This is a genomic window from Burkholderia sp. CCA53, assembly GCF_001685525.1.
Classification (GTDB): domain Bacteria; phylum Pseudomonadota; class Gammaproteobacteria; order Burkholderiales; family Burkholderiaceae; genus Burkholderia; species Burkholderia multivorans.
On sequence record NZ_BDDJ01000001.1, the window covers coordinates 906,381 to 1,021,176 of the forward strand.

General features: G+C 68.0%; 98 protein-coding genes, 1 other RNA gene and 1 pseudogene (1 of these 100 running past the window's edge). 48 read left to right on the top strand and 52 right to left on the bottom strand.

Annotated features, from left to right (window positions below; genetic code table 11):
- Positions 1-141 precede the first annotated feature (141 nt).
- The 3 genes from dnaK to grpE form a co-directional block, all read right to left on the bottom strand.
- Positions 142-2,088: a molecular chaperone DnaK gene (gene dnaK / locus BCR55_RS04235; RefSeq protein ID WP_006401601.1), complete on the bottom strand. Its 1,947-nt coding sequence runs from the start codon at positions 2,086-2,088 to the stop codon at positions 142-144.
- Positions 2,089-2,235: 147 nt separating this feature from the next.
- Complete coding sequence (locus BCR55_RS04240; protein ID WP_006417104.1) at positions 2,236-2,655, bottom strand: thioredoxin family protein; 420 nt, start codon at positions 2,653-2,655, stop codon at positions 2,236-2,238.
- Between the two features lie 10 nt (positions 2,656-2,665).
- Positions 2,666-3,211, bottom strand: coding sequence for a nucleotide exchange factor GrpE (gene grpE / locus BCR55_RS04245; RefSeq protein ID WP_006401604.1), 546 nt, complete (start codon positions 3,209-3,211; stop codon positions 2,666-2,668).
- A gap of 351 nt (positions 3,212-3,562) precedes the next feature.
- Between grpE and BCR55_RS32965 the strand changes: the two genes are divergently transcribed.
- Entirely contained in the window at positions 3,563-3,724 is a 162-nt protein-coding gene (locus tag BCR55_RS32965) for a hypothetical protein (RefSeq protein WP_006401606.1), read from the top strand.
- Here the strand turns inward: BCR55_RS32965 and BCR55_RS04250 are convergent.
- From BCR55_RS04250 to hrcA, 3 genes are all read right to left on the bottom strand, one after another.
- Complete coding sequence (locus BCR55_RS04250) at positions 3,696-4,103, bottom strand: RNA-binding S4 domain-containing protein (RefSeq protein WP_006401607.1); 408 nt, start codon at positions 4,101-4,103, stop codon at positions 3,696-3,698. The two genes, BCR55_RS32965 and BCR55_RS04250, sit on opposite strands and share 29 nt — an antisense overlap.
- Positions 4,100-5,167, bottom strand: a complete 1,068-nt coding sequence (gene hemH, locus BCR55_RS04255; protein ID WP_006401608.1) for a ferrochelatase — start codon at positions 5,165-5,167, stop codon at positions 4,100-4,102. Before hemH ends, BCR55_RS04250 begins: the two co-directional genes overlap by 4 nt.
- A gap of 231 nt (positions 5,168-5,398) precedes the next feature.
- The gene (gene hrcA, locus BCR55_RS04260) at positions 5,399-6,421 is read right to left on the bottom strand and encodes a heat-inducible transcriptional repressor HrcA (protein ID WP_006416966.1); all 1,023 of its coding nucleotides are present in this window, start codon (positions 6,419-6,421) and stop codon (positions 5,399-5,401) included.
- Positions 6,422-6,551: 130 nt separating this feature from the next.
- Here hrcA and BCR55_RS04265 point away from each other — a divergent pair, with 130 nt between their 5' ends.
- Entirely contained in the window at positions 6,552-7,454 is a 903-nt protein-coding gene (locus BCR55_RS04265) for an NAD kinase (RefSeq protein ID WP_006409161.1), read from the top strand.
- A 19-nt stretch (positions 7,455-7,473) separates the two neighbouring features.
- Complete coding sequence (recN, locus tag BCR55_RS04270) at positions 7,474-9,123, top strand: DNA repair protein RecN (protein ID WP_012214079.1); 1,650 nt, start codon at positions 7,474-7,476, stop codon at positions 9,121-9,123.
- A gap of 129 nt (positions 9,124-9,252) precedes the next feature.
- Here the strand turns inward: recN and glnE are convergent, their stop codons facing one another.
- Positions 9,253-12,057 (bottom strand): bifunctional [glutamate--ammonia ligase]-adenylyl-L-tyrosine phosphorylase/[glutamate--ammonia-ligase] adenylyltransferase, encoded by a 2,805-nt coding sequence (glnE, locus tag BCR55_RS04275; protein ID WP_035945975.1) that lies wholly within the window; start codon positions 12,055-12,057, stop codon positions 9,253-9,255.
- Positions 12,058-12,282: 225 nt separating this feature from the next.
- On the opposite strand from glnE, the gene BCR55_RS04280 reads away from it, so the two are divergent.
- From BCR55_RS04280 to BCR55_RS04305, 6 genes are all read left to right on the top strand, one after another.
- A complete protein-coding gene (locus BCR55_RS04280; protein WP_065494228.1) occupies positions 12,283-16,482 on the top strand; it encodes a YhdP family protein in 4,200 nt (1,399 codons plus the stop codon).
- Positions 16,483-16,533: 51 nt separating this feature from the next.
- Positions 16,534-17,361, top strand: a complete 828-nt coding sequence (locus tag BCR55_RS04285) for a carbon-nitrogen hydrolase family protein (protein ID WP_065494229.1) — start codon at positions 16,534-16,536, stop codon at positions 17,359-17,361.
- Positions 17,362-17,446: 85 nt separating this feature from the next.
- Positions 17,447-18,913 (top strand): metalloprotease TldD, encoded by a 1,467-nt coding sequence (gene tldD, locus BCR55_RS04290; RefSeq protein ID WP_006408370.1) that lies wholly within the window; start codon positions 17,447-17,449, stop codon positions 18,911-18,913.
- A gap of 395 nt (positions 18,914-19,308) precedes the next feature.
- Positions 19,309-20,382, top strand: a complete 1,074-nt coding sequence (gene aroG, locus BCR55_RS04295; RefSeq protein ID WP_006401618.1) for a 3-deoxy-7-phosphoheptulonate synthase AroG — start codon at positions 19,309-19,311, stop codon at positions 20,380-20,382.
- Positions 20,383-20,497: 115 nt separating this feature from the next.
- On the top strand, positions 20,498-20,767 hold the full coding sequence (locus BCR55_RS04300; protein WP_065494230.1) for a type II toxin-antitoxin system Phd/YefM family antitoxin: 270 nt from the start codon (positions 20,498-20,500) through the stop codon (positions 20,765-20,767).
- Positions 20,764-21,153, top strand: a complete 390-nt coding sequence (locus BCR55_RS04305) for a type II toxin-antitoxin system VapC family toxin (protein ID WP_065494231.1) — start codon at positions 20,764-20,766, stop codon at positions 21,151-21,153. Before BCR55_RS04300 ends, BCR55_RS04305 begins: the two co-directional genes overlap by 4 nt.
- 78 nt (positions 21,154-21,231) lie before the next feature.
- Here the strand turns inward: BCR55_RS04305 and hmpA are convergent, their stop codons facing one another.
- Together hmpA and BCR55_RS04315 are read right to left on the bottom strand one after the other, a co-directional pair.
- On the bottom strand, positions 21,232-22,440 hold the full coding sequence (gene hmpA, locus BCR55_RS04310; RefSeq protein ID WP_065494232.1) for an NO-inducible flavohemoprotein: 1,209 nt from the start codon (positions 22,438-22,440) through the stop codon (positions 21,232-21,234).
- Between the two features lie 95 nt (positions 22,441-22,535).
- Positions 22,536-23,087, bottom strand: coding sequence for a cob(I)yrinic acid a,c-diamide adenosyltransferase (locus tag BCR55_RS04315; protein WP_006401622.1), 552 nt, complete (start codon positions 23,085-23,087; stop codon positions 22,536-22,538).
- 253 nt (positions 23,088-23,340) lie between these two features.
- Between BCR55_RS04315 and BCR55_RS04320 the strand changes: the two genes are divergently transcribed.
- From BCR55_RS04320 to proC, 6 genes are all read left to right on the top strand, one after another.
- A complete protein-coding gene (locus BCR55_RS04320; protein WP_035489591.1) occupies positions 23,341-24,750 on the top strand; it encodes an FAD-binding oxidoreductase in 1,410 nt (469 codons plus the stop codon).
- Positions 24,751-24,933: 183 nt separating this feature from the next.
- Positions 24,934-26,427 (top strand): FAD-linked oxidase C-terminal domain-containing protein, encoded by a 1,494-nt coding sequence (locus BCR55_RS04325; RefSeq protein WP_006408365.1) that lies wholly within the window; start codon positions 24,934-24,936, stop codon positions 26,425-26,427.
- A 253-nt stretch (positions 26,428-26,680) separates the two neighbouring features.
- Positions 26,681-27,769, top strand: coding sequence for a glycolate oxidase subunit GlcE (glcE, locus tag BCR55_RS04330; protein WP_006408364.1), 1,089 nt, complete (start codon positions 26,681-26,683; stop codon positions 27,767-27,769).
- A gap of 7 nt (positions 27,770-27,776) precedes the next feature.
- On the top strand, positions 27,777-29,003 hold the full coding sequence (glcF, locus tag BCR55_RS04335) for a glycolate oxidase subunit GlcF (protein WP_006408363.1): 1,227 nt from the start codon (positions 27,777-27,779) through the stop codon (positions 29,001-29,003).
- A 182-nt stretch (positions 29,004-29,185) separates the two neighbouring features.
- Positions 29,186-29,884: a YggS family pyridoxal phosphate-dependent enzyme gene (locus BCR55_RS04340; RefSeq protein ID WP_065494233.1), complete on the top strand. Its 699-nt coding sequence runs from the start codon at positions 29,186-29,188 to the stop codon at positions 29,882-29,884.
- 43 nt (positions 29,885-29,927) lie between these two features.
- Positions 29,928-30,740, top strand: coding sequence for a pyrroline-5-carboxylate reductase (gene proC / locus BCR55_RS04345; protein ID WP_006411011.1), 813 nt, complete (start codon positions 29,928-29,930; stop codon positions 30,738-30,740).
- Positions 30,741-30,893: 153 nt separating this feature from the next.
- On the opposite strand, the gene ubiA is transcribed toward proC, so the two are convergent.
- The 6 genes from ubiA to recG all read right to left on the bottom strand — a co-directional run bounded on the left by ubiA (position 30,894) and on the right by recG (position 39,191).
- Positions 30,894-31,757, bottom strand: a complete 864-nt coding sequence (ubiA, locus tag BCR55_RS04350; RefSeq protein WP_035489595.1) for a 4-hydroxybenzoate octaprenyltransferase — start codon at positions 31,755-31,757, stop codon at positions 30,894-30,896.
- 289 nt (positions 31,758-32,046) lie between these two features.
- The gene (locus BCR55_RS04355; protein WP_035489597.1) at positions 32,047-32,541 is read right to left on the bottom strand and encodes a Dps family protein; all 495 of its coding nucleotides are present in this window, start codon (positions 32,539-32,541) and stop codon (positions 32,047-32,049) included.
- A gap of 121 nt (positions 32,542-32,662) precedes the next feature.
- Positions 32,663-32,824, bottom strand: a complete 162-nt coding sequence (locus BCR55_RS32970; RefSeq protein WP_175403811.1) for a hypothetical protein — start codon at positions 32,822-32,824, stop codon at positions 32,663-32,665.
- Positions 32,825-32,941: 117 nt separating this feature from the next.
- Positions 32,942-35,128, bottom strand: coding sequence for a catalase/peroxidase HPI (katG, locus tag BCR55_RS04360; RefSeq protein ID WP_006409655.1), 2,187 nt, complete (start codon positions 35,126-35,128; stop codon positions 32,942-32,944).
- Positions 35,129-35,730: 602 nt separating this feature from the next.
- On the bottom strand, positions 35,731-36,690 hold the full coding sequence (locus BCR55_RS04365) for a LysR substrate-binding domain-containing protein (RefSeq protein WP_006401641.1): 960 nt from the start codon (positions 36,688-36,690) through the stop codon (positions 35,731-35,733).
- Between the two features lie 125 nt (positions 36,691-36,815).
- Entirely contained in the window at positions 36,816-39,191 is a 2,376-nt protein-coding gene (recG, locus tag BCR55_RS04370; RefSeq protein ID WP_065494234.1) for an ATP-dependent DNA helicase RecG, read from the bottom strand.
- A 167-nt stretch (positions 39,192-39,358) separates the two neighbouring features.
- Here recG and queA point away from each other — a divergent pair, with 167 nt between their 5' ends.
- The 5 genes from queA (at position 39,359) to secF (ending at position 45,461) form a co-directional block, all read left to right on the top strand.
- Positions 39,359-40,426 (top strand): tRNA preQ1(34) S-adenosylmethionine ribosyltransferase-isomerase QueA, encoded by a 1,068-nt coding sequence (gene queA / locus BCR55_RS04375; protein ID WP_065494235.1) that lies wholly within the window; start codon positions 39,359-39,361, stop codon positions 40,424-40,426.
- Between the two features lie 181 nt (positions 40,427-40,607).
- Entirely contained in the window at positions 40,608-41,807 is a 1,200-nt protein-coding gene (tgt, locus tag BCR55_RS04380; RefSeq protein ID WP_006408350.1) for a tRNA guanosine(34) transglycosylase Tgt, read from the top strand.
- A 234-nt stretch (positions 41,808-42,041) separates the two neighbouring features.
- Positions 42,042-42,365: a preprotein translocase subunit YajC gene (yajC, locus tag BCR55_RS04385; protein ID WP_006401647.1), complete on the top strand. Its 324-nt coding sequence runs from the start codon at positions 42,042-42,044 to the stop codon at positions 42,363-42,365.
- Between the two features lie 105 nt (positions 42,366-42,470).
- On the top strand, positions 42,471-44,492 hold the full coding sequence (gene secD / locus BCR55_RS04390; RefSeq protein WP_006408348.1) for a protein translocase subunit SecD: 2,022 nt from the start codon (positions 42,471-42,473) through the stop codon (positions 44,490-44,492).
- 18 nt (positions 44,493-44,510) lie between these two features.
- A complete protein-coding gene (gene secF, locus BCR55_RS04395) occupies positions 44,511-45,461 on the top strand; it encodes a protein translocase subunit SecF (RefSeq protein WP_006401649.1) in 951 nt (316 codons plus the stop codon).
- A gap of 224 nt (positions 45,462-45,685) precedes the next feature.
- On the opposite strand, the gene BCR55_RS04400 is transcribed toward secF, so the two are convergent.
- From BCR55_RS04400 to BCR55_RS04415, 4 genes are all read right to left on the bottom strand, one after another.
- Entirely contained in the window at positions 45,686-46,963 is a 1,278-nt protein-coding gene (locus BCR55_RS04400) for an MFS transporter (protein WP_006410366.1), read from the bottom strand.
- Between the two features lie 178 nt (positions 46,964-47,141).
- On the bottom strand, positions 47,142-47,723 hold the full coding sequence (locus tag BCR55_RS04405) for a YceI family protein (protein WP_006408344.1): 582 nt from the start codon (positions 47,721-47,723) through the stop codon (positions 47,142-47,144).
- A gap of 64 nt (positions 47,724-47,787) precedes the next feature.
- A complete protein-coding gene (locus tag BCR55_RS04410; RefSeq protein WP_006410365.1) occupies positions 47,788-48,348 on the bottom strand; it encodes a YceI family protein in 561 nt (186 codons plus the stop codon).
- 8 nt (positions 48,349-48,356) lie between these two features.
- On the bottom strand, positions 48,357-48,917 hold the full coding sequence (locus BCR55_RS04415; RefSeq protein ID WP_065494236.1) for a cytochrome b: 561 nt from the start codon (positions 48,915-48,917) through the stop codon (positions 48,357-48,359).
- A gap of 256 nt (positions 48,918-49,173) precedes the next feature.
- Here BCR55_RS04415 and BCR55_RS04420 point away from each other — a divergent pair, with 256 nt between their 5' ends.
- From BCR55_RS04420 to BCR55_RS04455, 8 genes are all read left to right on the top strand, one after another.
- Positions 49,174-49,839, top strand: coding sequence for a paraquat-inducible protein A (locus BCR55_RS04420; protein ID WP_006408341.1), 666 nt, complete (start codon positions 49,174-49,176; stop codon positions 49,837-49,839).
- A complete protein-coding gene (locus BCR55_RS04425; RefSeq protein WP_065494237.1) occupies positions 49,836-50,465 on the top strand; it encodes a paraquat-inducible protein A in 630 nt (209 codons plus the stop codon). Before BCR55_RS04420 ends, BCR55_RS04425 begins: the two co-directional genes overlap by 4 nt.
- Complete coding sequence (locus BCR55_RS04430; RefSeq protein WP_065494238.1) at positions 50,458-52,077, top strand: intermembrane transport protein PqiB; 1,620 nt, start codon at positions 50,458-50,460, stop codon at positions 52,075-52,077. Before BCR55_RS04425 ends, BCR55_RS04430 begins: the two co-directional genes overlap by 8 nt.
- Positions 52,074-52,805 carry a membrane integrity-associated transporter subunit PqiC gene (locus tag BCR55_RS04435; protein ID WP_006401658.1) on the top strand — a complete coding sequence of 244 codons (732 nt, stop codon included), beginning with the start codon at positions 52,074-52,076 and terminating at the stop codon, positions 52,803-52,805. Before BCR55_RS04430 ends, BCR55_RS04435 begins: the two co-directional genes overlap by 4 nt.
- A 339-nt stretch (positions 52,806-53,144) precedes the next feature.
- Positions 53,145-55,277: a site-specific recombinase gene (locus BCR55_RS04440; protein WP_065494239.1), complete on the top strand. Its 2,133-nt coding sequence runs from the start codon at positions 53,145-53,147 to the stop codon at positions 55,275-55,277.
- A 115-nt stretch (positions 55,278-55,392) separates the two neighbouring features.
- On the top strand, positions 55,393-56,691 hold the full coding sequence (locus tag BCR55_RS04445; RefSeq protein ID WP_006408313.1) for a class I SAM-dependent RNA methyltransferase: 1,299 nt from the start codon (positions 55,393-55,395) through the stop codon (positions 56,689-56,691).
- Positions 56,692-56,951: 260 nt separating this feature from the next.
- Positions 56,952-57,386 carry a VOC family protein gene (locus BCR55_RS04450; RefSeq protein WP_006408314.1) on the top strand — a complete coding sequence of 145 codons (435 nt, stop codon included), beginning with the start codon at positions 56,952-56,954 and terminating at the stop codon, positions 57,384-57,386.
- Positions 57,387-57,465: 79 nt separating this feature from the next.
- Positions 57,466-58,152 (top strand): YafY family protein, encoded by a 687-nt coding sequence (locus tag BCR55_RS04455; protein WP_006401662.1) that lies wholly within the window; start codon positions 57,466-57,468, stop codon positions 58,150-58,152.
- A 65-nt stretch (positions 58,153-58,217) separates the two neighbouring features.
- Here BCR55_RS04455 and BCR55_RS33340 read toward each other — a convergent pair.
- The 4 genes and pseudogenes from BCR55_RS33340 to BCR55_RS04470 all read right to left on the bottom strand — a co-directional run.
- A pseudogene (locus BCR55_RS33340) lies at positions 58,218-58,404 on the bottom strand (carbon-nitrogen hydrolase family protein); the annotation flags it as partial.
- Between the two features lie 164 nt (positions 58,405-58,568).
- Entirely contained in the window at positions 58,569-60,023 is a 1,455-nt protein-coding gene (locus tag BCR55_RS04460) for an NAD(P)(+) transhydrogenase (Re/Si-specific) subunit beta (protein ID WP_006401665.1), read from the bottom strand.
- Positions 60,020-60,346, bottom strand: coding sequence for an NAD(P) transhydrogenase subunit alpha (locus BCR55_RS04465; RefSeq protein ID WP_006401666.1), 327 nt, complete (start codon positions 60,344-60,346; stop codon positions 60,020-60,022). Before BCR55_RS04465 ends, BCR55_RS04460 begins: the two co-directional genes overlap by 4 nt.
- Before the next feature lie 11 nt (positions 60,347-60,357).
- The gene (locus BCR55_RS04470; protein ID WP_065494240.1) at positions 60,358-61,497 is read right to left on the bottom strand and encodes a Re/Si-specific NAD(P)(+) transhydrogenase subunit alpha; all 1,140 of its coding nucleotides are present in this window, start codon (positions 61,495-61,497) and stop codon (positions 60,358-60,360) included.
- 278 nt (positions 61,498-61,775) lie between these two features.
- On the opposite strand from BCR55_RS04470, the gene BCR55_RS04475 reads away from it, so the two are divergent.
- From BCR55_RS04475 to BCR55_RS04485, 3 genes are all read left to right on the top strand, one after another.
- A complete protein-coding gene (locus BCR55_RS04475) occupies positions 61,776-62,285 on the top strand; it encodes an NUDIX hydrolase (RefSeq protein WP_065494241.1) in 510 nt (169 codons plus the stop codon).
- On the top strand, positions 62,282-63,427 hold the full coding sequence (mnmA, locus tag BCR55_RS04480; protein ID WP_065494242.1) for a tRNA 2-thiouridine(34) synthase MnmA: 1,146 nt from the start codon (positions 62,282-62,284) through the stop codon (positions 63,425-63,427). Before BCR55_RS04475 ends, mnmA begins: the two co-directional genes overlap by 4 nt.
- Before the next feature lie 115 nt (positions 63,428-63,542).
- A complete protein-coding gene (locus tag BCR55_RS04485; protein ID WP_065494243.1) occupies positions 63,543-65,162 on the top strand; it encodes an FMN-binding glutamate synthase family protein in 1,620 nt (539 codons plus the stop codon).
- A gap of 98 nt (positions 65,163-65,260) precedes the next feature.
- On the opposite strand, the gene BCR55_RS04490 is transcribed toward BCR55_RS04485, so the two are convergent.
- Positions 65,261-65,872, bottom strand: a complete 612-nt coding sequence (locus BCR55_RS04490) for a glutathione S-transferase family protein (protein ID WP_006401671.1) — start codon at positions 65,870-65,872, stop codon at positions 65,261-65,263.
- 185 nt (positions 65,873-66,057) lie between these two features.
- On the opposite strand from BCR55_RS04490, the gene BCR55_RS04495 reads away from it, so the two are divergent.
- The 9 genes from BCR55_RS04495 (at position 66,058) to BCR55_RS04535 (ending at position 75,420) form a co-directional block, all read left to right on the top strand.
- The gene (locus BCR55_RS04495) at positions 66,058-67,443 is read left to right on the top strand and encodes an aminopeptidase P N-terminal domain-containing protein (RefSeq protein WP_035948223.1); all 1,386 of its coding nucleotides are present in this window, start codon (positions 66,058-66,060) and stop codon (positions 67,441-67,443) included.
- Positions 67,444-67,488: 45 nt separating this feature from the next.
- A complete protein-coding gene (locus BCR55_RS04500; RefSeq protein WP_065494244.1) occupies positions 67,489-68,676 on the top strand; it encodes a UbiH/UbiF/VisC/COQ6 family ubiquinone biosynthesis hydroxylase in 1,188 nt (395 codons plus the stop codon).
- Positions 68,677-68,823: 147 nt separating this feature from the next.
- Entirely contained in the window at positions 68,824-69,888 is a 1,065-nt protein-coding gene (dusB, locus tag BCR55_RS04505; protein WP_006401674.1) for a tRNA dihydrouridine synthase DusB, read from the top strand.
- The gene (locus BCR55_RS04510) at positions 69,885-70,118 is read left to right on the top strand and encodes a Fis family transcriptional regulator (RefSeq protein ID WP_006401675.1); all 234 of its coding nucleotides are present in this window, start codon (positions 69,885-69,887) and stop codon (positions 70,116-70,118) included. Before dusB ends, BCR55_RS04510 begins: the two co-directional genes overlap by 4 nt.
- 44 nt (positions 70,119-70,162) lie before the next feature.
- Positions 70,163-71,728: a bifunctional phosphoribosylaminoimidazolecarboxamide formyltransferase/IMP cyclohydrolase gene (gene purH / locus BCR55_RS04515; RefSeq protein ID WP_065494245.1), complete on the top strand. Its 1,566-nt coding sequence runs from the start codon at positions 70,163-70,165 to the stop codon at positions 71,726-71,728.
- Positions 71,729-71,945: 217 nt separating this feature from the next.
- Positions 71,946-72,488 (top strand): crossover junction endodeoxyribonuclease RuvC, encoded by a 543-nt coding sequence (ruvC, locus tag BCR55_RS04520; protein WP_006408324.1) that lies wholly within the window; start codon positions 71,946-71,948, stop codon positions 72,486-72,488.
- A gap of 198 nt (positions 72,489-72,686) precedes the next feature.
- Positions 72,687-73,268, top strand: coding sequence for a Holliday junction branch migration protein RuvA (gene ruvA / locus BCR55_RS04525; RefSeq protein WP_006401679.1), 582 nt, complete (start codon positions 72,687-72,689; stop codon positions 73,266-73,268).
- 96 nt (positions 73,269-73,364) lie between these two features.
- A complete protein-coding gene (gene ruvB / locus BCR55_RS04530; RefSeq protein ID WP_006401680.1) occupies positions 73,365-74,432 on the top strand; it encodes a Holliday junction branch migration DNA helicase RuvB in 1,068 nt (355 codons plus the stop codon).
- Positions 74,433-74,457: 25 nt separating this feature from the next.
- A complete protein-coding gene (locus BCR55_RS04535) occupies positions 74,458-75,420 on the top strand; it encodes an oxygenase MpaB family protein (protein WP_065494246.1) in 963 nt (320 codons plus the stop codon).
- 299 nt (positions 75,421-75,719) lie between these two features.
- Here BCR55_RS04535 and BCR55_RS04540 read toward each other — a convergent pair whose 3' ends face one another.
- From BCR55_RS04540 to tyrS, 3 genes are read right to left on the bottom strand one after another with little or no spacing between them, the layout of a single operon-like run.
- A complete protein-coding gene (locus BCR55_RS04540) occupies positions 75,720-76,382 on the bottom strand; it encodes a histidine phosphatase family protein (RefSeq protein ID WP_065494247.1) in 663 nt (220 codons plus the stop codon).
- A gap of 23 nt (positions 76,383-76,405) precedes the next feature.
- Positions 76,406-76,864: a D-aminoacyl-tRNA deacylase gene (dtd, locus tag BCR55_RS04545; RefSeq protein ID WP_006401684.1), complete on the bottom strand. Its 459-nt coding sequence runs from the start codon at positions 76,862-76,864 to the stop codon at positions 76,406-76,408.
- Positions 76,861-78,102: a tyrosine--tRNA ligase gene (tyrS, locus tag BCR55_RS04550; RefSeq protein ID WP_065494248.1), complete on the bottom strand. Its 1,242-nt coding sequence runs from the start codon at positions 78,100-78,102 to the stop codon at positions 76,861-76,863. The genes dtd and tyrS overlap by 4 nt, the downstream gene beginning before the upstream one ends.
- Positions 78,103-78,244: 142 nt before the next feature.
- Here tyrS and BCR55_RS04555 point away from each other — a divergent pair, with 142 nt between their 5' ends.
- Positions 78,245-79,399 (top strand): anhydro-N-acetylmuramic acid kinase, encoded by a 1,155-nt coding sequence (locus BCR55_RS04555; RefSeq protein ID WP_172820295.1) that lies wholly within the window; start codon positions 78,245-78,247, stop codon positions 79,397-79,399.
- A 91-nt stretch (positions 79,400-79,490) separates the two neighbouring features.
- On the opposite strand, the gene erpA is transcribed toward BCR55_RS04555, so the two are convergent.
- The 4 genes from erpA to rplM are packed head-to-tail and all read right to left on the bottom strand — an operon-like array spanning position 79,491 to position 80,913.
- Positions 79,491-79,862 carry an iron-sulfur cluster insertion protein ErpA gene (gene erpA / locus BCR55_RS04560; protein WP_006401687.1) on the bottom strand — a complete coding sequence of 124 codons (372 nt, stop codon included), beginning with the start codon at positions 79,860-79,862 and terminating at the stop codon, positions 79,491-79,493.
- Between the two features lie 41 nt (positions 79,863-79,903).
- Positions 79,904-80,071, bottom strand: coding sequence for a hypothetical protein (locus BCR55_RS32980; RefSeq protein ID WP_006408330.1), 168 nt, complete (start codon positions 80,069-80,071; stop codon positions 79,904-79,906).
- A 9-nt stretch (positions 80,072-80,080) separates the two neighbouring features.
- On the bottom strand, positions 80,081-80,473 hold the full coding sequence (rpsI, locus tag BCR55_RS04565) for a 30S ribosomal protein S9 (protein WP_006401689.1): 393 nt from the start codon (positions 80,471-80,473) through the stop codon (positions 80,081-80,083).
- 11 nt (positions 80,474-80,484) lie between these two features.
- Positions 80,485-80,913, bottom strand: coding sequence for a 50S ribosomal protein L13 (gene rplM / locus BCR55_RS04570; protein WP_004522094.1), 429 nt, complete (start codon positions 80,911-80,913; stop codon positions 80,485-80,487).
- A 313-nt stretch (positions 80,914-81,226) separates the two neighbouring features.
- Between rplM and BCR55_RS04575 the strand changes: the two genes are divergently transcribed.
- Together BCR55_RS04575 and BCR55_RS04580 are read left to right on the top strand one after the other, a co-directional pair.
- Complete coding sequence (locus BCR55_RS04575; RefSeq protein ID WP_006408331.1) at positions 81,227-81,532, top strand: DUF1090 family protein; 306 nt, start codon at positions 81,227-81,229, stop codon at positions 81,530-81,532.
- Positions 81,533-81,951: 419 nt separating this feature from the next.
- Positions 81,952-82,416, top strand: a complete 465-nt coding sequence (locus BCR55_RS04580) for an OsmC family protein (protein ID WP_080512232.1) — start codon at positions 81,952-81,954, stop codon at positions 82,414-82,416.
- 64 nt (positions 82,417-82,480) lie between these two features.
- Here BCR55_RS04580 and rnpB read toward each other — a convergent pair.
- The 3 genes from rnpB to pyrC form a co-directional block, all read right to left on the bottom strand.
- An RNA gene (gene rnpB / locus BCR55_RS04585) (RNase P RNA component class A) lies at positions 82,481-82,892 on the bottom strand.
- Positions 82,893-82,904: 12 nt separating this feature from the next.
- Positions 82,905-83,783 carry a DUF3025 domain-containing protein gene (locus BCR55_RS04590; RefSeq protein WP_053297634.1) on the bottom strand — a complete coding sequence of 293 codons (879 nt, stop codon included), beginning with the start codon at positions 83,781-83,783 and terminating at the stop codon, positions 82,905-82,907.
- The gene (gene pyrC, locus BCR55_RS04595) at positions 83,780-84,844 is read right to left on the bottom strand and encodes a dihydroorotase (protein WP_006401694.1); all 1,065 of its coding nucleotides are present in this window, start codon (positions 84,842-84,844) and stop codon (positions 83,780-83,782) included. The genes BCR55_RS04590 and pyrC overlap by 4 nt, the downstream gene beginning before the upstream one ends.
- Before the next feature lie 204 nt (positions 84,845-85,048).
- Between pyrC and BCR55_RS04600 the strand changes: the two genes are divergently transcribed.
- Positions 85,049-85,963, top strand: a complete 915-nt coding sequence (locus BCR55_RS04600; RefSeq protein ID WP_012467478.1) for a class II glutamine amidotransferase — start codon at positions 85,049-85,051, stop codon at positions 85,961-85,963.
- A gap of 567 nt (positions 85,964-86,530) precedes the next feature.
- Positions 86,531-91,777: an autotransporter outer membrane beta-barrel domain-containing protein gene (locus BCR55_RS04605; protein WP_065494250.1), complete on the top strand. Its 5,247-nt coding sequence runs from the start codon at positions 86,531-86,533 to the stop codon at positions 91,775-91,777.
- A 79-nt stretch (positions 91,778-91,856) separates the two neighbouring features.
- Here the strand turns inward: BCR55_RS04605 and BCR55_RS04610 are convergent, their stop codons facing one another.
- The 6 genes from BCR55_RS04610 to BCR55_RS04635 all read right to left on the bottom strand — a co-directional run bounded on the left by BCR55_RS04610 (position 91,857) and on the right by BCR55_RS04635 (position 97,783).
- Positions 91,857-92,582 (bottom strand): amino acid ABC transporter ATP-binding protein, encoded by a 726-nt coding sequence (locus BCR55_RS04610; protein ID WP_006401697.1) that lies wholly within the window; start codon positions 92,580-92,582, stop codon positions 91,857-91,859.
- Positions 92,579-93,256, bottom strand: a complete 678-nt coding sequence (gene gltK / locus BCR55_RS04615) for a glutamate/aspartate ABC transporter permease GltK (protein WP_006401698.1) — start codon at positions 93,254-93,256, stop codon at positions 92,579-92,581. The genes BCR55_RS04610 and gltK overlap by 4 nt, the downstream gene beginning before the upstream one ends.
- Positions 93,256-93,996, bottom strand: coding sequence for an amino acid ABC transporter permease (locus BCR55_RS04620; protein WP_006401699.1), 741 nt, complete (start codon positions 93,994-93,996; stop codon positions 93,256-93,258). Before BCR55_RS04620 ends, gltK begins: the two co-directional genes overlap by 1 nt.
- Before the next feature lie 161 nt (positions 93,997-94,157).
- Complete coding sequence (locus tag BCR55_RS04625) at positions 94,158-95,051, bottom strand: glutamate/aspartate ABC transporter substrate-binding protein (protein WP_006408338.1); 894 nt, start codon at positions 95,049-95,051, stop codon at positions 94,158-94,160.
- A gap of 242 nt (positions 95,052-95,293) precedes the next feature.
- Positions 95,294-96,580, bottom strand: coding sequence for a Glu/Leu/Phe/Val dehydrogenase (locus BCR55_RS04630; RefSeq protein ID WP_006400326.1), 1,287 nt, complete (start codon positions 96,578-96,580; stop codon positions 95,294-95,296).
- Positions 96,581-96,829: 249 nt separating this feature from the next.
- Positions 96,830-97,783: a LysR substrate-binding domain-containing protein gene (locus tag BCR55_RS04635; RefSeq protein WP_006407556.1), complete on the bottom strand. Its 954-nt coding sequence runs from the start codon at positions 97,781-97,783 to the stop codon at positions 96,830-96,832.
- A gap of 161 nt (positions 97,784-97,944) precedes the next feature.
- Between BCR55_RS04635 and purB the strand changes: the two genes are divergently transcribed.
- The gene (gene purB, locus BCR55_RS04640) at positions 97,945-99,333 is read left to right on the top strand and encodes an adenylosuccinate lyase (protein ID WP_006407558.1); all 1,389 of its coding nucleotides are present in this window, start codon (positions 97,945-97,947) and stop codon (positions 99,331-99,333) included.
- A gap of 128 nt (positions 99,334-99,461) precedes the next feature.
- On the opposite strand, the gene BCR55_RS04645 is transcribed toward purB, so the two are convergent.
- Entirely contained in the window at positions 99,462-100,880 is a 1,419-nt protein-coding gene (locus BCR55_RS04645) for an FAD-binding oxidoreductase (RefSeq protein WP_065494251.1), read from the bottom strand.
- Positions 100,881-101,157: 277 nt separating this feature from the next.
- On the opposite strand from BCR55_RS04645, the gene BCR55_RS04650 reads away from it, so the two are divergent.
- Positions 101,158-101,829, top strand: coding sequence for a TetR/AcrR family transcriptional regulator (locus BCR55_RS04650; protein ID WP_006407563.1), 672 nt, complete (start codon positions 101,158-101,160; stop codon positions 101,827-101,829).
- Positions 101,830-102,035: 206 nt separating this feature from the next.
- On the opposite strand, the gene BCR55_RS04655 is transcribed toward BCR55_RS04650, so the two are convergent.
- The 4 genes from BCR55_RS04655 to edd form a co-directional block, all read right to left on the bottom strand.
- Positions 102,036-102,539 (bottom strand): gluconokinase, encoded by a 504-nt coding sequence (locus BCR55_RS04655; protein ID WP_006400333.1) that lies wholly within the window; start codon positions 102,537-102,539, stop codon positions 102,036-102,038.
- A gap of 13 nt (positions 102,540-102,552) precedes the next feature.
- The gene (locus tag BCR55_RS04660) at positions 102,553-103,914 is read right to left on the bottom strand and encodes a GntP family permease (protein ID WP_006400334.1); all 1,362 of its coding nucleotides are present in this window, start codon (positions 103,912-103,914) and stop codon (positions 102,553-102,555) included.
- A gap of 221 nt (positions 103,915-104,135) precedes the next feature.
- Positions 104,136-104,762 carry a bifunctional 4-hydroxy-2-oxoglutarate aldolase/2-dehydro-3-deoxy-phosphogluconate aldolase gene (gene eda, locus BCR55_RS04665; RefSeq protein ID WP_006400336.1) on the bottom strand — a complete coding sequence of 209 codons (627 nt, stop codon included), beginning with the start codon at positions 104,760-104,762 and terminating at the stop codon, positions 104,136-104,138.
- 25 nt (positions 104,763-104,787) lie between these two features.
- Positions 104,788-106,644, bottom strand: a complete 1,857-nt coding sequence (edd, locus tag BCR55_RS04670; RefSeq protein WP_006407565.1) for a phosphogluconate dehydratase — start codon at positions 106,642-106,644, stop codon at positions 104,788-104,790.
- Between the two features lie 291 nt (positions 106,645-106,935).
- On the opposite strand from edd, the gene BCR55_RS04675 reads away from it, so the two are divergent.
- The gene (locus BCR55_RS04675) at positions 106,936-107,784 is read left to right on the top strand and encodes a MurR/RpiR family transcriptional regulator (RefSeq protein WP_006407566.1); all 849 of its coding nucleotides are present in this window, start codon (positions 106,936-106,938) and stop codon (positions 107,782-107,784) included.
- Between the two features lie 81 nt (positions 107,785-107,865).
- Here BCR55_RS04675 and BCR55_RS04680 read toward each other — a convergent pair whose 3' ends face one another.
- The 7 genes from BCR55_RS04680 to BCR55_RS04710 form a co-directional block, all read right to left on the bottom strand.
- Positions 107,866-108,288, bottom strand: coding sequence for a CopD family protein (locus BCR55_RS04680; protein WP_006400340.1), 423 nt, complete (start codon positions 108,286-108,288; stop codon positions 107,866-107,868).
- Positions 108,289-108,309: 21 nt separating this feature from the next.
- A complete protein-coding gene (locus tag BCR55_RS04685; RefSeq protein WP_006407567.1) occupies positions 108,310-109,581 on the bottom strand; it encodes a glutamate-5-semialdehyde dehydrogenase in 1,272 nt (423 codons plus the stop codon).
- Positions 109,582-109,729: 148 nt separating this feature from the next.
- The gene (holA, locus tag BCR55_RS04690) at positions 109,730-110,824 is read right to left on the bottom strand and encodes a DNA polymerase III subunit delta (RefSeq protein WP_006407568.1); all 1,095 of its coding nucleotides are present in this window, start codon (positions 110,822-110,824) and stop codon (positions 109,730-109,732) included.
- Between the two features lie 18 nt (positions 110,825-110,842).
- Entirely contained in the window at positions 110,843-111,394 is a 552-nt protein-coding gene (gene lptE / locus BCR55_RS04695) for an LPS assembly lipoprotein LptE (protein WP_006400343.1), read from the bottom strand.
- A gap of 38 nt (positions 111,395-111,432) precedes the next feature.
- Complete coding sequence (gene leuS / locus BCR55_RS04700) at positions 111,433-114,027, bottom strand: leucine--tRNA ligase (RefSeq protein WP_053297641.1); 2,595 nt, start codon at positions 114,025-114,027, stop codon at positions 111,433-111,435.
- 273 nt (positions 114,028-114,300) lie between these two features.
- The gene (locus tag BCR55_RS04705; RefSeq protein WP_006407570.1) at positions 114,301-114,762 is read right to left on the bottom strand and encodes a biopolymer transporter ExbD; all 462 of its coding nucleotides are present in this window, start codon (positions 114,760-114,762) and stop codon (positions 114,301-114,303) included.
- Between the two features lie 24 nt (positions 114,763-114,786).
- Positions 114,787-114,796, bottom strand: the end of a protein-coding gene (locus BCR55_RS04710) for a MotA/TolQ/ExbB proton channel family protein (RefSeq protein WP_006407571.1). The gene runs 659 nt beyond the window's last position; the window shows 10 of its 669 coding nt (coding positions 660-669); the start codon falls outside the window, past its right edge; the stop codon is at positions 114,787-114,789.

Here is a 114,796-nt window from a genome sequence, read left to right on the forward strand (position 1 = left end):
GGCCGCGAAGCCCGCCAGGCGTGGAGTCGATCCGGCCATCCGCCACGCAACGCGCAGCGGCAGGAAGGAAAGACAGACGGCTTGTCGGCCGCGCCGCGCGCGGATCGCGCGCGCGGCGTACGGTGCCGTTGCAACCCGGCCTCAGTCCTTCTTCACTTCCTTGAACTCGGCGTCGACGACGTCGTCCGCAGCCTGTTGCGCGCCGCCCTGCGCCGCGCCCTCCGCTGCACCGGCCGCGCCGGCCGCACCCGCCTGGGCCTGCATGTCGGCGTACATCTTCTCGCCGAGCTTCTGCGATGCCTTGCCAAGCTCCTCGACCTTCGCGTCGATCGCGGCCTTGTCGGCCGACGTGTCCTTCAGCACGTCCTCGAGCGACTTCAGCGCCGCCTCGATCTTCTCCTTCTCGCCGGCGTCCAGCTTGTCGCCGTACTCGGAGAGCGCCTTCTTCGTGCTGTGGACGAGCGCGTCGCCCTGGTTGCGCGAATCGGCCAGCTCACGCAGCTTGTGATCTTCCGCCGCGTTCGCTTCCGCGTCCTTGATCATCTGATCGATTTCCGCCTCGGACAGACCCGAGTTGGCCTTGATCGTGATCTTGTTTTCCTTGCCGGTCGCCTTGTCCTTCGCGCCGACGTGCAGGATGCCGTTCGCGTCGATGTCGAAGGTCACTTCGATCTGCGGCACGCCGCGCGGTGCGGGCGGGATGCCTTCGAGGTTGAACTCGCCGAGCAGCTTGTTGCCGGCCGCCATTTCGCGTTCGCCCTGATACACCTTGATCGTCACGGCCGACTGGTTGTCGTCCGCCGTCGAATACACCTGCGAGTGCTTCGTCGGGATCGTCGTGTTCTTGCTGATCATCTTCGTCATCACGCCGCCGAGCGTTTCGATGCCGAGCGACAGCGGGGTCACGTCGAGCAGCAGCACGTCCTTGCGGTCGCCGGACAGCACCTGGCCCTGGATCGCCGCGCCGACGGCGACGGCTTCGTCCGGGTTCACGTCACGGCGCGGTTCCTTGCCGAAGAATTCCTTCACCTTCTCCTGCACCTTCGGCATGCGCGTCTGCCCGCCGACGAGGATCACGTCGTCGATGTCCGACACCTTGACGCCGGCGTCCTTGATCGCGATGCGGCACGGTTCGATCGTGCGCTCGACCAGATCCTCGACCAGCGCTTCGAGCTTCGCGCGCGTGATCTTGAGGTTCAGGTGCTTCGGACCCGATGCGTCGGCCGTGATGTACGGCAGGTTGATTTCGGTCTGCTGGCTCGACGACAGCTCGATCTTCGCCTTTTCGGCCGCTTCCTTCAGGCGCTGCAGCGCGAGCACGTCCTTCGACAGGTCGACGCCCTGCTCCTTCTTGAACTCGCCGATGATGTAATCGATGATGCGCTGGTCGAAGTCCTCGCCGCCGAGGAACGTGTCGCCGTTGGTCGACAGCACTTCGAACTGCTTCTCGCCGTCGACGTCCGCGATCTCGATGATCGACACGTCGAAGGTACCGCCGCCGAGGTCATACACGGCGATCTTGCGGTCGCCCTTCTCGGCCTTGTCGAGTCCGAACGCGAGCGCGGCCGCGGTCGGCTCGTTGATGATCCGCTTGACTTCGAGGCCCGCGATGCGGCCGGCGTCCTTGGTGGCCTGACGCTGGCTGTCGTTGAAGTACGCCGGCACCGTGATCACGGCTTCCGTGACCGGCTCGCCGAGGTAGTCTTCGGCCGTCTTCTTCATCTTGCGCAGCACTTCGGCCGACACCTGCGGCGGCGCGAGCTTCTGCCCGTGCGCCTCGACCCATGCGTCGCCGTTGTCGGCCTTGATGATCGAGTACGGCATCAGGCCGATGTCCTTCTGCACTTCCTTCTCTTCGAAGCGGCGGCCGATCAGGCGCTTCACCGCGAACAGCGTGTTCTTCGGGTTCGTCACGGACTGACGCTTGGCCGGCGCACCGACGAGCACTTCGTTGTCGTCCATGTACGCGATGATCGACGGCGTGGTGCGCGCACCTTCAGAGTTCTCGATGACCTTGACCTGGTTGCCTTCCATCACCGCGACGCACGAGTTCGTGGTGCCGAGGTCAATACCGATGATCTTTCCCATTTTTTCCTAATCTCCAGAAATGCTTGTTTGCTGCGCGAAACCGGCCGTTTTGGGCCGGTTTCGCGCGCCGAATTCAACTCTGTTCCCGAAATGCGTCCGGCGGATCCGTTTTCAAGACCTGACGACCGATGCGGATATTAAATTTTTTCAATCGCCGCGCGAAGCAGGATCGTCCTCCGCGGGCGCCGACGCGGCGATCTTCGCGCGCGCGGCGGCGACCGCCGCCTGGAACTGCGCGAGCCCGTGCCAGCCGGTCGCGCGGCCCAGCCGCTTGCCGCGATGGAAGAAGAACCAGGTCGGCACGCCGTGCAACCCGAAGCGGCGCCCCAGCTCGCGATGTTCGTACACGTTGCAGTGGAACCACTTCAGGCCCAGCGCGCGGATCGCGTCGGGCTGCGCGAGCATCGCCTTCTTCGCGATCTCGCAGTTGAAGCAGTCGACGCCCCAGAAGAACACGACCGCGAGCGCGTCGCCGGCGCCGGCGATGCCGGCGTCGAACGTGTCGGCGGACAGCGGCTGCATGCCGAACGCGTCGAACGCGGCCGGATCGACGCCGGCGGGTAGCATGGCGACGTCCTTACTTCGGCTGCGCGACCGTCACGAGCGCCGGACGCAGCACGCGGTCGGCGATCGTGTAGCCCTTTTGCAGCACCGTGACGACGGTGTTCGGCTCCTGATCGGCCGGCACCATCGAGATCGCCTGATGGCGGTGCGGATCGAACTTCTCGCCGACCGGATTGATCGCGACGACGCGGCCCTTCTCGAGCGCGCTCGTCAGCTGGCGCAGCGTGAGCTCGACGCCTTCGCGCACCTTGGCGATGTCGCCCGACGTGTCGCCGACGGCGGCTTCGAGGCTGTCGAGCACCGGCAGCAGGTGCTCGGCGAAGCTTTCGATCGCGAATTTATGGGCCTTCGCGACGTCTTCCTGCGCGCGACGGCGAACGTTCTCGGTCTCGGCCTTCGCCCGCAGGTAGCTTTCCTGCAGCTCGGCGACCTTGGCTTGAGCCTCGGCGAGCGCCGCGTCGGCTGCTTCCGCGGCGGGAGCCGCGTCTTGTGCCGCCTGCGTCTCGCTGCCGTTTTCTTCGGCCGATTGGGATGCCGGGTTCTCTTGCGTGTTTTCCATGTCGCTGAAAGTCGATTAGAGGTTGAAGCCAAATCGGCAACCGCCGGCCGTATGACCGAAGGTGCCGCACATTGCTGGTGCAGATAAGGGCAAAAACCGCGGTTTCAAGAGGGAGATTCGCCGGAATTCGCGCGTGCGGCGAAACAACGAAGCGGTTTGCCCCGCATTGCGCGCATCGGCCGCCGAATCGCGCGAAACGGCCGGTAACAACGCTTACCGGGGAAGTACTAGCCCGGCACTGTGCGCTGCACTACACTCGTTTCAGGCGTCGGGAAAAGCGCGTTTACCCTAGCTCCCGCCGCCCGATCTCCGCCTGGCGCCATTTTCACCCGTCTTTTCGAGGGGAGTACCGTGAAACTGACCTTTGCGATATCGGTGGTCGCGCTGGTACTCATCGCCGGCACCACCACCATCTGTCTGTCGGGCGCCGTGACCGACCGCACGACCGAATACGGCAGCGTACGCGCGACGTTCGATCAGCTGTTCAGCGTCCACCGGACAGTTTGTCGATGATACGGCGGTCGCGCTTCGTCGGCCGGCCATGCAGCGCGGCCGCCGGCTCGCGATACGTACGCCGCCGCTCCAGTTCGGCGAGCCGCTCGGCGCGCCCTGCTTCCGTTTCCGCATAGAGCGTCTGCGCGACGCTGGCCGGCCCGCGCACGTCGCAGACGCCCAGCACGGCAATGTGCCAGACGATGCCATCGATCGCAATCTCGACCTCGTCGCCGACACGCACTTCCTTCGCCGGCTTGACGGCCGCGCCGCCGATCTTCACGCGCCCCTTGTCGACCGCATCGCTCGCGAGCGAACGCGTCTTGAAGAACCGCGCGGCCCACAGCCATTTGTCGATGCGCAGCTTCGCGCCGGGCTCCGTCGAAATCCTGTAGTTCATCCGTTCACCGTTTCGGGTTGGGCGGTCCGCACGGGCCAGCCCTGCAGATTCTCCGCGACGATCTCGCCGAGCGCGCCGATCCACGCCGGCGCGCCGTTCAGGCACGGAATCCGGTGGAACGACTGGCCGCCGCCCGCGATGAACTCGTCGCGCACTTCCATGCCGATCTCCTCGATCGTCTCGAGGCAGTCGGCCGTGAAGCCCGGACAAAACACGTCGGCGCGCCGCACGCCGGCCTCGCCGAGCTCGCGCAGCGTCGGCGCCGTGTACGGCTGCAGCCATTCGGCCTTGCCGAAGCGCGACTGGAACGTCACGCGGCATTCGATCGTCGAGAGCCCGAGCGCAGCCATCAGCAGCGCGCCCGTCTGCTGGCACTGGTCGTGATACGGATCGCCGAGATCGAGCGTGCGCTTCGGCACGCCGTGAAAGCTCAGCACGAGCTTGTCGCCGGCCGCGAAATCGGGCCGGCCGTGCTGCGCCCAGTAGTGGCGCACCTGCTCGGCGAGCGCGTGGATGTAGGCCGGGTGGTCGGCATAGTGGCGCACCGTGCGCACTTCCGGCTGGTTGCGCATGCGCGCGAGCGCCGCGAAGGCGGCGTCGAACGCGGTGGCCGTCGTCGATGCCGAATACTGCGGATACATCGGCATCAGCAGCACGCGCTCGACGCCTGCGCGCTTGAACTGCGCGAGCGCCTGTGCGATGCCGGGGCTGCCGTAGCGCATCGCGTAGTCGACCAGCACGTGATAGTCGTTCGACGCGAGCAGGTGCCGCACGCCCTCGGTCTGACGCTCGGTGTACACGCGCAGCGGCGAGCCCTCGGGCATCCACACCGCCGCGTACTTCTTCGCGGATGCCCGGCCGCGCAGCGGCAGGATCAGCGTGCGCAGCAGCACCTGCCAGACGGGCTGAGGGATTTCGACGACACGCGGATCGGACAGGAATTCGGCGAGGTAGCGCCGCACCGCACGCGGCGTCGGCGCGTCGGGCGTGCCGAGATTGATCAGCAGCACGCCGACGCGGTGGGCAGCCGCGACGCTCGAAGGCGGCTCAAGGTCGAAACGCATGGGCAAGAACGTGCTCGAGGCACGAAACCGGATGGCTTTTAATTATAGCGGGGTGCGGATGTCGGGCCTCGGAGGTCGGGCCGCGCGGTCGAACCGCGGGAGACCGGCCCGGCGCGCAGATCAGCCGGGGCGCAGGCCGGCCGCGACGATCGATCCGCCGCCCACTAGCCGTCCGGCCGACTGGCGGCGCGGCGCCCGCGCGCCGATGATGGCGGAACGCGCTCGCGCCGGCTATTGCTGGCTCAGCGTCAGCGACAGCAGGCGCGCGGTGATGTCGACGATCGGGATCACGCGGTTGTACGCCATCCGCGTCGGCCCGATCACGCCGAGCGTGCCGACGATCTTGCCGTTCACCTCGTAAGGCGCGGTGACGACGCTCATCTCCTCGATCGGCACGAGCGTCGATTCGCCGCCGATGAAGATCTGCACGCCCTGGGCGTGGCTCGACACGTCGAGCAGTTGCAGGAGGCCCGTCTTTTGGTCGAATACGTCGAACAGCTTGCGCAGCCGCGCCATGTCGGACGACAGGTCCGCCACCTCGAGCAGGTTGCGCTCGCCGGAAATCAGCACCGTGTCCTCGGTGTCGGGCACCTCGGTGCTCGCCGTCACGGCCGCGTGCATCAGCGCGGTCATGTCGCCGCGCAGCTGGTCGATTTCGTCGCGCAGGCGCCGGCGCACCTCGTCGAACGACAGGCCCGCGAAATGCGCGTTGATGTAGTTCGACGCTTCGGTCAGCTGCGACGGCGAATAGTCGCGCGGCGTCGCCAGCATGCGGTTCTGCACGTCGCCTTCCGGCGTCACGATGATCAGCAGGATGCGCTTTTCCGACAGCCGCATGAACTCGATCTGCTTGAACACGTGGCTGCGGCGCGGCGTCAGCACGACGCCGGCGAACTGCGACAGGTTCGACAGCACGCTGGCCGCGGCGGCGACCACCTTCTGCTGCGGCTCGCCGGCCTGCAGCGTGCTCTGCACCTGCCGCGCGACAGCCGCGGCGTCGATCGGCGTTTCGACGGTCAGCATCGTGTCGACGAACAGCCGGTAGCCGCGCGGCGTCGGCACGCGGCCGGCCGACGTGTGCGGGCTCGACACGAGGCCGAGCTCCTCCAGATCGGACATCACGTTGCGGATCGTCGCGGGGCTCAGCTCGAGCCCCGAGTACCGGGACAACGTGCGCGATCCGACCGGCTGACCGTCGGCGATATACCGTTCGATCAGGGTTTTCAGGAGGGTTCGTGCGCGAGGATCTAGCATGGTGGAAAATTTTAGCGCAACCGCGCGAGCGCGGCGAGTGGCCGCAAGCGCTGTTGCGCGGCGGCGTCCGATCCGGCCCCGCGGCGGCACGACGGTTCTTTTCGGCATCGAGCTATGGTGTAATGCCGGCATGAAAACCGGTAATCTGTTCAACACCGTCGCGCTCGTCGGCCGCAGCAACACGCCGGGCATCGCCGAGCCGCTCGCCACGCTCGCCGCCTGCATCGCGAAGCGCGGGTTCGAGGTCGTGTTCGAAGGCGACACCGCGCGCGAGATCGGCATCTCGGGCTATCCGGCGCTGACGCCGGCCGAGATCGGCGCGCGCGCCGACGTCGCGGTCGTGCTCGGCGGCGACGGCACGATGCTCGGCATCGGCCGGCAGCTCGCGCCGTACCGGACGCCGCTGATCGGCATCAACCACGGCCGGCTCGGCTTCATCACCGACATCGCCGCGGCCGACATGCAGGCGCTCGTCCCCGTGATGCTGTCGGGCAAGTTCGAGCGCGAGGAGCGCTCGCTGCTCGAGGCGCGAATCGTCCGCGACGGCGAACCGATCTACCACGCGCTCGCATTCAACGACGTCGTCGTGAACCGCAGCGGCTTCTCCGGGATGGTCGAGCTGCGCGCGTCGGTCGACGGCCGGTACATGTACAACCAGCGCTCCGACGGCCTGATCGTCGCGACGCCGACCGGCTCGACCGCATACGCGCTGTCGTCGGCGGGCCCGATCCTCCATCCGCAGCTGCAAGGCATCGTGCTCGTGCCGATCGCGCCGCACGCGCTGTCGAACCGGCCGATCGTGCTGCCGGACGATTCGAAGATCGCGATCCAGATCGTCGGCGGGCGCGACGTCAACGTGAACTTCGACATGCAGTCGTTCACCGCGCTCGAACTGAACGATACGATCGAGGTGCGCCGCTCGAAGCACACGGTGCCGTTCCTGCATCCGATCGGCTACAGCTACTACGCAACGCTGCGCAAGAAGCTGCACTGGAACGAGCACGCCTCGAACGAAGACGACAAGGCGTCCTGACGCGCCGCCGCCCGACACCATGCTCCGCCACCTCTCGATACGCGACTTCGTCATCGTCGCCGCGCTCGATCTCGAATTCGACGCCGGCTTTACCGTCTTTTCCGGCGAAACCGGCGCCGGAAAATCGATCCTGATCGACGCGCTCGCGCTCGCGCTCGGCGAGCGCGCCGACGCGAGCGTCGTGCGCACCGGCTGCAGCCGTGCCGACATCACCGCCGAATTCACGCCGCACGACCGTGTCGCGCGCTGGCTCGACGAACACGCTTTCGACGCCGAAGACACCGTGATGCTGCGCCGCGTGATCGACGCGAACGGCCGCTCGCGCGCATTCATCAACGGCACCAGCGCGACGCTCGCACAACTGCGCGAACTCGGCGAGATGCTCGTCGACATTCACGGCCAGCACGCGCACCAGTTGCTGATGCGTCCCGACGCGCAGCGCGAGTTGTTCGACACGCACGCGGGGCTCGTCGCCGAGGCCGCGAACGTCGCGCGCGCGTGGCGCGTCTGGCGCGATGCGACGCAGGCGATCGACGCGGCGAAGGCGCACGAACGCGAGCTGCAACTGGAACGCGAAAAGCTCGCATGGCAGCTCGCGGAGCTCGACAAGCTCGCGCCGCAGCCGGGCGAATGGGAAGAAGTGAGCGCCGAGCACAAGCGCCTGTCGCATTCGGCGAATCTGATCGAGGGCGTGCGTGGCGCGCTCGATGCGCTGTCCGAATCGGACGACGCGATGCTCACGCAGCTCGGCGCGATCGTGTCGAAGCTGCGCAGCCTCGCCGATTACGACGCCGCGCTCGGCGACGCGCTCGCGTCGCTCGAGCCGGCCGAAATCCAGCTGCAGGAAGCGGTCTATTCGCTGTCGCACTACGCGCAGCGTCTGGATCTCGATCCCGACCGCCTCGCGCAGGTCGAAATGCGCCTCGACGCGCTGCATTCCACCGCCCGCAAGTTCCGGCTGCCGCCCGACACGCTGCACGAGGAACACGCGGCGCGCCGCGCGCAGCTTGCCGCGCTCGACGCGGCGGCCGATCTCGGCGCGCTCGAAGCCGCGCAGGCGAAGGCATGGGACGCGTATCTGGCCGACGCGAAGCGCCTGTCGAAGGCGCGCGCGCAGGCCGCGAAGGCGCTCGGCACCGCGGTGACGGCCGGCATGCAGGAACTGTCGATGGCAGGCGGCAGCTTCGAAGTCGCGCTCGTGCCGCTGGCGGACGGCGGCCCGCACGGGCTCGAGCAGATCGAATTCCGCGTCGCCGGCCACGCCGGCGTGCCGCTGCGCCCGCTCGCGAAAGTCGCGTCGGGCGGCGAACTCGCGCGGATCAGCCTCGCGCTCGCGGTGATCGCGAGCGCCGCGAGCCCGACGCCGACGCTGATCTTCGACGAGGTCGATACGGGTATCGGCGGCGGCGTGGCCGAAGTCGTCGGCCGGCTGCTGCATCAGCTCGGGCGTGACCGGCAGGTGCTGTGCGTGACGCACCTGCCGCAGGTCGCGGCGCGCGGCGACCACCATTTCCAGGTCGCGAAAGGCAGCGACGAGCACGGCGGCACCGTGTCGACCGTCGTCGCGCTCGACAAGGCGAGCCGGATCGAGGAAGTCGCGCGGATGCTCGGCGGGCTCGAGATCACCGCGACGACACGCAAGCACGCGAAGGAAATGCTCGCGGCCTGACGCTGCGGCGCGGCAAGCACGCCGGCGCCGCAGCGCCGTGGCGGCGGGCGGACCGCACGTGCGCCCGCCTGCTCCGCCGACGCGTTTACTTATATAGAAGCGCCGCCCGCCCGCGCACGCCGCCGCCCATCAAACGCCCGTTTCAAGCGCACCGAACACGCGCGTCCACAGCGCGATCACGGCCGCGCGCTCGTCGGCGACGAGCGCCGGCTCGACGCGCGCCTTCTCCATCCCGTCGAGCCGCAGCTTGTGCTGCAGCTTCCGGTACGTGCGGTACGCCGCGCCGACGCGCTCGGCCTCGTCCTCGCCCATCAGCCCGAAGCGCGCGACTTCGCGCAGCAACGCGATATTGCCCGTGTTGCGGATCAGTTCCGGGTCGCTCGACGCGTGCAGCAGCACCCAGTACTGGACGATGAACTCGATGTCGACCATGCCGCCGCGGTCGTGCTTCAGATCGAACAGCTCGGTCTGGTTCGGGTGCCCGGCGAGCACCTTGGCGCGCATGTCGACGATTTCCTTCGCGAGGACGTCCGCGTCGCGCGGCGTCGTCAGCACCTGCCGGCGGATCGCCTCGAACGCCGCGCCGATCTCCGCGTCGCCCGCGCTGTAGCGCGCCCGCGTCAGCGCCTGGTGCTCCCAGACCCACGCGGTGTTCGCCGCATCGCCTTCGCGCAGCTGATAGCGGCGGAACGCGTCGAGGTCCGTCACGAGCAGCCCGGCCTCGCCGTTCGGCCGCAGCCGCAGGTCGATGTCGAACAGCGCGCCGGCGCCGGTGGCCGTCGTCAGCCAGGTGATGAGGCGCCGCGTGAACGTGGTGTACACGTCGGCCGAGCGATCGTCCGGATCGTCGTACAGGAAGATCAGGTCGAGATCGGATGCGTAGCCGAGCTCCTTGCCGCCGAGCTTGCCGTACGCGATCACCGCGAATTTCGGCACGTCGCGGTGACGCTTCGCGAGCTGCGACCAGACGACTTCGATCGTGACGTCGAGCACCGCGTCGGCGAGCTCCGACAGCCGGTCGCTGACGTGCTCGACCGACAGCTGCCCGGCCAGGTCGATCAGCAGGATCCGGAATACCTCCGCGTGCTGCGCATGCCGCAGCAGGTCCATCTGCTGTTCGGGACCGTCGGCGGCGGCCAGGCGCGCGCGCAGTGCGTCCTTGAACGCCGGCCAGTCGAACGGGCTCGCAATCGCTTCGTCGTCGAGCAATTCGTCGAGCAGCTGCGGGTGGCGGATCAGATAGCCGCCGCCCCAGCGCGTCGCGCCGAGCACCGACAGCACGCGGTCGAGCGCGGCCGGATATTCGGTCAGCAGCGCCAGGTAGACGCCGCGCCGGCTGACCGTCTCGAGCAGGTCGAACAGGCGCACGATCGTGTCGTCGCGGCGCGCGGCGTCGATTTTCGGTGCCGCCTCCAGCGCGCGCTGCGCGACGCTGTCGAAGCGCTGACGGCTTTTTTCCGGCAGGCCCGTATAGCGCGACGACTGCCATACCGCGCGCAGCCGCGCGAGCATCGCAGCCGGATCGGCGAAGCCGAGGCCCTCGAGGCGCGCCGTCAGCGCGTCGTCCTCGCCGTCGTCGGCGAGTGCGCCGCTCCAGATCCAGGTGGCCGCCGTGTCGTCGCCGGCACTGCACGGGCCGCCGCCCACCTTGTCCGCGAAGATCTGGTCGAACTGCGCCTCGACAAACGTGCGATGCGCGTCGAGCGCCGTCATCAGCGCCGCGTAGTCGGCAAAGCCGAGCGAGGCGGCGAGCGCCGCGCGCTCGTCGGGTTCGACCGGCATCGCGTGCGTCTGCGCGTCGTTGCGGTACTGCAGCCGGTGCTCGAGCGTGCGCAGGAAGTTGTACGCGTCAGTCAGGCGCGCACGCACGTCGTCGGCGATCAAGCCGCGCGCCTGCGCGTGCGCGAGCACCGCGAGCGTGGGCCGCACGCGGAACCCCGCATCCTGGCCGCCGCGGATCAGCTGGAACACCTGCGCGCTGAACTCGATCTCGCGGATGCCGCCGCGGCCGAGCTTGATGTCGTCGGCCTTGTCGGGCCGCATCGACGCGCGGCGCGCGGCTTCGTGGCGAATCTGCTGATGCAGCGAACGGATCGCGCCGATCACGCCGAAGTCGAGATAGCGCCGGTACACGAACGGCTTCACGATCGACTCGAGCTGCGACGCGAGCCGCCGCGCCGCGTCGCTGTCGCCTTCCGACACGAGCCGCCCCTTGATCCAGGCGTAGCGCTCCCACTCGCGCCCCTGCACGTAGAAATACTCTTCGAGCATCCCGAGGCTGCATACGAGCGGCCCGGAATCGCCGTTCGGGCGCAGCCGCATGTCGACGCGAAACACGTAGCCGTCGGCCGTGACTTCCGACAGCACGCCGATCAGGCGCCGGCCGAGCCGCGTGAAATATTCCTGCGTGGACAGCGGCGCGCGCGTGCCGCCGGCCGTCTCGCCGTCGTCCTCGTAGACGAAGATCAGGTCGATGTCGGACGACACGTTCAGTTCGCGGCCGCCGAGCTTGCCCATCCCGACGACGCCGAGCACCACGCGCTGGCCGTCGGCGCCGCGCGGCTCGCCGTACAGCGCCTCGAATTCGGCCGACAGCAGCGCGAGCGAGCGCTGCACGGCGAGCTCGGCCAGATCGGTCATCGCGCCCGTCACCTCGGCGACGCTCGCGAGCCCGCGCAGGTCGCGCTCGGCCACCGCGCCGAACACCTCGGTGCGCAATTGCCGCAGCGCGCGCTTCAGCTGTTCGTCGGTCGGCACGGCCGCGCCGGCCGGCGGCACGCCGAGCAGCGCGGTGAGCCGTTCGTCCTGCTGCGCGCGCGTAAGCGGCGCGTCGGCCCAGCGGGCGATCTGCTCGACGAGCGCCGGACGCGCGGCGGCCGCGCGCGCGAGGTAACGGGAATAGGACGTGCTGATCAGGGCGGAAGCGTCGGTCATCGAGAAGCAGGCCTTGCGGTCGGGCCGGCCGGCACGCGCGTGCATTCGATGCGCGCTGCCGGCCGGCCCCAATGGACAAGGCGCGGCATCGCGGACGCGCCGCGCCCGTGCGACGCCGCGCGCCGGGAGGCCCGCGCCGCGCCGCCTGGCGGCCGCCGGCACGAACCCGTGTGATACATTTCAACGTCAGTCTGCAAAACTACCATATCGCCGCCCGTCCGCCGCATGTCCGACCGTCAGGAATCCGCCGCAGCAGCGCCCGAAGCGGCCACTCCGAAGCACGATCATCCGGTGCTGCGTCGCGTGTTCAAGGTGACGCTGGCGGTCGCGATCGGCACGTACTTCGTCGCGTGCGGCACGTTCCTCGGGCTGCGCTACGTGCTGCTGCCGCGCATCGACGAATTCCGCCCGCGCATCGAGCGCGCGGTGTCCGACAAGCTCCACGCACAACTGTCGATCGGCAAGCTGTCGCCGCACTGGTCCGGCATGCAGCCGGGCGTCGAAGTCACCCGTCTGACGATCCGCGGCCGCGACGGTCAGGTCGCGCTGTCGGTACCGCACGCGACGGCTGCGCTGTCGTGGATGTCGCTGCTGCGGCTGTCGCCCGCGCTGTCGAGCCTGATCGTCGATGAGCCGGACCTCGTCGTCGCGCGCGCGGCGGACGGCTCGCTGAGCATCGCGGGCGTCGGCGTCGCGTCCGCGCACGGCGGCAACGACACGTTCGGCACCTGGCTGCTGAAGCAGGAAGCGATCGTGCTGCGCGGCGGCACGCTGCGCTGGCGCGACGCGCAGCACGACGCGCCGGAACTCGCGCTGTCCGGCATCCGGCTCGCGGTGCTCAACGACGGCCGCCTGCACAAGGCCGCGCTGCAGGCGCCCGCGAACGGCACGCTGCTGCTCGGCCCGCTCGATTTCCGCGCGCGCTTCACGCACAAGGCGCTCGCGCCGATCGGCAAGCCCTCGAACTGGACGGGCAACGCCTATCTGTCGACGGGCCCCGTCGATCTGCAGACGCTCGCGCGCTATGTCGACATGCCGCTCACGATCCATGCCGGCCGGATCGACAACGCGATCTGGGCGACCTTCAGCAACGGCCGGCTGCGCTCGGCAGGCGGCGACCTGCAGGGCGCCGACGTCGCGCTGCGCGTGCGGCCGACGCAGCCGCGCCTCGACGTGCCGACGGTCGGCTTCCGCTGGGATCTCGCGCTCGATCCGGGCCGCGACTACACGCTGCATCTGACGCACTTCAACGCGGAACTGGGCCAGCCGCCGCTGCCCGACGGCACGCCGCTCGCGCGTTCGCTCGCGCTGTCGACGCTGAAGGCGCGCTATCGCGTGCCGACGGCCGATCAGGGCCAGCTGCTCAGCGTCGTCGGCGATCGCGTCGATCTCGGCATCCTCAGCGAATTCATCCGCGGGCTGCCGCTGCCCGCGCGGCTGCGCAACGAGCTCGTCAAGATCGACCCGCGCGGGATGATGTCGAACTATCACATCGAAGTCGAACGTGCGAAGCCCGCGCGCGCCGACCTCGCCGACGAGGAGCGCCGCATGGGCGCCGCGCCGATCGTGCGCTACCGGTTCCTCGGCGATCTGCAGGGCATCAGCTTCGCGGCGCAGGAGCCGCCGCCGGGGCTGTCGGCGCGCGGCCATCCGCGCGCCGGCCTGCCGGGCGTCGAGAACCTGTGGGGCCGCGTCGACGCGAGCGAGACGGGCGGCACCGCCGAGTTCGACACGGTCGACGCGGCCGTCACGGTGCCCGGCGAGTTCGACGAGCCGCGGCTCACGTTCGACAAGCTGCGCGGCCGCGCGAACTGGACCATCACGCCGGCGCCCGGCGAAAAGCACGCGCGCGTCGACGTGAATGTGCCCGATCTGTTCGTCGCGAACCCCGACGCCGAGATCGCGGTGTCAGGCACCTACACGAATCCGGGGCACGGCCGCGGCTCGCTCGACCTGCGCGCCGATTTCGCGCGCGCGTCGGTCGCCCGGATTCCGCGCTATCTGCCGACGGGGATGTCCGATCACCTGCGTGCCTATCTCGGCCACGCGCTGCAGGACGGCCGCGTGAGGAAGGGCGCGTCGATCGTCGCGCGCGGCCCGCTCGACAAGTTTCCGTTTCAGCATGAGCCGACAGCCGGCGTGTTCCGGATCGTCGCGCCGTTTACGGGCGGCCGCTTCGAGCCGACGCCGTACCCGCCGCGCACGCTCGCGAACGGCACGCCGAGCGTGTGGCCCGCGCTCGACGGCATCGACGGCGTGTTCGAGCTCGCGCAGAACAAGCTGCGCTTCGACATCGACCGCGCGCATTACAAGCGTGTCGCGGTGACGAAGGTCGCCGGCCGCATCGACGATCTCGGCCACCCGAGCGACTCGCCGCTCGTCATCGAAGGCCACGCGCAAGGACCGCTCGCCGACCTGATCGATTACGCGGACAACAGCTCGCTGGGCGCGATGAGCGATCGCGTCGGCGCGCGCATCGACGCGCAGGGGCCGGCGTCGCTCGCGCTGAAGCTCACGATTCCGCAGCACGTCGCGCATCCGCATACGCGGATCGAAGGCGCGCTCGCGTTCGGCGGCAACACGCTGTCGGCGGACGGCGTGCCGCCGCTGTCCGCGCTGCGCGGGCAGGTGCGCTTCACCGAAACCGGCGCGTCGCTGCATGCACTGTCGGGCCGCTTCCTCGGCGGCCCGGTGCGCGCGAACGGCCGCTTCCAGTCGCACGGGCCGTACGCCGTCGACGTCGACGGCAAGCTCGCGCTCGACGCCGCGCGCGGGCTGAATCTGCGCGGCGCCGCGGCGGCGCTGCTCGAACACGTGAGCGGCGACGCGCCGTACCGGATCGCGGTGCGCGGCGCACCGGGGCGCCTACCGGACATCGCCGCGCAATCGGACCTGACCGGCGTCGCGCTGAACTTCCCCGCGCCGTTCGCGAAGCCGGCCGGCACGACGATGCCGTTCCGTTTCACGCTACAGCCGGCGCCGCAGACCGACGGCACGCGCCTCGAGCACGCGGACCTGACGCTCGGCCCCGTGTCGGCGACCTATCTGCTCGATGCGACGCGCGGCGCGCCGCTGCGTGCCGTGCGCGGCGCGATGGGCATCCACCGCATGCCCGACATGCCGCAGGAAGGCGTCAGCGCGGCGGTCGACGTCGACGCCTTCGACGCGGACGCCTGGATCGCGCTGGCGCGTACCCTGCGCGCCGAGACGCCGCGCGCGACGCAGCCGCCGGCGGCGTCGCGCGTCGATGTCGCGAGCTTCGCGCCGAAGCGCTTTGCGCTCCACTTCGGCACGCTGACGCTGCTCAAGCGCAACTGGGAAAACGTGATCGTCGGCGCGTCGCACGTCGACGATCTGTGGCAGGCCAACATCGCGTCGAACCAGGTGTCGGGCTACCTGTCGTGGGCGCCGGGCGGCGGCCACAACGGCGCGGGTGTGCTCAACGCACGGCTCGCGAAGCTCGTGATTCCCGACAGCGCGCAGCACGATCTCGTCGGCCGCGCGATGAACCTGCCGACGCCGACCGATCGGCCGATGCCGTCGGTCGACGTGATCGTCGACCAGGTCGTCGCGCGCAACCACGACATCGGCCGCCTAGTCGTCAACGCACGCAACGTCGACGAGAACGGCGCGCCGGTCTGGCAGCTCGACCGCCTCACGCTGACGAACCCGGACGCGAAACTGAGCGCGACGGGCAACTGGCGCACGTCGCGGCGCGCGCTCGCGCGCGGCGTCGACGAAAGCGAGGCGCCGCGGCGGTCGGTGTTCGACTTCCGGCTCGACGTCGACGATGCGGGCGCGCTGCTCGATCGCGTCGGCCTGCCGCGTACGCTCGCGAAGGGCCAGGGTTCGGTGACCGGCAAGGTCGGCTGGCGCGGCGGCCCGACCGCGGTCGACCTGCCGTCGCTGAACGGCCAGATCGCGCTCGACCTCGAGCACGGGCAAATCCTGAAGGTCGATCCGGGCGCCGCGAAGCTGCTCGGCGTGCTGAGCCTGCAGAGCCTCGCGCGCTTCCTGACGCTGAATTTCCGCGACGTGATCGGCAAGGGACTGCCGTTCGACAAGATCACCGGCACCGCCCGCGTTTCGAACGGCATCGCGCGCACCGACGATTTCGCGATGACGACCGCACCGGCGAACGTGACGGTGCGCGGCGCCGTCGATCTCGGCACCGAGACGCAGGATCTCCATGCGCACGTCGCGCCGAAGGTCGGCGCGGGTGCGGCCGCGATCGCGGCGGCGGTGATCAATCCGCTGCTCGGCGTCGGCGTGCTGGCCGCCGACTTCGCGCTGTCGCAGACGCTGCAGCACGCGTTCGCGCTCGACTACGCGATCACCGGATCGTGGGCGCATCCGCACATCGAGCGGGTGCGGGGCGATCAGGGTAAGATGAATCGCGATGCGGCCGAGGCGCGCGGCCACTGAGCCGCCTTCGCCGCCGGGCCGCACCCCATTTATGACGCCACCGATTTCGCGATGACCGATTCCGCCCCTTCCGCCGCGCCGTTCCGTGTTGCCGCCTTGCAGATGGTCAGCACGCCCGACGTCGGACGCAATCTCGCCGAAGCGCGCCGCCTGATCGCGGAAGCCGCCGACGAAGGCGCGCAGCTCGTGCTGCTGCCCGAGTATTTCTGCTTCATGGGTCAGCGCGACACCGACAAGCTGGCGCTCGCCGAGCCGTACGGCGACGGCCCGATCCAGCAGTTCCTCGCCGATGCCGCGCGCCGCCACCGCGTATGGGTCATCGGCGGCACGCTGCCGCTGAAGGCGTCGGAACCGCAGCGCGTGCTGAACACGACGCTCGTGTTCGATCCGTCGGGCAACGAGGCGGCGCGCTACGACAAGATCCATCTGTTCAACTTCGAGAAAGGCGACGAGTCGTTCGACGAGGCGCGCACGATTCGCCCGGGCGAGACGGTCGTCACGTTCGACGCGCCGTTCGGCCGGGTCGGGCTGTCGGTCTGTTACGATCTGCGCTTTCCGGAGCTGTATCGCAGGATGGGCGATTGCGCGCTGATCGTCGTGCCGTCGGCGTTTACGTATACGACGGGCCGCGCGCACTGGGAGACGCTGCTGCGCGCACGGGCGGTCGAGAATCAGTGCTACGTGCTCGCGGCCGCACAGGGCGGCAAGCACGAGAACGGCCGGCGCACCTGGGGCCACAGCATGCTGATCGACCCGTGGGGCGAGATCGTCGCGGTGCGCGACGAAGGCGCGAGCGTCGTAAGCGGCACGCTCGAGCCGCAGCGCATCGCCGACGTGCGCCAGAGCCTGCCCGCGTGGCGGCACCGCGTACTGACCTGAGCGGCCGGCCCGCTTGAAACGCCGCGCGGCCCACCCATCTGCGCGATACGCATCCGACAACTTTTTGAGAGCACCCGATACCCGCATGAACATCATCGAACCCGGCATCCGCAACCTGGCGCTGGCGAAGGACATCCTGCTGACGCCGTACGGCCTCGACGAGAGCCTGCTCACGCGCACGATCGCGGACATCTTCACGCACCGCGTCGACTACGCGGATCTGTACTTCCAGGCAACGCGCAGCGAGGCGTGGAGCCTCGAGGAAGGCATCGTGAAGTCGGGCAGCTTCAGCATCGACCAGGGCGTCGGCGTGCGCGCGGTGGCGGGCGACCGCACCGCATTCGCGTATTCGGACGACCTGTCGCCGGAAGCGATCGCGCAGGCCGCCGCGGCGACGAAGGCGATCGCGGCCGCGGGCGGCGGCCGCCAGAAGGTGAAGGCGGCGACGTCGTTGAAAGGCATCTCGGGCCGCGACCTCTATCTGCCGTCCGATCCGCTCGCGTCGCTCGACGCGACGGCCAAGGTGAAGCTGCTCGAACGCGTCGAGCAGATGGCGCGCAGCCGCGACCCGCGCATCACGCAGGTCATGGCGGGCCTCGCCGGCGAATACGACGTCGTGCTCGTCGCGCGCAGCGACGGCGCACTGGCGGCCGACATCCGCCCGCTCGTGCGCGTCTCGGTCACGGTCATCGCCGAGCAGAACGGTCGCCGCGAAATCGGCACCGGCGGCGGCGGCGGCCGCTTCGACTACGGCTACTTCACCGACGACGTGCTGTCGCGCTACGTCGACGACGCGGTGCATGCCGCGCTCGTGAACCTCGACGCGCGCCCCGCGCCGGCCGGCGCGATGACGGTCGTGCTCGGGCCGGGCTGGCCCGGCGTGCTGCTGCACGAGGCGATCGGCCACGGTCTCGAGGGCGACTTCAACCGCAAGGGTTCGTCCGCGTTCGCGGGCCGCATCGGCGAGCAGGTCGCCGCGAAGGGCGTGACGGTCGTCGACGACGGCACGCTGCCGAACCGTCGCGGCTCGCTCAATATCGACGACGAAGGCAACCCCACGCAGTGCACGACGCTGATCGAGGACGGGATCCTGAAGGGCTACATCCAGGACACGCTGAACGCGCGCCTGATGAAGATGCCGGTCACGGGCAACGCGCGCCGCGAATCGTATGCGGCCCTGCCGATGCCGCGCATGACGAATACCTACATGCTCAACGGCGACAAGGATCCGCAGGAAATCATCGCGTCGGTGAAGAACGGCCTCTACGCCGTCAACTTCGGCGGCGGCCAGGTCGACATCACGAACGGCAAGTTCGTGTTCTCGGCGTCCGAGGCGTACATGATCGAGAACGGCAAGATCACGTATCCGGTCAAGGGCGCGACGCTGATCGGCAGCGGCCCCGAATCGCTGAAGTACGTGAGCATGATCGGCAACGACATGTCGCTCGACACGGGCGTCGGCGTATGCGGCAAGGAAGGCCAGAGCGTGCCGGTCGGCGTCGGCCAGCCGACCCTGCGCATCGACAAGATGACGGTCGGCGGTACGGCATAACCGCATCGCCGCGCAGACAATCCGCGAATTTTTGACCGAACGCGCGGATTGTCCGCATTTTTGACGCACCCCGGTTGCCAGCGGCACGGCGACCGGGTATAAATTCCGAATCGACTTTTTCGACGAACCGAATCTCCGTCATGTCCGCCAAGTTTTACTTTTACTTTTTTTGGTATCTCAGACCGCTGGCGGATCGAGAGGGTTGATGGCGCGCAAAGCGCAACCGAAATTCCCGAAAAAACCGCCGGCGAACCCGGCGGTTTTTTTTCGCCCTTCGCCAGCCGTCGTCGCGACGGCCGCCCTGCAGCCCGAACGACACACCGCACCACCCGAATCGACGAATCTGCCGCACGCACACTGACCGAACGGCGCCCCCAAAAGCTAGGAGAAACAGCATGCCCCCGCACAATACCGACGACGTCCGCATCCGCGAACTCAAGGAACTGACGCCGCCCGCTCACCTGATCCGCGAGTTCGCCTGCTCCGAAGCGGCGTCCGAGCTGATCTACAACGCGCGGCAGGCAATGCACCGGATCCTGCACGGCATGGACGACCGTCTGATCGTCGTGATCGGGCCGTGCTCGATCCACGACACGAAGGCGGCGCTCGAATACGCGGGCCGGCTCGTGAAGGAACGCGAGCGCTTCAAGGGCGAACTCGAAATCGTGATGCGCGTGTACTTCGAGAAGCCGCGCACGACGGTCGGCTGGAAGGGGCTGATCAACGACCCGCATCTCGACAACAGCTTCAAGATCAACGAAGGGCTGCGCACCGCGCGCGAACTGCTGCTGCAGATCAACGAGATGGGGCTGCCGGCCGGCACCGAATACCTCGACATGATCAGCCCGCAGTACATTGCCGACCTGATCTCGTGGGGCGCGATCGGCGCGCGCACGACCGAGTCGCAAGTGCACCGCGAGCTGGCGTCGGGGCTGTCGTGCCCGGTCGGCTTCAAGAACGGCACGGACGGCAACGTGAAGATCGCAGTCGATGCGATCAAGGCCGCATCGCAGCCGCACCACTTCCTGTCGGTGACGAAGGGCGGCCACTCGGCGATCGTGTCGACGGCCGGCAACGAGGACTGCCACGTGATCCTGCGCGGCGGCAAGGCGCCGAACTACGACGCGGACAGCGTGAACGCCGCGTGCGCGGACATCGGCAAGGCCGGCCTCGCCGCGCGCCTGATGATCGACGCGAGCCACGCCAATAGCTCGAAAAAGCACGAGAACCAGATTCCGGTATGCGCGGACATCGGCCGCCAGGTCGCGGCCGGCGACTCGCGCATCGTCGGCGTGATGATCGAGTCGCACCTCGTCGAAGGCCGTCAGGATCTGAAGGAAGGCTGCGAACTGACGTACGGCCAGAGCATCACCGACGCCTGCATCAACTGGGAAGACAGCGTGAAGGTGCTCGAAGGGCTGGCGGAATCGGTGAAGGCGCGCCGCGTCGCGAGCGGCAGCGGAAACTGACGGGGCGGCAAGCAGCGCGTTCGTCCCGTGGCGCCTCGGCCATGCGGCCAGCGCGCGGTGATCGCCTCGCTCTGCTAGACTAGCTAACATTCTCTAGCTAACCGAGGAGGCGACCATGTCGACGGTTAACATGCACGATGCCAAGTCGCGGCTCTCCAGCCTCGTCGAAGCGCTGGAATCCGGGCGCGAAACCGAGGTCGTGATCGCCCGGAATGGTCATCCAGTGGCCCGGATCGTTCCTTATGCTGCGCCGAAGCGGATCGGCGCAGCTCGTCAGCTGCTTGCCGGGCTGAACATCCCGACAACCGTCGAGGCATTCAATGCCGCCGACGAATCGATCGCCGCGGAATTCGAGGCCAGCTCGGAACAAAGGCTTGCGCCATGAAGCTGCTGCTCGATACGCACATCGCGCTATGGGCGGCGGAGGGCGCGCCTCAACTGTCGACAACAGCGGCCGCGTTAATCGAGCATCCCGAGAACACGCTGTACGTCAGTGCCGCATCCATCTGGGAAATCGCGATCAAATACCGCAAAGGCAATCTGCCGGTCCATCCGCGCGATGCCCGTTCGGCGTTCCGGCTTGCTGGCTTTGCGGAGCTGCCTATCAGCAGCGATCACGTCGAAGGCGTTGCCGCGCTGCCCGATTTTCCGGATCACGCCGATCCGTTCGACCGCGTGATGGTTGCGCAGGCGCTACATGAAGGTATGCCGCTCGTCAGCGCAGATCCCAAGCTGTGGCGCTATCACGCCACGCTCGTGCTGCGCGCCTGACGTCCTCCATGCACCAAAACCAGAGCCCGGCATACGCCGGGCTTTTTCATGAGCAGCCGCGAGTGCCTGCGTGACGCGTTACTCGAGCGCCCCCGAACCGAAAATCTCCGTATTCACGCGCTCCGGCGCGACGCCCAGCGCGACCAGCGCATCGCGCTGCGCCTTCATGAACGCGATCGGGCCGCAGATGTAGTAGTCGGCGTCCGGCACCAGCGCGTACTGCTTCACGCGCTCGGGCGTCAGACGCCCTTCGAGGTCGTGATCGATGCCGACGCGGTCGTTCGGTCCGACCCGCTCGTACAGCACCGTACGCTTCACGTTCGCGTGCTGGCGCACCGTGTCGTTCAGCCAGTCGCGGAACGCGTGCACCGCGCCCGACCGGCATGCGTGGACGAACCGCACGTCGCGCCGACTGCCTTCGGCGACGAGCGTCGACAGCATCGACATCATCGGCGTGATGCCGACGCCGCCCGAGATCAGCACGACAGGCGTATCGGCGTCGCGCCTCAGCGAGAAATCACCCATCGGCGCCGTCACCTCGACGATCGAACCCGCTTCGACGCCGTCGTGCATCAGCGTCGACACCTTGCCGGCCGGAATCGCCTCGGCGTTGCCCGACTCGCGCTTCACCGAGATGCGCAGCCACTTGCCGTTCGGCGCGTCGGACAGGCTGTACTGGCGCGGCTGATCGACACCGAGATCACCGACGAAGCGCTTCACCGTCACGTACTGGCCCGGCTCGAACGACGGCGCCGCGCCGCCGTCCGCCGGCACCAGGTAGAACGACGTGATCTCGTCGCTTTCGCGCACCTTGCGCTCGACGCGGAACGGCCGGAACCCGCTCCAGGCGGCACCCGCGTACAGGTCGGCCTCCGCGCCGATCAGGATTTGCGCGAGCTGGCCGTAGGCGACGCGCCACGCTTCGACCGTAGCCGCGTCGACCGCGTCGCCGAGCACCTCGACGATCGACGCGAGCAAGTTCTCGCCGACGATCGGATAGTGCTCGGGACGAATGTTCAGGCTCGCGTGCTTGTGCGAAATCCGCGACACCGCACCGCCGAGCGCGCCCAGATTGTCGATGTTCGCCGCATACGCATAGACGGCCTTCGCGAGCGTCTCGGGCTGCGTGCCCGTCTTCTGATGCGTCTGGTTGAACAGGTTCTTCAACTCCGGATGGCGCGCGAACATGCGCTGGTAGAAGTGCTTCGTAATCGTCGCGCCGTGTTCGGCGAGGACGGGAGCGGTCGCCTTCACGCGTGCCATCTGATCGGCGGTGATCTGGGTCATGTTCGTTCTCCGTTAAACATGCTGATACGATACCTCTTTAAAATCGCAGGCCGGACGGACAAATTGTCGCAGTGCGGAAAAAGGCGCCGGCTGCGTTACCGGACGCGGCCGCGCTCCCACAGCACGTCCGCGCCGCCGGCTGCGCGGTTCAGCACACGCGCGAGCACGAACAGCAGATCCGACAGCCGGTTCACGTAGCGCCGCGGCGCGTCGTTGAGTGCGTCGTGCCGGCCGAGCGCGACGATCGAGCGCTCGGCGCGGCGGCACACGGTCCGGCACACGTGCGCGAGCGATGCCGCGCGCGAGCCGGCCGGCAGGATGAATTCCTTCAGCGGCGGTAGCGTCGCGTTGTAGTCGGCGAGCCAGCGGTCCAGCCGCGCGAGATGCGTGTCGTCGATCACCGTATGGCCCGGGATGCAGAGCTCGCCGCCGAGATCGAACAGATCGTGCTGAATCGTCACGAGCGCCGTGCGCACGTCGTCGGGCAGCGTTTCGGCGAGCAGCACGCCGAGATTCGAATTCAGTTCGTCGACGTCGCCGATCGCGGCGATCCGCGCATCGTCCTTGCCGACGCGCCGGCCGTCGCCGAGGCCGGTGGTGCCGTCGTCGCCGGTGCGCGTGGCGATCTTGCTCAAGCGGTTGCCCATGCGAATGTCCTCTCCGGTGCGCGGCCGCGATGCGGCCCGGTTGCGTTGGAACGCGATTATCGCAGCCCGCGGCGACGGCCGCAGCAGGCGTTCCAGCGTAGAATGGGCCGAAACCGCGTCGAAGCGGGACCCGTTTTTCGGACGGTCGGCCGCCGCGAACCCGGTCGGCGCGACATGCGCCCGGCATCGTCCGCCGGCCACCGCGCACGATGCCGGCACGCGCCCGTGCGCTGCCCCGACAAAGGAGACATTCGTGAATCACCCCGCCCCGCCGGCGGCCACGCGCCGCCCCCTGCCCCCCGCCATGCTCGATGCGCTGCGCGCCAGGTTCGGCGAGCGCGTCTCGGTCGCCGATGCCGTGCGCGCACACCACGGCCGCGACGAATCGCCGTTCGATCCGCAGCTGCCCGACGCGGTCGTGTTCGCGCACAGCGTCGACGACGTCCGCGAAGTCGTGTCGCAGTGCGCGCTCTACGGCGTCCCGCTGATTCCGTACGGCGCCGGCTCGTCGCTCGAAGGTCATCTGCTCGCGGTGCGCGGCGGCGTGTCGCTCGATCTGTCCGAGATGAACCGCGTGCTGTCGATCAACGCGGAAGACCTGACCGTCACGGTCGAGCCCGGCATTACGCGCAAGGCGCTGAACGAGGCGCTGCGCGACACGGGGCTGTTTTTCCCGATCGATCCGGGCGCCGACGCGAGCATCGGCGGGATGACCGCGACACGCGCGTCCGGCACGAATGCCGTGCGCTACGGCACGATGCGCGAGAACGTGCTCGGCCTCACCGCGGTGCTCGCCGACGGCCGCGTCGTGAAGACCGGCTCGCGCGCGCGCAAGTCGTCGGCCGGCTACGATCTGACGCGCCTGTTCGTCGGCTCCGAGGGGACGCTCGGCGTGATCACCGAAATCACGCTGCGGCTGCATCCGCTGCCGGAAGCCGTATCGGCCGCGATCTGCACGTTCCCGACAATGGGCGACGCCGTGCGCACCGTGATCGAGACGATTCAGATCGGCGTGCCGATCGCGCGCGTCGAATTCGTCGACGCGCTTGCCGTGCGTTCGATCAACCGCCATTCGAACCTGACGCTCGCCGAAGCGCCGACGCTGTTCTTCGAATTCCACGGCACGGAAGCCGGCGTGAAGGAACAGGCCGAGCTCGTGCAGGCGCTCGCGGGCCAGAACAACGGCCAGGGTTTCGAATGGGCGACGCGGCCCGAAGACCGCAGCCGGCTCTGGTCCGCACGCCATAACGCGTATTTCGCGATGCTGCAGCTGAAGCCCGGCTGCCGCGCGGTGACGACCGACGTATGCGTGCCGATCTCGCAACTCGCCGCCTGCGTCGAGGAAACCGAGGCCGATCTGCGCGCGTCGTCGCTGCCGTGCCCGATCGTCGGTCACGTCGGCGACGGCAATTTCCACGTCGCGATCCTGATCGATCCCGACAAGCCCGAAGAAATCGACGAGGCCGAACGCATCAACGACCGGATCGTCGAGCGTGCGCTGCGGCTCGGCGGCACGTGTACGGGCGAGCACGGCGTCGGGCTGCACAAGATGCGCTTCCTGCCGAAGGAGCATGGCGACAACGCGATCGACACGATGCGCGCGATCAAGCTCGCGCTCGATCCGCGCAACCTGATGAACCCCGGCAAGATCTTCGCGTGCTGATGCGGCGGCGAAGCGGCGGCCGCAGCCGCGCTTTGCCTGGGACGGGAGCAAGCGCTGAAGCGCTAATTCCCGTCGCGCTTTGCCTGAGGCTGGAGCAAGCGCCAAAGCGCTCACTCCAGCCGCGCTTTGCCTGGGACGGGAGTAAGCGCTAAAGCGCTAACTCCCGTCGCAAAAGGAGACCCGATGAACGCCCCTGTCGAACTGTCCGCCCAGATGCGCGCGCAGCGCCAGCGCGAAGTCGTCCAGGCGCTGATGGCCGTGCTGCCGACGCACTGCCTGCTGTATCGCGACGAAGACACCGCACCGTACGAATGCGACGGCCTGTCGGCATACCGCCGCCTGCCGCTCGCAGTCGCACTGCCCGAAACCGAATCGCAAGTGCAGCGCATCGTGCAGATCTGCCGCCGCATGGACGTGCCGATCGTGCCGCGCGGTGCCGGCACGAGCCTGTCCGGCGGCGCGCTGCCGATCTCGCTCGGCGTCGTGCTGTCGCTCGCGCGCTTCACACGCATCGTCGAAGTCGATCCGTATGCGCGCACCGCCACCGTCCAGCCCGGCGTGCGCAATCTCGCGATCTCCGAAGCCGCCGCACCGTACGGGCTGTACTACGCGCCCGATCCGTCGTCGCAGATCGCCTGCACGATCGGCGGCAACGTCGCGGAAAATTCGGGCGGCGTCCATTGCCTCAAGTACGGACTCACCGTGCACAACGTGATGCGCGTGCGCGCGGTGACGATCGACGGCGAAATCGTCGAATTCGGCTCGCTCGCGCTCGACATGCCGGGCCTCGACCTGCTCGCCGTGATGATCGGCAGCGAAGGGATGTTCGCGATCGTCACCGAAGTGACGGTGAAGCTGATCCCGAAACCGCAGGCGGCGCAGCTCGTGATGGCGAGCTTCGACGACGTCGTCAAGGGCGGCGAGGCGGTCGCCGCGATCATCGCGTCCGGCATCATCCCGGCCGGCCTCGAGATGATGGACAAGCCGGCGACGCAGGCCGTCGAGGCGTTCACGCACGCCGGCTACGACCTCGACGCGAAAGCGATCCTGCTATGCGAATCGGACGGCACGCCGGAAGAAGTCGCCGAGGAAATCGTGCGGATGACGGCCGTGCTGCGCGAGCACGGCGCGACGCGCATCCAGGTCTCGCGCAACGAAAGCGAGCGGCTGCGCTTCTGGTCGGGCCGCAAGAACGCGTTTCCGGCCGCCGGACGCATCTCGCCCGACTATTACTGCATGGACGGCACCGTGCCGCGCCGCGCGATCGGCCCGCTGCTCGCGCGCATCGAACAGCTCGAAACGCGCTACGGCTTGCGCTGCATCAACGTGTTCCATGCCGGCGACGGGAACATGCATCCGCTGATTCTGTACAACGCGAACAATCCGGACGAACTCCATCGCGCCGAGCAGTTCGGCGCGGAAATCCTCGAATGCTGCGTCGAATTCGGCGGCAGCGTGACCGGCGAGCACGGCGTCGGCATCGAGAAACTGAACTCGATGTGCGTCCAGTTCTCGCCGCAGGAGCGCGACGCGTTCTTCGCGGTCAAGCGTGCGTTCGATCCGCCGGAACTGCTCAATCCCGACAAGGGCATTCCGACACGCGCACGCTGCGCCGAATACGGACGCCAGCACGTGCGCGGCGGGCTGCTGCCGCACCCCGAACTGCCGCGCTTCTAGGCGCGCGCATGCCGGCCGCCGCCCGGCCGGCTTCAGGAAGCGCCCGGCGCGGCCGCGCGGTATGGCGCGGCGCAGGCTCGCGCGCGCCGCCTGCGCGTACCGGGCGGCGGGCCCGCCGCCCGGTACGCGCTGTAGCGCCCCCCTTTCCTCGATGTCGCGGGTGTCGCCGACGCATCCTAGGGATAGTCGCGATGTGGATTCGCGCCACCCCGGTACAATCGATCGGACAACAAGACGAGGCAGCCACGAAAACATGGAAGAGGACGACATCGTCGCCGAATGGGCCGAACGCGTCCGCTCGGCCAGCGCCGACGGCCGCCCGCTGCGGATTCGCGGCGGCGGCACGAAGGACTGGTACGGGCAGACGCTCGAAGGAGAAATACTGGACACGCGCGCGCTGCACGGCGTCGTGTCGTACGACCCGGCCGAACTCGTCGTCACGGTGCGCGCGGGCACGCCGCTCGCGCAGCTCGAAAGCGTCGTCGCGGAGTGCGGCCAGATGCTGCCGTTCGAGCCGCCGCACTTCGGACGCGCGGCCACCGTCGGCGGCTGCATCGCGGCCGGCCTCGCAGGCCCGCGCCGTGCGACCTGCGGCGCGCCGCGCGACTTCGTGCTCGGCGTCACGCTGATGAACGGCCGCGGCGAAACGCTGCGCTTCGGCGGGCAGGTCGTGAAGAACGTCGCCGGCTACGACGTCTCGCGGCTGATGGCCGGCTCGCTCGGCACGCTCGGGCTGATGCTCGAGCTCTCGATCAAGGTGCTGCCGGTGCCGGTCGCCGAAGTCACGCTGAAGTTCGAGATGACGGCGACCGATGCCGTGCGCAAGCTCAACGAATGGGGTGGCCATCCGCTGCCGGTCAGCGGCAGCGCGTGGCGCAACGGCACGCTCGTGCTGCGCCTGTCCGGCGCCGAGGCCGCCGTCAAATCGGCAAAGACGCAGCTCGGCGGCGAAGTCGTCGACGCGGTCGAGGCCGAGCGATTCTGGGCCGGCCTGCGCGAGCACACCGATCCGTTCTTCAACGGGATCCCGCCCGACTATGCGCTGTGGCGGCTCTCGCTGCCGTCGATCACCGAACCGATGCACCTGCCCGGCACACAGCTGATGGAATGGGGCGGCGCGCAGCGCTGGTGGATTACCGACGCCGACGCGCAGACGGTCCGCATGAGCGCGAAGCAGGCCGGCGGCCACGCGACGCTGTTCCGCGCGGGCGACGCCTACGATCGCAGCGCCGGCGTGTTCACGCCGCTCGCCGCGCCGCTGCTGAAAATCCACCGCGGGCTGAAGGCGGCGTTCGATCCCGCGCGCATCTTCAACCGCGGCCGGCTGTATCCCGATCTCTGAGCTGCCGATGCAAACGAACCTCGCCGACTTCATCCGCGACACGCCCGACGGCAACGAGGCCGACGCGATCCTGCGCAAGTGCGTGCACTGCGGGTTCTGCACCGCGACGTGCCCGACCTATCAGTTGCTCGGCGACGAACTCGACGGCCCGCGCGGACGCATTTACCTGATCAAGCAGATGGTCGAAGGCGCGAAAGTCACGCGCAGCACGCAGCAGCATCTCGATCGCTGCCTCACGTGCCGCAGCTGCGAGACGACGTGCCCGTCGGGCGTCCAGTACGGCCGGCTCGTCGAGATCGGCCGCAAGCACGTCGAGGCGCAGGTGCAGCGCCCGCTGTCGCAGCGGCTCGTGCGCCGCCTGCTGGCGAGCCTCGTGCCGAACGCGACGCTGTTCTCGCCCGTGATGCGGCTCGGCCAGCAGGTGCGGCCGCTGCTGCCGAAGCGGCTGCGCGACAAGGTACCGCCGCGCACGCGGCTGCTCGAATGGCCGCAGCGCACGCATCCGCGCAAGATGCTGATGCTCGGCGGCTGCGTGCAGCCGTCGATGCTGCCGAACATCAACATCGCGACCGCGCGCGTGCTGGACGCGCTCGGCGTCGAGACGATCGTCGCGCCCGACGCAGGCTGCTGCGGCGCGATCCGGCTGCATCTGAACTATCACGACGAAGCGCTCGACGACGCGCGCCGCAACATCGACGCATGGTGGCCGTACGTCGAACAAGGCGTCGAAGCGATCGTGATGAACGCGTCGGGCTGCGGCGCGACCGTGCTCGAATATGCACACCTGCTGCGCGACGATCCGGCCTATGCGGAAAAGGCGCGGCGCATCGTCGCGCTGACGCGCGACATCTCGGACGTACTGCTCGCGTTCGAGGCCGAACTCGCGACGCTCGGCCGCCGCCGTGCGATCCATACGGTCGCGTACCATCCTCCGTGCACGCTGCAGCACGGGCAGCAGTCGCGCGGCAAGGTCGAACGGCTGCTCGAAACGCTCGGCATCGACGTGCGGCTGCCGGCCGACAGCCACCTCTGCTGCGGCTCGGCCGGCACCTATTCGCTGACGCAGCCGTCGCTGTCGTACCGGTTGCGCAAGCAGAAGCTGCTGAAGCTGCAGGCGCTCGAACCGCAGATGATCGTGTCCGGCAACGTCGGCTGCATCGCGCACCTGCAAAGCGGCACGCAGATCCCGGTCGCGCACTGGATCCAGCTCGTCGAGCACCTCATCTACGGTTAATGTCGGCGCTCGCCGCTCGCCGCTCGCCGCTCGCGGTGCGCCATGATCGCTGCGTGAAGGGCATGCATGCACGCGAGCGCGTCGCGGCGGCGCGCACGGCGTCCGTATAATGTGCGGATCGTTGCGCCGCCTGCGGCGCATCCGCTCCGTGCCCGTTTTCTCGCGCCGTATCCGTGCCCGTCATGTCCGATCTCGCCGTTCGTCTCGAATCCGTTCATCGCCGCATCGCCGACGCCGCGCGTGCCGCCGGCCGCGATCCGGCCTCCGTGTCGCTGCTCGCCGTATCGAAGACCTTTCCCGCCGACGCGGTGCGGGCCGCGCACGCGGCCGGCCAGCGCGCATTCGGCGAAAACTACGTGCAGGAGTCGATCGACAAGATCGACGCGCTCGCCGATTTGCGCGCGTCGCTCGAATGGCATTTCATCGGGCCGCTGCAATCGAACAAGACGCGCGCGGTTGCCGAGCGCTACGACTGGGTACATTCGATCGACCGGCTGAAGATCGCGCAGCGGCTCGCCGAGCAGCGCCCCGCGCACCTGCCGCCGCTGAACGTGTGCGTGCAGGTGAACATCAGCGGCGAGGCGTCGAAGAGCGGCGTCGCGCCGGCCGAGGTCGCCGAGGTCGCACGCGCGGTGGCCGCGCTGCCGTCGCTGCGGCTGCGCGGGCTGATGGCGATCCCGGAACCGGCAGCCGACCTCGACGCGCAGCGCGTGCCGCATCGCGCACTGCGCACGCTGTTCGACGCGCTGCGTGCCGACGGCCTGCCGCTCGACACGCTGTCGATCGGCATGTCCGCCGATCTCGAGGCGGCCGTACTCGAAGGCGCGACGATCGTGCGCGTCGGCACCGCGATCTTCGGCGCGCGCGACTATTCGCGCTGAACGCCGCGCCCTATCCCTTCACTCACTCGCTCAATCCGACATCATGAAAATCGCATTCATCGGCGGCGGCAACATGGCCGCGGCCCTGATCGGCGGCCTCATCAAGCGCGGCGTCGCCGCGGACGGCCTGTACGCGATCGACGTCAACGAAGACGTCCGCGCGCGCGCCGCGCAGCAGTTCGGGATCCGCACCGGCGCCGCGATCGACGCGGCAATCGGCGACTACGACGCGATCGTGCTCGCGGTCAAGCCGCAGGTGCTGAAGGACGTCGCGCAGGCGCTCGCGCCGCATCTGCGCGCGCAGCTCGTGATCAGCATCGCGGCCGGCATCCGTGGCGCGGATCTGTCTCGCTGGCTCGGCGGCTACGCGCGCGTCGTGCGCACGATGCCGAACACGCCCGCGCTCGTCGGCATGGGCGTGACGGGCCTCGCCGCACTGCCGGGCGTCGATGCGGCCGGCCGCGAACTGGCTTCGAACGTGCTCGGCGCGGTCGGCGAGATCGTCTGGTTCGACGACGAATCGCGGCTCGACGCCGTCACGGCGATCTCGGGCAGCGGGCCCGCATACGTGTTCTATTTCATCGAAGCGCTGCAGGAAGCGGCGCGCCGCCTCGGGATGAACGACGAACAGGGCCGCGCGCTCGCGGTCGCGACGTTTACGGGCGCCGCGCAGCTCGCCGCGCAATCGGGCGAGCCGGCTGGCGTGCTGCGCGAGCGCGTGACGTCGAAGGGCGGCACGACGGCCGCCGCGCTCGCGTCGTTCGACGCGCAAGGTGTGAAGGAAGCGATCGTGCGCGGCGTGCTCGCGGCCGACGCACGCGCGAAGGAAATGGGCGACGAACTCGGCCGCGCCTGAGCGGCTCGACGCTTCGTCCTGCACGAGGATGGACTTGCGCAGCAGACCGCGCACGCCATCATCCGGTAGCAGCAACAAAAAAGCGGCCTCGGCCGCTTTTTCTTTTTCTGCTTCAGCACGCCGCGCGCGGCACGAAGCCGCGCGGGCCGCCGTTCAGCTCGCCGCCATCAGGTAATGCGCGGCAATGCCGGCGAACAGCACGCCGCCGAGCCAGTTGTTGTGGCGGAATGCCGCGAAGCACGGCATCCGTTCGCGGCCCTTGATCAGCGTGTAGTGATACACCGCGCAGCCGGCGGCGGCGGCCCAGCCCACCCAGTACGCCGCACCGAAGCCGAGCGTGATGCCGATCCACACGTAGATTCCGAGCGTGACCGCATAGCACGCCATGACGGCCGCGACGTCGAAACGGCCGAACGTCAGCGCCGACGTGCGAATGCCGATCTTGATGTCGTCGTCGCGGTCGACCATCGCGTATTCGGTGTCGTACGCGACCGACCAGAACACGTTGGCGATCAGCATCACCCACGCGAGCGGCGGCACCGTGTTCTGCACGGCCGCGAACGCCATCGGAATTCCGAAGCCGAACGCGATCCCGAGATACGCCTGCGGAATCGCGAAGAAGCGCTTCATGAACGGATAGGTACCCGCGACGAACAGCGCGACGACCGACAGCTCTTTCGTCAGCGTATTGAGCGGCAGGATCAGCAGGAACGCCACGAACGACAGGCCGACGGCAATCGCGACGGCCTCCCACGCGCGGATCTTGCCCGACGTCAGCGGCCGGTCGGCCGTGCGCTTCACGTGCCGGTCGAAATCGCGGTCCGCGTAGTCGTTCATCGCGCAGCCGGCCGAGCGCATCAGCAGCGTGCCGAGCGCGAAGATCACGATCAGCGGCCAGCGCGGATGGCCGTCCGACGCGATCCATAGCGCGTTCAAGGTCGGCCACAGCAGCAGCAGGCTGCCGATCGGCTTGTCCATCCGGACAAGGCGCAGGTACAGGGGAAAGCGGGCAAGCATGGCGAAGCACCGGAAAGACGATCCCGGCATTTTAGAGCCCAACGGCCGTTTGCGTCATGGGTGCGGCCGGCGCGAGGCCCGGCCGAGGGGAATGGATCGGTGTGAAGAAATCGGCGGATCGCCGACCAAGATCGAAGGCGGCCGGCACGATCCGGGAACCATCGGTGCCGCGCGAGTCGCCGTGCGAACCGTCCGGCGGCAGCGCCGCCGCCTACCTTGCGGCCCTGCCGCATGCCGCAACGACATGCCGCGCGCCGCGGCCGGGCGCGCGCCCCGCCGCGCAACGTCCTTACGCGAGCAGCGACCGCAGCATCCACGCGGTCTTTTCATGCGTCTGCAAGCGCTGCGTGAGCAGATCGGCAGTCGGCTCGTCGCTCGCCGCGTCGGCCGCCGGGAAAATCTCGCGCGCGGTGCGCACGACAGCCTCGTGCCCTTCGACGAGCTGGCGGATCATGTCTTCGGCGGCCGGCACGCCCTCGGCTTCCGGCACCGACGACAGTCGCGCGAAATCGCCGAACGTGCCCGGCGCGACGACGCCGAGCGTGCGAATGCGTTCCGCGATCGAATCGACCGCGAGCCACAGTTCGTTGTACTGCTCCTCGAACATCAGATGCAGCGTGTTGAACATCGGGCCCGTCACGTTCCAGTGGAAATTGTGCGTCTTCAGATACAGCGAAAACGTATCGGCCAGCAAGCGCGACAGGCCGTCGGCGATCTTCCTGCGATCCTTGTCGCTGATGCCGATGTTGATTTGCGTTGCATTTGCATTGCCTTTCTTTGCCATCGTCGGACTCCTCATTTCGACATGTTGAACCGATGAAAATGCGTCGAGCCATTCGCATGTCGCGTGCACGCGGCATGCGCTCGCGGCCTGCCAGTTTAGCGTGACGCGCGCCAATGCGCGCTTACGCGCCGGCCACGTGAGCGATCGCGCCGAGCGCGTGCGCGATCAGCACGGCCGCGCCGCTGCCGGCGATCGCCGCGCCGACGAGGCGCCGCGCGGCGGCTGGCGCACGCAGTGCGGGCGCGGCAAACGCCGCGTGCATGTCGAGCGTGCGTTGCGTCATGATGGTCCCTCCTTCAACGAAACGGCGACGCCGCGCCGGGCTGCCGCTCATCGGCCGCCCGGCGCTCGCCGCCCTGTTGCAAGACTTCGCTGCCGCATCGCTGCCGGCAGCGGGCTGTTAGACGAGATCGAAGCGGTCGAGGTTCATCACCTTGTTCCATGCCGCGACGAAGTCGTGTACGAACTTCTGCTGAGCATCCGCACTGCCGTACACCTCGGCAAGCGCGCGAAGCTGCGAATGCGAACCGAACACGAGGTCGACGCGCGTGCCCGTCCACTTCAGCTCGCCCGTCGCACGATCGCGGCCTTCGAACACGTCGTTGTCGGCCGATGCGGGCTTCCACTCGGTACGCATGTCGAGCAGGTTCACGAAGAAGTCGTTCGTCAGCGTGCCCGGACGCTCGGTGAAGACCCCGTGCTTCGGATCGCCGACATTCGTGCCGAGCACCCGCATCCCGCCGACGAGCACCGTCATCTCCGGCGCGGTCAGCGTCAGCAGTTGCGCCTTGTCGACCAGCAGCGCCTCGGCCGGCGTCTTGAACTTGCGCTTCAGATAGTTGCGGAAGCCGTCGGCGACAGGCTCGAGCACGGCCATCGCGTGGACGTCGGTCTGCTCCTGCGACGCATCCGTACGGCCCGGCGCGAACGGCACCGTCACCGTGACGCCCGCGCTCTTCGCGGCCTGCTCGACGCCGGCCGCACCGGCCAGCACGATCAGATCCGCGAGCGATACCTTCTTGCCGCCCGTTTGCGCATCGTTGAACGCCTTGCGCACGCCTTCGAGCGTCTCGAGCACGGCCGCGAGTTCGGCCGGGCGGTTCACTTCCCAGTCCTTCTGCGGCGCGAGACGGATGCGCGCGCCGTTTGCGCCGCCGCGCTTGTCCGAGCCGCGGAACGTCGACGCCGACGCCCATGCGGTCGATACGAGCTGCGACACCGACAGCCCCGACGCAAGCACCTTCGCCTTCAGCGCCGCGATGTCGGCTTCGTCGATCAGCGGATGGTCGACGGCCGGCACCGGGTCTTGCCACAGCAGCTCCTCGGCCGGCACGTCCGGGCCGAGATAGCGCGAACGCGGACCCATGTCGCGGTGCGTGAGCTTGAACCATGCGCGCGCAAACGCGTCGGCGAACTGGTCCGGATGCTCGTAGAAGCGGCGCGAGATCTTCTCGTACTCGGGATCGAAGCGCAGCGCGAGGTCGGTCGTCAGCATCGTCGGACGGTGCTTCTTCGCCGGATCGAACGCATCGGGGATCACCGCCTCCGCATCCTTCGCGACCCACTGATGCGCGCCGGCCGGGCTCTTCGTCAACTCCCACTCGTAGCTGAACAGGTGCTTGAAGAAATCGTTGCTCCACTTCGTCGGCGTCGATGTCCACGTGACTTCGAGGCCGCTCGTGATCGCGTCCTTGCCCTTGCCGGTGCCGAACGTGCTCTGCCAGCCAAGACCCTGCTGCTCGAGGGCCGCCGCTTCCGGCTCGGGGCCGACGCTCGAGGCGGGACCGGCACCGTGCGTCTTGCCGAACGTGTGGCCGCCCGCGATCAGCGCGACCGTCTCTTCGTCGTTCATCGCCATCCGTGCGAACGTCTCGCGGATGTCGCGCGCGGCCGCGACCGGATCGGGATTGCCGTCCGGGCCTTCCGGGTTCACGTAGATGAGGCCCATCTGCACGGCCGCGAGCGGGTTCTCGAGCTCCCGGTTGCCGGAGTAGCGGCTATTCGGGCCGCCGCTCAGCTCGAGCCAGATCTTTTCGGAACCCCAGTACACGTCGTCCGGTTCCCACGTGTCGGGACGGCCGCCCGCATAGCCGAACGTCTTGAAGCCCATCGATTCGAGCGCGACGTTGCCGGTCAGGATCAGCAGGTCGGCCCACGAGATGTTGCGGCCGTACTTCTGCTTGATCGGCCACAGCAGCCGGCGCGCCTTGTCGAGGTTCGCGTTGTCGGGCCAGCTGTTCAGCGGTGCGAAGCGCTGCTGCCCGCCGCCCGCGCCGCCGCGGCCGTCGGCGATCCGGTACGTGCCCGCGCTATGCCAGGCCATCCGGATGAACAGGCCGCCGTAGTGGCCGAAGTCGGCCGGCCACCAGTCCTGCGACGTCGTCATCAGCGCGTGCAAATCGCGCTTCACGGCCGCGAGGTCGAGCTGCTTGAATGCCTCGGCATAGTTGAAGTCCTTGTCCATCGGATCGGACAGCGACGAATGCCGGTGCAGGATATTCAGGTTGATCTGATTCGGCCACCAGTCCTTGTTCGATGTGCCGCTGCCTGCGGTGTGGTGGAACGGGCACTTCGGTTCGGTCGACATGCTTTTTCTCCTTGGATGGCTCATGTGCCCCCGTGCCGGCGTAGCGCCGGACGACGTGCGCGGAGCGTGATTGCGGGGGTGGAAACGGAACAGGCGGGGCCTGCCGCCCGACTACGGGATGCGCTTCGCGTCGCGCTTCCCGGGCGAAGCGCCGCAGGCGGGACGCTTCGGGCAAGCGCGGCCGGCAGACGCGCCGCCGGCGATGCGCTGGGTCTTCGTGTTGTCGATCATGCTTTGCTCCCTCTTCGGCGCGGTTGAATCGGGGGAACACGGGACCGGCGTACGGCGTCATCCGCCATACGTGCGATCCGCCAGGTATGCGAACGCAATCGGACGCAGGCTGCGGATCGCGGCCCTGGCACGATTGACGACTTGCTCGCGCGACGCGATGTTCCGCTGCGCGTGCCGCAATACCGATCGCATCATGACATCCTCCTTTGACGCTTGCATTGAATCTGCAACGGGCGCCTCGGGGACGCCGACCATGTGAAGAGTCTACGTAAATCTATCGCTTAATAGAATTCGATTGTTTAAATCTATGCTATAGGGAAAAATAAACGGGGTCGCGAGACCCCGTCGATCGATGCGGCGCGGCGGCCACGTCAGTTCAAGGTAGCCGGCATGTCGAGCTTCGCGACGCCCGGCAGCTCGCACGCGGCGATCGCTTCGCTGATCGCGTCGATCGCCGGCATCCGCGTGAAGCTCTTGCGCCACACCAGCACGACGCGGCGGTCGGGCACCGGCTCGTTGAACGGCACGTACGACAGCAGCTCGGCGTCCGGGCCGTTCGCGCGCGGGCCGATCTCCGGCACCGACATTCTCGGCAGCACCGTGATGCCGACGCCGCTTGCGACCATATGGCGGATCGTCTCGAGCGACGAGCCTTCGAACGTCTTCTGGATGCCGTCGGCCGTCTGCGAGAAGCGCATCAGCTCGGGGCACACGCCGAGCACGTGGTCGCGGAAGCAGTGACCGTTGCCGAGCAGCAGCATCGTTTCCTGCTTCAGGTCTTCGGCGTCGATCTCGCGGCGCTTCTCCCACGGATGGCCGGCGGGCAGCGCGACGACGAACGGCTCGTCGTACAGCGGCCGCACCATCAGCCCCGTTTCGGGAAACGGCAGCGCCATGATCGCCGCGTCGATCTCGCCTTGCTTCAGCAGCTCGAGCAGCTTCAGCGTGTAGTTCTCCTGCAGCATCAGCGGCATCTGCGGCACGCGCTGGATCATCTGCTTGACGAGCGTCGGCAGCAGGTACGGGCCGATCGTGTAGATCACGCCGAGGCGGAACGGGCCGACGAGCGGGTCCTTGCCCTGCTTCGCGATCTCCTTGATCGCGAACGTCTGCTCGAGCACGCGTTGCGCCTGCGTGACGATCTGATCGCCGATCGGCGTGACGCTCACTTCGCTCGCGCCGCGCTCGAAGATCTGCACGTTCAGCTCGTCCTCGAGCTTCTTGATCGCCACCGACAGCGTCGGCTGGCTCACGAAGCACGCTTCGGCCGCGCGGCCGAAATGCCGCTCGCGCGCAACCGCGACGATGTATTTCAATTCAGTCAGCGTCATTGTGGGTCAATCAGGTATAAACGAGCGATAGGCATAATTTATACACCCTGTGGCGGCCGTTCGCCAAGTTTCTCCGCATCGCGGTCGGCCGATCGTCGGTACGGCTCCGACCCTCAAACACGGCCTCAAGCCTTCAGATACTGCTCGCGCGCGCCGAGCCAGCGCGCCAGATGCTGCGTGACGACGTCCGGATACGCGGCGATCAGTCGCGCGGCGGCGTCGCGCGCGGGGTCGATCAGCCAGCCGTCCGTCTCGAGGTTCGCGAAGCGCAGCATCGCGGCGCCCGACTGCCGCGCGCCGAGGAATTCGCCGGGCCCGCGGATCTCGAGGTCGCGCCGCGCGATCTCGAAGCCGTCGGTCGTCTCGCGCATCGTCTTCAGCCGTTCGCGGCCCGCGATCGACAGCGGCCCCGAGTACAGCAGCACGCAGACCGACGCCGCGGTACCGCGCCCGACGCGCCCGCGCAGCTGATGCAGCTGCGCAAGGCCGAAGCGCTCGGCGTGCTCGATCACCATCAGCGACGCGTTCGGCACGTCGACACCGACCTCGATCACGGTCGTCGCGACGAGCAGCTGCACCTCGTTGCGCGTGAACGCGTCCATCACGGCCGCCTTGTCGGCCGGCGACAGCCGCCCGTGCACGAGGCCGACCTTCAGTTCGGGCAGCGCGGCGGCGAGCGTCTCGTAGGTCTCGACCGCCGTCTGCAGCTGCAGCGTCTCGCTTTCCTCGATCAGCGGGCAGACCCAGTACACCTGGCGGCCGGTCAGCGCGGCCTCGCGTACGCGCGCGATCACCTCGTCGCGGCGCGCGTCGCCGACCACACGCGTCAGCACCGGCGTGCGGCCCGGCGGCAGTTCGTCGATCGTCGACACGTCGAGATCCGCGTAATACGTCATCGCGAGCGTGCGCGGGATCGGCGTGGCCGACATCATCAGCTGATGCGGCTGGAAGCCCCGCGCGCCGTCCGCCGCGTTGGCGGCCTTGGCGCGCAGCGCGAGCCGCTGCTCGACGCCGAAGCGATGCTGCTCGTCGACGATGACGAGACCGAGCCGCGCGAATTCGACGGTGTCCTGGATGATCGCGTGCGTGCCGATCACGAGCTGCGCGGTGCCGAGCGCGGCCGCCTCGATCGCGGCACGCTTTTCCTTCGCCTTCAGGCTGCCCGCCAGCCATGCGACCGACACGCCGAGCGGCTCGAGCCAGCCGCGCAGCTTGCGTGCATGCTGTTCCGCCAGAATTTCGGTCGGCGCCATCAGCGCGGCCTGATAGCCGGCGTCGATCGCCTGTGCGGCCGCGAGCGCCGCCACGACCGTCTTGCCGCTGCCGACGTCGCCCTGCAGCAGCCGCTGCATCGGGTGCGGCAGCGTCAGATCGTGCGCGATCTCGTCGACGACGCGCGCCTGCGCGCCCGTCAGCCGGAACGGCAGCGCCGCGTAGAGCCGCGTGGTCAGCGCGTCGGCGTCGCGCGCGGTGCGGCGCGGCATCGCGGGCGCCGCACGCGTGCGGCGCTCCTCGTGCGCGCGCTTCAGCGACAGTTGCTGCGCGAGCAGTTCCTCGAACTTGATGCGCGTCCATGCCGGATGCGAGCCGTCCATCAGCGCGGCTTCGTCGGCGTCGACGCCCGGATGATGGAGGATGCGCACGGCGTCAGCGAGCGTCGGCACGCCGAGCGGCTTCAGGTAGTCGCGCTCGATTTCGGGCGGCAGCAGCTCGGGCAGCGGCGTGCGCTCGAGCGCGTTCTCGATCGCCTTGCGCAGATAGGCCTGCGACACGCCGGCCGTGCTCGGATAGACGGGCGTCAGCACCTGCGGCAGCGGCGCATCGGCTTCGACGACGCGCACCGCCGGATGCACCATCTCCATCCCGAAGAAGCCGCCGCGCACGTCGCCGCGCACGCGCAGGCGCTGGCCGACCGCCATCTGCTTGACCTGCGAGCCGTAGAAATTCAGGAAACGCAGCACGAGCTGCTCGCCGTCGTCGTCGCGGATCTTCACGACGAGCTGGCGGCGCGGGCGATACGCGACCTCGTTGTCGATCACGACGCCTTCGGTTTGCGCGATGCCGCCCGGCAGCAGATCGCGGATCGGCGTGAGCGTCGTTTCGTCCTCGTAGCGCATCGGCAGATGCAGGACGAGATCGATCGAGCGCGTAAGCCCGAGCTTCGCGAGCTTGTCGGCGGTTTTCAGCGCCGGCTTGGACGATTTCGCCGCCGCGGCCTTCTTGCCGCGCTTCGCGGCCGGCGCGCCGTCGGCGTCTGCCGGCGCATCGGCGGGCGGGCCTGCGTGCGCATCGTCGTCGATCGACTCGGCCTGCGCGGCCGCGGCCGGCTGCGCGAGCCGTCCGTCGGCACCGCGCTTCGGTGTGCGGCGCGGCGCCGCACGACCGGCCGGCGGCGCGGCGTCGCGATCGGCCGCGCGCGCCGGCGGCGACGCGGCGAGCTCCGTGTCGAACGGATCGTCGGAATCGGCAGCGGCGGCGGAACGGCGGGGTGAGACAGGCATCGGGTCGTGAGCGTGCTTCGCAAGGCAAGTACAATAGCGGCTTTCACGTCGTCCGAACGAACGACGCCGGCCAGGCCGCGCATCCCGCCATCATAGCGGCTCGCGCGCGCCCTTTACGCGTTTCCGCCATGCCGGCGGCGCCCGCCGGCCGTTTCGAACCAGCCCGCATGTTCACGCTTTCCGATTTCGATTTCAATCTGCCGCCCGAGCTGATTGCGCAAACCGCGCTGCCCGACCGCACCGCAAGCCGCCTGCTCGAGGTCGACGCGACGGCCGAGCCCGCGCGCTTCGTCGATCGCCGTTTCGCCGAATTGCCGGCGTGCATCGCGCGCGGCGACCTGCTCGTGTTCAACGATACCAAGGTGCTGAAGGCGCGCTTCTTCGGCCAGAAGGCGAGCGGCGGCCGGATCGAGGTGCTGATCGAGCGCGTGACGGGCTCGCACACGGCGCTCGCGCAGATCCGCGCGAGCAAGTCGCCGGGCGCCGGCACGACGCTGCGCCTCGCCGACGCGTTCGACGTGACGGTCGGCGAACGCGTCGAGCCGTTCTTCACGCTGCACTTTCCGCAGCCGTGCCTCGAGCTGATCGAGCAGTACGGCCGACTGCCGCTGCCGCCGTACATCGAGCACGATCCGGACGCGACCGACGAGACGCGCTATCAGACGGTCTATGCGAGCAACCCGGGCGCGGTCGCCGCGCCGACGGCCGGCCTGCACTTCGACGAGCCGCTGCTCGCGAAGCTCGACGCGATGGGCATCGAGCGCGCGACGCTGACGCTGCACGTCGGCGCGGGCACGTTCCAGCCGGTGCGGGTCGAGAACATCGCCGAGCACAAGATGCACAGCGAGTGGTACGAGCTGCCGCAGTCTCTCGTCGACAAGATCGCGGCCACGCGCACGCGCGGCGGCAAGGTGATCGCGGTCGGCACGACCTCGATGCGCGCGCTCGAAGCCGCGGCGCGCGACGCCGAAGCCGCCGGCCGGCCGCTCGCGGCGACGCAGGCCGAGACCGACATCTTCATCACGCCCGGCTACCGCTTCCGTGTGGCCGACCGGCTCGTCACGAATTTCCATCTGCCGAAGTCGACGCTGATGATGCTGGTGTCCGCGTTCGCGGGCATCGAGACGATCCGCGCCGCGTACCGCCACGCGATCGAACAGCGCTACCGCTTCTTCAGCTACGGCGACGCGATGCTGCTCACACGGCGCGATACGCCGGAGGCGACGCACGCGTAAGGCGCCGCACGTGCGACGGCCGGCCGTACGGCACGGCCGCCGCGGCGCCTTCGGCACGGGCCCGCCGCTCGCCCGCGCCGCGCGCTACGATGGCGCACATCCATTCTTTCCGCCGCCGCTACTCCGGCGGCTTTTTCCAACTTGCGCCGGACTGTTTTCCGGTGGCCAGGAGCACCCCACGATGACCGAAGGTTCATCCCACGATACGCGCGCGCACACGCCCGAAGCCGCGCCCGCCCGCCCCGCCAACGGGCTCGAATTCGAACTGCTGACGACCGACGGCCACGCGCGCCGCGGCCGCGTGAAGCTCAACCACGGCGTCGTCGAGACGCCGATCTTCATGCCGGTCGGCACCTACGGCACCGTGAAGGCGATCCAGCCGCGCGAGCTGCACGAGATCAAGGCCCAGATCATCCTCGGCAACACGTTCCACCTGTGGCTGCGCCCGGGCCTCGACACGATCGACGCACACGGCGGCCTGCACGGCTTCATGGGCTGGAACAAGCCGATCCTGACCGACTCGGGCGGCTTCCAGGTGTTCTCGCTCGGCGACCTGCGCAAGATCACCGAGGACGGCGTCACGTTCGCGTCGCCGATCAACGGCGACAAGCTGTTCCTGTCGCCGGAAGTGTCGATGCAGATCCAGAAGGTGCTGAACTCGGACATCGTGATGCAGTTCGACGAATGCACGCCGTACGCGACCGACGGCGTGCCGACCACGCACAAGGAAGCGGCCGACTCGATGCGCATGTCGCTGCGCTGGGCAAAGCGCTCGCTCGACGAGTTCAACCGGCTCGGCAATCCGAACGCGCTGTTCGGGATCGTCCAGGGCGGGATGTTCGAGGATCTGCGCGACGAATCGCTCGCGGGCCTGTCGGAACTCGGCTTCCACGGCCTTGCGATCGGCGGGCTGTCGGTCGGCGAGCCGAAAGAGGACATGATGCGCGTGCTGCGCCACGTCGGCCCGAAGCTGCCGGCGCACAAGCCGCACTACCTGATGGGCGTCGGCACGCCCGAGGATCTCGTCGAGGGCGTCGCGAACGGCGTCGACATGTTCGACTGCGTGATGCCCACGCGCAACGCGCGCAACGGCTGGCTCTTCACGCGCTTCGGCGACGTGAAGATCCGCAACGCGACGCACAAGAACTCGCTGAAGCCGCTCGACCCGAGCTGCACCTGCTACACGTGCAGCAATTTCTCGCGCGGCTATCTGCATCACCTGCACCGCGTCGGCGAAATCCTCGGCGCGCAGCTGAACACGATCCACAACCTGCACTACTACCTGCAGCTGATGAGCGAGATCCGCGACGCGATCGAGTCGCACACGTTCGACGCGTTCCGCCAGCGCTTCGCGGAGGATCGCGCGAGAGGCGTCGACTGACGGGGCTGGCCTGGCCGGGCGTGGCCGGCGCATCGTATGCGAACGAAATAATGCGTCGCGCCGCTCGGTCCCGATCGCCAAAACATTACAATTACCTTTCCAAACCGGTCGCAGCAATCGCGCTTCGCGCTTTAACAGCTTGATCCCAAAGCGCATTTGCCGCGCCGTTTGCAGATGGGGCCGGTGGTAGAATAACCGGCTTAATTTTCGATCTTCCCCTACGGAGAGACCAACGTGCCGTTCATTTCCAATGCCTTCGCGCAAGGTGCCGGTGGCGCCGAATCGAGCCTGATGAGCTTCCTGCCGCTCATCCTGATGTTCGCCGTGCTCTACTTCATCATGATCCGTCCGCAGATGAAGCGGCAGAAGGAGCACCGCAACATGCTCGCCGCCATGGCCAAGGGCGACGAAGTCGTCACGAGCGGCGGCCTCGTCGGCAAGGTGACGAAGGTCAGCGAAGGCTACATCGGCGTCGAGATCGCCGAAGGCACCGAAATCACGGTGCAGAAGGCGGCCGTCACGACCATTCTGCCGAAGGGCACGATCAAGTCGCTGTAAGCCCGTCACCGAGCGTCCGGCTCCCGCGTCGCCGCTGCCCTGCCGGGCCGGCCGCCGCGGCGCCGGACGCGACGCTTTCATGCCAACCATCCGTTCGGCCCCCTCATGAATCGTTACCCACTCTGGAAATATGTCGTGATGGTCGTGGCGCTCGCCATCGGCTTTCTGTACACATTGCCCAATTTCTTCGGCGAAGCGCCGGCGGTGCAGGTGTCGAGCGGCAAGGCCACGGTCAAGCTCGACGCGAACACGCTGACGCAGGTCGAAACGGCGCTCGCGGCCGCGCAGATCAAGCCGGACGACGTCACCTTCGAGAACACGGCGACCAACGCGAACATCCGCGTGCGCCTGAAGGACACCGACACGCAGCTGCGCGTGAAGGATCTGCTGCAAAAGACGCTGAACGCCGACCCGAACGATCCGCAATACGTAGTCGCGCTGAACCTGCAGAGCGCCTCGCCGCGCTGGCTGACCGCGCTGCACGCGCTGCCGATGTATCTGGGCCTCGACCTGCGCGGCGGCGTCCACTTCCTGCTCCAGGTCGACATGACGGGCGCGCTCACGAAGAAGCTCGACTCCGATGCGGCCGACGCGCGCTCGCTGCTGCGCGACAAGAACATCCGCGACGGCGGCGTGAGCCGCGTCGATCAATCGGTCGTCGTGAACTTCAGCGACGCGCAGACGGCGGAAGACGCACGCAAGGTGCTCGCGTCGTCGATCACCGAACTGCAATGGGCGACGCAGCCGGGCGGCGGCGGCACGCAGGTCGTCGGCACGTTCACGCCGGCCGTGCAGAAGGCCGTCGAAGATGCCGCGCTGAAGCAGAACCTGACCACGCTGCACAACCGCGTGAACGAACTCGGCGTGTCGGAGCCGATCCTGCAGCAGCAAGGCAACGACCGGATCGTCGTCGAACTGCCGGGCGTGCAGGACACCGCGAAGGCGAAGGACATCATCGGCCGCACGGCGACGCTCGAAGCGCGCCTCGCCGATCCGATCAACACGCATCCGAATCCGAACGATCCGGTGCCGCCGGGCGAGGAACTGTTCACGCAGGGCAACCAGGTGCCCGTGCTGCTGAAGAAGGACGTGATCTTCACCGGCGACCGCATCATCGACGCGTCGGCCGGCTTCGATGAACACCAGCGTCCGTCGGTCAACATCCGCCTCGATTCGGCGGGCGGCCGCGCGGTGCGCACCGTGTCGCGCGACAACATCGGCAAGCCGATGGCGATGGTGCTGTTCGAGAAGGGCAAGGGCGAAGTGCTGACGGTCGCGACGATCCAGTCGGAGCTCGGCGACCGTTTCCAGATCACGGGCCAGCCGACGCCGCAGGCCGCAGCCGATCTCGCGCTGCTGCTGCGCGCCGGCTCGCTCGCCGCGCCGATGGACATCATCGAGGAACGCACGATCGGCCCGAGCCTCGGCGCCGACAACATCAAGATGGGCGTGCACTCGGTGATCTGGGGCTTCTGCGCGATCGCCGTGTTCATGATCGCCTACTACATGCTGTTCGGCGTGATCTCGGTGATCGGTCTGTCGGTGAACCTGCTGCTGCTCGTCGCGGTGCTGTCGCTGATGCAGGCGACGCTGACGCTGCCGGGCATCGCCGCTATCGCGCTCGCACTCGGTATGGCGATCGACTCGAACGTGCTGATCAACGAGCGCGTGCGTGAGGAACTGCGCGCGGGCCAGCCGCCGCAGCTCGCGATCCAGGCCGGCTACGCGCACGCCTGGGCGACGATTCTCGACTCGAACGTGACGACGCTGATCGCCGGTCTCGCGCTGCTCGCGTTCGGTTCGGGCCCGGTGCGCGCGTTCGCGATCGTGCACTGCCTCGGCATCCTGACGTCGATGTTCTCCGCGGTGTTCTTCTCGCGCGGGATCGTCAACCTCTGGTACGGCGGCCGCAAGAAGCTGAAGTCGCTCGCGATCGGCCAGGTGTGGCGGCCGGAAGGCGCCGCAGCGGCCGCGTCGCTCGCGGCGGCCGACGAATCGACCGACACCGCGCGCGCCGCGAAGCTCGCCGCCCCGCCGAAGGGCAACGCGCCGCGCGCCGGCAAGCCGCAACTGCGCAACCGCGCGCAGCCGGGCGTGTCGCCGAAGAAACCGGGCTCGACCCAATAAGGCCCCGGAGACGAAGCCATGGAATTTTTCCGCATCCGTAAAGACATTCCGTTCATGCGGCACGCGCTGGTGTTCAACGTGATCTCGCTGGTCACGTTCCTCGCCGCCGTGTTCTTCCTGTTCCACCGCGGGCTGCACCTGTCGGTCGAGTTCACCGGCGGTACGGTGATCGAGGTGCAGTACCAGCAGGCCGCGCAGCTCGAACCCGTGCGCGCGACGCTGGGCAAGCTCGGCTACGCCGACGCGCAAGTGCAGAACTTCGGCACCTCGCGCAACGTCCTGATCCGCCTGCAGTTGAAGGAAGGCCTGACCTCCGCGCAACAGAGCGATCAGGTGATGACGGCGCTGAAGGCGCAAAGTCCGGACGTCACGCTGCAGCGCGTCGAGTTCGTCGGCCCGCAGGTCGGCCGCGAACTCGCGACCGACGGGCTGCTCGCGCTCGCCTGCGTCGTGATCGGCATCGTGATCTACCTGTCGATCCGCTTCGAATGGAAGTACGCGGTCGCCGGCATCATCGCGAACCTGCACGACGTCGTGATCATTCTCGGGTTCTTCGCGTTCTTCCAGTGGGAGTTCTCGCTCGCGGTGCTCGCGGCGATTCTCGCGGTGCTCGGCTACTCGGTGAACGAGTCGGTCGTCATCTTCGACCGGATCCGGGAGACGTTCCGCCGCGAACGCAAGATGACGGTGCCGGAGGTGATCAACCACGCGATCACGACGACGATGTCGCGGACGATCATCACGCACACGTCGACGGAAATGATGGTGCTGTCGATGTTCTTCTTCGGCGGCCCGACGCTGCACTACTTCGCACTCGCGCTGACGGTCGGCATCATGTTCGGCATCTATTCGTCGGTGTTCGTCGCGGGCTCGCTCGCGATGTGGCTCGGCATCAAGCGCGAAGACTTGATCAAGGAAAAGAAGGTCGCGCACGATCCGGACGATCCGAACGCAGGCGCGCAGGTCTGAGCGCCGCCGCTGCGTCACCGTTGCGGTAAACGCGCAAAGCCGGTCCGACAGGGCCGGCTTTTTTTATGTTTGGTCGCACGCGGCGGCTACGTTCAGCCGCCGGCGTCGAAGCGTTGCCCGGTAGGCTGAAGCGCTCCCCTTCCCCGTCCGCTTACCGCAGGGGCGCAACACTGCGCCGCCGCGACGCCGCCCCTCCTCGCGGGCGCGGCGCCGACGCCGCCCCGTCACCGAAACCCGAACCGCCTGCGCAACACGACCAGCGCCGCGAGACTCAGCACTGCCGCGAACATCAGGTAGAAGCTCGGCGCGGTCTTCATCCCGGTCGCCTTGATCAGCCACGCGATGATGAACGGCCCGAAGCCGCCGAAGATCGTCACCGCGACGTTGTACGCGAGCGACATCCCGGTCGTGCGCGTCTGCACCGGAAACACCTCGGACAACAAGCCCGGCAGCGCCGCGAAATAGCCCGTCATCAGCACGGCAAGCAGCACCTGCAGCGCGATCAGCGTGCCGAAGCCCGGATGCGCGACCAGATACGCGAATGCCGGGTAGATCAGCACGAGGAAGCCGAGCGCCGGCGCGAGCATCACGCGCACGCGGCCGTAACGGTCCGACCAGTGGCCGACGAGCGGCGCGAACGCCATCTGGATCACGCCGACGACGAGAATCGCCGCAAACGCGGCCGACGGCGCGAGGCCGAGCTGCTTCACGCCGTAGGTCGGCATGAAGAGCACGAGATACGTCGCGACCGTGCCGAGCACCACCGCGCCGATCGCGGCAACGAGCCGCGCCTTGTGCGACGCGAACGTGTCGCGCAGCGGGCTCGCGGTGCTTTCGGCCGCGAGGAACTCCGGCGTCTCGTCGACCTTCTTGCGGATGTAGTAAGCCACCGGCCCCAGCAGCAGCCCGAAGAAGAACGGCACGCGCCAGCCCCACGCGGCCATCTGCGCGGCCGTCAGCTGCGCGTTCAGCACGGTGCCGAAGCCGGCCGCGAGCAGCGTCGTCAGGCCCTGGCTCGCGACCTGCCAGCTCGCGAAGAAGCCGCGCCGCCCCGGCACGTGCTCGGCGAGGAACGCGGTCGCGCTGCCGAACTCGCCGCCGGCCGAAAAGCCCTGCATCAGCCGCGCGGCGACGAGGATCAGCGGCGCCGCGATGCCGATCGTCTCGTAGGTCGGCAGCACCGCGATGATCAGCGTGCCCGCCATCATCAGCAGGATCGACAGCGTGAGCGCGGCCTTGCGGCCCGCGCGGTCCGCATAGGCGCCGAGCACGATCGCGCCGAGCGGACGCATGAAGAACGACACGCCGAAGGTGCCGAGCGTGAGCAGCAGCGACACGGTGTCGTTGCCGGCCGGAAAGAACAGCCTGGAAATCGTCACCGCGAAAAAGCCGTAGACGACGAGGTCGAACCACTCGAGCGCGTTGCCGATCGACGCGGCGACCACCGCGCGCCACACGCGCGGCGACGAGGCTATGGAACGGGACGGCGTGACGGCATGCATCGGCGATCTCCTTGTCGTTGTACGTTCTGTTCGCGCGCCGCCGCGTACGCGGTCGGCCGCCGCGCCGGCAGGCGCCCGAACGATTATAGGCGCGCAAAAAAAGACCGCCGCGCCCCGATCGGGAGCGCGGCGGCCGGTTCGCGGCGGGCCGGCGCGACGCGCGGCCCGGCTGCGCGCGTTACTGCTGCTTGACGGCTTCGGCCGTGATCAGCAGCTTCGTCTGCATCTTGAAGCCGTACTGCTTGCCGTAGTCGAGGCCGAATTCGTCGCGGTTGAATTCGCCGACCGCGTCGACGCCGCACACTTCGCGCTTGAGCATCGGATGCGGCATGCACTTGAACGAGTCGATCTTGAGCGTCAGCGGCTTCGTGACGCCATGCAGCGTCAGGTTGCCGACGACCGACGCCGGCTTGTCGCCGTCGAACTTGATCGTCCCCTTGTAGACGGCCTGCGGGTACTTCGCGGCGTCGAAGAAGTCGGCCGTCTGCAGATGCTCGTCGAGCTTCGCGCTGCCGGTGTGGATCGACGCGATGTCGGTCGTCACCTCGACCGTCCCCGTCTTCGCCGCGCGATCGAGCGTCACGGTGCCGCTCGACTTGTCGAACTTGCCGCGCCAGACCGACAGGCCGCCGAAGTGATCGGCCTCGAAACTCGGATACGTGTGGCTCGGATCGAACTGGTACGTCGCGCTTTCGGCGAATGCCGAGAACGACAGCGAAGCGGCGAGCGCGCCGGCGGCGATCATCAGATGCTTTTTCAACTCATTCTCCTAGGAACAGCGCCGCGCCCTCGCGCGGCATTCGGGTGGTGCGACAGCCCGCCGCTTACTTCGTCGCGACGAGATGGAACTTGATCTGCACTTCGTCCGCCACGACCGACGTGTCCTTCCATTCGCCGGTGCCGACGTTGAACGTCGAGCGCTTGATCGGCAGCACGCCGTCGAAGGTCTGCGTCGCGCCGCTCTGCGTGACCGTGACGGGCACCGTGACGTTCTCCGTCTTGCCCTTGATCGTCAGCTTGCCGGTCACGTTGTACTTGTTGCCGCCGGCCGGCGCGATCGCCGACGACACGAACGTCGCCTGCGGATACGCCTTCGCGTCGAACCACTCCTTGCCCGCGACCTGGTCGTTGTACATCTTGTCGCCGAGGTCGAAGCTCGCGACGTCGATCGTCATCTGCGCGCTGCCTTGCGCGGCCTTCGCCGGATCGAACTTCACCTGCGCGGAAAACTTCTTGAACACGCCTTCGGTCGGCACGTTCATCTGCCTCGACACCGCGGACACCTTGCTCTTCGCCAGGTCGACGTCGGCGAGCGCCGCGCCCGACGCGACGAGTGACGCCGCGGCGAACGCGGCCAGCATGGAACGGGAGAAAGACACTTTCATGGGATCCTTCATTTGGCAAAGGGAAGCATCCGCGACAGCAGGCCGTCGCGGTCCACCAGCTGGTGCTTGAGCGCCGCGAGCACGTGCAGCGACACGAGCGCAAGCAAAATGTAATTCAAAGACACGTGAAGCGTCTTGAAGGTTTCCTTCAGCACCGGATCGGGATCGATCAGCCGCGGCAGCGGCACGATGCCCAGATAGACGACCGGGATGTTCGAAGCCGAGCTGTACAGATAGCCGGTCGCCGGAATCACGAGCATCAGCACGTACAGCAGCAGATGCCCCACGTGCGCCGCGGTGCGCTGCCACGCGCGCATGCCGGCCGGCAGCGCGGGCGGCACGTGCGTCGCGCGCCACAGCACGCGCACGATCGCGAGCGCGAACACCGTCACGCCGATCCACTTGTGCCACGAGAAGTACTTCAGCTTCGTCGGCGTGAAGCCCGGAATGTCGGTCATCACCCAGCCGAGCGCGAAGCCGCAGACGATCAGCAGCGCGATCAGCCAGTGCAGCGCGATCGCGGTGCGCGTATAGCCCGACGACGCGGGCCGCAGCGAATTCGATGTCATCTTGCGTTCCTCAGTTCAGCGAACGGCCGCCGGCCGTCGCGGCCGGTGCTCGTCACGGGCGCCATGCTACCGCAACCTTTTGACGCGCGCGGCATCTGAGGACAGACGCGTCATCGCGCCGCCCGCCTGCCGCCATGTTACAGACCGGTCACGGCGGCGGCGCCCCTCGACACGGTGCAAAAGGCGTTTTGGTAAGATTGGCGCGGGTTCCGGCCCCGTCGACGCCGCCTTTCGCCGTCGCGCAACCCCTTTGTCCATGCAACGAAACGATCTGATTGCCTGTCACGAGTGCGACGCACTGTTGCATAAACCGCGCCTTAGCGGACACGAAGTCGCGCGCTGCCCGCGCTGCGACGCGATGCTCTATCGCAACAGCGCCTCGCAGATCGAGCGGATCTGCGCGCTCGCGCTCGCCGCGCTGATCACGTTCGTGATCGCGCAGACCTTCCCGATCCTCGAGATGGACGTGAACGGCAACCGCGTACAGACGACGCTGATCGGCGCGATCGACGCGCTCTGGCGGCAGGACATGGCGATCGTCGGCGCGATGGTGTTCTGCTCGACCGTGCTGTTCCCGCTCGTCGAAATGTCGGCGCTGCTGTATCTGCTGCTGCCGATACGGCGCGGCGTGATTCCGCCCGGCTTCAACGCCGTGCTGCGCGCGGTGCAGCTCGTGCGCCCGTGGGGGATGATCGAGGTCTTCATGCTCGGCATCCTCGTGACGATCGTGAAGATGGTGAGCCTCGCGCGCGTCGTGCCGGAAGCGGCGCTGTTCGCGTTCGGCGCGCTCACGCTGATGCTCGCGGTCGTGCTGATGTTCGATCCGCGCACGCTGTGGGACATCGCGGACGATCTGCGCGCCGGCCGCATGCGTACGCCGCGCGACGGCGTCGCGCCGCTGGCCGAAGGCGCCCGCCGATGACGAGGCCGACCGCCGCCCGCGAGGGCTACGCCAGCTGCCATGCGTGCGGGCTCGTGCAGACGCTCGACCGGCCGCACGCGCACTGCGCGCGCTGCGGCAGCGCGCTGCACTTTCGCACGCCGAACAGCATCGCGCGCACGTGGGCGCTGCTGATCGCCGCCGCGATCCTGTACATTCCGGCCAACCTGCTGCCGATCATGCGCACCTCGTCGCTGATGGGCTCGCAGCAGGACACGATCATGAGCGGCGTCATCTACTTCTGGGTGTCGGGCGACTGGCCGCTCGCGGTCGTCGTGTTCGTCGCCAGCATCCTCGTGCCGATGCTCAAGCTCGGCGTGCTGCTGATCCTCGTGATCAGCGCGCAGCGCCGCACCGCATGGCGGCCGCTGCAGCGCACGCGCCTGTACCGGATCGTCGAGCGCATCGGCCGCTGGTCGATGCTCGACATCTTCGTCGTGACGCTCACCGTCGCGCTCGTCCATTTCCGCTCGCTTGCCGTCATCACGGCCGGCCCCGGCGCACTTGCGTTCGGCTCGGTCGTAATCCTGACGATGCTCGCGTCGATGCAGTTCGATCCCCGTCTGATCTGGGATCCAGTCGAAACCTCAGGGAAACACCATGAATAGTCCGCCAGGCCCGCAACACGACGAGTCCCGGCCGCCCGACCCGACGATCTCGACGAAAAGCGGCTGGCTGCCGTCGCTCGTCTGGCTCGTCCCGCTGATCGCCGCGCTGATCGGGATCGGCCTCGTCGTGCGCTCGGTGCGCGAACGCGGCCCCGAGATCACGATCAGCTTCCATAGCGCCGAAGGGCTCGAGCCCGGCAAGACGCAGGTCAAGTACAAGGACGTCGAGATCGGCATGGTCAAGACGATCAAGCTGTCGAAGGACCTGTCTCGCGTGCTCGTCGAAGTGCAGCTCAAGAAGGAAGCCGAAGACTTCGCGGTCAAGGACTCGCGCTTCTGGATCGTGCGGCCGCGCGTCGGCGCGACCGGCGTGTCGGGGCTCGGCACGCTGCTGTCCGGCGCGTACATCGGCGTCGACGCGGGCCGCTCGCAGGACGTGCAGACCGACTTCACGGGTCTCGAGAAGCCGCCGGCCGTCACGGCGGACCAGAAGGGCACGCAGTACGTGCTGCGCGGCGATTCGCTCGGCTCCGTCGACATCGGCTCGCCCGTCTACTACCGGCGCGTGCAGGTCGGCCAGGTGGTCGGCTTCTCGCTCGACAAGGACGGCACGGGCGTCACGTTCAACGTGTTCGTCAATGCGCCGTACGACCAGTACGTCGGCACGAACTCGCGCTGGTGGCAGGCGAGCGGCGTCGATCTGCGGCTCGACTCGAGCGGGCTGAAGCTGAACACGCAGTCGCTCGCAACGGTCATCCTCGGCGGCATCGCGTTCCAGACGCCGCCGAACCAGAGCAGCGGTGTGCTCGCGCCGAACAACACGACGTTCCGCCTGGCGGCCGACGAAGGCGACGCGATGCGCGATCCGGACGGCCAGCCGCTGCAGGTCGTGATGAACTTCAACCAGTCGCTGCGCGGGCTCGGGATCGGCGCGCCGGTCGACTTCCGCGGCATCGTGCTCGGCGAAGTGACGAACATCGGCATCGACTACGATCCGAAGACGAAGAACTTCACGATGCCGGTCACGATGAACGTGTATCCGGAACGGCTCGGCCGGCGCTTCCGCGAGACGATTGCGAGCAAGGGCGAAGCGGCGCGCCTCGAGATCGTCCAGCGTCTCGTCCAGCACGGGCTGCGCGGCCAGCTGCGCACCGGCAACCTGCTGACGAGCCAGCTGTACGTCGCGCTCGACTTCTTCCCGAAGGCGCCGCCCGCGAAGGTCGACGTGTCGCATCAGCCGCTCGAGCTGCCGACCGTGCCGAACACGCTCGACGAACTGCAGCTGCAGGTCGCCGACATCGCGAAGAAGCTCGACAAGGTGCCGTTCGACCAGATCGGCGCGAACCTGAACAGCGCGCTGTCGAACGCCGACAAGCTGTTCAAGCAGCTCGACACGCAGGTCGCGCCGGAGGCGCGCGACACGCTGTCGGCCGCGAAGCAGACCTTCTCGACCGCCGAAGCGACGCTGCAGCAGGATTCGCCGCTGCAGTCCGACGTGCGCGGCGCGCTGAAGGAGCTCACGCGCACGCTGCAGTCGCTCAACGCGCTCGCCGACTATCTGGAGCGCCATCCCGAATCGCTGATCAAGGGCAAGCCAGGAGATCAACCATGACGACGACTCGCGTGAACGTTCTCGCGAGCGGCGCGGCGGCCGTGCTCGCCGCACTCGCGCTTGCCGCGTGCAGTTCGCCGCCCGCGCGGTTCTATACGCTCGCCCGCGCCGACGCCGCCGCGCCCGCGCGCACCGCGCCGGCCAATCCGCCGTTCCTGATCGAAGTGCCGTCGGTCGACGTGCCCGAGCAGATCGCGAAGAATCAGCTCGTCGTGCAGAAGGGCGGCGCGCAGGTCGACGTGCTCGAACAGGAGCGCTGGGCAGCGCCGCCCGCCGACGAAATCCGCCGGGCGCTGTCCGACGATCTCGCCGCGCGGCTCGGCACGATCGACGTCGCCGATTCCGCCGTGCCGCCGGGCATGCCCGTGTACCGGATCAGCGTGAACGTGCAGCGCTTCGAATCGTGGCCCGGCAAGCGCGCGGCGATCGACGCGGTATGGAGCGTGCGCGCGGTCGGCTCGCAAGCGGTCATGACGTGCCGCACGAGCGTCGCCGAGCCGGTCGGCAGCGGCTACGACGCGCTGGTCGCCGGCCATCGGCGCGCGCTCGACGCGATCGCGGCGCAGGCGGCGGCCGGCGTGCGCGCGCTCGCCGCGCGCCGCGGCACGGCCGCGCAGCCGGCCGGCAAGACGGCCGCTGCAGCGGTCCCGCCGCTCGTGCCCTGCCCGCCGGCGCCGGCTGCGGCGCCCGCGACCGACGCCGGCGCGACCGGCCAGCCGGGCGCGTAAAAGCGCGCGGCTCGCCGCCGCGCGACTTTGCACTCTTTGTCAAAGTCGACCGGAACCGGCGCCGCGTCGCGCGGTCGCCTTGCGTTTTTGCGGTCGATTGACGATCCTACGCACTTTCACGCTCGCGCCACCGGCTGTCCGCCGTGCGCGCGAGCCGGCAGCGCCGGGCGCGTCCGGCCCGCACGCCGGTCCGGTGGCCGTCCGCCCGCGATCCGCGTGCACCGCAACGGGGCGCCGCGTCCGGCGCCCCGACCGCCACACCCGTACTCACCGGCGCCGCGCCGCATGCCCGGCCGGCCCTCCGAACCCGCCCGTCCAGGGCTTTCGCTACTCCGTTTTATGTTCCGTTCCCTGACGACCCTGATCAAGAAGTGGCGCGCGTCGCGCAGTGCGAGCCATCAGCTCGATGCGCTGCTCGCGCACGCGAACGCCGAGGCGTCGTACGCCGAGCGCAGCGAATGGCTGATCGAACTCGCGCACTGGCTGCGCCGCGGCGGCGCGATGCAGACCGCACAGGCCGCGCAGGACGGCTCGGCCGAACGCGGCGACGACGCCCGCGCCTATCCCGCGCATGCGCGGCTGCGCTACCTGTTCCACGTGCTCGATCGCAATCCGGCATGGAAGTCGCACGCGGCGCGCATCGTGCGCGGCATCCTGCGCGAATGCGACGGCATCTCGCTGCTGTGCGATGCGGGCATGCCCGTGCATTCGGGCTTCTTCGGCGCGCTGTTCGAGCGCATCGATGCCTCGCTGATTCCGCCGGCGCCGAATCGCCGCGAGCTGTCCGCGCTGTTCACGCTGATGTTCCCGACGCCCGACGACGCGCAGTGGATCGACGCGCTGCCCGACGATCTGCTCGCGCGGCTCGCGGATCTGCTCGCGTTCGACGTGACCGACGACGAGCGCCACGAACCTGGCTCGTTCTCGCGCGACCTGCTGGCCGCGCTGCACAACCTGACCTGCCAGATCAGCTCGACCGGCCTGTCGCAGACGGTGCGCAGCCGCCTGTCCGACGACGATGCGCGCACGCCGCTCGAAGCGCAGCCGTTCTACCGGCTCACGCGCGCGATGCTCGCGGTCGAAACCGCGCACTCGGCGGTCGAGGACGGCGGCGATCCGAGCAAGCTGCTGCACGAGGTGAACTATCTGCGCGTGCTGCTCGACGAATGCCGCGTCGCGGTCGACGACGTGTTCTCGCATCTGTACCGCAACGGCGTGTCGGTCGACATCGTGTTCCAGGTCGAGCGGATGCGGATGCGCATTCTGCGCGCGGAGACGCTGCTCAACGCGTGGATGGCGCGCGACGATCTGCGCGGCATGGCACGCCTGACCGCCGAACTCGTCGACGCGAACCAGAACAGCCAGAGCGTCGCGCACCTGATGCGCAGCAATTTTTCGCTGTTCGCGCGCAAGCTCGTCGAGACCAATGCCGATACGGGCGAGCACTACATTTCGCGCAGCCGCGCCGAGTATCTGAAGATGCTGCGCATGGCCGCGGGCGGCGGACTCGTGACCGTCGCGACCGTCTGCGTGAAGTTCGCGATCACCGGCGCGCACCTGCAGTCGATGCTCGAGGGGCTCCTCGCCGGCGTCAACTACGCGGCGAGCTTCATGCTGATGCACTTCCTGCATTTCACGCTCGCGACGAAGCAGCCCGCGATGACCGCGCCGACGCTCGCACGCGAGCTCGACGACACGGGCCACGACGAAGGCGTGAAGGCGTTCGTCGCGTCGGTGATCGCGCTGATCCGCACGCAGGCGGCCGCGATTTCCGGCAACGTGCTCGTCGTGCTGCCGGTGTGCCTGCTCGTGCAGCTGTTCGCGGCCGGCGTGCTGCACGTGAACGTGATTTCGCCGGAAAAGGCGCACGCGACGCTGCATTCGTTCTCGCTGTTCGGCCCGACGCCGTTCTACGCGGCGCTGACCGGCGTGCTGCTGTGGGCGTCGAGCCTGCTCGCCGGCTGGGCGGACAACTGGTTCGTGCTGCATCGCGTCGGCGACGCGCTCGCCTACAACCGCCGGCTGCGGCTCACGCTCGGCGCGGCCGGCGCCGCGAAGTTCGCGCACTTCTGCCGGTCCAACGTCGCCGGCGTCGTCGCGAACGTCGGGCTCGGGCTGATGCTCGGCCTGATTCCGGCGATCGTCACCGTGTTCCTGTTTCCGTTCGAAGTGCGGCACGTGACGCTGTCGGCCGGCTCGATCGGCGTGGCGCTCGGCGTGCTCGGCAAGGGCGCGCTCGGCACGCCGGAACTCTGGTGGGCCTGCGCGGGCGTGCTGAGCATGGCGATCCTCAACGTGCTGGTGAGCTTCGCGCTCGCGTTCACGATGGCCGTGCGCTCGCGCAGCCTGCGGCCGACGAAGGTGCGCGCGCTCGTCGCGGCGATCCTGCGCGCGGTCGTCGCGCATCCGTTCGGGCTGCTCTGGCCGGCCGCCGGCCGCGACGCGCGCGCGCAGCAGTCCGGTTCGCACTAGCCACGCCGGCCGGCGCATGGCGCGCCGGCCGCGAACCGCGTTGCGGCCGACGCCGGGCCGCACGCGCCGGCGCCGCGTACAATACTGGACTTTTGTACGTCCCCGCACCCGCCTTATGTCCTCGCCCACCCTGTACGACTTTTTCGCTCCCTGCCCGCGCGGCCTCGAAGCGGCGCTCGCCGCCGAGCTGGCCGAGATCGCCGGCCGTCACCTGGACGGCGCGCCGTTCGCCGCGGGCGCGCAGGTGCCGGGCGGCGTCCATTTCCGCGGCGGCTGGGCCGCCGGGATGGCCGCGAACCTGCACTCGCGGATCGCGAGCCGGATTCTGCTGAAGATCGCGCACCGCCCGTACCGCAGCGAGCAGGACGTCTACGCGCTCGCGCTCGAGCAGCCCTGGGAACGCTGGTTCGCGGCGACGCAGACGCTGCGCGTCGACATCACCGCGATCAAGTCGCCGCTGAAGAGCCTCGAATTCGCGACGCTGCGCGTCAAGGACGCGATCTGCGACCGGATGCGCGACAAGACCGGCGCGCGCCCGAGCATCGACACCGGCGCGCCGGACGTGCGCGTGTTCGCATTCCTGACGGCCACCGACTGCACGCTGTACCTCGACACGTCGGGCGAGCCGCTGTTCAAGCGCGGCTGGCGTCTCGACAAGGGCGCGGCGCCGCTGCGCGAGAACCTCGCGGCCGGCATCCTGCGCCTGACCGGCTGGACGCCCGGCACGCCGCTGTACGACCCGATGTGCGGCAGCGGCACGTTCCTCGCGGAAGCCGCGCAAATGGTGCTCGGCGTCGCGCCGGGCGTCGAGCGCCGATTCGGTTTCGAGAAGCTGAAGCAGTACGACATCACGGCCTGGCAGGGGCTGAAGGTCGCCGCGATCGACGCGAAGCGCGCGGCGCGCGGCCGGCGCGACGATCTGCGCGTCTACGGCAGCGACATCTCCGGCGACATGCTCGAGAAGGCGCGCGCGAACCTCGAGCGCGCGGGCGTGCCGTCCGTCTGGCTCAAGCAGGTCGATGCACGCGGCATGACGCCGCCGTGCGACGGGCCGGGCCTGATCGTCGCGAATCCGCCGTACGGCGAGCGGATCGAGGTGCGCGGCCGCAGCGCACGCGGCGAGGCGCGCGAAACCGGCCGCAACCGCGGCAACGAGGACGCGTTCCGCCGTACGCACACCGACGCGCCCGACAGCGAGTTCTTCAACGCGCTCGGCGATGCGCTGAAGCAGCGCTTCGCCGGCTGGCAGGCGTTCCTGCTGACGTCGGACCGCGCGCTGCCCGGCCAGCTGCGGCTGCGCGAATCGGCGAAGACGCCGCTGTTCAACGGCGCGCTCGAATGCCGGCTGTTCCGTTTCGACCTGATCGCCGGCAGCGTGAAGGCGCGCCCGGCCGCATCGGACGGCGACGCGTAAGCGTCGTCGCCACCCGCACCGGCGCCGCGCGCGCCGGCTGCTGCCACCCACCGCCATGCCCGGCCGCCCGGCCGGGTACCTTCCCCGTCCCGCCCCCGCTCCCGCTCCCGCTCCCGCCGTTCGGCGCAATGCGTCCGCGCGCTGTCAGGACCGCAACGACTGCTGACAGCACGCTGTCAGCAGCGGTCGATCACACTGCAATCCCGGCGCAATGCCAGGCTGGTTTCCAACAGAATCCGAACGAAAAAAAGGAGCTCGTCATGACGTCCGCAACTGCAACCGCAACCGCACCCGCAAAGACCGCCGCCACCGGCGCGGCCGATCGCGCGATCGCGTGGTTCGACATTCCGTCGCTCGATTTCGACCGCGCGATCCGCTTCTACGAAGCCGTGCTGCAGACCACGCTGCACCGCGAAGTGATCGGCGGCGTGCCGATGGCGATCTTCGACCACGAGGCGTCGAGCACGGGCGGCAGCATCGTGTTCGATCCGCAGCAGCTCAAGCCGAGCGCGAACGGCGTGCTCGTGTATCTGAACGCCGGCGAATCGGTCGTCGCGGCGCTCGATCGCGCGAAGCGCGCGGGCGGCGTCGTGCAGGGCTCGGTCGTCGAACTGCCGAACAACTACGGCTACATCGGCTATCTGATCGACACGGAAGGCAACCGCGTCGGGCTGCACGCGCCGAAATGCCACTGAGCGCGCGTGCCGCCGCCGCGCGGCCGGCGCGGCGCTATCATCGCGACATTCCCGTCCCCGAAGGAGCCGAGGTGCAGCCATGACGCGCCGTGCCGACCGCCTGTTCCAGATCGCCGAACTGCTGCGCGGGCGGCGTCTGACGACCGCCCAGCAACTCGCCGACTGGCTGTCGGTGTCGCCGCGCACCGTCTATCGCGACGTGCGCGACCTGCAGCTGTCGGGCGTGCCGATCGAAGGCGAAGCCGGGATCGGCTACCGGCTGAACCGCAACGCGAGCCTGCCGCCGCTCACGTTCACGGCCGAGGAGCTGGCCGCGCTCGCGGCCGGCGCGCGGATGCTCGAAACCTGGGGCGGCGCGCGCTTCGCGGGCGGCGCGCGCTCGGCGCTCGCCAAGATCGCGTCCGCGATGCCGGCCGACAAGCGCACCGCACTCGATCGCCTGCCGGTGTTCGCGCCGTCATTTCACATCGACGAAGCGTTCTTCGCGAAGGTCGATGCGATCCACCAGGCCGTCGATACGCGCCATATCGTCAGCTTCACGTATCGCGACCGGCTCGGTGCGCATACGAAGCGGCGCGTGTGGCCGCTCGGGCTCGTCTACTGGGGCGGGCGCTGGACGATCGGCGCGTGGTGCGAGCTTCGCGGCGACTTCCGCACGTTCGACATCGCGCGGATGGGCGACATCACCGTGCACGAGCAGTTTCCGGACATGGAAGGCCGGCGCATCGCCGACTACATGCGGATCGCGGAAACGCCTATGCGCTGACGCAGCCGCGTCGATTCGCGCGGGCGGCGCCCCGCGCGGGGACGCCCCTGCCCTGCTGACGCCCCGAACACCACGGGCCGCTTCGGCCGCTCGTCGACGTGCAGCGAGAACACGTCGGCGCGCGCATAGTGCGCCGACCACGTCGAAGTCGTAGCGCGCGCGCACGAGTTCATCGGTGTCGATACGCGCGCTCACGAGCCCCGCCTCGCCGATCGGCGGCTCGGTCAGCGAATCGCCGAGCGGCCCGACGAGCGCGCAGCGCGCTCCGGCGATCGTGCGCGTGCGCGACACGATCGCCGCGTGCGTCGAACGAATCGTGCGCCCGTAAACGATCGGGGCCCGGCCGGCATCCGCCGGACGGGCCCCATTGTCGAACCGCACCCGGCCGCATCGCCCGGCCGGACCGCTCGCATGCGCTACTCGACCGCCTTCACCATGTCTTCGATGACCTTCTTCGCGTCGCCGAACACCATCATCGTCTTGTCCATGTAGAACAGGTCGTTGTCGAGCCCCGCGTAGCCGGCCGCCATCGACCGCTTGTTGACGATCACCGTGCGCGCCTTGTACGCCTCGATGATCGGCATGCCCGCGATCGGCGACTTCGGATCGTTCTTCGCGGCCGGGTTCACGACGTCGTTCGCCCCAAGCACGAGTACGACGTCCGCCTGCCCCATCTCGCCGTTGATGTCCTCCATCTCGAACACGATGTCGTACGGCACTTCCGCTTCCGCGAGCAGCACGTTCATGTGGCCCGGCATCCGCCCGGCGACCGGGTGGATCGCGTAGCGCACGTCGACGCCCTTCTCGATCAGCTTGTCGGTCAGCTCCTTCAGCGCATGCTGCGCACGCGCGACGGCCAGCCCGTAGCCCGGCACGATCACGACCGATTCCGCGTTGCCGAGCATGAACGCCGCATCGTCGGCCGAGCCCGACTTCACGGGGCGCTGCTCCTGCGCACCCGCCGCGCCGCCGGCCGCGGCCTCGCCACCGAAGCCGCCGAGGATCACGTTGAAGAACGAGCGGTTCATCGCGTGGCACATGATGTACGACAGGATCGCACCGGAGGAACCGACGAGCGAACCCGCGATGATCAGCATCGCGTTGTTCAGCGAGAAGCCGATGCCGGCGGCGGCCCAGCCCGAGTACGAGTTCAGCATCGACACGACCACCGGCATGTCCGCGCCGCCGATCGGGATGATGATCAGCACGCCCAGCACGAATGCGATCGCCGTCATGATGATGAACGGCAGCCACGCCTGCGTGATGAAGAACAGGATGCCGAAGCCGAGCATCGCGATCGCGAGCATCAGGTTGATCAGGTGCTGGCCTGCGTACACGACGGGCGCGCCCTGGAACAGGCGGAACTTGTACTTGCCGGACAGCTTGCCGAACGCGATCACCGAACCCGAGAACGTGATCGCGCCGACGAACGTGCCGATGAACAGCTCGACGCGGTTGCCGTACGGAATGAAGTTCGACGACACCGCGTCCTGCGGCACGAGCCCGAACGCTTCGGGCTCCGACACGACCGCATACGCGATGCAGACGGCCGCGAGACCGATCAGCGAGTGCATCGCCGCGACGAGTTCCGGCATCTTGGTCATCTCGACGCGCGCGGCGACGAACGCGCCGACCGCACCGCCGACGACGAGCGCGCCGAGCACGAGCGCGAGCCCGAGCGGCAGGTTCGCGCCGAGCCACGCGGCCTGCTTGACGATCAGCGCGATCGTCGTGAGGATTGCGATGGCCATCCCGACCATGCCGAACAGATTGCCGCGCCGCGCGCTCTTCGGGTTCGACAGCCCCTTCAGCGCCTGGATGAAGCACACCGATGCGACGAGGTACAGCAGCGTGACGACGTTCATGCTCATCGCGCGCCCTCCTTGCCGCCCTCGACACGCTTGGGCTCCTTCTTGCGGAACATCTCGAGCATCCGTCTCGTCACGAGAAAGCCGCCGAACACGTTGACGGCCGCCAGCGCGACCGCGAGCGTGCCGAACACCTTGCCGGTCGCGCCGACGGTCAGTGCGGCGGCCAGCATCGCGCCGACGATCACGATCGCCGAAATCGCGTTGGTCACGGCCATCAGCGGCGTATGCAGCGCGGGCGTGACGTTCCACACCACGTGGTAGCCGACGTACACCGCCAGCACGAAGATGATCACGTTGATCACCGTGTGATTGATGACTTCCATGGTCTCCTCCGTTATTTGCGGGTCACTTCGCCGTCGCGGCACAACAGCGTCGCCGCGACGATGTCGTCGGCGAGGTCGATGTTCAGTACGCCTTCCTTCGTGACGATCAGCTTCATGAAATCGAGCAGGTTGCGCGCGTAGAGCGCGGACGCATCCGACGCGACCATCGAGGCGAGATTCGTATGGCCCGCGATCGTCACGCCGTTGTGCACGATCACCTGGTCGGCCACCGTCAGCGGGCAGTTGCCGCCCTTGCGGCCGTCGACTTCCGGCCCGCGGCCGGCCGCGAGATCGACGAGCACCGAGCCGGGCTTCATCGCCTGCACGGTCTCCGCCGAGATCAGCGTCGGCGCAGGGCGGCCCGGAATCAGCGCGGTCGTGATCACGATGTCGGCCTGCTTCGCGCGCTCGTGCACGAGCGCGGCCTGACGCGCGAGCCACGACGGCGGCATCGGCCGCGCATAGCCGCCGACGCCCTGCGCGGCGTCGCGCTCTTCGTCGGTTTCGTACGGAACGTCGAGGAATTTCGCGCCGAGCGATTCGATCTGCTCCTTCACGGCGGGCCGCACGTCGGAGGCCTCGATCACGGCGCCGAGCCGCTTCGCGGTGGCGATTGCCTGCAGCCCGGCCACGCCGGCGCCGAGCACCAGCACGCGCGCGGCTTTCACGGTGCCCGCGGCCGTCATCAGCATCGGCAGGAAGCGCGGATAGAGCGACGCGGCGACCAGCACGGCCTTGTAGCCGGCGATGTTCGCCTGCGACGACAGCACGTCGAGACTTTGCGCGCGCGTGGTGCGCGGCGCCGCTTCCAGCGCGAAACCGGTCACGCCGGCCGCCGCGAGCTTCGCCGCCTGCTCGGCGTTGAACGGCTCGAGCATCCCGACCAGCACCGCGCCGCGCTTCAGCGACGGTAGTTCCGCATCGGTCGGCGCCTGCACCTTCAGCACGATGTCGGCGCCAAACGCGGCCGACTGGTCGGTCAATTCCGCACCGGCGGCGGCATAGGCTTCGTCCGGATAGCTGGCCGCAGTCCCGGCCCCCTTCGCGACGCTGACGCGGTGGCCGGCGGCCGCGTACTTCTTCACGGTCTCCGGCGTCGCGGCCACGCGCGCCTCGTTGGCCCGCGTCTCAGCAGGCACTCCAATATGCATCGTCAGTTCCTCCAGTCATCGTTGATATTTCTAGTCTTGCGATTCTGACTGCAACAACGAGCCGGACAGGCTGACTACCGGCTCACGGGCAACGGCGTTCACGCAGCACTTTAACCGAAAGCGTTCCGCGCGCCAGCACTTTCCGCACGATCGTGCGAGGTTGCCAACGTGCGGCGCGGCGCACGCTTGCACCATGCACGACGGCGCGCACCGAAGGGTCGGATTCGTCTAACGAGACGGCCGGCAGCGTCCGGGCGCAACCGGTAAAATGCCGAACCATGAAACCCGAAATCTGGACCCCGCACGTGACCGTCGCGGCGCTCGTCGAGCGCGACGGCCGCTTCCTCGTGATCGAGGAAGAAACTTCGACGGGCCTGCGCATCAACCAGCCGGCCGGCCATCTCGAAGCCGGCGAAACGCTCGCCGACGCGGTGATCCGCGAAACGCTCGAGGAAACCGCGCATCCGTTCGTGCCGACGGCGCTCGTCGGCGTGTACCTCGCACATTACGAGCGTCCCGGCAGCGCGGGCGCGACGTATCTGCGCTTCACGTTCTGCGGCACGGCGGGCGAGCGCATCGTCGGTCAGCGGCTCGACGACGGCATCGTCCGCACGCTGTGGATGACGGCCGGCGAACTGCGCGCGTGCATCGAACGCCACCGGTCGCCGGCCGTGATGCGCTGTGTCGACGACTATCTGACCGGGCGGCGCGTTCCGCTCGATTTCGTGCATACGCATTCGGTCGCGCCGCGGCCGGATGCATTCGACCGTCAGGCGGTAAACAAATGAGCAAGCGCCGTGTGGTAGTGGGCATGTCGGGCGGCGTCGATTCGTCGGTGACCGCGTGGCTGCTGAAGGAACAGGGTTACGACGTCGTCGGACTGTTCATGAAGAACTGGGAAGACGACGACGACGGCGAATACTGCTCGACGCGTCAGGACTGGATCGACGTCGTGTCGGTCGCCGACCTGATCGGCATCGACGTCGAGGCCGTGAACTTCGCGGCCGAATACAAGGACCGCGTGTTCGCGGAATTCCTGCGCGAATATTCGGCCGGCCGTACGCCGAACCCGGACGTGCTCTGCAACGCCGAGATCAAGTTCAAGGCGTTCCTCGATCACGCGATGTCGCTCGGCGCGCAAACGATCGCGACCGGCCACTACGCGCGCGTGCGCGAACGCGACGGCCGCTTCGAATTGCTGAAGGCGTTCGATCATACGAAAGACCAGTCGTATTTCCTGCACCGGCTGAACCAGGCGCAGCTGTCGAAGACGATGTTCCCGCTCGGCGAGATTCCGAAGACGAAAGTGCGCGAGATCGCCGCGCAGATCGGGTTGCCGAACGCGAAGAAGAAGGATTCGACCGGCATCTGCTTCATCGGCGAGCGGCCGTTCCGCGACTTCCTGAACCGCTATCTGCCGACGAAACCGGGCCCGATGAAGACGCCGGACGGCAAGCTCGTCGGCGAGCACATCGGCCTCGCGTTCTACACGTTCGGCCAGCGCAAGGGCATCGGCCTCGGCGGCAGCAAGGACGGCAGCGGCGAACCGTGGTTCGTCGCTGCGAAGGACATCCCGTCGAACACGCTCTACGTCGTGCAGGGCCACGATCATCCGTGGCTGCTGTCGCGCGAGCTCGTCGCCGGCAACGTGAGCTGGGTCGCGGGCGAGCCGCCCGCCGAAGGCTTCGCGTGCGGCGCGAAGACGCGCTACCGGCAGGCCGACGCCGCATGCACGTTCGCGCGCGCCGGCGGCGAGCGCTTCTCGCTCGCGTTCGCCGACGCGCAATGGGCCGTCACGCCCGGCCAGTCGGCCGTGCTGTACGACGGCGAGGTCTGCCTGGGCGGCGGCATCATCGAATTCGCGGCCACCGGCCAGCCGGGCCACGCGCCCGCTCCGGCCGCCGCGCCGGCCCTCGCCGAAGCACGCTGACCCCCGTTCGGTTTAGACTTGCGGCACGCCGCGCCCGGCGGAACACGATTCCGTCGAGGCCGGCGCGCCGCCGCGCAGCGTACGCATGGCGGCCGTTCACTTCTGTGGAGTCCCCATGCTTTCACGACGCTATCTCGCGATGTGGTGCGCGGTCCTGCTGCTCGTCGCGGCGGCCGCGCTCGCGTCGTTCCACGTGCTCTCGGGGCTGTGGATCGCGATCCCGGCGGCGCTCGTCGCCCTCGGCCTGTACGACCTGAACCAGGACCGCCACGCGATCCTGCGCAACTACCCGCTCTGGGGCCACTTCCGCTTCCTGTTCGAATTCATCCGTCCGGAAATCCGCCAGTACTTCGTCGAGGACGATACCGACGAGAAACCGTTCTCGCGCGCGCAGCGCAGCCTCGTCTACCAGCGTGCGAAGAACGTCGCCGACAATCGCCCGTACGGCACCGAGCTCAACGTCAAGGCGGCCGCGCACGAATGGATCAGCCACTCGCTCGCGCCGACGCGGCTGCCGAACCACGACTTCCGGATCCGCGTCGGCGCGACGCGCGCGCAGCCGTACGACATCTCGATCTTCAACATCTCGGCGATGAGCTTCGGCTCGCTGTCCGCGAACGCGATCCGCGCGCTGAACCTCGGCGCGAAGAAAGGCGGCTTCGCGCACGACACCGGCGAAGGCTCGCTGTCGAAGTACCACCGCGAGCACGGCGGCGACATCATCTGGGAAATCGCGTCCGGCTACTTCGGCTGCCGCAACGACGACGGCACGTTCAATCCCGACAAGTTCGCGAAGCAGGCCGCCGACCCGCAGGTCAAGATGATCGAGATCAAGCTGTCGCAGGGCGCGAAGCCGGGCCACGGCGGCGTGCTGCCGACCGCGAAGATCACGCCCGAGATCGCCGAGACGCGCGGCGTGCCGATGGGCAAGGACTGCATCTCGCCCGCGACGCACTCGGAATTCTCGACGCCGCGCGGGCTACTCGAATTCGTCGAGCGGCTGCGTACGTTGTCGGGCGGCAAGCCGACCGGCTTCAAGCTGTGCATCGGCCATCCGTGGGAATTCTTCGGCATTGCGAAGGCGATGCTCGAGACGGGGATCGTGCCGGACTTCATCGTCGTCGACGGCGCCGAAGGCGGCACCGGCGCGGCGCCGCTCGAATTCACCGACCACGTCGGCGTGCCGCTGCAGGAAGGGCTGCTGCTCGTGCACAACACGCTCGTCGGCATCGGGCTGCGCGACCGCGTGAAGATCGGCGCGAGCGGCAAGATCATCACCGCGTTCGACATCGCGCGCACGCTCGCCATCGGCGCGGACTGGGTGAACTCGGCGCGCGGCTTCATGTTCGCGGTCGGCTGCATCCAGGCGCAGCATTGCCACACCGACCGCTGCCCGACCGGTGTCGCGACGCAGGATCCGGTGCGTCAGCGCGCGCTCGTCGTGCCCGACAAGGCCGAGCGCGTCTACAACTTTCACCGCAATACGCTGCACGCGCTGCAGGAGCTCGTGCAGGCCGCCGGGCTGTCGCATCCGTCGGAGCTGCGCGCGCATCACATCGTGCAGCGGGTGTCGCCGCACGAAGTCCGGCTGATGTCGCAGCTGCTGAAATATCTGAAGCCGGGCGCGCTGCTCGACGGCAACACGTGCGGCTATACGCTGTACGACAAGTGGTGGCCGATTGCCCGCAGCGATTCGTTCACGCTCGGCGAAACGGTCTACGCGTCGATCGACTGACGCGTGTGCGGGCCTCGGTCGGTGGCGGCCCGTCAAGCCGGTCAGGTCGAAAAAAAGCGCCCTCTCAGGGGCGCAGTCTGCGGCATACGGCCCGCCGGTCAGCCCTGCGGCAGCGTATCGGCGAACGACTGACGCTGCGACAGCTTCACGAAATGCTTGTCGAGGTTCGGGTGACGTTCGCGCCAGTTCAGCTCGGGCATCCGGAAGTCGAGATAGCCGAGCGCGCAGCCGAGCGAGATGTCGGCCAGCGTGTAATGATTGCCGACGCACCACGTCTTGCTGCCCAGGCCTTGCGACATCGCGACGAGGCCGTCGTCGATCTTGCGCTGCTGCCGCGCGATCCAGCTCGCGCTGCGCTGCGCTTCGTCGCGCAGCGTGTGTTCGAGACGGATCGCGACCGACGCGTCGAGCACGCCGTCGCACAGCGCTTCCCAGCAGCGCACCTCGACGCGCTCGCGCCCCGAAGCCGGAATCAGCTTGCCGACCGGCGACAGCGTATCGACGTATTCGCAGATCACGCGCGAATCGAACACCGCCGCGCCGTCTTCCATCACGAGACACGGCACCTTGCCGAGCGGATTCGACGCATGAATGTTCGTATCGGGGGCCCACACGTTCTCGAGCTCCAGCTTGTAGTCGATCTTCTTTTCAGCGAGCACGATCCGCGCCTTGCGGACGTACGGGCTGCTGAGCGAACCGATTAATTTCATCATCTGCCTTTTTAAGGGAACCGCCGGGAGTATACGTTGTCGCCGATCATAACCGGGCGGCACGGCCGGGTAGAAAATCGCCCGTCCGGCCTGTGGATGGTTTGCAACAATCGGCCGGCGGGCCCGGCTGCGCGGCGCTCGCGCGCACTTTCGCGCGCCGCGGCCGGCGGCGCTACAATCGCACGATGAATCCGCCCCTCGATACCGCCATTGCCGTCGACGTCTACCGCCAGCGCCGCGAACGCGTGCTTGCCGCACTGCGCGCCGCGGGCGGCGGCGTCGCCATCGTGCCCACCGCGCCGGAAGTGCTGCGCAACCGCGATACGGGCTATCCGTACCGGCACGACAGCTACTTCTATTACCTGACCGGCTTCACCGAGCCTGACGCGGTGCTCGTGCTGAACGCGGCCGCGCCGCACGGCGCGCCCGAGTCGATCCTGTTCTGCCGCGCGAAGAACGCCGATCGCGAGATCTGGGAAGGGTTCCACTACGGGCCCGAGGCCGCGCGCGACACGTTCGGCTTCGACGCCGCGTACGCGACCGACGTGCTCGATACCGAGATCCCGCGCCTGCTCGCCGACGCGGGCACCGTCCACTACCGGTTCGGCGCGTCGACCGCGTTCGACCGGCAGCTCGCGCGCTGGCTCGATGCGGTGCGCGCGCAGGCACGCTCGGGCGTCGCCGCGCCGGACGCGATGCGCGACCTCACGCCGCTGCTCGACGACATGCGGCTCGTGAAGGACGAACACGAGCTCGCGATCATGACGCGCGCCGCCCACATCTCGGCGCTCGCGCATCGGCGTGCGATGCAGGCATGCAAGCCCGGCATCCGCGAATACGAACTCGAGGCCGAGCTGCTGTATACGTTCCGCCTGCACGGCGCGCAGGCGCCCGCCTACGGATCGATCGTCGCGGCCGGCGCGAACGCGTGCGTATTGCACTACCCGGCCGGCAACGCGGCCGCGCGGGACGGCGACCTGATCCTGATCGACGCCGCGTGCGAGCTCGACGGCTATGCGTCGGACATCACGCGCACGTTCCCCGCGAACGGGCGCTTCTCGCCCGCGCAGCGCACGCTGTACGACATCGTGCTCGCCGCGCAGCAGGCCGCGATCGACGCGACGCGCGCGGGCGTGCCGTTCGAGGCGCCGCACGACGCGGCCGTGCGCGTGCTCGCGCAGGGGCTGCTCGACACCGGCATCATCGCGAAAACGCGCTTCTCGAACGTCGACGACGTGATCGCCGAGCGCGCGTACACGCGTTTCTACATGCACCGCACGGGCCACTGGCTCGGGATGGACGTGCACGACTGCGGCGACTACCGCGAACGGCACGCCGAGCGCGACGCCAACGGCGCGCTGCCGTGGCGCACGCTGAAGCCCGGCATGGCGCTGACGGTCGAACCGGGCCTGTACGTGCGCGCGGCCGACGACGTGCCGTCCGAGTACTGGAACATCGGCATCCGCATCGAAGACGACGCGATCGTGCGCGAGCACGGCTGCGAGCTGATCACGCGCGACGTGCCCGTCGCGGCGGCCGACATCGAGGCGCTGATGCGTGCGCGCGCGTAAGCCGCACGCGGGCCGCCGACCGTTATTTCCGTTTCACGAATTCCGATGACCCACGCTTCCTCCCCGCCCCAGACCGACTACGACCTCGCGATCGTCGGCGCGGGCCCGGTCGGGCTCGCGCTCGCCGGCTGGCTCGCGCGGCGCAGCGCGACGCAGCACGCGTCGATCGCGCTGATCGATGCGCGCGAGCCGTCCGCGAGCGCGAACGATCCGCGCGCGATCGCGGTGTCGCACGGCAGCCGCGTGCTGCTCGATACGCTCGCGTGGCCGGCCGACGCGACGCCGATCGAACACATTCATGTGTCGCAGCGCGGCCATTTCGGGCGCACGCTGATCGAGCGCGACGAGCACGATCTCGCGGCGCTCGGCTACGTCGTGCGCTACGGCTCGCTCGTCCAGGCGCTCGCCGGCGCCGTGCGCGGCAGCCGCGTCGACTGGCTCACGTCGACCACCGCGCGCGCGCCGCTGCAGGACGCCGACGGCGTCGCGCTGACGCTCGACGGGCCGCACGGCGAACGCGTGCTGCGCGCGCGCATCGTCGTGAATGCCGAAGGCGGGCTGTTCCACGAGCAGCAGGCAGACGCCGGCAAGCATCGACGCGACTACGGCCAGACCGCGCTCGTCGGCACCGTGACGGTGTCGTCGCCGCGCCCGAACGTCGCGTGGGAGCGCTTCACGCACGAAGGCCCGCTCGCGCTGCTGCCGCTCGGCGGCCCGCGGCAGGCCGACTATGCGCTCGTCTGGTGCTGCGCGCCGGACGAGGCGGCGCGCCGCGCGGCGCTGCCCGACGACGCCTTCCTGCGCGAACTCGGGATCGCGTTCGGCGAGCGGATGGGCAGCTTCGTCGCGATCGCGGGCCGCGCGTCGTTCCCGCTCGGGCTCAACGCCGCGCAGACGCTCGTCAAGGGCCGCGTCGCGATCGTCGGCAATGCCGCGCAGACGCTGCACCCGGTCGCGGGCCAAGGGCTGAACCTCGGGCTGCGCGACGCGCACACGCTCGTCGACGTGCTGTCGACGCAGGGTTTCGACGCGACCGCGCTCGCGACCTTCAATGCGCGCCGCGCGCTCGACCGGCGGCTCACGATCGGCGCGACCGACACGCTCGCGCGGCTGTTTACGATCGATGCCGGCCCGCTGCCGCTGCTGCGCGGCGCGGCGCTCACCGCGCTCGAATTCGTGCCGCCGCTGAAGAAGGCGATCGCGCGGCAGATGATGTTCGGCCAGCGCGGCTGACGCGCGCGGCGCGCAGACCGCGCCGGCCGGTGCCGGTGTGCGTCCACACAAACCGGGTCAAATCGGCGCGGGTTGGGAATACGGTAAAATGCGCGTTTTCCCTCCGCCCTTTCGATGCCCGCGCGTGCCGCGGGCCGTGCCATTGCGATGCCCGTTATCGGCTCTCACGTATTGCGTAACAACCTGTTCGTCGCGCCGATGGCCGGCGTGACGGACCGTCCGTTCCGCCAGCTCTGCAAGAAGCTCGGCGCCGGCTACGCCGTGTCCGAGATGGTCGCGTCCAACGCGCAGCTCTGGAAGAGCGCGAAGACGATGCGCCGCGCCAACCACGCAGGCGAGGTCGAGCCGATCGCGGTGCAGATCGCGGGCGCCGATCCGGCGATGATGGCCGAAGCGGCGCGCTACAACGTCGACAACGGCGCGCAGATCATCGACATCAACATGGGCTGCCCCGCCAAGAAGGTCTGCAACGTGGCGGCCGGCTCCGCGCTGCTGCAGAACGAGCCGCTCGTGCAGCGGATCGTCGAGGCCGTCGTCGCGGCCGTCGGCACGGGGCCCGACGCGGTGCCCGTCACGCTGAAGATCCGCACCGGCTGGGACCGCGAGCACAAGAACGCGATCACGATCGCGCGGCTCGCCGAGGCCGCCGGCATCTCGATGCTCACCGTGCACGGCCGCACGCGCGCCGATCTGTACCGCGGCGAGGCCGAGTACGAAACGATCGCGGCCGTGAAGGCGGCCGTGCGCATTCCGGTCGTCGCGAACGGCGACATCACGTCGCCCGCGAAGGCGAAGGCCGTGCTCGAGGCAACGGGCGCCGACGCGCTGATGATCGGTCGTGCCGCGCAAGGCCGGCCCTGGCTGTTCCGTGAAATCGATCATTTCCTGCAAACGGGCGAGCTGCTGCCGCCGCCGCGCATCGACGAGATCCAGCAGGTGATGAACGAGCACCTGGAAGACCACTACGCGTTCTACGGCGAATTCACCGGCGTCCGTACTGCGCGCAAGCACATCGGCTGGTACACTCGCGGCCTTTCCGGTGCCAACGCGTTCCGGCACCGGATGAACACGCTCGATTCCACCCGCGAGCAGCTCGCCGCCGTCAATGCGTTCTTCGACGCGCAAAAGGCGCTGTCGGACCACCTCGTCTACGTCGACGACGACGAAAACGGTCAGGGCGAGCCGGACGACCATAACCAGTTAGCAGCATGAGCAAGCACAACATCGAACAATGTGTCCGCGAGAGCCTGGACGTGTATTTCCGGGATCTAGACGGCTCCAATCCGCACGACGTCTATGAAATGGTGATGTCCTGCGTCGAAAAGCCGATGCTCGAGGTCGTGCTCGAACAGGCGGGCGGCAACCAGTCGCTCGCCGCCGAGTACCTCGGCATCAACCGCAATACGCTGCGCAAGAAGCTGCAGCAGCACGGCCTGCTGTAGTCGGCCGCCCCGTCCCCGTTTCCCTGGCTATTGGTGGTTCCATCATGATCAAGCAAGCGCTCATTTCCGTTTCCGACAAGACCGGCATCGTCGACTTCGCGAAGTCGCTGTCCGACCTCGGCGTCAAGCTGCTGTCGACGGGCGGCACCGCGAAACTGCTCGCCGACGCGGGCCTGCCCGTCACCGAAGTGGCGGACTACACGGGCTTTCCGGAAATGCTCGATGGGCGCGTGAAGACGCTGCATCCGAAGGTGCACGGCGGCATCCTCGCGCGTCGCGATCTGCCCGAGCACATGCAGGCGCTGGAAGCGCACGACATCCCGACGATCGACCTGCTCGTCGTGAACCTGTATCCGTTCGTCGCGACGATCGCGAAGGACGACTGCACGCTCGCCGACGCGATCGAGAACATCGACATCGGCGGCCCGACGATGCTGCGCTCGGCCGCGAAGAACCACCGCGACGTGACGGTCGTCGTCGATCCGGCCGACTACGCAGTCGTGCTCGACGAAATGAAGGCGAACGGCAACACGGTCGGCTACGCGACGAACTTCCGGCTCGCGACGAAGGTATTCGCGCACACCGCGCAATACGACGGCGCGATCACCAACTACCTGACGAGCCTGACCGACGAACTGAAGCACAGCTCGCGCAATCCGTATCCGGCGACGCTGAACATGGCGTTCGAAAAGGTGCAGGACCTGCGCTACGGCGAGAACCCGCACCAGAGCGCGGCGTTCTATCGCGACATCGTCACGCTGGCCGGCGCGCTCGCGAACTACCGCCAGCTGCAGGGCAAGGAACTGTCGTACAACAACATCGCCGATTCGGACGCGGCGTGGGAATGCGTGAAGACGTTCGACGCGCCGGCGTGCGTGATCATCAAGCATGCGAACCCGTGCGGCGTCGCGGTCGGCAACGACTCGGCCGATGCGTACGCGAAGGCGTTCCAGACCGACCCGACGTCGGCGTTCGGCGGCATCATCGCGTTCAACCGCGAAGTCGACGAAGCGGCTGCACAGGCCGTTGCCAAGCAGTTCGTCGAAGTGCTGATCGCGCCGTCGTTCACCGATGCCGCGAAGCAGGTGTTCGCCGCGAAGCAGAACGTGCGACTGCTGGAGATCGCGCTTGGCGAAGGCCATAACGCGTTCGACCTGAAGCGTGTCGGCGGCGGCCTGCTCGTGCAGTCGCTCGATGCGAAGAACGTGCAGCCGCATGAGCTGCGCGTCGTCACGAAGCGTCATCCGACGCCGAAGGAAATGGACGACCTGCTGTTCGCGTGGCGCGTGGCGAAGTACGTGAAGTCGAACGCGATCGTGTTCTGCGGCAACGGCATGACGCTCGGCGTCGGTGCCGGCCAGATGAGCCGCGTCGACTCCGCGCGCATCGCAAGCATCAAGGCGCAGAACGCGGGCCTGACGCTGGCCGGCTCGGCCGTGGCGTCGGACGCATTCTTCCCGTTCCGCGACGGTCTGGATGTGGTCGTCGCGGCAGGCGCGACCTGCGTGATCCAGCCGGGCGGCTCGGTGCGCGACGACGAAGTGATCGCGGCAGCCGACGAGCACAACATCGCGATGATCCTGACGGGCGTGCGTCACTTCCGTCACTGATCGCCCGCATGCGGCCCGCGCGGCCGCTGCGACCATGCCCGGCGGCGTCGCACCCGCCGGGTTTTTTATTGGGCCGCGCATGAACGGCCGGCCGTGCGGGACCGCACCTGCACCGCGCCTCGCGCGAACGGGGGTTCCGCCTCGCTGCGCCCCGTGCGGCGACGGCGCCCTGCCCCTTTCGTTGTAGTATCGCTGCATCACGCAACTCCCTCTTCACATGCGAATTCTCGGCATCGACCCCGGCCTGCGCGTCACCGGCTTCGGCGTCATAGACGTCAGCGGCCATCGGCTCGCCTATGTCGCGAGCGGCGTGATCCGCACGCCGACGGCCGATCTGGCCACGCGCCTCGGCACGATCTTCGCGGGCGTCTCGACGCTCGTACGCGAACACGCACCGGACCAGGCCGCGATCGAAAAAGTGTTCGTCAACGTGAACCCGCAGTCGACGCTGCTGCTCGGCCAGGCGCGCGGCGCCGCGATCTGCGGGCTCGTATCGGGCGGACTGCCCGTCGCCGAATACACCGCGCTGCAGCTGAAGCAGGCGATCGTCGGCTACGGCCGCGCGACGAAGGCGCAGATGCAGGAGATGGTCACGCGGCTGCTGAGCCTGAGCGGCCAGCCCGGCAGCGATGCGGCCGACGCGCTCGGCATCGCGATCTGCCATGCGCACGGCGGCAATACGTTGAGCACGCTCGGCGGCCTCGCGCCGGCGCTCGCGCAGAAAGGCCTGCGCTTGCGCCGCGGCCGGCTCGTCGGCTGAGCGGCACCGGGCGCGCCGCCGGCATGTGCCGGCGAACGGCCGGCCGACCGCAACCGGCGCGGCCGCTCGGGGCCGGCGTCGCGCGTGCGCGCCGCATTGCGCCGCTGCCGCGCCGTGGCACCGCCCGCCGCGCCGGACCATCGGCTTTGCGCCGCACGTGCGCTACACTCGCGCTTTCTTCCTCGCATCCCGCCATCCATGATCGGTCGCATCGCCGGCATCCTGCTCGAAAAGAACCCGCCTCACCTGCTCGTCGACTGCAACGGCGTCGGCTACGAAATCGACGTGCCGATGAGCACCTTCTACAACCTGCCGCAGACCGGCGAGCGCGTCGTCCTGCTCACGCAGCAGATCGTGCGCGAGGACGCGCACCTGCTGTACGGCTTTCTCACGCCGCAGGAGCGCACGACGTTCCGCGAGCTGCTGAAGATCACCGGCATCGGCGCGCGCATGGCGCTCGCCGTGCTGTCCGGCATGAGCGTGCAGGAGCTCGCGCAGGCCGTGACGATGCAGGACGCCGCGCGCCTCACGCGCCTGCCCGGCATCGGCAAGAAGACCGCAGAGCGCCTGCTGCTCGAACTCAAGGGCAAGCTCGGCGCGGACCTCGGGGCACTCGCCGGCGCCGCGTCGGCGTCGGACCACGCGACCGACATCCTCAACGCGCTGCTCGCGCTCGGCTATTCCGAAAAGGAAGGCCTCGCGGCGATCAAGAACGTGCCGGCCGGCACCGGCGTGTCCGAAGGCATCAAGCTCGCGCTGAAGGCGCTCTCCAAGGCGTAACGGCCCGTCGCATCCAGTGTCGCGCGGCGTCGGCGCGCGCGACAGTCGGCCGTTCGGCCAGGTTGGCCGCGCCACGCCGCGCGGTACAATGGCCGCATGATTGAAACCGACAAACTCGCCGCCGAGCGGATCATTGCCGCCACGCCCGCCTCGTCGCACGAGGAGGTGTTCGAACGCGCGCTGCGGCCGCGCCAGCTCGACGACTACGTCGGCCAGGAAAAGGTGCGCGGCCAGCTCGAAATCTTCATCGAGGCTGCAAAGCGCCGCCGCGAGCCGCTCGATCACGTGCTGCTGTTCGGGCCGCCGGGCCTCGGCAAGACCACGCTCGCGCACATCATCGCGCGCGAGATGGGCGTGAACCTGCGTCAGACGTCGGGCCCCGTGCTCGAGCGCGCGGGCGACCTCGCGGCCTTGCTGACGAACCTGGAAGCCAACGACGTGCTGTTCATCGACGAAATCCACCGGCTGTCGCCGGTCGTCGAGGAAATCCTGTATCCGGCGCTCGAGGATTACCAGATCGACATCATGATCGGCGAAGGGCCGGCCGCGCGCAGCGTGAAGCTCGACCTGCAGCCGTTCACGCTGGTCGGCGCGACCACGCGTGCGGGCATGCTGACCAATCCGCTGCGCGACCGGTTCGGGATCGTCGCGCGCCTCGAGTTCTACGATGCCGATCAGCTGTCGCGCATCGTGCAGCGCTCGGCGTCGCTGCTGAACGCGCAGATCGATCCGAACGGCGCGCTCGAGATCGCGAAGCGCTCGCGCGGCACGCCGCGGATCGCGAACCGGCTGCTGCGCCGCGTGCGCGATTACGCGGAGGTGAAGGCCGACGGCCAGATCACGGCAGCGATCGCCGACGCGGCGCTCGCGATGCTCGACGTCGATCCGGTCGGCTTCGACCTGATGGACCGCAAGCTGCTCGAAGCGATCCTGCACAAGTTCGACGGCGGCCCGGTCGGCATCGACAACCTCGCCGCCGCAATCGGCGAAGAGCGCGACACGATCGAGGACGTGCTCGAACCGTACCTGATTCAGCAGGGCTTCCTGCAGCGCACGCCGCGCGGCCGCGTCGCGACGCTCCTGACGTACCGCCACTTCGGCCTGGCCGCGCCCGACGCCGGCAGTCCCGTGCAAAGCATCTGGGACACGCCGGACGCGCAGTAACGCACGGTCCGACACCCGGCCCGCCATGACGACACCGCACAGCGCTCCGCCTTCTACCGCCGGCAGCCCGCGGTGGATCGAACAGATCCGCAAGCGGGTCGCGGCCGGCGTCACGCATCTGACCACCGGCAGCGGCCCGACGCTCGACTATTCGTCGCCGCCCGGCGATCCGGGGCTGTTCGGCCCCGACGCGGTCTGCTGGCGCGTGCATGCCGATTTCACGTCGATGATGACGGGCGGCATCTGCGCGCTGCTGCTGCAGGCGCTGCATCCGCTCGCGCTTGCGGGCGTCTGGGATCATTCGTCGTTTCGCACCGATATCCTCGGCCGCTTGCGGCGCACCGCGACGTTCATCTCCGGCACGACGTTCGGCAATCGCTGCGATGCATTGGCGCTGATCGAACGCGTGAAGGCGATTCATGCACGCGTCGCCGGCACGGCACCGGACGGCCGCCCCTATCGCGCGGACGATCCCGCGCTGCTGACCTGGGTGCATGTCGCGGAGGTGTCGAGCTTTCTCGCCGCGCATCTGCGCTACGTGAACCCCGCGCTGTCGGGCGAACTGCAGGATCGCTACTATGCGGAGACCGCGCAGATCGCCGAGCGGCTCGGCGCGACCGACATTCCGCGCTCGCGCGCCGAAATCGACGCATATCTCGCGCGGATGCGTCCCGAGCTCGAGGCCGGGCCGCGAACCTTCGAGGTAATGCGCATCCTGCTGAACGCGCCGCTCGCGTCGCCGATGCTGCGGCCCGCCGCGACACTCGTGATGCAGGCCGGCGTCGACCTGCTGCCGCCGTGGGCGCAACAGATGCTCGGCGTGTCGACGTTCGCGCCGCTGCGCCGCGCGGTGGTCCGCCCCGGCGTGCGCGCCGTCGCGCCCGTGCTGCGGTGGGCGCTCGTGAACGGCGTGTCCAAACGCGCACGACGTCGCGCGACCGCCGCGACGGCCGTGCCGCCCGATCGTCCGTCGTCGAATCACGGCTGATGGCGATGAAGCGAATGCGGTGGTGTGGAGAGCCTCGGCCCGCATAGTGATTGATGGCGACCGATCCGGCGATCGACGGCAAGACCGGCGCGGCGAGCAGAAGCACCGACGCACGAACGCAAGACACCGCAGCAAGAAGAACGGCAATCAGGAAATCGACAAGCTGCGTCCGCCGATCGCAGCCGACAAGCGGACAAGCCGACAAACGCCGTAACCGCAGTAACCGCACACACGCGCCCCACTACAACGCACGACCCGCCGCGCAGTCACGCGATGCGCACGGCCACGCGCGCACGCGATCACAGCACCTTGCGATACCCGTCGTCGTCGCTCGGCGCGTCGAGATGCGCGATGTCGCCCCACCGGACGACATGCGCGCGGCCGTCGACGTAATCGACGACGTTGATGCTCGTATTCAGCAGCGGATAGTTGCGCGGTGCGGACAGATCGAGGCCGTTCGCGAAGCGATACACGCAGTCGAGCACGCCGCCGTGCGCGACGCACGCGATCCGCCCGCCCGGGTGCGCGGCGACGATCGGCTCGAGCGCATGCAGCACACGATGATAGAACGCGCGCTGCGACTCGCCGCCTTCCGGCGCAAAGCCGGGATCGCGCGTCTGCCATTCCGCATACGCGTCCGGAAACAGCGTTTCGATCTCGGCGCTGTCATGCCCCTGGAACACGCCGTACGCACGCTCGCGCAGCCCCTCGCGCAGCAGCAGCGGCAGGCCGAGCGCAGCGGCGAACGGCTGCGCGGTCTGTTGCGCGCGCATCAGGTCGCTCGAATAGACTGCATCGATGCGTGCCCCGTCGTGCGCCTCGCGCATGAGGCGCGCGGCGAGCCGCTGCGCCTGCGCGAGGCCCGTGTCGGCAAGCGGAATGTCGATGTGGCCCTGTATCCGCTTGATGCGGTTCCAGGCCGTTTCGCCATGGCGGATGAAGAGGATCTGGGTGGTAGCCATCGCGAGGCGTCTCCGGCGGGGAATCAGGGCCGCACTTGCAGCCAGAACGTCACGGGGCCGTCGTTGACGAGCGACACCTGCATGTCGGCGCCGAATTCGCCGGTTTCGACGATCGGGTGACGCGCACGCGCGGCGGCTACGAAATAGTCGAACAGCCGCGCGCCCTCGTCGGGCGGCGCGGCCGGCGTGAAGCTCGGCCGCAGCCCGCTGTTGGTGTCGGCCGCGAGCGTGAACTGCGAGACGAGCAGCAGCCCGCCCGCACGGCCCGCGCCGTCGATATTCGACACCGGCAGGTTCATCTTGCCGGCCGCGTCGCTGAACACGCGGTAGCCGAGCACCTTGGCGAGCAGCTTGTCGGCCGCGGCCTCGGTGTCGCCGCGCTCCGCGCATACGAGCGCAAGCAGGCCGGCGCCGATCTCGCCCGTCACGCGCTCGCCGACGCGCACGTCGGCGCGCTTCACGCGCTGGATCAGCGCGATCATGCAGCGAGCGTCACGCGCGCGAAACGCCGCTTGCCGACCTGCACGACGTATTCGCCGGCGTCGACCTTCAGGCCCTTGTCGGACACCGTCGTGCCGTCGATCTTCACGCCGCCCTGCTCGATGTTGCGCAGCGCTTCGCTCGTCGACGGCACGAGCCCCGCCTGCTTCAGCAGCTGGCCGATCGCGAGCGGCGCGCCGGCGAGCGAGACCGACGGAATGTCGTCCGGCACGCCGCCCTTCGCGCGATGGTTGAAGTCTTCCAGCGCACGCTCGGCATCGGCCTGCGAATGGAAGCGCGCGACGATTTCCTGCGCGAGCATCACCTTGAAGTCGCGCGGGTTGCGGCCGCCTTCGGCTTCGCGCTTGAAGCCGGCGATCTCGTCCATGCTGCGGAACGACAGCAGTTCGAAGTAACGCCACATCAGCATGTCGGAGATGCTCATCAGCTTGCCGAACATGTCGGTCGGCTTCTCGCTGATGCCGACGTAGTTGCCCTTCGACTTCGACATCTTCTCGACGCCGTCGAGACCTTCGAGCAGCGGCATCGTCAGGATGCACTGCTGTTCCTGGCCGTACTGCTTCTGCAGTTCGCGACCGACCAGCAGGTTGAACTTCTGGTCGGTGCCGCCGAGCTCGAGATCGGCGTTCAGCGCGACCGAGTCATAGCCCTGCATCAGCGGATACAGGAATTCGTGGATCGAGATCGGCACGCCGCCCTGGAAGCGCTTCGTGAAGTCCTCGCGCTCGAGAATGCGCGCGACCGTGTAGCGCGACGCGAGCTTGATCATCCCGTCCGCACCGAGCGGCATCGACCATTCGCTGTTGTAGCGGATCTCGGTCTTGTCGCGGTCGAGCACGAGCGCGGCCTGCTCGAAGTAGGTCTTCGCGTTCGCCTCGATCTGCTCGCGCGTAAGCGGCGGACGCGTCGCGTTGCGGCCCGACGGATCGCCGATCAGCGACGTGAAATCGCCGATCAGGAAGATCACCGTATGGCCGAGATCCTGCAGCTGACGCATCTTGTTCAGCACGACCGTGTGGCCGATATGGATGTCGGGCGCCGTCGGGTCGAGGCCGAGCTTGATGCGCAGCGGCTTGCCGGTGGCCGCGCTGCGCGCGAGCTTCTGCGCGAACTCTTCCTCGATCAGCAGCTCGTCGACGCCGCGCTTCGTGACGGCGAGCGCATGCCGGACTTCGTCGGTGATCGGGAAAACGGGCTTGGAACTGGGTTCGGTGCTCATCGGTGCCAGGAAGAATGTCGCAAAAACAGGGATTTTCCCATAACTTGCGCGCGCGTCGCTTAACGGCGCGCCGCGTTGCGCGGATAATCGGCGCAACGCGCGCGGATCGTGCCCGCGCTTCATGCTTCAGGAGAACCGCAACGTGCCGCAACGACACCCGCCAACCGCCCATCCGGCCGACGGCATCTACTTCGGCCTGATGTCCGGCACCAGCATGGACGGCGTCGACGGCGTCGCCGTGCGTTTCGCCGCCGGCAGCGCGCCGGTCGTGCTGGCGCAGGCCTGCGTCGGTTTCGCGCAGTCGCTGCGCGACGCGCTGTTCGCGTTGCAGCAGCCCGGCGACAACGAGATCGAGCGCGAGTCGCTCGCCGCCAACGCCATCGTCGCGCGCTACGCGGTGTGCTGCCACGAACTGCTGCGCTCGGCCGGCCTCGCGCCGGACGACGTGCGCGCGATCGGCGTGCATGGCCAGACGGTGCGGCACCGTCCGGAGCGCGGCTATACGCGGCAGCTGAACAATCCGGCGCTGCTCGCCGAACTCGCGCATATCGACGTGATCGCCGATTTCCGCAGCCGCGACGTCGCCGCGGGCGGCCACGGCGCGCCGCTTGCGCCCGCGTTCCATGCGGAGGTGTTCGGCGCGCCGGGCGAGACGCGCGTCGTCTGCAATCTCGGCGGTATCAGCAACATCACGATCCTGCCCGCCGACGGCGGCGGCGGCGACGTGCGCGGCTTCGACTGCGGCCCCGCAAACGCGTTGATCGACGCATGGGCGACGCGCCACCTCGGCAAGCCCTACGACGACGGCGGGAAATTCGCCGCGCGCGGCACCGTGCACGCGGCCCTGCTCGATACGCTGCTCGACGAGCCGTATTTCACCGCGCCGCCGCCGAAAAGCACGGGGCGCGACCTGTTCAATCCCGCGTGGCTCGACGCGAGGCTCGGCGCCTTCGCGCACGTCGCGCCCGAAGACGTGCAGGCGACGCTGACCGCGCTGACCGCGGTGTCGGTCGCGCGCGAAATCGCGCGGCATGCGCCCGACTGCCGCGCGGTGTTCGTATGCGGCGGCGGCGCGCGCAATCCGGTGCTGCTCGACGCGCTGTCGCGCGCGCTGCGCGATGCCGGCGTGCCGGCCTCGGTCGACACGACCGTCGCGCTCGGCGTGCCGCCGCAGCAAGTCGAGGCGCTCGCGTTCGCGTGGCTCGCGTATCGCTTCGTCGCACGCGAGCCCGGCAATCTGTCCGCGGTGACCGGCGCGGCCGGCGAACGCGTGCTCGGCGCGCTCTACCCGCGCTGATGCGCGCCGACGCGCGCGATCCCGACAATAAAAAACGGGGCATGAAGCCCCGTTTTTCGTTCCGGCGAACCGGAAAGGCGCGATCGTGCGATCAGACCGAGAACGACGAGCCGCACCCGCAGGTGGTCGTGGCGTTCGGGTTCTTGATCACGAACTGCGCGCCGTTGAGGTCGTCCTTGTAGTCGATCTCGGCGCCGACCAGATACTGGTAGCTCATCGAGTCGATCAGCAGCTGGACGCCGTTCTTGTTCATCACGGTGTCGTCCTCGTTGACTTCCTCGTCGAACGTGAAGCCATACTGGAAGCCCGAGCAGCCGCCGCCTTGCACGAACACGCGCAGCTTCAGGTCGGGATTGCCCTCTTCGTCGATCAATTGCTTGACCTTGTCGGCCGCGGCGTCGGTGAAGACGAACGGAGCCGGCATTTCGGTGGTCGTTGCTGCGGATTCGGTAACAGCGTTCATGCGAACTCTCCAAAAAGCTTTAGCCGCTATTGTAGGGCCGATCAGAAGATCGTGCTGAAGTCCATGAAATCAACAGGTTCTTGTCGATTTCGCTGCGCCGGGCCGGGTGCGCGCGGCGACGGCCCGTCCGGCACGCGCGCATAAAAAAACCGCCAGCGCGAAAGCTGGCGGTTTTTCCGGCGGGCGCCGCCCGCAAGCGGCGCGGCCATGAAGCGGAATTAACGCTTCGAGAACTGCTTGGCGCGGCGTGCCTTGTGCAGACCGACCTTCTTACGCTCGACTTCACGCGCGTCACGCGTGACGAAGCCTGCGTTCGACAGGGCCGGCTTCAGCGTCGCGTCGTAGTCGATCAGCGCGCGCGTGATGCCGTGACGCACTGCGCCTGCCTGACCCGTTTCGCCGCCGCCCGACACGTTCACCTTGATGTCGAACGTTTGAGCGTGGTTCGTCAGTTCCAGCGGCTGACGCACGATCATCAGCGACGTTTCACGTGCGAAGTAGTCAGCGATGGGCTTGCCGTTGACGATGATGTCGCCCTTGCCAGCCTTGATGAAGACACGAGCGACTGCGCTCTTGCGGCGGCCCGTACCGTAGTTCCAGTTACCGATCATGTGGGCTCCCCTTAGATCTCGAGCGCCTTCGGCTGTTGAGCCGAGTGCGGATGCGTCGCTTCTGCGTAGACCTTCAGCTTCTTGATCATCGCGTAGCCGAGCGGGCCCTTCGGCAGCATGCCCTTGACCGCCTTCTCGAGCGCGCGGCCCGGGAAGCGTTCCTGCATCTTGCCGAACGTCGTTTCATAGATACCGCCCGGGTAGCCCGAGTGACGGTAGTACTTTTTGTCCAGAGTCTTGTTGCCCGTGACCTTCAACTTGCTCGCGTTGATGACGATGATGAAATCACCGGTGTCGACGTGCGGGGTGAACTCAGGCTTGTGCTTGCCGCGCAGACGGCGTGCCACTTCGCTGGCGACACGGCCGAGAACCTTATCCGTCGCGTCAATCACGTACCATTCGCGCGTCACCTCATGGGCTTTTGCGGAAAACGTCTTCATGATCGATCCAAAAAAATTGCTTTGCCCGATGTGTTCTTCCTGCTTGTCTGTGTGCGCTTCGAGGCGCGGTGCAGGCTCTCCCTGTTCTTTTTCCGTGGGCATGAATGCGGAAAAGCCATGAATTATAAAGGAAATGCGGCTGCGCGGTCAAAGGGAATCCGCGCCCCGTGTGCGGCGCGCGCGAAATGGGCCAAAATCCGCTCCGTGCCCCGATTTCCCGGCGAACCGAGCGCCGGGCCGGCGCATCCGGTCGCGCGCGGCGCACGAGCTGGCCGCGCCGCGGCCGGCCGACCATCCAGAACAACAAACCAGCATGATGAAACAACGACCGATCTACCTGTTCGCGGCCGCGCTGCTGGCCGCCGCGGCGCCTGCCGCCCTCGCCCGCACCGGCTGCGACGCGAAGCTCGATGCGCTCGACGCACGCATCGCCGAAGCGCGCGCCGCCCACGCCGAGGACCGGATCGCGCGCCTGCGCGCCGTGCGCGAGCGCGTTCGCCATTTCTGCGCACACGGTCGCGCGCATGCGTCGGCCGCGCATGCGTCCGCGCCCGCCGCACCGACGTCATCCGCACCGCCTGATGCGGCGTCGCGGCCGACGGCGCGGCAGCCCGCCTGACGCTGTCGGCGCGCGCAAGCCGTGCGCCGCTGTTTGCATGGGACGAAAAAAAGCCCGAACGGCTGGTTCGGGCTTAATCCACCTTAGGAGGAGGGTGGAGGAGACATTCGGAGGTTGCCGCAGCGCGACAACCAATGAGTCGCATTATACGAACGGCCTGCAGACTTCACAAGAAAATTTGCATTGCGAAATCGATGACCACGATGTGAAATTATCGACAAACCTGGCGACGCACGAAATTTCTCTGTCGAATCAACAAGTTACTTTCGTCATCAGGCGCGCCGGAACGCACGCATCTAGAGTAAAACCCCTAAAGCCGACAGGGAAATCGTCGCCGCGAGTGCCGTTCCTCCCGTGACCGAGGACGCACCGTTTCGCGCCGTGCAGTGCGTCAGCCGACCGTTGCGCGACGGGCTACAATGCCGGATCGAATTCGAATCAGGCAACGCGGGAGCGCAAGCATGGAATGCAAAGTAAGCTGGATGGGTCAGGACGGGATGGCGTTTTCGGCACAGACCGGCAGCGGCCACCTCGTCGCGATGGACGGCGCGCCGGAAGGCGGCGGCCATAACCTCGCGCCGCGGCCGATGGAGATGGTGCTGGTCGGCACCGGCGGCTGTACCGCGTACGACGTCGTGCTGATCCTGAAGAAAAGCCGCCAGGACGTCACGGGCTGCTCGGTCACGCTGAAGGCCGAGCGCGCGAGCGAAGATCCGAAGGTGTTCACGAAGGTCCACTTCCACTTCACCGTCACGGGCCGCAACCTGAATCCGGCAACGGTCGAGCGCGCGATCAACCTGTCGCACGACAAGTACTGCTCGGCGTCGATCATGATCGCGAAGACGGCCGAACTCACGCACTCGTTCGACATCGTCGCCGCGTAAGCAGCGCACGCGCATGAAAAAAGGGCCGGCGTTCCGTCAGGAGCGCCGGCCCTTTGCATTCGCGCGGCAAAGCAGGCCGATAAGCCGGATTCTGTGCACACCGCGCGCCGAAGCGCACGCTGCGTGGCAGCCATTCCTCTAGGCGCGCCATTGCTGACGCGCTCAAGCTTCCTACCCGCAGACGAGACGGGGGCCCCGTCCTGCATCCGAAGATGCGCGCCTGCCTACTTGGAATTGCTCCGGGTGGAGGTTACCGTGCCGGCGGACGTCGCCGTCGCCGCGGTGCGCTCTTACCGCACCGTTTCACCCTTACCTGATCCCGGCTTGCGCCGGGCCATCGGCGGTTTGCTTTCTGTTGCCCTGTTCCGCGTGTCGCCACGGATGGCCGTTAGCCATCACCCTGCCCTGTGGAGTCCGGACTTTCCTCGCCCCCGCCAGCCCGAAGGCGGCGAGGCCGCGACTGCCTGGCCTGCTTTGCGACGCGCATTCTAGCACTGCGCGCCGCCGGCCGCGTCGCGCGTGCGGCGGCCGCTGCGGAATACGGCCGGATCCGCGTAGAACGCCGGATCGGCATTCGCCGCGCACCAGCCCGGCACGCCGAGCACGGGCAGCGGCGAGAAATCGCGGCTCGTCAGCGCGCGCGTCGCGAGCATCGCGGCGACCTGCGCGTCGACATGCTCGGCGCGCCGCGCGTCGGGCCACGAGAAATAGTCGGCGTCGACCTCGACGATCCAGACGTGCGCGGTGCACGACTTGTACGGCGCGACGAGCTTCTCGAGCAGCGCATGGCCGACGAGCCGCGCCTCGCAGCGCGCGCCCCACGCGTCGCGCGCGGCGACCAGCAGCCGCTGCCAGTCGAACGCGCGCAGCGCATCGGCGAGCGTGCGATCGGCGGTCACGAACAGCGCCGCATTCTCGTCGAACAGCGTCAGCGCGTCGCGCAACGTGCCGCGCACCGGTCCGACGCCGCCCGCCGCGTCGATCGCCGCGGCCTGGCGCGCGTTCAGCGCGGCCTTGATGCGCGGATACGCGAGCCAGACGAGCGCATTGAAGAAGTCGTGGAGATTGTGCCGCGTCGGCACGCGGCCGGTTTCGGCGATATGGGTTTCGTACGCGATGCCGGGCGGCAGCTCGGCCTGCGGCACGAAGCGCAGCGGCTTGCCGCGGCCCGTGACGCGCGCGCCGTCGCGCAGTGCGTCGTTCAGTGCCTCGAGCAGCGCGGCGTCGCCGACCGTCGCGGCCGCCTGCACCGTGCGGCCCGGCTGCGCGAAGCGCGCGAGCCATGGCGCGGACCAGTCGATCCGCGCGAACGCAGCCGCGCCGTCGCCGCCCGCCTGGGCGGCCGCGCGCGGCGGCGCGTGCGTCATGCGAGTTTCCAGCCGAGCGTCTCGCCGGCGCGCAGCGGCACGACGGGCGTGTCGCCCGCCAGCACCTCGCGCGGCAGTTCCCACGTCTCGCGGCGCAGCGTCACCGTCTCGGCGCTGCGCGGCAGCCCGTAGAAATCGGCACCGTAGAAGCTCGCAAAGCCTTCGAGCTTGTCGAGCGCGCCGGCCTGGTCGAACGCCTCCGCGTACAGCTCGAGCGCGTGCAGCGCCGTGTAGCAGCCGGCGCAGCCGCACGCGGCTTCCTTCGCGCCACGCGCGTGCGGCGCGCTGTCGGTGCCGAGGAAGAAGCGCGGGTTGCCCGACGTCGCCGCTTCGACGAGCGCGACGCGATGCGTTTCGCGCTTCAGGACCGGCAGACAGTAGTAATGCGGACGAATGCCGCCGACGAACAGCGCATTGCGGTTGTACAGCAGGTGATGCGCGGTGATCGTCGCACCGAGCAGGCCGGGCGCCGCATCGGCGTCGCGCACGTAATCGGCCGCGTCCTTCGTCGTAATGTGCTCGAACACGACCTTCAGGCCCGGGAAATCGCGGCGCAGCGGCGTCATCACGCGATCGATGAACACCTTCTCGCGATCGAACAGGTCGATCGACGCATCGGTCACCTCGCCGTGCACGAGCAGCGGCATGCCGGTCTCCTGCATCGCCTCGAGCGTCTTCGCGCACTTCGCGAGATCGGTGACGCCGTGGTCCGAATTCGTCGTCGCGCCGGCCGGATACAGCTTCACGCCGTGCACGAAGCCGCTTTCGCGCGCGCGACGGATCTCGTCCGGCGACGTGTTGTCGGTGAGGTACAGCGTCATCAGCGGCTCGAACGCCATGCCGGCCGGCAGCGCGGCGAGAATGCGGTCGCGGTACGCCTGCGCGTGCGCGGTGGTCGTCACCGGCGGTTTCAGGTTCGGCATCACGATCGCGCGCGCGAACTGGCGGGCGGTATGCGGCAGCACGGCGGCGAGCATCTCTCCGTCGCGCAGGTGCAGATGCATGTCGTCGGGACGGGCGAGCGACAGCGTCGCCGGGGAGGAAGCGTTCGAGGCAGTCATAGGGGGCTCGTGAGGAACGGGCCGGCATCGGCGGGGCCGGACCGCGCGTGCGCGGCCCGCGACTGACGGCAAACCGCAACACGGGGCCTTCGGCCGGCGGAATCCGCTTTTTACCGCTCGAGGCTCGGTGATATGCTAGAAGCCGCATTGTACCGGGGGTTCGCCCGGTTCGTTACCCCGCTTCAGTCTGCCGCCCCAAGTAAAATGTGCCAACTCCTAGGAATGAACTGCGCCGCGCCGACGGACGTCACATTCTCCTTCACAGGATTCGCGGCCCGGGGCGGCCTCACCGATCACCACGCCGACGGCTGGGGCATCGCATTCTTCGAGGACAAGGCGTGCCGCCTCTTCATCGACCAGCAGGCATCGGCCACCTCGCCCATCGCCGAAATGGTCAAGCGCTATCCGATCAAGTCGAAGAACACGATCGCGCATATCCGCAAGGCCACGCAAGGCCACATCGTGCTGGAGAACAGTCACCCGTTCATGCGCGAGCTGTGGGGGCGGCACTGGATCTTCGCGCATAACGGCGATCTCCAGGACTTCGAACCCGAGCTCGAGCGCAGCGTGTACCAGCCGGTCGGCACGACCGACAGCGAGAAGGCGTTCTGCGTGCTGATGCAGGGGCTGCGCGAGGCGTTTCCCGGCGCGCAGCCACCGCTGCCGGAACTGTTCGAGCGCGTCGGCGAACTCACGCGCGGGATCACCGATCACGGCGTGTTCAATTTCCTGATGTCGAACGGCCAGGCGCTGTTTGCGCACTGCTCGACGCGGCTGCACTACCTCGTGCGCCGCTGGCCGTTCTCGACCGCGCATCTCGTCGACGAAGACCTGTCGATCGACTTCGCGAAATACACGACGCCGGAGGATCGCGTCGCGGTGATCGCGACGCAGCCGCTCACCGACAATGAAGTGTGGACGGCCTTCGAGCCCGGTGAGCTGATCATGTTCCAGTGCGGCGACGTCGCCGCGCGGATGCAGATTCCGGTGCCGGAGCGCGTGCTCGAGAAGCTGCGCAATCCGTCGCTCGATCCGTCGGCGTCCGCGCCGTGCACGACGCGCACGGCGGCGCTCGCGACCGCCGCCGACGGCGATCCGGACGACACGATCGATTTCTGAGCGCGCGCCCTGCGCGCCCGCGCCGCCGTCCGGCAACCACGGCCGTTTCCATCGACACAGCGCGCATTCACGCGGCGCCGTTTCGTCCGCGGGACAGGAAGACCTATCGAAACACCGGCCGATATTATTTTCTTGCCATTACCCTATTTCGCGCATAAAAATACTCCACGCGCGCGGCAAAAAACAGTCGACCTTAAAACCATATAATCCGGAACCCGCATTCTAGCGCGACGAATTTTGCCGAACAGTGCGCGACGCCACCGATCCGGCGATTTTCCCACACCGCCTCGCAAAAAGGACAAAGTCCTTTAACATCAATACCTTCCGTTCGATAAATCACACAATTCAGAAATATCGGACAAAATCGGCATTATCGCCACGATTTTAATTTTTCTGATAATCACACTCCCCTTCAATCGTTAGACTCGCCCCATCCCCGGTGTAACGAAATGCGATTGGCGCACGATGCAGCCACTACTGCCGCACGCCTGCTCATTTCCCGCCGTGGAATGCGCCTTCACCGCTTCGCGGTGAATATCACTTCAAAAGAAGAAAGAGGGGTATGTCGTGAATCACTCATTTCGATCGATATGGAGCGACACATCGGGGTGCTGGATCGCCGTCGCGGAAACCACGCGCGCGCGCGGCAAGCAGGCGCGCAGCGCCACTGATCGTGCCGGCCGCCTCGCGCGCCGGGTCGCCGGCCGCTCGCCGCTGCGCATCGCGGCGCTCGCCACCGCACTCGCCGCGCTCGCGGCCGGCAATGCCTACGCATCGAGCTGCGGCGACGGCACAAGCGTCGCGAGCGGCGGTAGCTGCGCGCTCGGCACCTTCAGCCCGACCGTCAACGACAACCTGGTCGGCTCGGCGACCGTGTCGGGCGGCGACACGGTCGCCGTGACGGGCGCATGGAGCGGCGCGGCCGGCGACTCCGGCTACGCGGAGCTGCCGTTCGGCAGCACGACGGTCGTATCCGGCAACCCGAATCAGCCGCTGCTGTCGCTCGGCGGCAAGACGCAAAGCGTCGCCACACCCGATACGATCACGAGCGCGCATACGTCGGTCGCCACCTACGATTCGTCCGCGTTCGTCGGATCGACGGCCGGCGCGCACGAAGTGCCGGTATTTCACGACGTGAACGGCAACCAGTACGTGAACGCGCGCATCGGGACGGTCGACCGCTCGGGCGGCACGCTGGACGTGTCGATCGGCGATCCGGCCGCCGCGCCGTCGGCGCCTGGCAACCTGATTTCGATCGCGCCGAAGCAGACCGACCTGACGCTCGCGGACGGCACCGGTACCGCGTCGAGCACGATCAACTGGCATTCGCGCAACCAGATCCAGTTCACGACCGGCGACTATCTGGCGAACGGCGGGCCGCTCGGCAGCGTCGCGCTCGACGTACCGACCTACGCGGGCACCTTCACCGCATTCGACGGCAGCAGGTGGACGGTCAACGATGCTGCGTCGCTCGCCACATACAACGATTTTCTCGTGCGCTCGATCCAGAGCGGCGCGCTCGGCTCGCAGGCCGCGTACGACGCGGCGTTCGGCCAGGCCGTCACGATGTCGACGCAGACCTTCGAATACGCGAACAACGTCTCGCCCGGCGACGAGAACGCGCTGCCGACCGATCATCTGTCGGTGATGCACGGCACCGGCGCAAACGCGACCGTGCAGATCGGCAAGGACGGCCAGATCGACTTCCGCGGCACCAACCTCGTCGAATCGAGCTCGGCCGTGCTCGCGGACAACGGCGCGCACTTCGTGAACGACGGCCGGCTGTCGGGCGACTTCACGCTCGTGCGGCTGCTGAGCGGCGCGAGCGGCGTGAACAACGGCGCGATCTCGTCCGGCTATGCGTCCGGCGACAACTTCGACACCGGCGGCAGCGCGCAGCCGGACAATTTCGGCTTTCACGCCTACACCGAAGGCAACGGCGTGTACGCGAGCGGCGCCGGTACGACGTTCGTCAACAACGGCGTGATGAACGTCGGCGCATGGACGTACGGCCGCAATCGCCCCGACCTGCAGAACTACGCGGTGGCCGTGACGGACGGCGCGGCCGCGTCGAACGCCGGCACGATCAACGTCGGCGTCAACGCGACGACGCTCGACAGCCAGGTGATCGGCGGCTTCGCGGCCGGCGGCAGCTTCACGAACGAAGCCGGCGGCACGATCTATCTCGGCCGCGCGGCGCAATATGACGGCGCGGCGCCCGAAGCCGTGAACGACGTCGCGTCGTCCGCGCATGCGTACGGCGTGCTGCTCGGCGCATCGGGCACCGCGACGAACCGCGGCACGATCGTGATCGGCTCGCTCACGCAGAACGGCGCGGCGATGGCGAGCATCGGCTCGGAGGCGGGCACGCTGACCAATGCCGGCACGATCGCCGTCAACGGCGCGGCGCCCGGCGCGCCGCTCGCGAACGTCGGGATGCTGGCCGCCGATACGGCCGCGACCGTCACGAACACCGGCACGATCGCGCTGAACGGCGTGAACGGCATCGGCATCATGGTCGTCGGCAACGGCGCGACCGCCACGTCGGCGACGTCGACCGGCACGATCGACGTCGCCGGCGCGATCGATCCCGCGTCCGACATGCGCAACTACGGCATCTGGGCCGAAGGGGCGAACGCGGCGGCAAAACTGGACGGCACGCTGAACCTGACCGGCAACGGCGCGATCGGCGTGCACGCGCGCGCGGGCGCGACCATCGACGTCGGCGCGAATGCCGTGCCGCACTTCGTGTCGGGCATGAACCAGATCGGCTTCTACGCCTACGGCGCCGGCTCGAAGATCAACGTCGGCGCGCAGAACCTGAGCGTCGGCACCGACGATTCGACACTGTTCCGCGTCGCAGGCGGTGCCGCGTACACGGGCCGGTCGGCGGCCGGCACGCTGACGACGAACGTCGACGGCGCACGCGCGCGCGGCGTCGTCGCGACCGATGCGGGCACCACGTTGTCGACCGGCAATGCGGTCTACAACGTGAACGGCGCGAACGGTATCGCCATCGCCGTCGAAGGCGGCGCGACCGGCACGATCGACGCAGGCGCGACGATCAACCTGAATGCGAACGGCGCGACGGCCGGCATCGTCGACGGTCAGCCGCACGACTTGTCCGGCGCGCCGGCAGGCACCGCGGTCGCGACGCGGCTGACCAACGATGCGGCCGTGACGTCGTCGACGGCCGGCGTGACGGGCTTCGTCGCGCAACAGCTCGGTACGCTCGACAACCGCAACACGGTGCTGCTGACGGGCGCCGGCTCGACCGGCGTCGTCGCCGGCACGCTCGGCACGGTGAACAACACGTCGACGATCCGCGTCGCGAACGGGACCGGCGCGCGCGTCGAAGGCGCATCGGCGACGCTCGCCAACGCAGGCACGATCGAAGCCGACGGCGGCGTGGCGGGCGTCCATCTGACCGGCGCCGGCGCGTCGGTGGCGCTGTCCGGCGCAGGCAGCGTCGTCGCGAACGGCAGTGCGGACGGTATGCTGATCGACGCCACCGTCAGCGGCGGCGGGATCGCGGCCGGTGCGACCTCGATCGCGGTCGGCGGCGCAGGCAAGGGGATCGACAACGTCGGCACCGATTCGACGATCGTGCTGACCGGCACGCAGATCGGCACGACGGGCAGCGGCGCGGACGGCCTGCATTCGACCGGCGCCGGCGCGCACATCGCGACCGACGCGGCGACCGTCGTGCGCACGGGCGGCGACGGCGCGCGTGGGCTGTTCGTGTCGGGCGCGGGCTCGACGCTCGACGCCACGGGAACGACCGTCGCGACGGCCGGCGCCGGCGCGCATGCGATCGTCGCCGACGGCGGCACGACGGCGCTGCTGTCGGGCGCCAAGCTGAGCACCACCGGTATCGCGGCCGACGGCATCGTCGCGCAGCGCGGCGGCCGCCTCGCCGATACGGGCTCGTCGATCGCGAGCGCGGCCGGCAACGGCGCGACGGCCGACGGCGGCAGCGCGCTCGCGTTGACGGGCACGACGCTGAAGGGCGCGACGTCCGGCGTGACGACGTCCGATACGCTCGCGAGCGGCGCCACGAGTTCGGTGCTGATCGACGGCGGCAGCATCACGGCCGTGGGCGGCCCGGCGTTCGCCGCGCGCGGCGGCAGCGCGGACATCGTGGTGCGCAACGGCACGGTCGTCACGACCGGCAACGGCACGCTGCTCGATCTCGCGAACGGCAGCCGCACGACATTCACCGCCTCGGCGGTGAACCTGAGCGGCGACATCGTCTCCGACGCGTCGAGCACCGGCAACGTATTCCTGACCCAGCGCACGACGCTCACCGGCCGGATCGATCCGGTCGCGCTGACGGTCGACGGCACGAGCACCTGGAACATGACGGCGAGCTCCGTGCTGAGCAGCCTGACGAACGCGGGCACGGTCGCGTTCGCCGCCCCGACCGGCTCGCCGGCGCTGACCGGCAGCTACAAGACCTTGACGACCGGCAGCTACGTCGGCAACGGCGGCACGATCGCGCTGAACACGTTCCTCGGCGCGGATGCATCGCCGACCGACCGCGTCGTCGTCGACGGCGGCAGCGCGACCGGCACGACGGGCCTGAAGATCGCGAACACCGCGGGCACCGGCGCGCAGACGACCGGCGACGGCATTCCGGTCGTCGTCACCGCGAACGGGGGCACGACGAGCGCGTCGGCCTTCCATCTCGCCGGCCCGGTGCAAGCGGGCGCGTACGAATACCGGCTGTTCCGCGGCGGTCAACGCGACGCGAACGGCTGGTATCTGCGTTCGCAACTCGATCCGGCAGCTCCCGGCGATCCGGTCGGTCCGTCGGCGGGCGGCGACGGCGGCGGCAGCCACCTCGCGTATCGCCCGGGCGTGGCCGGCTACGCGCTGACGCCGCTGCTCAACGTCGACTACGGCTTCTCGACGCTCGGCAAGCTGCACGAACGCGTCGGCGATGTCTACAACGTCGAGAAGCGGCAGCCGGGCAACCGCGACGGCGTGTGGGGGCGCATCGGCGGCCAGAGCCTCGACGCGAACGCGGGCCGCTTCGCGGCCGACGAGCGCACCTTCTTCGCGCAGCTCGGCAAGGACTGGACGCTCGAGCAGACGCCGAACGGCGGCAGCACGCATGCCGGCGTGACGGCCACGATCGGCACCTCGCATGCGAGCTTCAGCGACCGCGCGCGCGCCGACGCGGCGGATCTGTCGACCTCGACCGGCTCGGTGCAGATGCATGCGCAAAGCATCGGCGGCTACTGGACGCGCTATCTGTCCGACGGCACGTACTTCGACACGGTCGGACAGGCCACGCACTACGGCAACCGCTATCGCGACAGTTACGGCAACGAAGCGTCGCAGAACGGCTTCGGCGCCGCGCTGTCGCAGGAAGTCGGCAAGCCGTTCGCGATCGCCGGCACGCCGATCGCGATCGAGCCGCAGGCGCAGCTGATGTATCAGTATCTGAAGCTCAACGGCTTCGGCGATAACGTGTCGGCCGTGTCCGGCACGACGTCGAATGCACTGCGCGGGCGCGTCGGCGTGCGGATCTTCCGGCCGAATATGGAAGCGGGCGCGGGCGACGGCGCGGCGACGCCGTACTTCACGGCCGACGTGCTGCGCGACTTCCTGTCGCCCGGCCGGACCGTCGTCGGCGGCACGCCGTTCGCGACGCATCTGGGCCGCACCTGGTACGAGCTCGGCCTCGGCGTCACGGCGGGCTTCGGCAAGTCCGGTGCGCTGTATGCGAACGTCAAATACGCGCGCAACATCGGCGGCGACTACCGGCGCGGCATCGTCGGGCAGGTCGGCTACCGGTACAGCTGGTAAGCCGCACGCGCGGACGAAAAAAAACCGCCCGGCGTCTGGCCGGGCGGTTTGCCGTTGCGTGCGACGGAGGCCGCGCCGCTCAGTGCAGGATCTTCGCGAGGAAGTCCTTCGCGCGATCCGACTTCGGATTCGAGAAGAAGTCTTCCTTGCGGTCGTCCTCGACGATCGCGCCCTTGTCCATGAAGATCACGCGATGCGCGACCTTCTTCGCGAAGCCCATCTCGTGCGTGACGACCATCATCGTCATGCCTTCCTGCGCGAGTTCGACCATCACGTCGAGCACTTCGTTGATCATCTCCGGATCGAGCGCGGACGTCGGTTCGTCGAACAGCATCGCGATCGGATCCATCGACAGCGCACGCGCGATCGCGACACGCTGCTGCTGACCGCCCGACAACTGGCCCGGATACTTGTGCGCATGCGCCTTCAGGCCGACGCGATCGAGCAGCTTCAGCCCCTTCTCGGTCGCTTCGTCCTTGCCGCGGCCGAGCACCTTGATCTGCGCGAGCGTCAGGTTCTCGGTGATCGACAGATGCGGAAACAGCTCGAAATGCTGGAACACCATCCCGACCTTCGAGCGCAGCTTGGACAGGTTCGTCTTCTTGTCGCCGACCGACTGGCCGTTCACGAGGATCTCGCCCTGCTGGAACGGCTCGAGGCCGTTCACGGTCTTGATCAGCGTCGACTTGCCCGAGCCCGACGGCCCGCACACGACGACCACCTCGCCCTTCTTGACTTCGGTCGTGCAGTCGGTGAGAACCTGAAACTGGCCGTACCACTTCGAAACGTTCTTGATGGAAATCATCTTGTGACCTTTTTCTGGAGACCTTTGACGAGGGCAGACGCCACCGAGCAAATCACGAAATAGCAGGCGCCGGCGAACAGCACCATCTCGACGGTCGTGCCGTCGCGATCGCCGATGTTCGCGGCCGTGCGGAAGAAGTCCGCGAGACTGATCACGTACACGAGCGACGTGTCCTGGAACAGCACGATCGCCTGCGTGAGCAGCAGCGGCACCATCGCGCGAAACGCCTGCGGCAGGATCACGAGGCGCATCGCCTGCGCGTAGTTCATGCCGAGCGCGAACGCCGCGTTCACCTGCCCGCGCGGCACCGCCTGGATGCCGGCGCGGATGATCTCGGAATAATACGCGGCTTCGAACAGCGAGAACGCGACCATCGCCGACGCGAGCCGGATGTCGATCGTCGGCGACAGCCCGAGCACGCCCTGCAGCACCTGCGGCACGATCAGGAAGAACCACAGCAGCACCATCACGAGCGGGATCGAGCGGAACACGGTCACGTAGGCCTTCGCGAACCACGCGAGCGGCTTCACGCCCGACAGGCGCATCAGCGCGAGCAGCGTGCCCCAGACGATCCCGACCACGATCGCGATCAGCGTGATCTTGAACGTGACGATCGCCCCCGTCCACAGCGTCGGCAGCGCGCCGGGAATACTACTCCAGTCGAACTGATGCATCACTTGCCTCCGATGTAGCCGGGCAGCCGCGTGCGGCCTTCGATCCAGCGCATCAGCCCCATCACGACGAGGTTGATGAGCACGTACGCGAGCGTGACCGCGATGAACGACTCGTAAGTCTGCGCGGTGTAGTCGACGAGCTGGCGCGCCTGCGCCGACAGATCGAGCAGACCGATCGTCGACGCGACCGCCGAGTTCTTGAAGATGTTCAGGAACTCGGACGTGAGCGGCGGCACGATGATCCGGTAGGCGACCGGCAGCAGCACGTAGCGATACGTCTGCCACTGCGTGAAGCCCATCGCGAGACCGGCGGCGCGCTGGCCCTTCGGCAGCGCGTTGATGCCCGAGCGCACCTGTTCGCACACGCGTGCGCCGGTGAACAGCCCGAGACAGACGATCGACGCAGTAAAGAACTGCGTGCCGGGCGGCAGCTGCTTGATCCAGGTGCCGATCGAGGCGGGCAACAGCTCCGGCACGACGAGGTACCAGATGAAGAACTGCACGATCAGCGGAATGTTCCGGAAGATCGACACATAGACCGTGCCGATCGCGGCCAGCCATTTGTTCGGCACCGTGCGCAGCACGCCGAACAGCGAGCCGACGATCAGTGCGATGACCCAGGCGACGAGCGATACTTCGATCGTCACCCAGAAGCCGGACATCAGCCATCCGAAGTAAGTCGTCGGCTCGCCGGTCGATACGGGGCTCAGGAAGATGCCCCAGTTCCAGTGGTATGACATGGGCAAGACTCCAGCAAAAAGAAACGGAAGAAGCGTGGCCTCTTCCGTTTCGTCAGCGTCAATTCTGCATCGGCGGCCTGTTCTCGCCGAGCGTGCCGGTTGCCGTCACGCGGATGTCGCCGCGGACGGCCCGCCGCTCGCGCGCAGGCCGTGACGCGTGGTCAGTCGAGCGCCTTGTCGTTCGGGTTCGCGTACAGCTTCTTCATCGAATCGGACAGCGGGAAGTTCAGGTTCAGGTTCTTCGGCGGGATCGGATTCTCGAACCACTTCGCGTAGATCTTCGCGGCTTCGCCCGACTTCTCGACTTGCGCGATCGCATCGTCGACGACCTTCTTGAACTCCGGATCGCCCTTGCGCATCATGCAGCCGTAAGCTTCTTCCGACTGCGGCGTGCCGACGATCACCCATTCGCCCGGCTGCTTCGCCTTCGCGCGCTCGCCCGCGAGCAGCGCGTCGTCCATCATGAACGCGACCGCGCGGCCCGATTCGAGCGTGTTGAACGAATCGCCGTGATCCTTCGCGCTGATGATGTTCATGCCCATCTGCTTGTCGTTGTTCATCTTGCGCAGCAGACGCTCCGACGTCGTACCGGCCGTCGTGACGACCGTCTTGCCCTTCAGGTCGGCGAAGTCCTTGACGCCCGAATCCTTCTTCGTCATCAGGCGCGTGCCGATCACGAAGATCGTGTTGGAGAACGCGGCCTGCTGCTGACGCTCGGCGTTGTTCGTCGTCGAGCCGCATTCGATGTCGACCGTGCCGTTCTGCACCAGCGGGATGCGGTTCTGCGACGTGACGGGGATGTTCTTCACCTGCAGGTTCGGCAGGTTCAGCTTCTTCTTCACCGCGTCGACCACCTTCAGCTGGAACTCGCGCGAATAGCCGACCACCTGCTGGTTCTGGTCGTAGTAGGAGAACGGGATCGACGATTCGCGGTGGCCCAGCGCGATCACGCCCGTGTCCTTGATCTTCTTCAGCGTGCCGGTCTCCTGAGCTTGCGCGCCGCTTGCGAACGCGCAGAGCGCTGCAACCATCAGGACTGCCTTGTGGTATTTCATTGTGGTCATCTCCTTGGCTAAAACCCGCGCCAGTGTATCAAAGTAATATTTCTGAAAGTACTGGTTGTTTACCGCACTACGAATCGCCGCGCGGAAAGCCGTCCTCCCGGCTTCGGGCGCTCCGCATGCGCGCGCGGGCGGTGCCGGATTCGGCACCGCCCGCGCGGGTTCATGCACGCAATCGGGTGGATTGCGTCATGGATCGATCGCGATCGCCGGCCGCGTTCGGCCGGCGCCGCCGATCAGGGGTACAGGCCGCGCATTTCGCGTGCCATCAGGATGCGCTTGCACGCGACGATGAACGCCGCCGTACGCACCGACACCTTGTGCTCTTCCGCGACCGCCCATACGCCGGCGAACGCTTCGCGCATCACGCGCTCGAGGCGATGGTTGATCTCGTCTTCGGTCCAGAAGAAGCTCGAGAAATCCTGCACCCACTCGAAGTACGACACCGTCACGCCGCCCGCATTCGCGATCACGTCGGGGATCACGAGCACGCCGTTCGCGCTCAGGATGTCGTCGGCCGCGGTCGTGGTCGGGCCGTTCGCGCCTTCGACGATGATCTTCGTGCGGATCTTCGACGCGTTCTTCTCGGTGATCTGGTTTTCCAGCGCCGCCGGGATCAGGATGTCGGTCTCGACCGTCCAGAATTCGTCGTTCGCCATCGGCTCCGCGCCTTCGAAGCCCGCGACGCCGCCCGTGCGCGCGACGTGGTCGAGCAGCTTGTTCGCGTCGAGGCCGGCCGGCTGGTAGATCGTGCCCGTGTGATCCTGCACCGCGATCACCTTCGAGCCCGCTTCCTGGAACAGCTTCGCGGCGATCCCGCCGACGTTGCCGAAGCCCTGCACGGCGATGCGCGCGCCTTCGATTTCGAGGCCCTTCTTCTTCGCCGCTTCGCAGCCGACGACGAACACGCCACGGCCGGTCGCTTCCTTGCGGCCGAGCGAGCCGCCGAGCGAGATCGGCTTGCCGGTCACGACGCCGGTCGACGTCTGGCCCTGGTTCATCGAGAACGTGTCCATCATCCACGCCATCACCTGTTCGTTGGTGTTGACGTCCGGCGCCGGAATGTCGGTGTTCGGGCCGATGATGATGCCGATTTCGCTCGTGTAGCGGCGCGTGACGCGCTCGAGCTCGCCGCGCGACAGCTTGCGCGGGTCGACGCGGATACCGCCCTTCGCACCGCCGTACGGCACGTTCACCGCGGCGTTCTTCACCGACATCCATGCCGACAGTGCCATCACTTCCGACAGCGTCACGTCCTGGTGGTAGCGCACGCCGCCCTTGCCGGGGCCGCGCGACACGTTGTGCTGCACGCGATAGCCTTCGAAGTGCGCGACGGTACCGTTGTCGAGCTCGATCGGCACATCGACGATCAGGATGCGCTTCGGACGCTTCAGCGTTTCCAGCCAGCGCGACAGCGAACCGAGGTACGGCGCGACGCGATCGACCTGCTGAAGGTAGTTGCCCCACGGGCCGAGATCGTCGGCGTGCAAGTAGGACGGGATGGACTGCAGTTGCGAAGACATGGATGCTCCAACGTTCAACGGATTGCGCACATTGTCGAAAAACCCGTTTTTTTTATCCAATGCCGTTTGCTTATTCGATTATGCGTTTCTTGCATGATCGCGATTTTTCGCAAATCCGCGGTCGATTTGCGCAAGAACGGCCGCGATCGGCCGTGCTTTGCGCGCGCGAAAAATCCTGCGCGGCCGCGCGGACGTGCCCGGCGGTCAGCGTGCAGTCAGCCGCTGCAAGCGCGCCGTCAGCCGACGGCCTCAGCCGCCCGTCTCGCGCAGCTCGTCGCGCACGACGTCCCATAGCGCACGCACGAGCTTCTGGCGCGGCTCCTCGCCCTGCAGCGCGAGCTTGTCGCAGTAGAGCCGGATCTCCATCGTCAGCGTGAACGGCTGCGCGCCGCCGCGCACGGCGCGGTCGAGCCGGATCAGCCGGCCGCCCGCGACCGCGTCCTCGACCGCGCTGTGCGGCAGGAACGCGACGCCGTGGCCCGCGAGCGCCATCGCCTTCAGCCCTTCGGCCATGTCGGTTTCGTACACGCGATCGAGAAACAGCGGCGTCGGCGCGTTCGCGATGATGACTTCCGTCATGCGGCCGAGATAGGCGTTCGGCGTGTACGACAGATACGGTACGCGCGCGTCGGGCGTGCCGGGCAGCGTGTAGCGCGGCCGGCCTGCGCGGCCGGGCGCCGAGAACGCGCTGATCGGTTCGCTGCCGAGGATCAGCATGTCGTAGCGGGCCGGGTCCAGCGCGACCGGATGGCTCGGATGGTGATAGCCCATCACGAGGTCGCAGCCGCCCTCGACGAGCGACAGCACCGCGTCGTGCACGTTCAGCGCGCGCAGCCGCGTATGGACCTGCCCCATCTTCGCCTCGATCCGCTGCAGCCAGCGCGGGAAGTAGGTGAGCGACAGCGTGTGCGGTACCGCGAACTCGATCGTCGGCACCGGCGCGCCGACGTGGCCGCGCAGCAGCGTGCGCGCCTCGTGCGCCTGCGACAGCATCGTCAGCGCCTGCTCGTAGAAGATCTGGCCGGCCTGCGTGAGCCGCGTCGGATAGACGGAGCGGTCGATCAGCTCGGTCGCGAGCCACGCTTCGAGCGCCTGGATGCGCCGCGAGAAAGCGGGCTGCGACACGTGCCGCAGCTCGGCGGACCGGCTAAAGCTGCGCGTCTCCGCGAGCGAGACGAAGTCTTCGAGCCATTTCAGTTCCATACGGGCGGGCGCGGCGGGCGGCGAGCGGAAGAAGGCTGCATTTTACCGGCGCCGCGCGCGGCCATCGCAGGCGGCCGCGCGCGACGGAGCCGGCGCGCGCCGATGGTAAAATCCCGGATTCTCCTCTCCACGCTCGACCCGGCCCCAGGGCCCGCCCGATCATGTCCGACACTCGTCCCGATACGCTTTTCGCGCTCACCGCGCTCTCGCCCATCGACGGCCGCTACGCCAGCAAGACCGAAGCGCTGCGCGACTGGCTCTCCGAAGCCGCTTTCATGCGTCACCGCGTCACCGTCGAGGTGCACTGGCTGATCGCGCTGTCGCGCGCCGGTTTCGCCGAAGTCCCGCGCTTCTCCGAAGCCGCCGAGCAGTTCCTGCTGCAGCTCGTCGAGCGGTTCACCGCGCACGATGCCGCGCGCATCAAGGAAATCGAGCGCGTGACGAACCACGACGTGAAGGCCGTCGAATACTGGCTGAAGGAATCGGTGAAGGGCCAGCCCGAACTCGAGAAGGCCAGCGAATTCATCCACTTCGCCTGCACGTCCGAGGACATCAACAACACGTCGCACGGGATGATGCTCGCCGGCGCGCGCGAGCACGTGATCCTGCCGGCGCTGCGCACGGTCCACCAGCGTCTCGTTGCGCTCGCACACGCGCACGCCGAGCAGCCGATGCTGTCGCGCACGCACGGCCAGCCGGCGAGCCCGACGACGCTCGGCAAGGAGCTCGCGAACGTCGCCGCGCGGCTCGCGCGTGCGATCGCGCGCATCGAGAAGGTCGAAATCCTCGGCAAGATGAACGGCGCGGTGGGCAACTTCAACGCGCACCTGTCCGCGTATCCGGAATTCGACTGGGAAGCGTTTTCGCGCGACGTGATCGAAAACCGCCTGAAACTCACGTTCAACCCGTACACGATCCAGATCGAGCCGCACGACTACATGGCCGAACTGTTCGACGCGGTCGCGCGCGCGAACACGATCCTGCTCGACCTCGACCGCGACGTCTGGGGCTACATCGCGCTCGGCTACTTCAAGCAAAAGACGAAGGCCGGCGAAATCGGCTCGTCGACGATGCCGCACAAGGTGAACCCGATCGACTTCGAGAACTCGGAAGGCAACCTCGGCCTCGCGAACGCGACGCTGCGCCACCTCGCCGACAAGCTCCCGGTATCGCGCTGGCAGCGCGACCTGACCGACTCGACGGTCCTGCGCAACATGGGCGTCGCGCTCGGCTATTCGCTGCTCGCGTACGACGCGCTGATCCGCGGCCTCGACAAGCTCGAAGTGAACCCGCAGCGTCTGAACGAAGATCTCGACAACTGCTGGGAAGTGCTGGCCGAGCCGGTGCAGACCGTGATGCGCCGCTACGGGATCGAGAACCCGTACGAGCAGCTGAAGGAGCTGACGCGCGGCAAGGGCATTACGCGCGAAGCGCTGCAGCAGTTCATCGGCACGCTCGCGATTCCGCAGGACGCCAGGGACCGCCTGCTCGCGATGACGCCCGCGTCGTATATCGGCAAGGCCATCGAACTCGCGAAGCGGATCGCGTAACGGCACGGCGGCGCACGTTCGCGCCGTTTCGTCGCCCACACACTCCATAGCGAAACGCCCGATGCAATGCATCGGGCGTTTTCGTTTTCATGCGCGGTTGTCGCGTGCGGAGGCGCACGCGCGATGCGTCAGAACGAGATCATCTTCCCCGGATTCAGCGCGCTCATCACGCTCATCGCCGCCTTTGCGGCCGGAATCGCAACCGGCGACAGCTGACGGCCGAGCGGAATCTCGCGATGGTCGATGCCGGTCAGCATCGAGAAGTCGTCGTTGCGGCCGACGAAGTCGTCGCAGATCGCCTTGCCGATCCGCACCGTCTGCGCGACGCCGTGCCCGCTCCAGCCCTGCACCATGTACACCGGCACGCGGCCCTCGGTCTTGCGGCTGTCGGTCGCGCCGTTCAGCGTGAAGTCGCTGACGCCGCTCCAGCTGTAGTCGAGCGCGAACCGGCCGTCGTATTGCGGAAACACCGCATTCAATCGCGTGAGCAGATACGCGTTCGCATCGTGCTGCGGCCAGCAGGTGCCGGTGCCCTGCCCGCCGAACAGCAGCCGGTTGCCGCGCACCGGCCGGTAGTAGTCGATCTGGAACTGCGTGTCGTACACCGGCATGCCGGCCGGCATCAGCGACGCGACGTCGACCTCGAGCGGCGCCGTCACGCTCACGTACGTGAAGAACGGCACGGTCGTCGCCGCGCCGTCGTCGAACAGCCGGAACGTCGTGTTGTGCAGCGCGAGCACGACACCCTTGCGCGCGGTGATCGTGCCGCCCGGCGTCGTCGCGACGACGCCCGCGGGCGTTTCGTCGAGTTCGAGCACCTCCGTGCATTCGTAGAGCGCGCCGCCGTTGGCACGAAAGCCGTAGACGAGGCCGCGCACGAGCGCGAGCGGATGAAGCTGGCCGCCGAGCGCATCGATCGCCGCACCGTGATAGAGCGGCGAGCGCACGTATTCGTCGTGCAGCTGATGCTTGCCGACGAGCGTCACGCTCGCGTCGCCGAGATGACGGCGCGCATCCGCGCCGTCGAGCAGCGCGCTCATGTGGCCGGGATGAACGGCGGCCGTCACGTGGCCGCGCCCGCGATCGAGGTCGAGCGCGTAGCGCGCGGCGATCGCATCGATCAGCGCCATCGATTCCGACGATGCGAAACGCCACAGCCGCTTCGCGTCCTCATGCGCGAGACGCTCGATCATGTCGGCCGCTTCCCAGCGCGCGAGGCCGGGCGTCAGCTGGCCGCCGTTGCGGCCGGACGCGGCCGAGCCGACGTGATGCTTGTCGACGAGGATCGTGTCGACGCCCGCCTCCGCGAGATGCAGCGCGGCCGACGCGCCGAGCAGACCGGCGCCGATCACGAGCACGTCGCACACTGCATCGTGCGCGAGCGGCGCCGCGTTGTCCCAGCGGGACAGCGATGCCTCGTACCAGTTCGCCGGGCGTTCGCCGGCGTAGCGTGCCGGGTCGCACCAGTTCCAGTTGTCTTTTTCGATATTCAGTTGCGTGGCTTCGAAACGCGATTCGCGCTCGAGCAGCGAGGGAATGGAAGTCATGTTCGCACTTGCATGGTCTTGGGCCGCCAGTCGAAGAGCCGTTCGGGCTTCGCGGGTGGGGCAGCCGGTTCCACTTGGGTGTCAACGAGAAACGGGGCGCAGCGGCCCGTGTTGACGGCGGCCACGCGCGTGGCCGCCTGGATCCCGGACCGTGCGAAACGCACGCATTGAAAGGTGCCGGGACACCCAATTTCTACACCGCAGAAATAATTCTACAGTGTAGAATCAGCTTTCGTCAACCTTTCAGCCGCGCGCCGTGCGCGGCTGCATTGCTCCGATGAAGGACAAATCCGCCCCAGGCCCACGCGGCCTCGACAAGGAAGCGATCGTCGCGGCCGCGCTTGCGCTGCTCGAAACAGTCGGCGAAGCCGCGTTCAGCGTGCGCAAGCTCGCGCAGTCGATCGGCTGCGACCCCATGAGCGTGCTGTATCACTTCAAGTCGAAGGAAGGGCTGAACCGCGCGATCGCGAACGCGCTGTCGCGTGCGCTCGTGCCGCTCGACGACGCGCTGCCGTGGCGCGACCGGCTGCGCGACCTCGCGCGCCAATACCGTGCGCTGGCGCTGCGCCATCCGGTCGCGTTCGGGCTGCTGCAGCGGCATATGAGCACGGGGCCCGCCGATCTCGCGCATGTCGAGGCCGTGCACCGCGCGCTCGCGGACGCCGGCGTCGCGGCGAACGCGCGCCCGACCGTGTGCGTCGGCTGGTATGCGAGCGTGATCGGGCTCGCGGCGGCCGAGGCCGGCGGCCTCACGCGGCCCGCGAACGACATCGAGCTCGCGGAAATGGACGCGCTGTCGGATACGGGGTATCCGCTGGTCAAGGCGGCCGCGCCGCTTTATGCGGCGCTCGATCCGGCGGTGGTGCACGAGACGATGGTCGAGGTTCTGCTCGACGGGATTGCGCGTCAGGCAGGCGGCGGCGCTGCCGGGAAAGGTGAGGCGGTTTGAGGCAGATCCGCGCTGAAGCGCGGAATGCCCTTGGTGCGGGCTCCATATCGCCGAAGTGCTATGAGGCTGGAATAAGCGCACGGAAGCGCTGATCGGCTACGGGCCCACCAACTAAAAAGGGCCGAGCCCTGTACGCAAACAGGACTCGGCCCTTCATCAGCGGCATATCGAGCGGTTTCAGCGGAACGGTGCGTCCCGCCCTGCCCTCAATGCTGCTGCGCGGTGCCCATCTTTGCGATCACCTGATCGACGATCTGTTCGGGCGTCAGCTCGATGCTGACCTCGATCGCTTCGTCCGGGCCCGGCTCCTCGAGCGTGTCGAGCTGGCTCTGCAGCAGCGACGGATCGAAGAAATGGCCGGTGCGCGTCTTCAGACGCTCGCGCAAGACCTCGAACGAACCCTTCAGATACACGAATCGCACGTCCGTGTCGTGCCCGCGCAGCACGTCGCGGTACGACCGCTTCAGCGACGAGCACGTGAAGACGGCCGTCTCGCCGGCCCGCTGCTTTTCCTCGATGGCCGCGCGGATCGCGCGCAGCCACGGCCAGCGGTCGTCGTCGGTCAACGGAATCCCGTGGTGCATCTTCTCCTTGTTGGCGGCGCTGTGAAACGCGTCGCCGTCGGTATAGCTGCACGACAGGCGTTGCGCCAGCATTTCGCCGATTCGCGATTTGCCCGCGCCCGACACGCCCATTGCGATCAAAATCATTGACTACCCCTTGTTACAGAACCATGCTCAGCAGCAACGTGAAGCCGAGGCCGAGCACCGAGATGATCGTTTCCAGCAACGACCACGTCTTGAACGTCTGACCGACCGTCATCCCGAAGTATTCCTTGATCAGCCAGAAACCGCCATCGTTCACGTGCGAGAAGATCAGGGAGCCCGACCCCGTGGCGAGCACGAGCAGCTCCGGGCTCACCGTCGTGCCGGCCGCGGCCGCGATCGGCGCGACGATGCCGCATGCGGTCGTCATCGCGACCGTCGCCGAGCCCGTCGCAAGACGCATCAGCGCGGCGACGAACCAGCCGAGCAGCAGCGGCGACAGGTGCGCGTGCTTCGCGGTTTCGACGATCTGCTGCGAAATCCCGCTGTCGCGCAGGACGCCGCCGAAGCCGCCGCCCGCGCCCACGATCAGCGTGATGCCGGCGATCGGCGCGAGACATTCGCCGCAGAACTTCTGGATCTGGTCGCGATTGAAGCCCTGCAGCTTGCCGAACGTGAAGAAGCTCACGAGCACGGCGATCAGCAGCGCGACGTCCGAATTGCCGGCAAAGCGCAGCAGGTTGTTCGGCAGCGACTTCGGCGCGAACACCAGATCGGCCCAGCTGCCGACGAGCATCAGCACGACCGGCAGGAGAATCGTGAACAGCGTGATGCCGAAGCCCGGCAGCGGACGCTCGCGGCCGCCGGCACGCGTATCGACGAACTGCGACGCGAGCGGATTGTTTTCGGCGAGTTTCACGAACTTCGAAATGGTCAGCGCGAACAGCGGACCGGCGATGATCGCGGTCGGCACGCCGACGATCAGACCGAACGCGATCGTCTTGCCGATATCGGCGCCGTATTGCTGAACGGCCAGCAGCGCGGCCGGGTGCGGCGGAATCAGCCCGTGCACGACGGACAAGCCCGCCACCATCGGCAGGCCGACGACGAGCAGCGACTTGCCGGTACGCTTGGCGACGTTGAACGCGATCGGGATCAGCAGCACGAAGCCGACTTCGAAGAACACCGGCAGACCGACGATGATCGCGACGAACATCATCGCCCAGTGGATGTTCTTCTCGCCGAACCAGTCGATCAGCGTGGTCGCGATCCGCTCGGCGCCGCCCGACTCGGCCATCATCTTGCCGAGCATCGTACCGAGGCCGACGACGATCGCGATATGGCCGAGCGTGCCGCCCGTGCCCGTCTCGAACGACTTGACGATCTTGTCCATCGGCATGCCGACGGCCAGACCGAGGCCGAGCGACACGATGATCAGCACCAGGAACGGGTAGATCTTGAAGCGCGCGATCATCAGGATCAGCGCGGCGATCGCGATCAGCGTGAATACGAGCAGCATGCTGCCTTGGACAGCCCCCATGTGGCACTCCTCCTTGGATTGTTCGAAACCGGGCGAGTGGTAGCGAGTATGCCCGGCTATGCAGGTCTCCGATACACGGGGGGTTCCCACCCCGTCAGGACGCTGAATTTTACTTATCTTTACGCCCCGCGGATAGAACCGGTTCCATCAGCAAAAACCCTCGGTAAAACAAGCACTAAGCGCTCGTTTACCGAGGGTTGGACGGTCGCCGGATGCAAGTCTTAGCGCGGCAGCTGGCTGGCGGCTTGCGCGAGACGCGTGACTTCGGCCCAGTCCTGCGCGGCGAGTGCCGCCTTCGGCGTGAGCCACGAGCCGCCGACGCACACGACGTTCGGCTGTTTCAGGAAAGTCGGCGCGGTATCGGCCGTGATGCCGCCCGTCGGGCAGAACTTGAGCGTCGGGAACGGGCCGTGGAATGCCTGCAGCATCGGCACGCCGCCCGCCTGTTGCGCGGGGAAGAACTTGACGATCTCGTAGCCGAATTCGAGCGCCTGGATGATGTCGCTCGGCGTCATGACGCCCGGCAGCAGCGGCAGGTCCGCATCGAGCGACGCGAGGTGCAGTTCCTTCGTCAGGCCCGGCGAGACGCCGAACTTCGCGCCCGCGCGCTTCGCCTGCGCGCAGTGCTCGGGCTTCGTGATCGTGCCGACGCCGACGACGATGTCGTCCGCGAGCTGGCTCGCGCGCTGGATCGCCTCGAGGCCGGCCGGCGTGCGCAGCGTGATCTCGAGCACCTTCACGCCGCCCGCGTGCAGCGCACGCGACACATGCTCGCCCTGCTCGACCGAGTCGAACGCGAGCACCGGAATGACGGGGCCCAGCTTCACGATTTCGGCAATCGTCTTCATCGATAACACTCCTTGATCTGGAAATTCATGCGGCGACGCGGGCGGCCGTTTCGCCGACCAGCGCCCCGAAAACCGATGCGCCCTGCTCGGCCGGCGCGGCCGCCGCGCGGAACACGCCGAACAGCTCGCGCCCGAACCCGACCTCGTTGTCGGCCTGATGCTGCGGCTGCGCGACGGGGCGCGCCTCCCATTCGGCGGCGTCGACCTCGATGTCGAGCACGCCGGCTTCCGCATCGATCACGAGCAGGTCGCCCGTCTTCACCTTGCCGATCGGGCCGCCCAGCAGCGCTTCCGGCGACAGATGGATCACGGCCGGCACCTTGCCCGACGCGCCCGACATGCGCCCGTCGGTGACGAGCGCGACGTGGAAGCCCTGATCCTGCAGCACGCCGAGCAGCGGCGTCAAACGATGCAGCTCCGGCATGCCGTTCGCACGCGCACCCTGGAAACGCACGACCGCGACGAAATCGCGCTTCAGCTCGCCGCGATCGAACGCTTCCTGCACCGCTTCCTGCGAGTCGAACACGATCGCCGGCGCCTTCACCTTGCGGTGCTCGGGCGCGACGGCCGAAATCTTGATCACGCCGCGGCCGAGCCGGCCCTGCATCAGACGCAGGCCGCCGTCCGGCTGGAACGGATCGCGAATGCTGCGCAGCACCTTCGTGTCGTGGCTCTCGGCCGCGCCGTCGACCCACGTCAGCTTGCCGTCGATCAGCTTCGGCTCCTTCGTGTAGTGCGACAGCCCCTTGCCGGCGACCGTCGTCACGTCTTCGTGCAGCAGGCCGCCTTCGAGCAGATTGCGCACGAGGAACGCGACGCCGCCTGCCGCGTGGAAATGGTTCACGTCGGCCTTGCCGTTCGGGTAGATCTTCGCGAGCAGCGGCACGACGGCCGACAGTTCGTCGAAGTCGTTCCAGTCGATCAGCACGCCAGCCGCGCGCGCGATCGCGACGAGGTGTAGCGTATGGTTGGTCGAGCCGCCGGTCGCGAGCAGCGCGACGATGCCGTTGACGATCGCCTTCTCGTCGATCACGTGGCCGATCGGCGTGTACTGGCCGCGCTCGACGGTCAGATCGAGCACGCGGCGCGCGGCTTCGGCCGTCAGCGCGTCGCGCAACGGCGTGTGCGGATGGATGAACGCGGCGCCCGGCAGATGCAGCCCCATCAGCTCCATCAGCATCTGATTGCTGTTCGCCGTGCCGTAGAACGTGCAGGTGCCGTGACCGTGATAGGCGGCCGACTCGGCTTCGAGCAGCGCGTCGCGGCCGACCTGGCCCGTCGCGAACTGCTGGCGGATCTTCGCCTTGTCGTCGTTCGACAGGCCGCTCGTCATCGGGCCGGCCGGCACGAAGATCGTCGGCAAGTGGCCGAACTGCAGCGCGCCGATCAGCAGGCCCGGCACGATCTTGTCGCAGATGCCGAGGCACAGCGCCGCGTCGAACATGTTGTGCGTGAGCGCGATTGCCGTGCCCATCGCGATGGCCTCGCGCGAGAACAGCGACAGCTCCATCCCCGGATTGCCCTGCGTGATGCCGTCGCACATCGCCGGCACGCCGCCCGCGAACTGCGCGACGCCGCCGTTCTCGCGCGCGGCGGCCTTGATGATGTCGGGGAAGTCCTTGTACGGCGCATGCGCGGACAGCATCTCGTTGTACGACGAAACGATGCCGATATTCGGCTCGCGAATCGCCTTGATCGCGAATTTGTCGCTGCCCTCGAGACCCGCGAAGCCGTGCGCGAGGTTCGCGCACGACAGCGCGCCGCGCGCCGGGAACTTGCCTTGCGCGCCGTCGATGCGCTGCAGATAGGCGGAACGGGTCGATTGGCTGCGGGCGATCACGCGTTCGGTGACTTTCGCCAGAGTGGGATGCAGCGACGTCATGCTGGGCGCTCCTGTATGCCGGCCGCGCCGGCGGTTGGAATCGTGGGGACGGTCGATGCGTCGACCGAACGAACGCAGTCTAGTAGAAAAACTACACACGCGCAATGCGGTTTCGTCGTCGTGCAACGCGCATTCCCGCTAAGAGCCAATACCAGATTAGTGAAAACCCTTATCCCGATGATCGCCTCTCGCGGCAAACCGTGCGGTTTCCGCTAGCATTTTCATGTAGATTTTCTACAATTCGACTGCGATACACTCGCTCATCCGAACCCGATTTCCTGCCTCTGCCCCATGTTGCCCCGTATCGAAGCGATCCGCGCCGAACTGCGCCCGTCCGAGCGCAAGCTCGCCGACTACATTCTCGCCGCGCCGCGCGAGGTGCTCGACCTCGCGATGACCGAGCTGTCGGCACGCGCGGGCGTCAGCCAGCCGACGATCGCGCGCTTCTGCCAGGCGCTCGGCTGCAGCGGCTTTCGTGAGTTCAAGATCCGGCTCGCGCAGAGCGTCGCGCCCGGCGTGTCGTCGGTCTATCGCGACGTCGAACCCGACGAGCCGGCGCCCGGCATCATCGGCAAGGTGTTCGATCGCACGATCGGCGCGCTGATCGAGGTGCGCAACAGCCTGTCGGCCGGCAGCGTCGCCGAGGCGATCGCGCTGCTGTCGAATGCGTCGCGCATCGAGTTCTACGGTGCGGGCGGCTCGGGCATCGCCGCGCAGGACATCCAGCACAAGTTCTTCCGGCTCGGCGTGCCGAGCGTCGCGTATTCGGATCCGCACACGTTCTCGATGTCGGCCGCGCTGCTCGGCCCGCAGGACGTCGTCGTCGCAATCTCGAACACGGGCCGCACGCGCGACATCGTCGACGCGGCGCGTGCGGCGCTCGCGTGCGGCGCGAAGGTCGTCGCGATCACGCACAGCCACTCGCCGCTCGCGAAGCTCGCGACCGTCAGCCTCGCATCGAACATCGCGGAGGAAACCGACGTGTTTTCGCCGATGACGTCGCGCATGTCGCACCTCGCGATCGGCGACATCCTCGCGGTCGGCGTCGCGCTGTCGCGCGGGCCGGCGCTGATGGAACGCGTCGGCCGCGCGAAGGAAGCGATCACGCGCCGCCGGATCGACGACGGCGCGAAGGACTGAGGGCTCGCCGCGCACGACGCAAAAACAAACGGCGCCCCGAAGGGCGCCGTGCGCTTGCCGCGTATCGTCGGCCTGCGCCGCTCAGAACGGCTTGATCACGACCAGCGCGACCGCAGCCAGCATGCCGAGCACCGGCAGTTCGTTGAACACGCGATACCACTTGTCGGTGCGACGGTTTTCGCCGCGCTCGAACACCTTCAGCAGATGCCCGCAGTACGCGTGATAGACGATCAGCAGCAGCACGACCGTCACCTTCGCGTGAATCCAGCCCTGCCCCTGTCCGATGCCGATCACGAGCCAGAGCCACAAGCCGCATGCGAGCGCCGGCACCGCAATGAACGTCATGAAGCGAAACAGCTTGCGCGCCATCAGCAGCAGCCGGCGCACCGCGGCCGGATCGGTTTCCATCGCGAGGTTCACGTAGATGCGCGGCAGATAGAACAGGCCCGCGAACCACGCGGCGATCAGAACGATATGGAAGGTCTTGATCCAGAGCATCGCCATCGGTTTGCGCCTCGCTTCGCGTTACTGCCGGCCTTCGCCGTGCCCCAGCACGACGTACTTCAGCGACGTCAGCCCTTCGAGGCCGACGGGGCCGCGCGCGTGCAGCTTGTCGTTCGAGATGCCGATCTCGGCGCCGAGGCCGAACTCGAAGCCGTCCGCGAACCGCGTCGACGCGTTGACCATCACGCTCGCCGAATCGACTTCACGCAGGAAGCGCATCGCACGGTCGTGATCCTCGGTGACGATCGCATCGGTATGATGCGAGCCGTAATGGTTGATGTGCTCGATCGCCGCATCGAGCCCGTCGACGATCTTGATCGCGAGCACCGGCGCGAGATATTCGGTGTGCCAGTCTTCTTCGGTCGCGTCGACGAGCGGGCCGACGCCCGCATCGGCGAGCACCGCGCGCGCGGCCGCATCGACGCGCAGCTCGACCTGCTTGTCGCGATACAGCTTGCCGAGCGGCGGCAGCACCTTCGCCGCGATGCCGCTCGCGACGAGCAGCGTCTCCATCGTATTGCAGGTGCCGTAGCGGTGCGTCTTCGCGTTGTCGCAGACGGTCAGCGCCTTGTCGAGATCCGCGCGATCGTCGACGTAGACGTGGCAGATGCCGTCGAGGTGCTTGATCATCGGCACGCGCGCTTCGTTGATCAGTCGCTCGATCAGGCTCTTGCCGCCGCGCGGCACGATCACGTCGACGTATTCGGTCATCGTGATCAGCTTGCCGACGGCCGCGCGATCGGCCGTCTCGACGACCTGCACCGCATCGTGCGGCAGCCCGGCCGCCGCGAGCCCTTCGCCGATCAGTTTCGCGAGCGCGGTGTTCGATTCGAGCGCTTCCGAGCCACCGCGCAGGATCGTCGCATTGCCCGATTTCAGGCACAGTGCGGCCGCGTCGATCGTCACGTTCGGGCGCGACTCGTAGATGATCCCGATCACGCCGAGCGGCACGCGCATCTGACCGACCTGGATCCCGCTCGGACGGTACTTCAGATTGCCGATCTCGCCGATCGGATCCGGCAGCGACGCAACCTGGCGCAGCCCTTCGACCATCGTCTTCAGTGCCTTGTCGGACAGCGTCAGCCGATCGACGAACGCCGCATCGAGCCCCTTTTCGCGCGCCCGCGCGACGTCGCGCGCGTTCGCGTCCTTCAGCGCCTGCGCATCGCGCTCGATCGCGCGCGCGACGGCCTCGAGCGCCGCGTTCTTCGCGGCGGTGCTGGCGCGCGCCATCGCGCGCGACGCGTGCCGGGCGCGGCGGCCCAGGTCGGTCATGTACTGATCGATATCCATCGTGTGACTCGAGAAGCGAGCCGCGTGGCGCGGCATGAATTCGTGGGGCTGGCGTGGCGCGGCGCCCGGTGCGGCAGCGGGCAGGCTGCGCCAGCTTCGGAGCATTGTAAGCGGGTTGCGATGCGTACGCTGAGGCCCGGAACGGGACCTAACGCCGCACGCGACCCGCGGTCGGCGGTCGCTCGTGCTGCGGCCCGGCGACCGTCATCGCAAGCTGAAACAGCCCGTCCCACGGATCGGGCGGCGGATCGTCGTGCGTGCGGCGGCCGGGCGTCACGGCGGCGAGACCCTTGACCTGCCGGTCGAGCTTCGCGGCAAACGCGAGCGCCTTTTCGAGCACGGCCTCGGACACGCGGTTCAGCGCCGGACCGATCAGCCGCTCGCGCGGGCCCCATACGCGGTTCTCGCGCAGCAGCGTCGCGAGCGGCTTGCCGGCCGCGGTGCCGCGCTTGATCCGCAGCAGCGTGCGCAACTCCTCGACGACGGCCCACATCACGAGCACGATCGCCTCGCCCTCGCCCTTGAGCCCGTCGATCATCCGCGCGAGCCGCGCGGCGTCGCCGGCAAGCATCGCTTCGTTCAGCTTGAACACGTCGTAGCGCGCAACGTTCAGCACGGCATCGTGCACCTGCTCGAACGACAGCACGCCCTGCGGATAGAGCAGCCCGAGCTTCTGGATTTCCTGATGCGCCGCGAGCAGGTTGCCCTCGACGCGCTCGGCGATGAACTGCAGTGCGCGCCGGCCGTCGTCGCCGGGCGCGACGCGCTGCCCCTGCATCGCGAGACGCTGGCCGATCCAGTTCGGCAGCTGCGCGCGGTCGACCGGATCGATCTTCAGCGCGACGCCGCCGTTCTGCAGCGCGGTGAACCACGCGGACTTCTGCGTGGCCGCATCCAGACGCGGCAGCGTGACGAGCATCAGCGCATCGGGATTGTCGGCGGCCGCCAGCGCCTTCAGCGCGTCGGCCCCTTCCTTGCCCGGCTTGCCCGACGGAATGCGCAGCTCGATCAGCTGGCGCTCGCCGAACAGCGACATCGCCTGCGTCGCGCCGAGCAGCACGCTCCAGTCGAAGCCGCGCTCGACCGTATGCACCGAACGCTCGGTGAAGCCGGCGGCGCGCGCGGCCGCGCGAATGCGGTCGCACGCCTCCTGCGCGAGCAGCGGCTCGTCGCCGTAGACGGTGTAGAGCCCGGCCAACCCCTTCGCGAGGTGCGGCTCCAGTGCATCAAGTCGCAATTGCATCGGTGCGTGCGGCGCGGATCAAAGCGGCGGCGGCGGCAGCGGCGCGCGCGGCGCGACGCCCGGCACCACGTCTTCCGGACGCGGTGTCAGCGAATGCACGATCGCGAGGCGGCGCATCAGCTGATCGACCGCGTCGTTCTGCATGTCCGCGTACAGGATGTCCGCTTCCTGCGCCTTCGCGTTCGTGTACTGGTCGCTGTACGTCATCGCGCGGTTCAGCGCGATCGCGCTCGGCGGAATCAGCACGGTGCCGTCCTTGCTCGTCAGCGTGTAGTTCAGCGTGTAGAACAGCGCGTATTCCTGTGCGGAACCGTACTGGTTCAGCGTCAGCGTGTTCTGGCCGCGCGATTCCCACATACGCAGCACGGCATCGGCATCGTCGATCGACTTGACGATCTTCGTGTCGCTGCCGCCCTCGACGAGGCGCGTGAGCCGCGCCGACACCGGCGCCGGCGCACCGGCGATCAGCAGGTGCTTGAACGCGTAGTCCTGCTGGCCGCGCAACTGGAAACCGCATGCGGACAGCGCGACCGCGCTGCCGACGAGCATCAAAAACGATCTGCGGATCACCTTGGCTCCTTCTGTGTACGCCCGACGGCCGGCGGCCGTCAGACGACGATGTTCACGAGGCGGCCCGGCACGACGACGATCTTCTTCGCCGGCTTGCCTTCGCCGAACTTCGCGAACGCGTCGTCGGCCAGCGCCGCGGCTTCGATCGCCTCGCGGCTCGCGTCCTTCGCGACCTTCAGCGCGCCGCGCACCTTGCCGTTCACCTGCAGCACGAGTTCGATCTCGGCCTGCTCGAGCGCCGCCTCGTCGACCTTCGGCCACGGCGCGTCGAGCAGCGGACCGAATTCGTCGGCATAGCCGAGCGCCTTCCAGAGCTCGTACGTGACGTGCGGAACCACCGGATACAGCACGCGCAGCAGCACGCCGTACGCTTCGCGCAGCACGGCCGGCGTCGCGCTCTTCGCACCGTCGATCGCGTTCAGCATCTTCATCGCGGCCGACACGACCGTGTTGTATTGCAGACGCTGATAGTCGAAGTCGGCCTGCTTCAGCACGCTGTAGATTTCGCGGCGCAGCGCCTTGTCGGCGTCGCCGAGCGCGGCCGCATCGAAGCCCGCGCGCGAGGCGAGCGCTTCGCGGTTCGCATAGCCGAAGCTCCACACGCGGCGCAGGAAGCGGCTCGCGCCTTCGACGCCGGCGCCCGACCACTCGAGCTGCTGCTCGGGCGGCGCGGCGAACATCGTAAACAGGCGCGCGGTATCCGCGCCGTACTGGTCGATCAGCACCTGCGGGTCGACGCCGTTGTTCTTCGATTTCGACATCTTCTCGATGCCGCCGAGCACGACCGGCTGGCCGTCGGCGTTCAGCGTCGCGCCGACCGGGCGGCCCTTGTCGTCGTGCGTGACCGTCACGTCGGCCGGGTTGTACCAGGTCTTCTTGCCCGCCGCGTCCTCGCGATAGTACGTCTCGTTCAGCACCATGCCCTGAGTGAGCAGGTTCTTCGCCGGCTCGCCGAACTTCACGAGGCCGAGGTCGCGCATCACCTTCGTCCAGAAGCGCGAATACAGCAGGTGCAGGATCGCGTGCTCGATGCCGCCGATGTACTGGTCCATCGGCATCCAGTAGTCGGTGCGCGCGTCGACCATCGTCTCGGCGTCCGGCGCCGTGTAGCGCGAGAAGTACCACGACGAATCGACGAAGGTGTCCATCGTGTCGGTTTCGCGCTTCGCGGCCGCGCCGCACTTCGGACACGTGCAGTTCAGGAACGCTTCGGACTTCGCGAGCGGGTTGCCCGAGCCGTCCGGCACGAGGTCTTCCGGCAGCACGACGGGCAGGTCCTGTTCCGGCACCGGCACGTCGCCGCACGACGGGCAGTGGATGATCGGGATCGGCGTGCCCCAGTAGCGCTGGCGCGAAATGCCCCAGTCGCGCAGACGCCACGTGACCTGCTTGTCGCCGAAGCCGCCCGCCTTCAGGTCGGCCGCGACCGCATCGACGGCCGCCGCGTAGCCGAGGCCGTCGTACTTGCCGCTGTTGATGCAGACCGCGATGTCCTTGTCGCCGTACCACTCCTGCCAGGCGTCGAGCGAGTACGTATGGCCTTCGGCCGCGATCACCTGCTTGATCGGCAGGCCGTACTTCTTCGCGAACGCGAAGTCGCGTTCGTCATGGCCCGGCACACCCATCACGGCGCCTTCGCCGTAGCTCATCAGCACGTAGTTGCCGATCCACACCTCGACCGGCTCGCCCGTCAGCGGATGCGTGACCGAGAAGCCGGTGGCGACGCCCTTCTTCTCCATCGTCGCCATGTCGGCCTCGGCGACGCCGCCGCGCTTGCATTCGTCGATGAACGCCTGCAGCTCGGGCTTGCCCTGCGCGAGGCGCGTGGCGAGCGGATGCTCGGCCGCGATCGCGCAGAACGTGACGCCCATGATCGTGTCGGCGCGCGTCGTGAACACGCGCAGCAGCTGCTTCTCGCCGTCGAGTTCGTACGGGAAGCCGAAGTTCACGCCGAAGCTCTTGCCGATCCAGTTCTGCTGCATGATCTTCACGCGCTCGGGCCAGCCGAGGCCGTCGAGGTCGTTCAGCAGCTCGTCCGCGTACTGCGTGATGCGCAGGTAGTACATCGGGATTTCGCGCTTCTCGACGAGCGCGCCCGAGCGCCAGCCGCGGCCGTCGATCACCTGCTCGTTCGCGAGCACGGTCTGGTCGACCGGATCCCAGTTCACGGTTCCCGTCTTCTTGTATGCGATGCCCTTCTCGAGCATCTTCAGGAACAGCCACTGGTTCCACTTGTAGTAGTCGGGCTTGCAGGTCGCGATTTCGCGCGACCAGTCGATCGCGAGGCCCATCGACTGCATCTGGCCCTTCATGTAGTCGATGTTGTCGTAGGTCCACTTCGCGGGCGGCACGCCGTTGGCCATCGCGGCGTTCTCCGCGGGCATCCCGAACGCGTCCCAGCCCATCGGCATCAGCACGTTGTAGCCGTTCATCCGCAGATAGCGGTACATCACGTCGTTGATCGTGTAGTTGCGCACGTGACCCATGTGCAGCTTGCCGGACGGATACGGCAGCATCGACACGCAGTAGAACTTCGGCTTCTGCGCGTCTTCCTGCGTCTTGTAGGCATCGGCTGCGCGCCAGTCGCCCTGGGCGGCGGCTTCGACGTCGGCGGGTACGTATCTCTCGTGCATGGTGTGGTTCGGACTAGGCTTTATGCGACGCGACGGCTCGCGCGCGGAGTGGATCGAAAATCGTGCTGGCCCGGCGCAGGAACAGGCGGGCCGTGCCGGGCCCGGCCGCCGGTGCCCGGTGCATCGCCGGAACGCCCACGCGGGCTCCGGATGACCAGGACAATCCTGCCGACCGGGAAAAACGTCGATTATACCGCCCGCGCCGGCGCGTAAGGCCGGTGTCGCGGGCATCGCGCATCGCGGCCGCGACGGCCACGAGCGCTGCGGGCGGCGTCAGTGCGCGGCCGGCGCAGCGGGCGCGGCCGGCCCTGCGGTGCCGGCGGGCGGCATGTCGGTGACGAAGCCGATCCGCGTGAGGCCCGCGGCCTGCGCGGCGCCCATCACCTGCGCGATCACGTCGTAGCGCGTCGCGCGCGACGCGCGCAGCCGCAGCTCGGGCGGCGCAGCGCTCGCGGCGGCCTGCCGGAAGCGCGCGGGCAGCGCCTCGAGCGCGATCGGCGTGTCGTTCCAGTACAGCTTGCCCGCATCGTCGATCGACAGCGTGACCGACTGCGGCGTGTCGCGCGCGACGCTTGCCGCGACCTTCGGCAAGTCGAGCCGGATCGCGTGCGTCATCAGCGGCGCGGTGATGATGAAGATGACGAGCAGCACGAGCATCACGTCGATCAGCGGCGTCATGTTGATCTCCGCCATCGGCGCGGACGTCTTGTGGTGCTCGAGTCCGCCGAATGCCATGAGCGTTCCTCCGGGAAGCGGGCGTCACGCGGGC

What these genes read in the sequence shown, in the direction of transcription:
- ruvC (WP_006408324.1), top strand. Translation starts at nt 71,946, where the DNA reads ATGCGAATTCTCGGCATCGACCCCGGCCTGCGCGTCACCGGCTTCGGC.
- pyrC (WP_006401694.1), bottom strand. Translation starts at nt 84,844, where the DNA reads ATGACTGCCTCGAACGCTTCCTCCCCGGCGACGCTGTCGCTCGCCCGT.
- aroG (WP_006401618.1), top strand. Translation starts at nt 19,309, where the DNA reads ATGCCCCCGCACAATACCGACGACGTCCGCATCCGCGAACTCAAGGAA.
- holA (WP_006407568.1), bottom strand. Translation starts at nt 110,824, where the DNA reads ATGCAATTGCGACTTGATGCACTGGAGCCGCACCTCGCGAAGGGGTTG.
- erpA (WP_006401687.1), bottom strand. Translation starts at nt 79,862, where the DNA reads ATGAACGCTGTTACCGAATCCGCAGCAACGACCACCGAAATGCCGGCT.
- BCR55_RS04355 (WP_035489597.1), bottom strand. Translation starts at nt 32,541, where the DNA reads ATGGCAAAGAAAGGCAATGCAAATGCAACGCAAATCAACATCGGCATC.
- BCR55_RS04315 (WP_006401622.1), bottom strand. Translation starts at nt 23,087, where the DNA reads ATGGGCAACCGCTTGAGCAAGATCGCCACGCGCACCGGCGACGACGGC.
- BCR55_RS04510 (WP_006401675.1), top strand. Translation starts at nt 69,885, where the DNA reads ATGAGCAAGCACAACATCGAACAATGTGTCCGCGAGAGCCTGGACGTG.
- BCR55_RS04305 (WP_065494231.1), top strand. Translation starts at nt 20,764, where the DNA reads ATGAAGCTGCTGCTCGATACGCACATCGCGCTATGGGCGGCGGAGGGC.
- BCR55_RS04590 (WP_053297634.1), bottom strand. Translation starts at nt 83,783, where the DNA reads ATGACGCACGCGCCGCCGCGCGCGGCCGCCCAGGCGGGCGGCGACGGC.
- secD (WP_006408348.1), top strand. Translation starts at nt 42,471, where the DNA reads ATGAATCGTTACCCACTCTGGAAATATGTCGTGATGGTCGTGGCGCTC.
- proC (WP_006411011.1), top strand. Translation starts at nt 29,928, where the DNA reads ATGAAAATCGCATTCATCGGCGGCGGCAACATGGCCGCGGCCCTGATC.
- recN (WP_012214079.1), top strand. Translation starts at nt 7,474, where the DNA reads ATGCTCCGCCACCTCTCGATACGCGACTTCGTCATCGTCGCCGCGCTC.
- BCR55_RS04475 (WP_065494241.1), top strand. Translation starts at nt 61,776, where the DNA reads ATGAAACCCGAAATCTGGACCCCGCACGTGACCGTCGCGGCGCTCGTC.
- BCR55_RS04340 (WP_065494233.1), top strand. Translation starts at nt 29,186, where the DNA reads ATGTCCGATCTCGCCGTTCGTCTCGAATCCGTTCATCGCCGCATCGCC.
- BCR55_RS04445 (WP_006408313.1), top strand. Translation starts at nt 55,393, where the DNA reads ATGTCCTCGCCCACCCTGTACGACTTTTTCGCTCCCTGCCCGCGCGGC.
- BCR55_RS04300 (WP_065494230.1), top strand. Translation starts at nt 20,498, where the DNA reads ATGTCGACGGTTAACATGCACGATGCCAAGTCGCGGCTCTCCAGCCTC.
- BCR55_RS04575 (WP_006408331.1), top strand. Translation starts at nt 81,227, where the DNA reads ATGATGAAACAACGACCGATCTACCTGTTCGCGGCCGCGCTGCTGGCC.
- BCR55_RS04460 (WP_006401665.1), bottom strand. Translation starts at nt 60,023, where the DNA reads ATGAGCATGAACGTCGTCACGCTGCTGTACCTCGTCGCATCGGTGTGC.
- dusB (WP_006401674.1), top strand. Translation starts at nt 68,824, where the DNA reads ATGCCCGTTATCGGCTCTCACGTATTGCGTAACAACCTGTTCGTCGCG.
- hrcA (WP_006416966.1), bottom strand. Translation starts at nt 6,421, where the DNA reads ATGCTAGATCCTCGCGCACGAACCCTCCTGAAAACCCTGATCGAACGG.
- BCR55_RS04625 (WP_006408338.1), bottom strand. Translation starts at nt 95,051, where the DNA reads ATGAAATACCACAAGGCAGTCCTGATGGTTGCAGCGCTCTGCGCGTTC.
- leuS (WP_053297641.1), bottom strand. Translation starts at nt 114,027, where the DNA reads ATGCACGAGAGATACGTACCCGCCGACGTCGAAGCCGCCGCCCAGGGC.
- recG (WP_065494234.1), bottom strand. Translation starts at nt 39,191, where the DNA reads ATGCCTGTCTCACCCCGCCGTTCCGCCGCCGCTGCCGATTCCGACGAT.
- BCR55_RS04250 (WP_006401607.1), bottom strand. Translation starts at nt 4,103, where the DNA reads ATGAACTACAGGATTTCGACGGAGCCCGGCGCGAAGCTGCGCATCGAC.
- BCR55_RS32970 (WP_175403811.1), bottom strand. Translation starts at nt 32,824, where the DNA reads ATGACGCAACGCACGCTCGACATGCACGCGGCGTTTGCCGCGCCCGCA.
- BCR55_RS04660 (WP_006400334.1), bottom strand. Translation starts at nt 103,914, where the DNA reads ATGGGGGCTGTCCAAGGCAGCATGCTGCTCGTATTCACGCTGATCGCG.
- BCR55_RS04470 (WP_065494240.1), bottom strand. Translation starts at nt 61,497, where the DNA reads ATGCATATTGGAGTGCCTGCTGAGACGCGGGCCAACGAGGCGCGCGTG.
- BCR55_RS04675 (WP_006407566.1), top strand. Translation starts at nt 106,936, where the DNA reads ATGTTGCCCCGTATCGAAGCGATCCGCGCCGAACTGCGCCCGTCCGAG.
- BCR55_RS04485 (WP_065494243.1), top strand. Translation starts at nt 63,543, where the DNA reads ATGCTTTCACGACGCTATCTCGCGATGTGGTGCGCGGTCCTGCTGCTC.
- gltK (WP_006401698.1), bottom strand. Translation starts at nt 93,256, where the DNA reads ATGCATCAGTTCGACTGGAGTAGTATTCCCGGCGCGCTGCCGACGCTG.
- BCR55_RS04610 (WP_006401697.1), bottom strand. Translation starts at nt 92,582, where the DNA reads ATGATTTCCATCAAGAACGTTTCGAAGTGGTACGGCCAGTTTCAGGTT.
- BCR55_RS04600 (WP_012467478.1), top strand. Translation starts at nt 85,049, where the DNA reads ATGTGCCAACTCCTAGGAATGAACTGCGCCGCGCCGACGGACGTCACA.
- glcE (WP_006408364.1), top strand. Translation starts at nt 26,681, where the DNA reads ATGGAAGAGGACGACATCGTCGCCGAATGGGCCGAACGCGTCCGCTCG.
- eda (WP_006400336.1), bottom strand. Translation starts at nt 104,762, where the DNA reads ATGAAGACGATTGCCGAAATCGTGAAGCTGGGCCCCGTCATTCCGGTG.
- BCR55_RS04425 (WP_065494237.1), top strand. Translation starts at nt 49,836, where the DNA reads ATGACGAGGCCGACCGCCGCCCGCGAGGGCTACGCCAGCTGCCATGCG.
- rpsI (WP_006401689.1), bottom strand. Translation starts at nt 80,473, where the DNA reads ATGATCGGTAACTGGAACTACGGTACGGGCCGCCGCAAGAGCGCAGTC.
- mnmA (WP_065494242.1), top strand. Translation starts at nt 62,282, where the DNA reads ATGAGCAAGCGCCGTGTGGTAGTGGGCATGTCGGGCGGCGTCGATTCG.
- BCR55_RS04440 (WP_065494239.1), top strand. Translation starts at nt 53,145, where the DNA reads ATGTTCCGTTCCCTGACGACCCTGATCAAGAAGTGGCGCGCGTCGCGC.
- dnaK (WP_006401601.1), bottom strand. Translation starts at nt 2,088, where the DNA reads ATGGGAAAGATCATCGGTATTGACCTCGGCACCACGAACTCGTGCGTC.
- dtd (WP_006401684.1), bottom strand. Translation starts at nt 76,864, where the DNA reads ATGATCGCGCTGATCCAGCGCGTGAAGCGCGCCGACGTGCGCGTCGGC.
- rplM (WP_004522094.1), bottom strand. Translation starts at nt 80,913, where the DNA reads ATGAAGACGTTTTCCGCAAAAGCCCATGAGGTGACGCGCGAATGGTAC.
- BCR55_RS04365 (WP_006401641.1), bottom strand. Translation starts at nt 36,690, where the DNA reads ATGACGCTGACTGAATTGAAATACATCGTCGCGGTTGCGCGCGAGCGG.
- ruvA (WP_006401679.1), top strand. Translation starts at nt 72,687, where the DNA reads ATGATCGGTCGCATCGCCGGCATCCTGCTCGAAAAGAACCCGCCTCAC.
- BCR55_RS04630 (WP_006400326.1), bottom strand. Translation starts at nt 96,580, where the DNA reads ATGTCTTCGCAACTGCAGTCCATCCCGTCCTACTTGCACGCCGACGAT.
- katG (WP_006409655.1), bottom strand. Translation starts at nt 35,128, where the DNA reads ATGTCGACCGAACCGAAGTGCCCGTTCCACCACACCGCAGGCAGCGGC.
- BCR55_RS04650 (WP_006407563.1), top strand. Translation starts at nt 101,158, where the DNA reads ATGAAGGACAAATCCGCCCCAGGCCCACGCGGCCTCGACAAGGAAGCG.
- BCR55_RS04410 (WP_006410365.1), bottom strand. Translation starts at nt 48,348, where the DNA reads ATGAAAGTGTCTTTCTCCCGTTCCATGCTGGCCGCGTTCGCCGCGGCG.
- BCR55_RS04705 (WP_006407570.1), bottom strand. Translation starts at nt 114,762, where the DNA reads ATGGCATTCGGCGGACTCGAGCACCACAAGACGTCCGCGCCGATGGCG.
- BCR55_RS04435 (WP_006401658.1), top strand. Translation starts at nt 52,074, where the DNA reads ATGACGACGACTCGCGTGAACGTTCTCGCGAGCGGCGCGGCGGCCGTG.
- BCR55_RS04430 (WP_065494238.1), top strand. Translation starts at nt 50,458, where the DNA reads ATGAATAGTCCGCCAGGCCCGCAACACGACGAGTCCCGGCCGCCCGAC.
- BCR55_RS04620 (WP_006401699.1), bottom strand. Translation starts at nt 93,996, where the DNA reads ATGTCATACCACTGGAACTGGGGCATCTTCCTGAGCCCCGTATCGACC.
- BCR55_RS04540 (WP_065494247.1), bottom strand. Translation starts at nt 76,382, where the DNA reads ATGGCTACCACCCAGATCCTCTTCATCCGCCATGGCGAAACGGCCTGG.
- BCR55_RS32980 (WP_006408330.1), bottom strand. Translation starts at nt 80,071, where the DNA reads ATGGCCGCGCCGCTTGCGGGCGGCGCCCGCCGGAAAAACCGCCAGCTT.
- BCR55_RS04280 (WP_065494228.1), top strand. Translation starts at nt 12,283, where the DNA reads ATGTCCGACCGTCAGGAATCCGCCGCAGCAGCGCCCGAAGCGGCCACT.
- tgt (WP_006408350.1), top strand. Translation starts at nt 40,608, where the DNA reads ATGACCGAAGGTTCATCCCACGATACGCGCGCGCACACGCCCGAAGCC.
- BCR55_RS04455 (WP_006401662.1), top strand. Translation starts at nt 57,466, where the DNA reads ATGACGCGCCGTGCCGACCGCCTGTTCCAGATCGCCGAACTGCTGCGC.
- BCR55_RS04495 (WP_035948223.1), top strand. Translation starts at nt 66,058, where the DNA reads ATGAATCCGCCCCTCGATACCGCCATTGCCGTCGACGTCTACCGCCAG.
- hemH (WP_006401608.1), bottom strand. Translation starts at nt 5,167, where the DNA reads ATGCGTTTCGACCTTGAGCCGCCTTCGAGCGTCGCGGCTGCCCACCGC.
- BCR55_RS04285 (WP_065494229.1), top strand. Translation starts at nt 16,534, where the DNA reads ATGACCGATTCCGCCCCTTCCGCCGCGCCGTTCCGTGTTGCCGCCTTG.
- BCR55_RS04655 (WP_006400333.1), bottom strand. Translation starts at nt 102,539, where the DNA reads ATGATTTTGATCGCAATGGGCGTGTCGGGCGCGGGCAAATCGCGAATC.
- hmpA (WP_065494232.1), bottom strand. Translation starts at nt 22,440, where the DNA reads ATGACCCAGATCACCGCCGATCAGATGGCACGCGTGAAGGCGACCGCT.
- edd (WP_006407565.1), bottom strand. Translation starts at nt 106,644, where the DNA reads ATGACGTCGCTGCATCCCACTCTGGCGAAAGTCACCGAACGCGTGATC.
- BCR55_RS04415 (WP_065494236.1), bottom strand. Translation starts at nt 48,917, where the DNA reads ATGACATCGAATTCGCTGCGGCCCGCGTCGTCGGGCTATACGCGCACC.
- BCR55_RS04580 (WP_080512232.1), top strand. Translation starts at nt 81,952, where the DNA reads ATGCCGGATCGAATTCGAATCAGGCAACGCGGGAGCGCAAGCATGGAA.
- BCR55_RS04500 (WP_065494244.1), top strand. Translation starts at nt 67,489, where the DNA reads ATGACCCACGCTTCCTCCCCGCCCCAGACCGACTACGACCTCGCGATC.
- purH (WP_065494245.1), top strand. Translation starts at nt 70,163, where the DNA reads ATGATCAAGCAAGCGCTCATTTCCGTTTCCGACAAGACCGGCATCGTC.
- BCR55_RS04635 (WP_006407556.1), bottom strand. Translation starts at nt 97,783, where the DNA reads ATGGAACTGAAATGGCTCGAAGACTTCGTCTCGCTCGCGGAGACGCGC.
- BCR55_RS04645 (WP_065494251.1), bottom strand. Translation starts at nt 100,880, where the DNA reads ATGACTTCCATTCCCTCGCTGCTCGAGCGCGAATCGCGTTTCGAAGCC.
- secF (WP_006401649.1), top strand. Translation starts at nt 44,511, where the DNA reads ATGGAATTTTTCCGCATCCGTAAAGACATTCCGTTCATGCGGCACGCG.
- BCR55_RS04420 (WP_006408341.1), top strand. Translation starts at nt 49,174, where the DNA reads ATGCAACGAAACGATCTGATTGCCTGTCACGAGTGCGACGCACTGTTG.
- grpE (WP_006401604.1), bottom strand. Translation starts at nt 3,211, where the DNA reads ATGGAAAACACGCAAGAGAACCCGGCATCCCAATCGGCCGAAGAAAAC.
- BCR55_RS04535 (WP_065494246.1), top strand. Translation starts at nt 74,458, where the DNA reads ATGACGACACCGCACAGCGCTCCGCCTTCTACCGCCGGCAGCCCGCGG.
- glcF (WP_006408363.1), top strand. Translation starts at nt 27,777, where the DNA reads ATGCAAACGAACCTCGCCGACTTCATCCGCGACACGCCCGACGGCAAC.
- ruvB (WP_006401680.1), top strand. Translation starts at nt 73,365, where the DNA reads ATGATTGAAACCGACAAACTCGCCGCCGAGCGGATCATTGCCGCCACG.
- BCR55_RS04240 (WP_006417104.1), bottom strand. Translation starts at nt 2,655, where the DNA reads ATGCTACCCGCCGGCGTCGATCCGGCCGCGTTCGACGCGTTCGGCATG.
- BCR55_RS04685 (WP_006407567.1), bottom strand. Translation starts at nt 109,581, where the DNA reads ATGGATATCGATCAGTACATGACCGACCTGGGCCGCCGCGCCCGGCAC.
- BCR55_RS04450 (WP_006408314.1), top strand. Translation starts at nt 56,952, where the DNA reads ATGACGTCCGCAACTGCAACCGCAACCGCACCCGCAAAGACCGCCGCC.
- tyrS (WP_065494248.1), bottom strand. Translation starts at nt 78,102, where the DNA reads ATGAGCACCGAACCCAGTTCCAAGCCCGTTTTCCCGATCACCGACGAA.
- BCR55_RS04465 (WP_006401666.1), bottom strand. Translation starts at nt 60,346, where the DNA reads ATGGAAGTCATCAATCACACGGTGATCAACGTGATCATCTTCGTGCTG.
- glnE (WP_035945975.1), bottom strand. Translation starts at nt 12,057, where the DNA reads ATGACCGACGCTTCCGCCCTGATCAGCACGTCCTATTCCCGTTACCTC.
- BCR55_RS04680 (WP_006400340.1), bottom strand. Translation starts at nt 108,288, where the DNA reads ATGGCGATGCTCTGGATCAAGACCTTCCATATCGTTCTGATCGCCGCG.
- BCR55_RS04490 (WP_006401671.1), bottom strand. Translation starts at nt 65,872, where the DNA reads ATGAAATTAATCGGTTCGCTCAGCAGCCCGTACGTCCGCAAGGCGCGG.
- ubiA (WP_035489595.1), bottom strand. Translation starts at nt 31,757, where the DNA reads ATGCTTGCCCGCTTTCCCCTGTACCTGCGCCTTGTCCGGATGGACAAG.
- purB (WP_006407558.1), top strand. Translation starts at nt 97,945, where the DNA reads ATGTCCGACACTCGTCCCGATACGCTTTTCGCGCTCACCGCGCTCTCG.
- queA (WP_065494235.1), top strand. Translation starts at nt 39,359, where the DNA reads ATGTTCACGCTTTCCGATTTCGATTTCAATCTGCCGCCCGAGCTGATT.
- tldD (WP_006408370.1), top strand. Translation starts at nt 17,447, where the DNA reads ATGAACATCATCGAACCCGGCATCCGCAACCTGGCGCTGGCGAAGGAC.
- BCR55_RS04265 (WP_006409161.1), top strand. Translation starts at nt 6,552, where the DNA reads ATGAAAACCGGTAATCTGTTCAACACCGTCGCGCTCGTCGGCCGCAGC.
- BCR55_RS04400 (WP_006410366.1), bottom strand. Translation starts at nt 46,963, where the DNA reads ATGCATGCCGTCACGCCGTCCCGTTCCATAGCCTCGTCGCCGCGCGTG.
- BCR55_RS04325 (WP_006408365.1), top strand. Translation starts at nt 24,934, where the DNA reads ATGAACGCCCCTGTCGAACTGTCCGCCCAGATGCGCGCGCAGCGCCAG.